The sequence below is a fragment of the Methylophaga sp. UBA3613 genome (assembly GCF_002375415.1).
GTDB lineage: Bacteria > Pseudomonadota > Gammaproteobacteria > Nitrosococcales > Methylophagaceae > Methylophaga.
In genome coordinates, this window is record NZ_DFLS01000012.1 from 1 (window position 1) to 114,042 (window position 114,042).

Genomic DNA, 114,042 nt, shown 5'->3' on the forward strand with positions numbered 1-114,042 from the left:
TAGATCAATGGTTTAGCTGAAAACAAATAGACACGCTTTTTGTATGAGTCACAATCCGATCATCGATTAAATTGAACATTGTCAAAAATGTTTAAGGCAAAAGAATGAAAACGAAAATGAATAGTTGTAAATTTGAAGAGCAAACAAAACCCGTGATGATTGAACTACTGGATCTGAAAAAAAGATTCCGGGAAACTGAACTGACTGATGATTGCATGACTAAGATTTATGAGATTGAAAAAAAAGAACATGAAGTTTTAGTTGCCTGGGCAATCAGTACTAAAGAGATAAATCCTACAATGTTGCGTGAAGTTGTAAAGGGCCAATGCAGATACACACCTAAAAAAGAAGACTACTTGATACGTGTCTTAGAAATTGACACAAATGATGAACACCCTACGCATTGAGGTAAATCTACTTTGTTATTTCATCATAGTACTTACTTAAATTTTGGCCAGATGTATTACCGCATATGATTGAACTACTCACGGATGTAATTGGAAAAAATACTAATGGAGAAATCTGCCATCCATATCAGTACCAAAGAGGACCCATGACCGGTAAGTATGTTTACACATTATCGGGTAATGAAAAATTTGAATGCACCGATGAAGCTAGCCTCAGAATACTGATTGAGACTGGTATGTTTAACCGTGGAGGTAGAATTCGCATGCTGCCAAAGACAGCATCTTCTACAGCTTCAGCATCAGCGATCAATGTCATTTCATATAAAGGTAAATCTATTGCATAAATAGGCATCTGCTGCCACTTTCGTGAATCAGCTTTCATGTTATGTATATATATAAGGAATAAAACATAGGAATAAGTGATGGAATTCTTACTTTTAATTGCATTTGGGTTTGCTGGAGGCTTCTATGCCTCTAAAAAGTTCCAGGCGCATAAATATGCTTCACATATTGGTGAGCAGATCGTAAATGATGTGCTGAAGGTGTCATTGTCAGACGATAATTACGCCCTACTCTCAAGCGTTACCCTGCCCGTCATTGATCTTGAAGATCGTGAAGGATCGAGCCAGGTTGATCATATCCTGATCAGCTCTCGGGGATTGTTTGTCATCGAAACTAAACACTATCGAGGTTCAATAGTAGGAAGCGAAAATTCGAGCGAATGGTATCAATATACAGCGTTTGATAAATATACTTTTCAGAACCCTATCAGACAGAACTACAGTCATCTAAAGGCTATTGAGGCCATCACCGGCTATGCAAGTGTGGATATGATTAATGTGGTTTCTTTCTCTGGTGATGCTGAATTCAAATCAGAGCGCCCTACTGGTGTCGTTAAAAGTAATGAACTTCGGGAATATATCGAGTCATTCCCACTGGAATCATTGACAATGGATGAGGTATATCATCTTACCGGCCAGCTGCAAGTACGCCGACTTCCTGAAAGTAATAAGACAGATAAAAAGCATGTTGAATATCTGAAGGCAACTCATAAAAAAAGGGCTGCATAACAGCCCTTTCTAGGTAAAGGTATTCAGGCTATAAAGTCAGTTATGTTCCACCTCCTCTACCCTGCTTAGTACCTCTATGATGTGATACTTTTAAACCTTTCTAATTCATCTTTCATTTTCTGCTTAGCCAATAATGCTTGAATAGCCATTTCTAATAACTCATAGTCTTTTATACCGAGTCCATCAGCGACATCAGCAAATAGTTCTGGCATATCTGGTCGCATCTTAAAGTTTTTCTGTTGGGTATAAGCAGTTCGTCCTCCCCTTCTCCTCTGTCTTGGTGCCTGACGACTCACAAACCCAGCCTCTTCAGAGACTTTATTTAACTCTTTACGATCAACTTTTGGCTTTGGATTCTTCGGTCCCGTTAATGAAGCGATATCTACTTCATCTTCATTGATATCATCTAAATCTAATCCAGCTCGCTCAGCCATCACTACCTCCTGACATTATCTCTTTAAGCTTACGTTTAACCTCTTCAGCGTATGCCTTAGCGTTAGCAGCAGTAACCTCAATACCTGAAACATCTTTAGGATCGAGATTGTTAACTATCCCACCAAAAGAATGTACAGCTTTATAGGCATCCTTCTCTATTAAGGATACCTTGAAGACATCCACACCTGATTCTGTAAACTGACTGACAATGAATTTCAAGGTACGAGGCACAATCGCTGTGCTTGTTCGTGTAAATAGGACTGAATATGGGATATCCCTTCTGAATGCTTTTCCTTGCTGACGTAATAACTTAATTGTTTTTACAGCTTCATCAGCATCATTCTGTGAACCCTGACATAAAATAATAACCAGGTCTGCCCTACTCACTGCATTTGCCACTGCAATACTTGCCGTCCCCTCAAGATCAACAATCACAAAAGCATTTTCTTGTTCAGCCTTTTCTATATCGTCAATAATGCTCGACTCATCTGACTCATATAATGTTAGGTTCTCTGGACAACCATTTTTCTTAGCCCACTTTGCACTATGTTTATTAGGATCAGCATCAACTAACGCTATGTTGACCCCTTTCTCCAGACCCTGACGCGCTAACTCTCCAGCCAAAGTAACGGCAGCGGTAGTCTTACCTGCCCCACCCTTGGAACTCGCCATAACAATTGTAGGCATAAGTTGCTTCCTTTTATATTTAAAAAGATATCTGATAGCTATCCAGATAACAGATAGCTAGCCATAGTCGTGATTCTAAATCATCTGTACACAGATATCTAGTAATTAACAGCTAGCTATCGAATATCATTGAGATATCGGATAGCTATCTATTAGCTAGAAACTAACAGATATTTAATAGCTATCTAGATATCTTATAGATATCCATTTAAAAGTGTTATAAATAGCTATCCGATATCTTTCTACTATCTGTTTGCTATCTGGATAGCTAGCTTTATAAAGATGATGGATGTACATCGGAATACCATTATCCGTACTTAGCCTCGAGACTTGATGAAAACAGAGACTAATGAATGATTTAGAAGAAATGTTACGTAGGCTTCTGAATATATGTGAATTTTTCCTATTGGACGTCTGTAGTTTGCGCATTATTTGAAGACATGAGCTGACAAGAGAAAAATCTATGTCTTAAAAATACAAAATGGCCTTCTTATATATGTGAAGAACATGTGAAATCACATTTGTGAGAACCAGTTCACACTATATATGGTTTGTAAAAATAACGATTGAATTCAGGAATATATCTTTGTTAAATAGGCTCGTGAAATGAGGAGCCTGGGTCCAAGGATGTAGGCAGGGGTAAGAAGTTCTGAAAGGAGTAGGGCAGTGCAAAGCCTTTACACTAACATGACGTATAGCTTCCTGACTAAGCTGATAAATACGTCATTAAATGCTGATATCGAGTCGATACACGATATGGGTGTTACTGTTGAACAAGTAGAGATGATCTCATCTCTACCACATGGTGACCTGTATAAGTTGTCAAGAATTTATCAGTTAATCGATATCCATGTTGATGTAACCCTCCTAGATAAAGCAATCTCTCTAGCTAAAAATGGAATTCGTAACATCGGTGATGTCCAAGACATGGATATCACACACAAACTCCTTAGAACACTTTCAACACTCTCTGCAGATGAAACTGAAATAGATAACCTAACTCAAAAGTTTGAAATTCCACTCAGAAACGTTCGTGAATTGGCAGCAATGACACTTCAAGATACTCTTGCAATCGCCAGAACCGGCATCGTTTGGTATGAAATTACTGCTAACGAAATTAAGCTACCAATGGCTTTAGAGTACATCATAGAGTCTCAACGTGAGGCTGAAGCAATTAAGCAGCTTATTGTCAAAGATGCATCATGGCCGATGGTTCATGCATTGACAGGAATGGGAAAGGCAGCATTTCAAGAAATGCGCAAATCACTCAACGCACCAAAAACTATGGGCGGACCACCTAGACGGCTTTCAGACGATGAAGAAGTATTGGTTTGGAATGCGTGGAATACGAGTACGGGTAAATACCCATTAGAGCGTTGTCTTGAGGTTAGCAAGACATTAAATGACATCGCGCTACGGCACCTATGGCCAACATTATCTGCTTGGCTAGAAAACGAATCTAATCCTAAAGTTAAAAGCATTGCATGATAACCGGCTCGGACCAATATCCGGTTATTCATTGCCTTTAAGTCAGCCTAAAACGAATATGTACGCAAATTTGATGGAGAAGCATCTTGCGTACAATATTACTCGCCGCCTTATTGCCAGTCTTTATGACTGGCTGCATAACACTCCCAAGCGTCAAACAACAAACTAAAGCTGTTGCAATAGCCGACGCACAAAAACCAAAACCCAATATTTTTATTGAGCGTTATGACTATGAACCACCTTCTGCCACACAAATTCGAGTTGGACGATACACAAACGCAGATGCAGTAAACACACAGCAGCAAGAAAATCTGCTTGAAGTGGTTATAGACACTGAAATCCCATCAAAAGCTCAAACCGTAGGTGAAGCTATCGAGTTCCTGCTAATGCGCAGTGGATTTTCAATGGCGTCACCCACCATTCAGGGTGGGCACGTTAAACAACTCCTTAGTAAGCCATTACCTCACGCACATCGAAAAATCGGCCCTGTGATGCTTAAAGATGCATTGATGATGCTGGTGGGTAAGGCCTACTGGATGAAAGTCGATCCTGTACACCGACTAATTGCATTCGATACTGTTGAAGAGTTCAAATAATGACTGAAAATAAACAAACACACGATGTTTTTGAAGGTGAGATACCTAGTGATCTTGGTAAAAAGTCAGCACCAATATGGTTCAAGGTTATTGGTCTTGTTGCGATGGTCGGTGTACTTGGTACCGCTGCATTCTTGCTGGAAAGAGATAAGGACTATTTAGTAGAGCCAGGTATTGATATTACTGAGTCAATAACCTCAATAGCAGAGCCTGAGAGCACGGAAATTGAATTAGGAACTGATGACGGTTTAACTCCAGATCCAATCAATATCGATATACCTTCAGCTCAAGATGTTGATGGCGAAACTGAAGTTGACTTGATAGCCATTGAAAATGACGAGAACGCTATAGTTATCACACCGCCAACCCAGTCAAGCAGTGAGTCACCGATTTCCAATTCAGAAACACTAAATGCAGATCTTCAAGAGGAAGTAAGTCAGATAACCTCCAGACTTGATGAAATTGAAGCAAACGAATCAGAGCGAATTACTGTTGTTAGAAGCGGGATAGAACTACACGCACAAAGTGTGGAAAAGCTGAATGACTTAGTGCGCTCATTAGATGGTTTGAAAAAGGAGTTGGCAGCATTAAAAACAGCACCCGTAGCAACCGGCCCCAAACCAGCAACTAACAAGCAAGCCACTCCCCAGGCAGCACCGAACATTCAAGCAAAGCCAACAATACCCAAAAAGACTAATGAGCTTAACCTGATCGGCATTGATTCTTGGGGTGGCGAGCGATTTGCCCAGATTGAATATTCTGGAGAGATTCATCTGCTTGCATCGAATGAAACTATCGGTGGTTGGAGATTGGAAAGTATCGCTAAAGATAGCGTCGTGGTTAAAAACCAAGAAGGGGAGAGCTTTGAACTTAGCATTTAACAAAAACGCACTTATAGTGCTTTTACTGAGTAGCAGCACAGTTTTTGCAGGCAGCACAGCTAGTAGCAATGAAACACGTTCAATAATCACTGAATCAACAACAACTCAAACCGAACAAAAGCATCTTCAGTGGGGCTTATCTGAATCTGAATATGCCAGGTATGAAGAATTGATGGAAGGAGTGAGAGGTAGCATAAGTCCAGACACCATATCTCCTCTGGAGGTATTAGGTATACATGCACAAAACGAAGCTGAACGTAAAAAATATGCTCGCTTGTGGGCCGACATGATGGAGCAAGATACAGAGCGAGTCTTAGCCTTTCAACGTGCCTATGATGAAGCATGGAGAGATAAGGGTAATAAACCACTTATAGATATTGAACAAATTCGCTCTCAATTACCTTCAGTGCCTGAAACCACACCACAACAGCTATCTAACACAACGACAAAAAGAACATTAATTGCCACAAAACTAACTGACTGTGAAGCCTGTGATAAAAAAATCCAGCAGCTGCTCACCATGATGCTGGTGGACCAAAGTCTCCACCTAGATGTTTATTTTAGCGACTCCAGCGACAAAGAAAATAGTGTCATTCGTCAATGGGCCATGGAAAACAGAATCGATGCAGAACTGCTTCGCAACCGTCGTATCACACTAAACCACGGGCAGGCTCTAATGAAGCAGTACCAGCTTGATGAAGGGCAGCTGCCTGCGACATTTAAAGTTGATAACACTGGAGGGGTAAAAAGGGTAGAATAATATTTGATTAATCGAACTTAACCCATATGAAATCAGACGCGACGCCTATTGATTTGAACACTTATCAGAAATTTCTCGACGGCGAAATCGAGAAAGAAGTATCCGACACAAAAATCAATAATGGCACAAGCATTGTTGATGCGGTCAATATAGGTGCGTATTGCTTCTCATGGGGAAGAATAGTCGAACAACTTTCAGGTAGCTTTTTCATCTGGAAATTTCAAATTTCTACTCTTGCCAATAAAACTGATGGCGAGAAAATCAATATACAGCAGCAGATATTCAACTATCTGCAAGCAAAATACCCAGACCACTCCTCAGAGCATGCCATCCTTGTGGCAAGCTTGCATGACCGATGTATCTTCCTCGGCATTAAAGAGGATGCATTCATCATTGCTTCTCCTATGCAATTTGAATATAAAAACCGGATATGGGTTCACACTCATATTCTTAACGAAGATATGTCGGAAATCCTTTCTAACATCACTAGCACTAACAACTAGTCTCGCTCTTCCTTTTTATGCTAACGCTAACAATCAGACAGCAACGGCTATTCCAAAACTCTATGTAAAGATTGCAAGAGAGGAGGGGGTACCAGCCAATCTGTTATATGCGATCTCACGTGCAGAAAGCACTAATCCAAAAATCAAAAGAGTTTGGCCGTGGACAATAAATGTTCGTGGTAAAGGCTATTACTTTCCAACACGTGAAAAAGCCTATGCTGCAATTATGCTATTGCTGGCGAACGACATAACACTAGTCGATATCGGCTTGATGCAAACGAATTGGTACTGGCACAAAGATAAATTAATCGATCCATGGAGAGCATTAGATCCTCAACACAATATTCAAACGGGCGCAAGAATTCTGCGTGAATGCTACGAAAGAAAAACGGATTGGGTCTATTGTGCAGGCGAATACCATACAAGAAGCAATACTCCTGAACGGGCTGCTCGTGCTAAAAAATATCAGAAAAATGTACTAGCCTATCTGCAGGCAACTAAATGAGCAGATATCTCGTATTCACACTTCTGCTTTTATGCAACATCGCTACACAAGCAGGGCCAAAAGTAGTATTTGATTCTGGACGGACCATTAGTTCAGATAAGTACCTTTCAGAGCTTCAATCTGAACCAGCACCCAAACAAAAACCCAACATTGCCAAACTGGCCACGCCTAATACGCCTGAAATGTCGGTGGGTAGAGTTACTAAACGCACCGTATCACTTCCATATTTACCAAGCCCTTTATTTCTTGTCGGTGCAGACAATATTTCGATCCAATGGCTTAACAAGCATAGGCAGGCACTAATCAAAGCCGGAGCAGTGGGCTTGATTGTCAATTCCGCTTCTGCTTCAGACCTACAAGCTGTTATACGTGCTGCTAATGGCCTTCAAGTTTCACCTGCATCAGGAAGTGACCTGGCTAAACAATTTAATCTTAAACATTACCCTGTCTTGATCACTCGTACGCAGATTGCCCAATGAAGCAAAAACATACTCTGGAAATTCTTCTTCGACCAAAAGTTGAGATCTGGTCAGCGACAATATCGACCACCGGTGCAGCAATGGCTTTTTTAGCACCGTGGTCGTTAATGATGACTCCCTCAGTAGCTTACGGTGTAGGGGGCATTCTCACCTACAACGCATATCGTAATTTCAGAGACTTCGTACTACTCTCAAAGTATCAAAAAGGCCTTCGCCGGCAAGTTCTTTTTAAAATGGCACCAACCGATATCCCCGTCAGCCGGAAATATCTGTTCTATGGACTTGGCTTTCGATGGGGACAGAGACATGCTCAACGGTTGAAGGACACTCGTGACCCTGCCGCCAGCAAGTACATTAATCCTGGTTATCTTTACAGATTGGCTAGGCGTAAAGAGCTAGAGTGGGAATCATCTCCCCGTCTTTCCAAAGTGGCAGAACTACTCAATCGTGACTCCAAATATAACCCTGTCAGACCATTACCCCCTATTGGTGGTGAACCTCAGATTCATGGTGTAGGTGGGCATGAAGAGCCAGTCGTTTCGCTGCTATCAGAAAGAAACGCGCACACACTCGTATTAGGCACTACTCGCGTTGGTAAGACACGTCTTGCCGAGATACTGATAACACAAGATATTCGTCGCGGCGATATCACAATTGTTTTCGACCCAAAAGGTGATGCAGAACTCATGCGAAGAGTCATCGCTGAGTGCAAAGCGGCTGGTCGTGAAGATGATTTAGTGGTGTTTCACCTGGGCTTTCCAGACATTTCATCTCGATACAATGGTATTGGTCATTTCAGTCGCGTAACAGAGGTTGCAACCAGGACAGCCAATCAGCTCGATAGTGGTGGCAGTTCTAATGTCTTTAGAGAATTCTTCTGGCGGTTTACCAACATCATTGCACAGGCGCTGGTAGCGCTCGGACGTAGACCAGACTATGCACAACTCGCACAGCATATTCAAAGCATTGATGACCTACTCATTGATTATTACGAAGTCTGGCTAAGTGGCGTTGCTGAGCCGAACTGGGAAAAACATGTTAAGGAAATAGCAGAAAACCTGAACGACAAAATGCTACCCATGAGCTTGCGCGGCAAAAACAAAAGAGCCAATGCCATGATTAAGTATGCACAGGATAGAAAGTTATTTGATGCGGTTGCGATGGGACTACGCTCCACCTTTGAATACGATAAGACCTACTTCGATAAAATCGTGGCCAGTGGTCTGCCATTGCTGGAAAAACTCATATCTGGACGCATTGCCGAACTGATATCTCCGGCATATAACGACTCTGAAGACAACCGCCCCGTATTTAGCTGGGGTCAGGTTATTAGGCAGAAGAAAGTGGTTTATATAGGACTTGACGCACTTCAAGACATGGCAATAGCCGGGACGGTGGGTAACACCATGTTTGCCGATTTAGTTTCGACTGCTGGTGAAATCTATAAACACGGTACCGAGCTGGGCTTTCACAACCAAGACACATCTTCAGGTAGCAAAGTGGCAATTAATGTCCATGCAGATGAAGTTAATGAGCTTATGGGTGATGAATTCTTGCCAATGCTCAACAAAGGCGGTGGGGCAGGACTACAGATCACTGCTTATACACAAACAATGTCGGACATTATCGTAAAACTGGGTGATCAAGCGAAAGCCGGTCAGGCACTTGGTAACTTTGGAACCATTGTCACCTTCCGAGTAAAAGAGCTGGCTACTGCAGAGTTATTTACAGAGCAGCTGCCTATGGTTGAGGTTGCTGCAGCTACCGAAGTCACCGGGTCGTCTGATAATGTAGATATTGACTCTGATGTAGATTTCACCTCCAGCGCCCAAGACCGTATCACCTTCACCGAAGCCCCGCTTTTGTCTCCTGCCACGATTATGGCACTGCCGAAAGGGCAGGCATTCATTCTGACTGGTGGGGGGCAGCTATGGAAAATTAGGGTGCCGCTGGCGGACTCCAAAAACGATCTCTATATGACATCAAACTTTGATGAGATGGCAGAGGACATGGCTGCTTCTTACCGTACCGGAGAGTCATGGTGGATTGAGTAAATGGCACAAGATAATCACCCACGCTCAAACAAAGGTTTTATCAGTACTTGGATATCTCGAATACTCACGATGATTGTCTGGCTTTTATTGGCTTTACTTATGTCAATAATCACAGAATGGATAGGCATGAATACTTCTTGGCGAGATGAGGGGGTCAATCATAGCCGGGATATGGTGAAGACTGAGCTTTCCTATCTAAACAAAGACTTTCAGCAAAGCTTACTCGTACAAAGACCAGTTGAATATGCTGAGAGAATTGCTGCAAAAATGCACGATGTCATGTACGTCAAAACAGGAATTATGGGAGTTCTATCGAATATTTTTCGTGACACTACAGCAGGTGATGTGACTAGAGTCATCGCTGAGCATGTCTTGGCTGCAGTATATGTTACTCAGGTATTTGCTATACGACTGGCCATCCTAACGCTTGCATTACCGGCTTTTCTTATATTCGCTGTTGTTGGATCTGTAGAAGGTTTGGTTCAGCGTGATATCCGAAAATGGTCAGTTGGTCGTGAACATGCAAGCTTATATCATCACGCAAAACGCTGGATTCCAATATGTTTCATCGCACCGTGGGTTGTATATCTCGCGTTCCCAATATCGGTACACCCTAACGCTGTAATCCTACCATTTGCCTTATTTTTCGGCGTTGGTATCTTCATGGTTACCTATCTATTTAAGAAATATATTTAGTAACCGGCTCGGACCAATATCCGGTTATTCATTGTCTCGAACGAGGGGCTTGGGCAGACTTTCACTCACACAAAGTTAATGTCGTGAGAAATGACCAAAATGCTAAAGCCCCTTTTCCTTGTTGCAACCATTGCTTTTACATCTGTTGCTAATGCTAGCAACTTTGCAGAGCGTGAAAGTCTAGCAAAATTAGTCCATGAACTTGACGGCCTAAGTGCTCTCGTTGATGAAGCTCAAGGACGTGCAAATCCAGATAATCGTATTCGCTTTCAATACAACCAACTTCGTAAAGATCTCATGATGATGCGTCTTGGTATTCAAGAGCATCTAGATGGCCCAACCATCGAACCACGAAACTATGCACCGCTATCCGGCGATTACCGGAGATAACTTATGGAAGCAAACTCAAAACAAGCCCAAAGCTTCCTGAATGCCACTGGCGTTTCTATGCCTGATATGGCTCTGCTGCTTGGCGGTCTAGTTGTCGCGGCTGTCATGCTATGGAGTGCCTGGGTAACACTTTCTTATTACCAACAATGGGCATCAAAAAAAAACGATGTCTCCTTTTACGACGTAATCGCCAGTGGCATTCGAGCCGCTGTCCTCTTATCACTCATTCTTTTTATCGTTTCTTAGCGAGGAGACTCCAATGAAAAAAACCCTTTCAACCGTTGCAGCGCTTTACCTACTGCTTTGCCAGAACGCCTACGCGAGACTTCCTACCGCTGTACCACCATCAAGTGGCGATGCTCAAGGCAACTGGTTAGAGCTGTTTAAAGGTTACCTCAAAGACGCAGCCATAATTGGAGGTTTAGCTTTATCAGTTTGTGGCTTTTTATGGCTGGCTTGGATTGCACTATCAGACATTAACCAAGCGCGTAATGGTAGAAAAGAATGGGGCGAAGTCGGTGTAACCGTCATCGTGGGCGCTGCGGTATTCATGTATGTTTCTTACCTGCTTGCTCAAGCAGCTGGCGTTTTTTAATGAATGACTCAGCAGAAATTCTTGCTGACAGGCTCAATAACGAGCCACCGATATTTCGTGGCCTCTCAAACTCAGAGCTGGGCATGGTATTAAAAGTCGGGGCGCTTTTCTGGGTGCCAACCTGCCTAATTGTTGCAACCATTTTAGGTAAAACAATGATGGGGATGGGTGCTGCTATGGTCATGCTCTTAATAACTATCTTAGTCAGTGGTTCGCTGTTTCAAAGAATTAAGCGAGGTAGACCTGACTACTATTATCAACATTACCTCATGCTCCGTGATGTGTTCCTTCGCTTGAAAATCAATACGAAGAACCATCGCGTTATTCGCTATACAGGTACCTGGGGAGTCGGACGTACAGATGGTGAGTAAATATCGAGGCGAAGTAGACAATCTCAAATCTCACATCACAACGCTCCGTGTTGTGATTGGAATAGTAGTTCTTTTTTGCTTTTTATTCTGGAATTCAGCCAATAAAGCGCGTGATGTTCAACGGGTATTCATACCACCTGATATTCGTGCTGGGTCAACAATCACGCTAAATCAAGTGCCTGCAACCACAGCCTATAGCTTTGCTATCAGCATTTTCAGTTTCCTCAACACATGGCTTGAAGATGGTTCCGTCGAATATCCGTCACGAGTTGGTGAACTGAGCGCTTATCTTACTCCTAGATATACGCAATGGCTTAAGGAGGACATTCTGCGTCGTAGTGGCCGTGGAGAGTTAGACAGAAGAACAAGAACCGTCACTGTGATCAACGAAATGGCATACGACGACGAAAGGGTAGAAATCATTAACGAAAACAACTTTGTCGTCTGGCTCGACCTCAGAATAAAAGAAACACATCGCGGAGTAGACATCAAGACGGTAGATATTCGCTATCCAATTAAAGTAGTAAGAAGCGATATCAGTCTCGATTTTAATCCTTGGGGGCTACAGCTCGACGGCTTTCATGGCAATCCAACAAGAATTCCAAAAACGGTAAATGAATAATGAAGTGCTTTATATCAATCTTCACGGTTCTGTTTGCATTTGCATTTTTCCCTACGAAACCTTTTGCTGATGAAAAAGTGGTTTGGGATAAAACGCCCATTAAAGTGATCTTAAAGCCCAACACTGAAAAGATGGTGGTATTCCCATTAAAGAGTGTTCGAGCCAAAATCCCTGCAGCCATTGCAAGTTCACTTACAACTCTCTCGGTCAATGGCGTTATCTACTGGGAGGCCAGTGAAGAATTCACAGACAAACGAATTCTAGTCCAGGACGCAGCCACACAAAAAACGATTGTGATTCATCTTTCATCCAATGAACAGCACGGTACAGATGAGCAAGTAACAGTTCTTTTTCCTGAAGCAAAAACTGAGTCATCGACATCAACATCTGCAAGCACTGAAAAACAAGAGCCTCTGCGTCATGGTTATGAAACATTGACGCGTGTTGCTGCTCAGCATCTCTATGCACCAGAACGTCTCATTCATGTTCCAGAAGGAATGCATCGAATAAATGTTGCACAACAATCTGACAGTCACCTAATTCGTGGCCATATAACAGAAATGACACCGGTTATTTCTTTCTCAAATGCTGGCCTGTACATCACCGCTGTAAAACTAGTTAACAAACAGAAAGAGAAAGCGATCTTAGATCCACGCGACATTCGTGGAAAATGGCTTGCTGCCACTTTTCAACATGCAACATTGGGCGCGGCAGGTGAAATAACAGACACAACGGCTGTTTATCTTATTTCCGACAGACCATTTTGGGAGTCTTTCTAGTGGCTGGAAAAATGACGAATAAACTTATTCCAATCATTGCTATAGGTTTTGTCGTACTAGTTATCGCTGTGGTGGCAAATAATTCAGATAAAGAAGCCGCCAATGAGATGCAAGAAAGAATTGGTGGCCAACTTGTTCCTGACGGTGACACGACTGAAGACACGCTTAGAACCCTGACATCTTTAGTTCAGGAAATGCGTGAAGAAAATGACAGGCTAATAGCCGAACAAGCTCAGATTAAGGAGGAGCTAGCTAAACGTCCCACTGAGAACACGAATACTAACTCTACTCTCGATGTTTTGATGGAACGTGTTGATTTATTAACACAACGTCAGAACGATACGCCGCCACCTGAGCTTGATTTTGACACGGACTTTGTAATCCCAGACATTCAACCACAGGGAGATGTATGGGTAGAACCAGTAGATAGCAAAATGCCTGATGAAGAGGGCGGGATGCTCAATACCTCTTTCAGCCCTTCCAGCTCGGTTGATTCTGCCTCTGACATTCTCGGTGATACAAGCGCATTAAACAATAGCGTAGGTCAAACGATTACGGGCGGTTCCAATCAAGACATCATTATTGAGCCTGTTTATACCGTTCCACGGAACTCAACATTAATTGGCTCTACCGCTATGACAGCCTTAATGGGCCGTGTGCCTATCAATGGAACAGTAGAAGATCCATACCCCGTAAAAATTATTGTAGGACGTGAAAACCTGACAGCAAATGGCATGGAACTGCCTGAAGTAAATCACATGATCTTTTCAGGTACTGCAACTGGTGACTGGACGCTTTCATGCGTTCGAGCCGACATGACATCCGTTACATATGTTTTCGACGACGGAACAATCCAAACGTTGAGCGTTGGTGACCAAGAACTTCAAAACAACAACAGTACTGGCAACATTAATCGTCTTGCATGGATTTCTGATAATCGCGGTATTCCATGCGTCTCAGGACGCAGAATCTCTAATGCAGCCACCTTTCTTGCTGGCTCAATCTTCGCTCAGGGTATAGAAGCCGGAGCAAAAGCCGTTGCAGACGCTGAGACCACAAGAATTGTCTCCTCACAAGGAGATACCACTGAATCAGTTACCGGCGATGCAGTCCGCAATGCTGGATATGAAACTTTATCTGGAGGTGGGTCAGCAATTAGTGAATGGCTAGAGAAACGTCAACAACAGACATTCGATGTGATTTATGTCGATACCGGCTCAAACGTCGCTATCCACATCGATGCTGAATTACCAATTAATTACAAACCAAATGGCAGGAAATTAAGACATGCGCGTAACAGTAGCCAAGATAGTCATCGTTACCTTGATTAGTCTGTTAACAGCTTGTGCATCTCAAACAAAAGATGACTTGCTACCTCAGACAGGCCCAACTATGGAAGAGGTCTATCGAAATCACGAAAACAATTTGTCAGCCGGCACTTCAAACGGACAGTCGGCCTTTGCACGTATTCGTGAACGACAAGCTGGAAACTATGATGCGGATCTGGATGGATACACTCGCGATGCAAACCGAGAAATCCAACAACAATTCCCTAGATTACCTAATCCAACATTAGTGATGTTCGTGTATTCACACCTTTCGACATCTTCCCGTTTGCCGGTACCGGGTTATTCGACAGCCTTTCCATTGTACGAACGTACTGAATACGCATTGCCTGGTGAAATGTAATGTTAAAGAGCTTATTTGCAAAAAGCACAGCATCTTCAGTTCCTCCACTCACTAAAGAGGATGTTCGTAAGGATTACAGTGAGCAACCATCATTTACTAACCTGCTCCCATGGAGAGAATACGATAGCGAGAACCAAGTATTTCTTCTTGAAGATGGAAAGGGGATTGGCGCGCTTTTTGAGATAGAGCCAGTAGGTGTAGAAGCCAAAACTGAAGATTACATTCTCGAAATTCAGGACAAGCTTCAAGCGACAATCACTGAAACAATTCCTGAAGACAACATTGCACCTTGGACATTACAGTTTTTTGTTCAAGATGAATTAAGTGTTCGTACACTTACCGATCAAATCAGAGAGTATGCACATCCACGTGCAGTTGATACACCATATACAAAACACTTTCTTAAAGTAATGGATGAGCATTTACGTCAGGTAGGCCAACCTAACGGTCTGTTCCATGATGAAGTTGTTACTGGCGGACGCTGGCAAGGTAAAAGACGCAAAGTGCGTATGTGCCTATATCGGTATTTCCCAGAAAACTACAAATCTGACTACGACAGAGATGTGCGTGAGCTTGGCAGAATTCGTAAACGTCTGATGACTCAGTTTACTGGCATTGGCGTGAAAACCAGAGTTGCTGGCGGTAAAGAGTTATATGAATGGATGCTGCGATGGTTAAATCCTAAACCAGTCTTAACGAAAGGTGATTGTGAAGAACTACTAAAAGCAGCTCCATATCCTGGTGATACAGATCTTGCTTATGGGTACGATCTAGCTGAACAATTATCTCTGTCACGTCCAAGCTCAGATGCCGAGAAAGGGATCTGGTATTTCGATGGAATGCCCCATACAGCCATAAGCGTTCAAGCTTTACGCCGCGTACCGAAAAACGGGGTATTCACCGCAGAGCGAAGCGCCGGTGAACATACTTTTGCTATGTTTGACCGGATGCCGGAAGGCACGGTCATGTCAATGAGCATTGAGATAAAGCCTCGTGACCAGGTGCTTAACCATCTTGGTCGCATTATGCGATCTGCTGTAGGTGACAATGCTGAAGCTGAACTTGCTCAGCAAGAAGCCAAAACTGCGCAACATGAGCTAGCGAAGAACAACACGCTTTATCCTGTTTATATCAGCTTCCTGACACGAGCAGACAATATTGAAAAGCTTGATGATGCGGTTTCTGTAATTGAGTCCCTGTTACTTAGTAATAACCTGCAACCGATTGCTGAAAATCAAGATCTGCTTAAGCAAGATATGTATATCCGCAGTCTGCCCATGAAGTTCGATAGCTTAATGGTACAAAAGAAGCAACGTCGCTCAAGATTGGTTTTCTCAAGACACATTGCATCTCTGCTTCCGGTCTATGGACGCTCAAAAGGCACAGACCATCCTGGCCTGAGTTATTTCAATCGTGGTGGTGAACCACTTCTAGTCGATCCATTTAACAAATACGATCGTAAAAAGAATGCACATGCCTTAATAATCGGTCCTACAGGGGCAGGTAAATCTGCGACCTTGGTAGACGCTGTAATGAAAATTACTGCCGTCCATCGACCACGAATATTCATTGTTGAAGCCGGTGACTCATTTGGACTTCTGGGTGAGTACATGATTAAGCATGGCTTAACCGTTAATCAAATATCAGTAACTCCTAGCGCGGATATTTCGCTCCCGCCATTTACTAATGCTATGAAACTTCTCGATCTGTCAGAAGATGAAATTGTGACAGATGAATATGGCGAGGAGGTCGACATTGAAGATGAGGATGAAGATCGCGATTACTTAGGTGAAATGGAACTGGCTGCTCGCGTCATGATTACCGGCGGAGAGAAAAAAGAAGATGATTTACTACATCGTGCTGACAGGCTGGTTATCAGAAAAGCTATTTATCGTGCTGCACAGACTGTCAAAGATGCTGGCCGTGACCATGTACTGACAGAAGATGTCGTTAAGGCCATGCGCCACACGGAAGACCTAGATCACAACAGGACGGCTCGTGCTATTGAAATGGCAGATGCTATGGAGCTGTACTGCAGTGGTATTGAAGGGAAACTTTTCAACAGACCAGGTACAGAGTGGCCTGATGTTGATATCACCATTTTCGATATGGGCATTCTCGCCCGCGAAGGCTATGAAGATAAGCTAACGGTTGCTTATATGAGCCTGATGAATCATGTCCACGCTTTAGTTGAGCGTGAACAGCATGAAGGCCGTCCAACACTGATGCTTACAGACGAAGGCCATATCATCACCAAGAATGCCATATTGGCACCTTACATCATCAAAATCGTAAAAATGTGGCGGAAGCTTGGCGCGTGGTTCTGGATCGCAACACAAAATCTTGCTGATTTCCCGGACGATAGCAGGCGAATGCTAACAATGCTTGAGTGGTGGATCTGTCTTGTGATGGAACGAGATGAAGTCAACCAGATTTCTCGTTTCAAAGATCTAACCAAAGAACAGGAGGCAAAGCTGCTGGCGGCACGTAAATCAGATCGGCAGTACACCGAGGGAGTCATTCTCACTGATATTCTCGATCCACTTTTTAGGGCTATCCCGCCAGCGATCGCTTTATCACTTGCCATGACCGAGCAACACGAAAAGGCTGAGCGCCGTGAAATCATGCAAGAAACAGGCTGTGATCGCGTAGGTGCAGCTGAAATAGTCGCTGAAAAAATCAAAGAAGCACGACGAAAACATAGCTTGGAGGCTACCAATGCATAAGCTCGCACTCATTGCAGTCACCTTGTTCACAACCACGGCTAATGCAAACCAACTTATCGTAGAGGCTTTCTACGATAAAGACACTCGGCTTCTGAATGTACAAATGGCAGAGAGAATTGCAAATGTTAAGGCATACGATCTTAGTGCTCCAGACCAGTTTGAAAAGCAATTGAGTGAAGGGCTTTCTTCCGATCCGACCTTAGCTCAAAAACAGGCCAAAGAGCGAATTGAGCAGCACGGCAATGAAATACAACATCAGTTGATGGCTGCCTACGAAGGCGCGCTTATAGCGATGAAATATGAAATCAAAAAAATACCTGCAATCGTATTTAATGGTGGGGAGTATGTCATTTATGGTGTGACTGACGTTAATAAAGCTATCAGCATGTATAAAAAGCAGGTGGCTCAATAATGAAAACCGTCTTTGCCGCTACCTTCGCAGCTATGTTTACTGTCTCAGCATATGCAGAAACCAAAACTATAAATACAGCAGATATTGTGGCTTCTGCAATGAGCGCGTCCTGCATCGACTACCGGCTGGTAGGGGTTTGCTTCTGGCTAAGGTGCTCGGGAAATAGCTGTGATGTTGAAACCTCACCCAAAATTGGTCATCACAACCCTGATCTAGTTGTTAGCGCTCATAACGGCATTGGCAATAATCCTTGGGAAGAAGCAAACGGCATCGTGGGCAGCGTTTCTCAATCAGCTGTCGGCTCACTTATCAATAAAGCCGCATCCATTTCAGCTGGTAGTAATCAAACAACTAAAGGAACGGACCTTAATACGCTCAAGTTTAAGTCAAGCGATGCTATTGGTCATCCAGTTACTTCCATTTCATTTAGTTACAGCTGCCCATCACAAGCTACAGCATTTAATCCTTATTTCGTATCTGGAACAGATTCTATTGCCTGGCGTCTCGGCATTCCTGAATCAGCCTATCCATCTGCACTAATTCCAGGAATAAGAGAGATTGGTAGCTTTCCAATCAACACATGGGGTTCTGTATATCCACGAAGCGGATTCATCAGCCAATCGTCAGATGCTAAAGCAGGTGCCGTAATAGCTCAGAGGGTAGGAGATATTGTTACGCGTTCAGGCCAGCCTCACGTATATCAGTCGTTATCTGGAACACCAGGTTACAACGGTCGCATATGGCCTCCAAGTGGCTTAGAAGAAAACACAGATAAAAATGGCAAGTGGCAAATGCTTGTTCCAGAAACATCTAAAAGCTGCACTGTATTTGGTGAGAACGACACTACCTCCTTAGCTGGTTGGGATGGTAATGGCAATAACGCTTCAACCGGCAACTATGCATGGACCCTTTGGCGTCCCTATCAATGCTGCGAACGAAAGGGACAGTTTTTCCTGTACAGCATCAACTTCATGTCATACCCATAAGGAACGCATTGTGAAACTGAAATATCTAGCTATTACTACCGCCTTAATATGCTCTGGTAATTCGTATGCTTATAACCTGCAGATACCTGATTCAAATGCAGCTTGGTATTACGGTGTTGGCGGTCAAAGGGCTATGACAGCCCCTGCATCACCTATAACTAACAGTATTATTCTCGGTGGATCACTAGACTGGGGTAGTGGCTTTAACTGTAGCGCATTCGACCCTACGCTTGGCATAGCAAATACATTAAACCAAGTTAAAAGCGGTGCTGACGCCATTCAACAACAGGTTACAGATGCTGCCACTGGTGCAATTGCTTCACTTCCATTACTGATGTTGCAGCGTGCGAATCCTGGCTTGTATGAGCTACTTATGAATAGCATGGCAAGGGCAGAGCAAGGGGTTCGTGTTTCTACTCAGAGCTGCCAACAAATGCAACAAACCATTTCTCAGGGTGGAAGCCCGTTTGAGGGCTGGATAGATATTTCCCGGACACAAGATTGGCAAGGCCAGATGGGAGGCGGTGGATACCGAACCGCTTCTGTAGATGTTGTCCAGGCACAGCAAAACGTAGAAAAAAACAATGGCGATAATGGTGTGACCTGGGTAGGTGGCACCAAAGCTGGTGGTCGAGGTCAGCGACCTATCGACATACCATCTGACATAGTGAAAGCGGGCTATAACCAATCTTTAAATCGTGATGCAAATTCAAACGCTATTGCACCTCAAAATGGCAGTAGAGTCAGTGAGCTTTGGGAGTCTCCTGAAGAATTGATGAGCTTTAGCCGTTCCCTACTTGGCGAAGAGAAGGTACGTACATATTCTGATCGACCAACAGAAACGATGCCAGCCCGTGGCATGTCCTTTGAAATCAATAAAGAGGTCGAGCGTTTAACGCCAATCTTCGATGATCTCATTAACGGTAATTTAGAAATGTCCGGTGATAATCTGCTGTCAATCTCTACTCCAAGCGTTGTTATTACTTCTGGGACTATTCAGGCTTTAAGAAAGCTGTCTCCTGCAGAACAAAACATTCTAAAAGGCCGTTTAATTCAGGAAGTAGCGACCGCTCGTGTCATTGAAATGTCATTAATGCTTCTCCGACTATTGTTCTCTGGCGCACAAGAACCAAACGTGTCACAAAACGGGCCGGCTCAGGAAGCAGCTCAAAAATACTCAGCACGCCTGCAGCAATCCATTGATGACACATTATTTGAGCATGAGATGAACAAGCGCCTTGCTGCTGCAACGTCACAAACAATTAAAGATGTTGAAGCCATGAAAGTACGTGTTGGAAACTCAACTAGCAACCCAACACCGCGCACCAATTTACCGAATGACACTATCAGTTCAGAGAATGACTAATGGCCATAATAAGTAGATCACGTCGTTTTCTTAAAAAGTCATTGCTGTGGTTAGCAGGTATTACTGTCGCTCTAATAGTTATTCTTGGACTGCTAAATGTAGCTGCACAGACACATCAAGAAGTGGCCTACTTTGTACAAACCATGAGTAGCTTTGAATCTGTAGCACGATATATACGATGGGGATTTCTTGGTGCAGTAATTATGTTCTGGGATCAGATTGCTGAATTGTATGGAAAAGCCAAAGGTTTTGATGATGTTCAAATACAAAGAGCCCAAGCAATGCGTTGGCGTGTAGCCGTATTTATAATCGCCTTCGAGTTTGTCGTAGTCGAAGCCGTACCAGCACGATTGATGAGTTAAACACTATGTCAACAGGTAGCTTTATTGAAATGTTTATGACCACTTTCGGGTGGCATTTATACGAGATCGTATGGGGGGTCATATCTAGTACTGGACTTGCTTATTTACCATTTTTTGCTGTAATCATTGACAATGTTGTTAAACCGATTGAGAGCCAGGAAGCCAAAGCAGCAGCCGTAACATCACTCAGACGTGTAGAGATAGATATAATCCGTTTGATTATCATGATGATGCTCGCTGTGTCACCGTATATGACTATTCAGTACGGTGCAATCAGTTACACAAAGGCATGCCAAACTGAATCAGGCACACCGGGCAGTACCGTGACTGCTGGAAACTCGGGAACTCGATTTGATGAGATATTTAAACCTAACTTACTAAATAATCAGGAAGCGAAAGTACCACCATGGTTTTATATCGTTATGTCAGTGTCGGGAGGTATTAACGATGCTGTTATAACTAGACTGCCTTGTGAGATTAACATGCGTCAGGTGGAATATGAACTATCTACTATTCTCATATCTGATCCACATCTTAAACGTCAAACACAACGCTTTGTGACGGAATGCTTTAAACCTGCGGTAGCTGATTTCTATAATAATCATAGAGAATTGCCCGACAGTATTGACGTTACAGACATAGCATGGCCGGGCTCTCAATATTTCAATAATAATTTCTACCAAACTGAATATGCAAAGCATCCTGTTTCTGGTTTTGAGTTTGACACAAATCGGCAGAGTGATAATGCACATGCAACTGCAAACCAAAACAACGTTACACCTCAAAATGGATATCCTAGCTGTCACGAATGGTGGAATGATAGTTCAGTAGGGATAAGGGAGGGGCTTTCAGAAGAATTCCCAGCTTCTATATGGGATAGATTTGGCACTATGGCATTCTCTTCGTCAGATGAACTAGAGAATGCAGCCATTCGCGAGATGCTAAGAAACGAAGGTAAATCTATTTATGATGGACTCAATGTTGGTGGTAGCACCACTATTGATATAGGTCTAGGTGATATTTTATCTATGTCTGCACTTGACCTTGCTGGAGATGTATTTGGAGGAACAGCAGGTACAGCAGGAGCAAAGGTTGCTGAAGTTCTCATACAGCCAGCAGTTTTTATGGTGAAACAGATGGCACCTTACATACAAGCAACAATGCTTATGGCGACGTACTTCTTACTCCCTTGGGTTTTACTGGTTGGTAACTACTCCTGGAGCACTATTAAGACTGCAACAATTACAATATTCGCAATTAAATTCTGGACTACTATATGGGCAGTTACAGACTTTTTAGATAGCAATCTTCAGCAGGTTATACTCGGCGCGCGTGATTCTAACTTTATTCATGAAATGCTCAGTCATCAAAACTGGATGCTTGACTCAATCATTGACCTATTAGTTTTAGCGCTCTACATGGCACTGCCTTACTACTTTCTATCTATTCTAGGGTGGGGTGGAGAGCGTGGCGCTAGCGCAGCTAGCTCTGCATCAACTGCAGCAGGCAATGAAGCTAAAGGTGCAGGTAATCAGGGTACAGAGATGGCTAAAAACGCGGTAACAAAATAATCAAAAATGGAGGCTCTAGTAAGGGCCTCCATTGATACGACGTGATTTATCTTCGTATGATTCATAACCATGATATCCGTAAGGTGAGCCACCATTGTAACGAGCTGACCTTGTGCTCGCAGCAAGACGTAGAAACCATGCGAAAGCCTTCCAAGCAAAAGATGCTGAGATGACGGTGGCAATAAGCAAATAATGAACTACGCGACCTTCAACTGATTCTCTGGCTCTTTGACGGCAATCTACACTCAGTAATGTCATTAATACCAACATAACTTGGAGAATTAATAATCCAACTGAAAACCAAGCCATACCTTTCAAAAGGTCTCTAGAAATCTCAGTATGTAGCAAGAAAGACCAGACAAAGGTTAATAACATGGTAACGATAGGCAAATATTTAACAAAGCCTCTTGCTTTGAACGGAATTGTTAGCTCATCTGCACCGCGAGTCACTTTAAAGTAAAGCATTGACAACCAGACTGATACAACGGCAAATCCAGCTGTAAAAATTATCGCTAAAAGAAGCATATCTATAATTGGCATTTTTAGGTCCTTTTTTGTTGTTCTCACCCGTGCATGGAGCAACTAAAAAGACATGTATGCCAAGGAAGATGCACCAAGATGTCCGTTTTAACTCAGGATGAACTTACATTAAGTCTATAACGCTTTTCTAATAGCGCAAGTAATGAGCGCACAATAAGTAAAAAGCTCTTAAACAAGTGTCTATCGGTTCATACTTTTGACTCATTGCAGCATGGCATCAGCTTGATTAGTGACGATTTAGCCGATATTATCATCCTATCTTTGTAGCTAATACATTAGCTGCGAGAAGTGTCGCAACCACTATACGTTGCGCTCAATTACATCCGTTCAATGACCGGTTGTAATCTAATAACCACGCTTCCAAGGAAGCGTGGATAGCATCAACCCATAAGGGGATTTATCTCTCCTTATGGGGGCGATCTTTCTCTATGGGTTGTATTTATCACTTTGAGGAGAAAGAAAGATGCAAGATATTATTCCTACGTTACTGGCGATTGCCTTTTTTGTTTTTTGCTACGACCAAAAAGTAATCGCCTCACTTCAACGACAAGGTAAATATGATCCCGACACACACCAAACGGTAATGTCGAGAATGTTTTTTGTGCCATTTAAGTTGTTGTTAAGTCGTAATCTCCCTGCCTTGTTGCAACCGTCACGGAACATAACTACTTGGAAGCCTGAAGGCGATTTGAGTGAGTTTAGTTACAACACGACCGTATGTATGAATAAGCTAGGGAAAAAAGTACGTCTTTCGCACTTTTTCGATGACAGCCAGCATGCCTGGTACAAAATCGAGAAAATTAATGGAAGTGGTATTCCGGTTGAATCTCCAAGATTTGAACCTGCATCGGTAACGTTCGATGTTAAAAAGCTACAATACCTGTAGACAAGCCAGCCTCACTTCATTGAAGTGAGGCTTTTTTTGCCTCACGGAAACATAACCGGCATCGATCAATATCCGGTTAAACCTACACATTTCTCGCACAACCATCTAAATTTGCCGAACTACTCTACGGAGAAATCCATGTTTGGCCGTCGAAAAACCACTTTACTAGCACCATCAACATCTATTCCTGCTGATGGAATCCCATTTCTTACTGCTAAAGACCTACTTGCCCCTCATTCATTGCTGATTAAAAAGATCCGCAATGATGCCGGTTGTACACGAGCATATTTTGATAGCTATTACTTGCCGGCAATAGAGCGTCTGGCAGAAATGCTTCAGCTTCGTCCGTTTGGTCATGAAGGGGAGTACGCAAAAAAGGGTGGCGCAATTGAAGTTGCTATTAAGCGTGTAGCATTGACCTTAAAGCTTCGACTGGGAACACTGCTGCCACTAAAATGTAAGCCAGAGGAAATATCACATCGAGGTGAGTGTTGGACATATGGCTTATTTGTTGCCGCACTCCTTCGAGACTTTGGTGGGCAAATGCTGGGTGTGAAGATCATTGGCTTTGCCAAAAATGATAAACCTGCCGGTGAGTGGCAGTGCTGGAAACACCGTATCGATGAATTCAATCATTATCGCATGAGAAAAGTACCAGGGATTACACGCTCACTGTCCTATACAAGCACCGTACTTCATATCAGGGATATTGTCCCCACAGAAGGCATTGAGTGGATATATGGTGACCATGAGCTTATGGACTGCATGTTAGATATTCTAGCGGGTGGCCATAAAATCCAAGACAATCCGTTGTACTCGATCATTGTCAGAGCCACATCTACTTTGCGTGATGAAATCTCTTTTGAAGCAGCACTGATCCAAGCCGAAAAGGCCAACAAACCTAGAGACAATCCGGCCCCATCAAGTGAGCAGATTGACAAAGAGACTGGTGAATTCATTAAAACCACGCCTGTTAAACCACAACAAGCAGCAAAAGAACCAGCTCCGAAACAAAGCAGTCACGCTCCAGTAGAGCCTATACCGTCAAATCAAATAGACTCCATGCCACCTGAGATGGAAGAACCACCACAGAATATTGATGATTATCCGCCAGAGCATGATGACGAAATCACTGCGAAAAACTTTGTGGCCAGACTCAAGGTGGATATTCAAAAGAAACGTATCACGTCTGAATATGCCAAGCAGGAAGGCAACACCATAAAAGTGAAATACCCCACTACATTCAGAAGCTACACGGACAGTCCTTCAGACCTTCTAAACGAGCTGCGTCTAATAGGTGCCATACAAGATGAGGGACCGATTAAAGGCATATCTACTGATAGAGTAATTGTACTCAAGGGGTAAATTGCCATCATTTCCGGTTAAGCGTAATATTGAATTACAGATTCTGCGTACTTGAGTATTCAAGTACCTGAAGTGCCACAGCTGCTTAAATGCTGTGCTCAATAGATGCTAACTTCGGTTAGTATCCTGCAAAATGTAACTGTTACTAAGGTGGCAGATTACCTCAACCCTGAAGGGAGAATGTTTCTCCTTTCAGGGGCGGCGTTCTCCCTTTTTTATTTGGAGAGTGCCTATGAGGCTTAACTTTAAATCGGTACAAGATGACATCAGGAAAATAGCTATTGCTGTATTTCTTGCTGCTTTGATTAGTGTGCTGGTCAATGACAAATGATTTAGCGATTTTATTTGGCCAATAATGTTTTCAGTATGTACCTGGCTCCTTGGTATAATTGAGGCACCATGTTCTGAAAAACCTAAAACGAAGGAGGAGGAAAAATGAACCTCACAATAGCTTCTGGCATCATTTTTCTTGTGTGCGCTATAGTGTTCTCGATTGCTTATTATCAGGAACACAAAAAGCACCGTAAAGACTAAAAACCCTATTAAGAGATTATTTCCACGGAGATAATAGAAAGCCCCTACCTTTGCAATAAGGTTGGGGCTTTTTTGTTTGGGACTGTCAAAACAATTCACCCACGCCGGCATCCGCGATGAGATCAAACTCATCCTTTTCGATACTGATATCTTTCTGGCCAGAAGGATGGGGCATCACATCTAACTCACCACCATTTAACTTTCCTAGTTGCACCAAACCTAAAAGCATAAGCTTTCGTGCTTGATATGCTCTTCCTCTGTCATTGAATTTAGACAGATATTCATAAAGCTCAGGATCTTCGACTCTTGGAATTTTCTGATTCATCCGAATTAGCTCAACCATTACGCTACCTCACGGTGATTCCGTGCATACCAAGCTTCACCAATCTTTTGAAAGCCAAGCACGTTTGCCAATACTGAATGCTCATCACAATGAACGTGATGTTTAGGTAGCAGTTTCTTAATGGGATCTAAAAAGATTCTGGCACCACCGCCTACCAAAATAATCTGATCGATGCTCCGACCGTCACCGACCTTATTTGAAATAGCGTCCACTGCTGGCATTATTTCAGTCAGTGCTGCCTGATGATATTTTGCTAAATCTACATCCTGGCCATACAGACGGAACCGGCCTTTACGAATCCCTTCATCAATATGAGAAATGTTGTCGTAATTGATAGAGAGGTCTTCGCTGATACCTTTGGCCACAGCTTTCAAATAAGCACTCATTCCGGTTGGGTGACTGCCACTTTTACCACTAATTTCTCTCAAGCCAGTTGATACAAGAAAATCGACTGTGAAAAAGCCTGGATCAATCAATAAATTTCTAGTGCTGCTCAATTCCTCTAGCAATTTTGCTTGTGATGCGTAGTGCAAAAACCCACCTAATGGTTGAGCTACCGCGTTAACCTTTTTGATTTGAACGTCACGATTTCCAACGCGATGAGAACCAACAAGCCGTTTTTCTAAAAGCGACCTTTTACTACTCATGAGATCAACTGGTAAACCCACAACCAATAAATCAATAACATCCACGTCCATTTGTGTAAGAGCACCATACATCAATGCCATGTAGTCTTCGGTCTCAATATAATTTTCATGCATGATGCGAACACCGCCTTCAAGTGCGGCATCAATGCCTGGCCCCACTTCATAGCGATTACCATTCACAACGACTTGGTAGATATCAGGACTTTCTTGAAAGCTATTCTTGTTAACACTGGGGCGGTTAACAATTGATGGAAAGTGATCTGCCTCAGCACGACCATTAACAATGTTACGAATGAATTTAGTATTGCCATAGCCTACGTCTACAGCACGAATTACAGGATTAATATTGTTCACCAGCGTTCCTCCACGGAAATACAGAAAAACGCGCACACAAAGGCATCTGGAGCCTTTAAGCAAGCACGCGATAGATTGAGTTTGAAATATGGCCTGAAGTAGGCCTTTTTTGATGCACACTTCCGTGGAAGTTATGCGCAGGAGCGTCAGATTTGACGGACAAATATAGATTACCTCGGGCGCACCTATAAAATCAACCCCTACAAGTCCTGCAGGACGCCTACAGGACACCTGAACATCTCATTTCCCACAATCTCCAAATTAAATTCAGAGATTTACAACACCAGAAGTCCTGCAGGACACCTACAGGACACCTGAAGTATTAGAAAATAAAATAATTGTCAGTTTTCTCAAAAACGCACCTAAGTTGCATTGGAAAAAATTGCCGTGGAGACTGAGGGGCAAAACCAGAGCAGAAACCACAGTCGAAACAAGACGATGCAGCTCAGATAAGAACTTTATTCCAGACTTTGAGAAAAAACCGATCTACAAAATCCTTGACAGACAAGGGGGTGTTGATCTGAAAATATGCCCAATCTTCAATAGGGCCCTCCGGGTCTGAAGAGAGCAGCAAGCCAACTGCATTAAAAATGGCTCTCTCTAAGCTACGTTCACCGAACGTTGCTCACTCAAAAAAAGACAAAAAGAGCTGTAAATATGCTGAAAACGCATGTTGACGGATTTCTATGTCTAAAAATCATTACGGACACGGTATTAATCGGATTGCTACGGCGGTCACTGTCCAACAAGTAGGGCTGTCTCTATGGAGACACGCATCAATCGAAGTACAGCGAACTACGGTTTGACTGTAAACCATACGAAACCACAAAAAGATTGGCCATAAACCTGATGTAAACAAAGTCTGTTGTCGGAGCAGCGTTTTACTAGGGCGGACATAACGTGATCGAGCATCCTGCTGGCGGGGATTATTGGGAACAAATTCAATCACGATCGTATTTTTGTGTGTATCAAAAACCAACCGAACACCATGTAAATCTGTGACAGAGATGAACTAGGTGGCTGGCTATCATCAAAGATTCTGTAAAGGAGTAGGTCGACCATCTACTAGTGCTTTGCAGTGATAGCAGCGTCATGTCGGGTCTGAACAAAACCTTCCATGAAAGATATAACTCACGTTTAAGAATTAGCCGCAGTTAAGAGCTGCACCTGATGAGAGTTCCCTATCGTATGGGTATTGATTGATAACTACTGATGATTTTAACGAGTGACTAGAGAGGAAAAACTGCTTATGAAAAATTGATTAAAACTGGAGATTAAAAAAATGGGAAAACCATTAGATAAACCATTTCAACCGCCGTTGACTGTGACGGAGGGGGACTATGTATTTGCTGCACCTGAAATGCGAGGTCGCCTGAACAGGCACGGTAAACCTTGGACGGTGAGAACCATCTTTGTTTACAACGTACAGCACGTTCTTTATCGACACAATGCAACGCATTCCAAACGTCAAAAGCCTGTAGCAGAAAAAACAAAGGCAAATAGATTTAATGAAATCCGTTCTATGGCGCAGACACTGCATGACCTGGGGTATCGGATTACATTGCCAACCCATATTCGTCAGAAGCACGTAAAAGCCCTGACACATTTCTGGGAAGCCAGGGAAGACCTGAAGCCCGCCTCTGTAGTCCAAAAAGTTTCTATTTTGAGAGTCTTTTTGGGGTGGATGGGCAAAGAGGCTGTGATTAAAGGCTTATCTGATGAAGAGCTATTTACCAAGCCAGAATTAATGAAACGTCAATATGTAGCTACAGAAGATAAAAGCTGGGATGACAAGTTCGACATTAACGACGTAATCCAAAAAGTTGAAGAAGACTGCAAATATTGCGGTAGACAACTGAAGCTAGCGCATCTGTTTGGACTACGAGCCAAAGAATCCATGCTGTTCAGGCCAAACCTGGATTATGACCGTGAAGGTCAGTTCATCCATGTTCGACGTGGCACCAAAGGTGGTCGGCCTAGAACATTACCTGTTGAATCAGCAGAACAACGTCAATACCTGGAAGAGCTGCAAAGTTACTGCTACGACACTAACGAATCAATGATTCCCAGACGTTCAGACCCAAAGCGTTGGATCAAACACTATTACCGGATCATGAATAGAAATGGAATTTCGCGGGAAACGGGTATTACACCGCACGGCCTGAGACACGGTTACGCACAGAGACTGTATGAACGAACCACCGGCCACCCTGCAGCAGTGAAAGATGTGCCAAAGCTGGCACAGGAAATCGACAAGATAGAAGAAAGGATCGCCAGGCTCATGGTTTCTGAAAACCTTGGCCACAGTCGTGAATCCATTTCAAGTGCTTATATCGGAAGTGATGATTAACCCGCTACCACTAATATTCGGTTGATTATTGCCGGTTAATTTTAAGTTGGTAGCCTTCACCCAGCTACAAGGAGGCAAACTTGCTGGACTACAACTCTTTGGATAATGTACTTCAGTTAATTTTATTCTCTGGTGATGCTGACAACCACAGTACCACCAGCATTGATGTTTTGAATAGACTTAGCGACTAAGGCAGTCCGGACACCGGTGTATGTGCCGTAGAACTTGATTTATTAGCGCTTGAAGCTAAACGTGATGTTGCATTGATCAAGCAAGACCTTTTAGAGCTTATCAACAAAAAGGTCATTCAAAAGCAGCAGTCACTTGAACAAGCCATCATCACATTACATGAAAGATTTACCGAGCAAGTCGAGCATAGATTATGAGCAGTATGTTAAAAACCAAAACCGGCATCATTGATGCGAGCTTTAATGAGCCATTGTTCAAGCTTGATATCAGACAAGAGAACACGTTAATTCATTTTGAACCGAGTTTTAGTGGGTCTGTATATCTCATTTCAGGCAGCTTTTTGATGGAAACGGCTGATTCTGTTGCTGAGGCCATTACAATTTCCAAGCGGTATCAAAAGGCGGCGAGACTCTGCAATAAACCAGTGGAGCTGATTCTAACTGATAGCTCATTTCAGACATCTGGCCAACCAATAGGTGTATGGCAACTCCTGGGCATCAAATAAGCGTTAATCTGAAGACTAAAAGCTTGTTTGCCTAAGACGTAATATGATTTTAAATTGAACGACAATAGAAAATTAATTAAGATGCAGACTAGATTAAAACACTCAAATAACTATGGGTATCCGGATTAACTGGTTGAAGGGGCACTGAAACCCATCCAAATGCATAGTCCTGCCAGAAGGTTGATAGATCGACGCCGAAGTTCTGCTCGGGATCGGGCAGGCCCATGTTGTAGGTCATGGTAGCCCTGCCCAGGAAGGGGTATTGCTTGGTCTGCGGCGCCTTCTTCTTGTGCTTGGTGGTATATAGCATCCGGGCCCGCATCACTTCGAATGAGTAGCCCCGGCCATCGCGGTTCTTGTCCTTGGCCAGCCGATTGATCGACTCCGTGAAGGCGTTGGTGATCGGGATGTCGGTCTCGAAGTAGGTGAGCATCTCCTCACGCCATTCGCTGACGGCGCTGACAAGATCCTTCCAGACTTTCTTCTGTCCCTGCGGGATGTCGTCAATCCAGGCAGCCAGTGCCTTCTCGGCATCACGCCGGGTGGCACAGTCCCAGATGTGGTAGAACCGCTCCTTGTGCTCGTAGGCTGCCAGGAGCTGGGGGAAGGTCCCTGTCCATGTTTCCATGATGAGATGCTCGCGGTCTGAAACGTCGTGAGCCCGCTTCAGCAGGATCTTCCGGTCACCCTTGAGGGTTCGTCGCTGGTTGGCCGTCAGCTCCTTCCTGAGCCCCTTGCGGATCTTTTCCAGGGCTTCGTTGGCCATACGCACAACATGGAACTTATCGACCACGATGCGGGCCTGTGGCAGCACCGCCTGGACGGCACGGCGGTAGGGCTTCCACATATCCATACTGACGATCTCGACCTTGTCACGCTCGGTCATGCTCATGAGCCGCTTCGTCACCGCGTCCTGCTGACGACCGGGCAACAGGTCCAACAGGGTGCGCTCCTCCAAGTTGGTCAGGATGCAGCGGTAGCGGCGGTTCAGGTACAGCTCGTCGATACCCAGGCAGCGGGGTGTCTCGAAGCGGTGCCAAATCGCCAGGAACTCAGCCTTCTTCTTGAAGATGTCGCGTATGGTCTTCTCATCGAGGCCCGTGGTATCGGCTACATAGGCGTAGGGGTGATTGAAAGCCTTTTTTTCAACGTAGCTGTATAGCCGGCGAGTCATGCGATGGTCATCCGCCATGTCCGGGAGCGCGGGCCGAAACGTCTTGCCGCAGGCCCGGCACGTGTAACGGCGACGTACTACCCAGAGGGTAACCCGTTTGCCATGAATGTGGAGGTCCCGATAGGCGACATCACGCTTTCCAAACCTGACGAACTCACCTTCTACGCCGCATTCCTCGCAAGCAATAGGAGTTTTAGCTTCCACTTGGAAATGATAGTCATGCTCACTCTCTTTAATATTCCAAACGTCATACTTGTTAAGTTGCAACACATTGACAGGTAGACTAGTCATAAAAATTTCTTAAGTCGTTTCTCCAGAGGCTCTCAGCCCCTTGCGAGAATCTTGGCCGCAATAGGTGAGGTAATCATTTGAATCACTGCAAAAAACGTGGCTGGAATCGCTATTTCTGATGGCAGGCCGGATGCGGCTACAAAGGCAGCAGCAATGCTGAATTCCTTTTTGCTCACGGTAAATAGATATGTGATTACCTCTTTGCGATCAGTGGTTAGCAATCGTGCAGCCATTCCTACTAAGTAGCCAATCAGGTTTAGACATAGGGCCGCTCCAGCAATTACAAAAGCGTACCAACCATAACCAATGATTGTTTCTGCGTTCGGACCTACCACAGCGAGAAGTATCAGGAGATATATAATTGAACCAAGCCCCGCATAAGCTGAATCATGCCTTGCAAAAAATTTCGGAAATCCTGTACGCAAGCTCACACCCAAGACGGTAGGAATGAGGACAATCAGCACCAATTCGAGGATAATCGAGCCAAGAGGAACCTCCAGTTGTATGCCTGTCAGCGATAAAAACAAGAAAGGAACTATAAACGGAGATAACGCCGTGTTGACTGCATTAAAAACGGCAGCTAGCGCTACATTGCCTCTCGCCATCAACACTAGAAGAGGAGAGGAAACATCCGTTGGCAGGGTGCCAAGCAAGGTTTGGCCAGCAGCCAGCGGGCCGCTCCCAAAAAATAGGCGGCCAGTCAGCCATCCGGCGATCGACATTGGTCCATAGACCAGACCCAGTGCCAAAAACTGTCTTGATGGCTTACGAAGTACTAGCCGTACATCGTGCGCATCGAAGGTCAAGCTGATAACGAGCATCAGCAACGCCAGTAATAACCCAATAGAGGGCTCAAGGAATATTCCTGTTTCAGGGATTATTAATCCCATTCCAGCGACAACAATGACGAACCACACAAGATGGGATTCAACGAAAGAAATTAATCGGATCATTTTTTTAAGTTCACATTTTCAGTTGATGTAGGTCGTCCTTCGCACTTGGAAAACAGCTCAATGGCTTTATCACAGTAGGCACAGTGACCCTGACAGCAGTCGTGCATTAGAAACGCAACGAGATCAGACAGTGCTGGGAAAATAGCGCTGTAAATGATTGAGCGTCCCTCTCGTCGCTTTTCGACGAGGCCAGCATGTTCAAGCTGGCTGAGGTGAAAAGAGAGCCGAGACGATGGCACACCGCCGAGCGAGCTTCCTATCTCACCCGCCGCCAATCCATTGGCTCCTGTTACCACCAGTAACCGGATAATACGAAGTCTTGTCTCTTGAGAAATTGCCGCAAAGGCATTAATCGCTTGGACTTCTTTCATTTCAATAACTCAACACATATTGAGATAATGAAATCTACCTGCTGGAAGAATACTTGGTCAAGTGGGATCCCAAGAGTTAGCTCTATGCTATTCATCTACTCAAGTGAAAATTGCGAGGCCAGTGAGGCTAATCCTCCCTATAGGCGTGTCATCAACCAAGTAATCCGCTGTGTTAAGCGATTGGCTGCGACCTTATGGGTCGAGCCAATCAACCAAAAAATCCGGATAGCCATAATTATTTTAATTTCAAAAAAAGCTCCTTTAAAGAGATGATTATTTATGTAGAAGCTTTTCGATAGTGCAGGTATATCCCTTGATTCACCTAAAACAAACCTCACCAAAGTTCTATTTAAGTGGACTAGCATCCCTTAACATCCCATCCCCATCAGGTTCTGGTGATTGGCATTTTCAAAGCGTTTTTTCAGAAAATGGATATACGCGTGGTTTCTATGCTGGTATTGGTGCTGAAGTAAATACCATTAGCTTATATGAAAGTAATGGCATTGAGGAATGCGGCCAGGTTTTAAAGAACCTAGGTATTGTCTTTGATGGGGATAAAGCATATGCAGCTACTCATCCGAGAGCAATTGCTGATTTAATAGCTGATAGTTTGCTTAGAGACAAACAGGCAAGCTTTATCGTTCTGGATGATTGGCTCAACGATAGCCAAGACCTGCTCCAACTCAATCTACTTTTAGACAAACTGTCCAATAATCTTACAGCAGCTCAACTCAGACTATTAGAATCTTGGAAAAACAGAGAGTCACAGCGCTACCTAAAGGATTTGTGATATTGATAATAACCTTAATTTATCCTATTCGCTTTAATGCTTTCTTATAAACTAAGTTTTTATTACGCTTACCAACAGTAATTACATCGATGGTGATGGTTTCATCAACAACCGTATAGACCAGTCGATAACCATCATCTCTAAGCTTTATCTTGTATGAATCTTTCATTCCAACAAGCTTCGCCGACGGTACCCGAGGGTTTTCACGCCGATCTTTCAACTTTTTTGCGAGCTTCTTTCTGATCCCCGCATCAAGCTTGTCCCATTCCTTCTTGGAGTCTTCAGTAAATCTTAAACTATAGGTCATCCCAATCCACTTCTATACGAGGCTGTTGCTCCCTCGCACGCACAAGGGCAGCAAGTTCTGCATCTTCCAGCCGCTCAATCATTGCCTCATACGCTTCCGCGGGAACCGCATAAAACACCGCTTTGTTCCTGTTTAAAACAGCAACAGTTTCCCCATCTGATTCGTCGACAACAACCATCGGATTACGCTTAAGCTCTGTAATACCAATAGTCACTGAAGACAAGACGGCACTTACCTTTCTCATCTCCGCTACTCCTCTTCCTGACTACGCTTATCACACCAGCCTAGTCAGTCCATCATGGTTTTTTGCTCCTTAACTGATCAGGCTTCCTTGACCAAACCAGCTACCCTCTCTTAGTTCAATATAGCACACTTAAATGACCATATAAAGATGCTTTATGTATTGGTAATATTCATAACCACTATCCCTATAAAAGAACATTTTATGCCCTATACAGGGTGGGGCTTTTTTAGTTATGTTTAGATTAACTCCGCGTCAAATTCACCTACATACCGATAAACTATACCCAGCATCTTTTGCTCCACTGGAACAACCACTCCTTCATCCACCAGCACATGAAACACTTCTTTCCATTCTTCCAGTTCATCTGGCTTAGCCCAAACCATCACACCAAAAAAAGTGAATGTCTCTGTAAGACACTCATTATTTAAATGTTCTATTAACGTTTTTCTCGACATAGTTAAATCCCTGTAACGCCTGATTCCAAGGCATAGATAAAGCCATTTTCCTTGCGAGACATCCAAGACGCTTTATCTGCAATGAACGAACGCTCACCGATAGCGAAGTGAATACAGCTGCTGCTGCGTTTAGTGATTTTTGGCTTCCCTGGCACCTTCATAACAACACTGGCTTTGGGATGCTCACCGGCAGGGGAGAAGGTAATCACTCGCTTGATAATGGTAATCGGCACATTCTTCTTAACTGGTTTACTGTCTTTTCCTGGCTCACCTGCAGCTGCAATTTCAATACACTTCTGCATAGCATCAATGAGGTTGTCACGTGCTATATGGGCAGTGAACGTTCCATCGCCATTATCGACACCTGGGGCGTAACCACCACCGTATTGGGTGGAGTCGTGTATCGAGATAGATGGATTGCTGATCAACACATATTTACCTGTGTCCAAGGGGGACGTGCTGGCGGGTGTAAAGCTAAATTGTTCTTCAAGTTCTTTCATTAATTCTCCACTAACTCACTATGGCTGAATACCAGATTTAAGGTTATCCCAGCTTTGTGATCACGCAAGTATGAACAGGAGGCCAAGAGATGCTGTAAAAAGCGGATTATGTTATTATTAAGTCATTGATTCTGCGTACTTGATTACTCAAGTACCTGAAGTGCCACAGCTGCTTTAACGCTGTGCTCAACGGATACTGACTACGGTTGGTATCTTACATAATGTTGCTGCTTCTACGGACGCAGTTAACCTCAACCCTGAAGGGAGAATTCCCTTCAGGGGGCATTCTCCCTTTTTTATTTTCGGAGAATGTCTATGAGGAAAGACGCAGGTGAAGCTTCCATTAAGGTAGGCACCAATGTCATTACTGCAGGTTTCATCGGGTTAGCATTTGCTAATAGTGGTGAATCACTGGCTAGCGCTTTCATTGCTATATTGTTGGGAGGCGTTTTGATTTACTATGGTATTAAGTTTAGAGACGGAGGAAATGAATGATGACTATTTTAGAATACATAAAGCCGGAATTAGTAATAGGTGCTGTTCTAATTTTAGCGTTTTTCATTTGCCTTGGTAACTATGCAACCAGAGTAGATGAGAAGCGTAAGCACAAAGACAAACATAGTGACAGAACCGCATAAGAGCTAATTCCTACTGGGATTTAGTAAAGCCTCTACCTTCTTCGGGTAGGGGCTTTTTTATTAGCAAGTAATAGCTCCAGCTATCATAAAATGCTGTACTCAAGGCATATCAAGGCTTTTAAGGAATATCTTGGATTAAAGGATTTAGAATGAGAGAAAGCAACCCTGAAATCATTTATCGATATCAAGCATTCAATGCCCTTTCCCTTGATGCCTTATGCCATGACCAGCTATATTTTTCCGATCCTACAAATTTTAATGACCCACTGGACTGTAATCCAGCTGTAGAGCGAGACTCAGATAGAGAAACATTAAGACAAATACTAAGCTCATTAATACAGAAAAGAGTCGAAAAAGAAGTAACAAACTCTCTTCAAGCAACCAATCTCACCGATAAAATTAGTAACTCACGTGCTAAAGAACAAGCACAGCAGTCATCCGAAAATGAACTAAGAAGGATTGAGCATTACGCTACTAATCCGGACTACACTTGCTCGGTTGAAGAGGCGGAATGTGGGATGTTTCACCATGGAATACATAGCGAACTTTTAAAGCAAAATAACCGTGGTATATGCTGCTTTTCAGCTGAGTACTCTAACCCCATACTCTGGAGTCATTATGGTGACCAGCATAAAGGGTTTTGTGTGGGTTATTCATTAAATAGAAACCCTGAACCATCACTTCATAAAGTGCTTTATGGAGGTGCAAGAACAATCAAGACCAGTCTAATTGCTAAAGCAGTTTTACATCATGATATACAAGCTCAGAAAGCCTTAGATCAAAACACACTCTTACGTAAAGCTGAACCTTGGCAATATGAACAAGAGTGGCGATTAATAGGAGAAGTAGGCATACAAGATTCTCCTCTATGTTTAGTGGAAATTATCTTTGGTCTACGATGCTCGTTATCTGTCATTCATGCTGTTATGAATGCACTTAAACCCCGTGACATTTCGTTTTATCAAATGAGCTTAATAGGGGATAGCTTTGAACTAAGACGCTCGGATATAGAAGACTGCGGCCAATTACCTTTAACAGCTCGTTCAGGAATTGAAATATTCGGACCTTGTGATGATTAATTAGTCTCAATTACGGCCAGTATATGCCAGGCAAATAAAGACTAGAAAATGATTAAAAGAAAATGGTTTGGTGGGATTGAAAGGAATCTGAGCTTTGTTAATGAAGTCTCTGCTGGAATTGGTCTGGTCACTGGCTATGTCCTGTTTGGACTTTATTGGCTTAGTACACCTATTACGACAGTAGAAGTGACCACACAGACAGTAGCTTATGAAGAAAGAGTTATTGGTTATATTCCAGAGCCAACAAGGCTTGAAAGCATCTCTGATCTGGGTTCTTTAAATCGTACAGTCCCGGTGACCGCTAAATTCCCGATTCTAAATGAACAGGGTAGACCCGCTTTGAGTGAAGAGGTTGTCACTTTTGAGGGTAAAGGCACACCCATGATCTATGTTGAGCAAAAAGAAATTGTGATACCTAAACTCGCATCAGATGATGTCAAACTGGTATCTCCACACAGCTCTAGTAACTATGCCAGGTTCTACCTGGAAACGATTCTACAAGGCACTGGCTATTATTATGAAGATAAGCGGGTAGCATTTGATGGAGCCATGTCAGCAGATATATTTGCTGTAAGGATCGGAACCTTGTTTGCTCTACTCTCATTAGTGCTGCTAATGATTAAGGTTAAGGCGATATCTCGCTCAGTTAACTTTCTCAAGAGCCTCATGGAACCTGATAAAAGCCCAGATACTCTCGATGAAGCATCAATGAGTGAGCATTATGAAGATGCCAAAAAGTTTAAAAAACAATATGAAATGACGAAACGATCAAGAGAGGCAGAATACTTTGAGAGGATAGGCGAATCAGCTGAAGTTGCCTATGCAAACATACTGATCTTTATTGACAAAGCAGAGTTGTTTCTAAGAACGGAACAAGATAATAACGAATATGTTGTGTGCAGAGATAAATCGGTTTATATAGACCCGCCTGTTTACTGTGATATCCCGACTGTTGACCGTAAAACCTATATGGGAATCACAGCAGATCCACTGGATGTGAAGAGATGTACATTGGAAGAAGCAGAATTCTTTGCAAACTATCTTAAAAACGTAGAGGGTGCCTTATCCATTGAGCCAGTGAGACTGGTTAAAGCTATTCGTAATGCACTTAGAATAAATCTTATACTTCGTAAGAAATTAGAATTCTATTTAAGGAATAAAGGGATAATCTGATTTTAAGAACGGGTCTGCTTAATTCTAGGATCAATGGGATAAGGTATAGGCCCAATAATATTGAGCTTGTTTAAATTTGGATGATAAGGATTGATGATGTAGTTTGGTGTATCGCTAACGATAGTGCTTGGCACCTGTAGAATAAGAGAATCTGCTTGTTTTACCCACTGATCACCGATTACTTTAGTCGATTCCGCTGCTGGGTCACTCTGCCAATCTTCAGGCAAACTATCGAGCGAAAGCTCTAATACAAGACTTTGATCGAAGCTTACCTCAAACAATGAATAGTGCTCTAACAGTCTTTCAGATTCAACATGAACAACAACTTCTAAGATTGCCAAAGACTGAGTACCAGCTGTGTAAACTATTGGAGTCCCAATAGAATTCCATCTTCCTCCAAACTTTCTAGAACCTTCTCCAGTAAATGCTGCAGGAACTTTAATACCGTTGATCACCTCTGTTTTTGAAGCTAATTGATTTTGAATAATTCGGACAGCAGTAATGTCTGTCATGAAAAGACACCATGCTCAATTCTACCCAGTAAGTCTTTAACCTCTTTCGCTCCTAATTCTGTATCAGCCAGTTTCAGAGGCGTTTCACCTCCCAATGCTTTTTTGGGAGTTTTGAGCCAATGCTGTGCATCTTCATTACTATGCAGCACTTCGGTTGCTCTAGCCATGAGATCAGCAAGTCGGTAAACGCGTTCCGTTTCATCGGCGTGAAGCACACCTTCACGCTTTCTTCTGGTAAATGTTCTTGCTGAAATATTGACTATCTCATTCATTTCATTCACGCCAATGCTTAGTCTATCGGCCAGTGCATATAGCGAAGAAACTGCTACACCTCGTCTTATTTGCTGAATAAGTTGCAGTTTATTATTGGTAGAAAATCCAACACTTATCATTATTTCTTCGGGAGTTGGCAGTGGCGTTGAGTATTTTGTAACATGAGCAGGCTTAACTCTTCTCCCAGCTTTAGGCTTCATTTCAATTTCAATATATTTTTCTGACATAAATTTCCCCTTTGGCTGTATGCCATCTGGCCTATATTATAGCGCCATATGGCAAATGGTGAAATATTTAGATGACATAGAGCTACATAGCATTCCCTGATCGTCGTTGCTGGACACATTAAAATAATTAATCTGGTGAATCATTAGTTTGACGAAACTATCTGGATCGTCCACTGGAATTTGTTTGATACTTGATTTAAAAGCTGTTGATGTAAGTAGTTAAGCCCAATACAGCCCAAAATAATTGGCAAAAGAGCTAAGGATAATTGTTTAGCCCCTCTAGGATACCAACCTAGAACAAATACAATCCCTAGGGGCTCTACCCCGATTTTGCGGACACTTCAAAGAAGCCTGATAATGGGCAAAAGGAATGTTTATGTCGAAGAGAAGAAAATACAGTCCAGAGTTCAAACGTGGTGCTGTTGAATAAACCCGGCAGCCAGGTTTAGCTGTGCCCAGATTGCTCAAAAACTGAGGCTTGCTCCAAATCTGCTAACGAGATGGCGACGTGAAGCAGATCAGAATGGCCAGCAGGCCTTTAATGGTACAGGTAGTCCCAGAGATGAAGAAGTTGCCCTTCTTAAACGTGAACTGGCGCGAGTGAAGAAGGAACGGTATTTTTTACGCGAAGCGGCGACGTTCTTTGCCAGGGAGTCGTCCTGAAGTATCAGGCGATCCAACGGTGTCGCGTCGAGTTTCCCGTACGCTTAATGTGTCGTTGTCTGGAGGTTTCCGCTAGCGGTTATTACGGCTGGGAAGCACGTTTACCGAGTGACCGACAGAATGATAACAATCGATTGCTGACGCGCATTCGTGAACTTCATACATATAGTGGCGGTATTTTGGGTGCACCGCGAATGCATGAAGATCTGACAATTGAAGGTGAAACAGCCAGCAAAAATCGGGTTGCACGTTTAATGACGGTTGCCGGACTTCAGGGATGGCCGAGAAAAAAGAAACGTGGACAGAAGAAACCGCCATTATTAACACCGCCTGGTGTTAATAATTTGTTGGAGCGAGACTTCATGGCTCTGGAACCAGAGACTAAGTGGGTCACCGACATCACTGAAATCAAAACAGGCGAAGGCAAGCTATATTTGTGTGTTGTACTCGATCTGTTCAGCAAGCTGGTGATTGGCTGGTCAATGCATCACCGGCAAGATCGACAGATGGTATTACGCGCCGTTGAAATGGCTGTTTGGCAACGCCAGGGAAGTGGGCCTGTTATTTTACATTCTGATAGAGGCAGTCTATTCAGAAGCGGCGATTACCAGCGATTGCTTAGTAAAAATACATTGATGAGTGCGGTCGGTCATTGTGGCGATAATGCTGCCTGTGAAGGCTTTTTTGGTGTACTCAAAAGAGAACGGACAAACCGAATGCGTTACCCAACCTTGGATTCTGCCAAAGCTGATTTATTTGACTATATTGAGCGTTTTCATAATCCTCGGATGAGACGAAGAGTTGCTAAGTACGATATGAAGTTATCAACCGTTTTTAAACCGTCCGTGGAAACGAGGTAGAACCCGAATTACATACTGCAATGTCTTGGGGACGCATTTGTGCTTAAACACTGACCACTATGAACAATTAAAGCTATTGCCAATATTCATAAAATTAAGGTGAACCATGTTTAACATATTGATGCATCGCACATATCGGCACCTGTTTTTCGCACAGGTTGTTGCCTTGTTGGGAACCGGCTTGGCAACTGTTGCACTTACTCTTATGGCGTTTGATCTGGCCGGTAATGATGCCGGCCAGGTGCTGGGCACGGCAATGGCCATCAAGATGATCGCTTATGTATTGATCGCACCGCTTGCTTCGGCGTTAGCGGAAAGCGTCCCACGCCGGGCGATGCTGGTGTCGTTGGATATTGTTCGTGCTGTAACAGCGCTTGCATTGCCTTTTGTTACCGAAGTCTGGGAGGTGTATGTGCTGATCGCAGTACTTCAATCTGCTTCTGCAGCATTTACCCCAACCTTTCAGTCGATTATCCCGGATACGCTTCCGGATGAAGATGATTACACCAAGGCTCTATCGCTGTCCCGCCTTGCATATGATTTGGAAAACCTCATTAGCCCGGTTCTGGCAGCAGTTTTCTTGCTGGTTACAAGTTGGCATGGGCTATTCTCGGGAACCGTTATTGGCTTCATCGCCTCAGCGTTGCTTGTAGTCTCTGTAGCTATTCCATCAGGTGTCAAACCGGAGAAGCATCGCAGCGTTTATGAGCGTGCCCGGCGCGGATTCAAAATCTTTGCTGCAACGCCCCGGTTAAAGGGACTAATGGCGTTAAACTTTGTTGTCAGCTTGGCCGGTGCCATGGTGATCGTTAACACTGTGGTACTGGTGAAGGGCCACTTCGGCCTGACAGATCAGCATACGGCAATGGCCTTTGCGGCATTTGGTGGAGGTTCAATGTTGGCGGCGTTGACTTTACCTGCTTTGCTCAAGCGATGGCAGGATCGTCGGGTCATGTTAACGGGAGCGGGTATCCTCATTTCAGGAATGCTTTTGGCCATCGCTATAGACAGCTTTGAATGGCTGATCCCGGTCTGGGCTTTGCTTGGCATTGGCTCTTCGGCTGTACAGACACCCGTCGGCAGATTGTTAATAAAATCATCCATTGGGGTGGACCGACCCGCACTTTTTGCTGCCCAGTTCTCCTTATCCCATGCCGGTTGGCTCGTTGCCTATCCGCTGGCTGGCTGGCTTGGATCGATTGCCGGTTTGAAGATAACTTTGGTTGTGCTTGCCAGCCTTGCATTGATTGCGCTCATTTCAGCAATCAGGTTATGGCCATTAAATGACTCTAAAAAGTTCATACATAGACATGATGATCTAGCTGATAACCACCCGCACATAGCATTATCTGGGCGACAGCATATTCATCATTATGTAATAGACAATCTGCATCCTAAATAGCCATGTCAACCCAGTGTCCGTTTTAAAATGGAGCTATTACAGTAAGTTTCTAAAACTTTCATAAGAAGGATATTAGCCGATGATACTTTCTGAAAGAAAATGAGCGGAGAAACCTAGTCAATGTTTCGATTGAAGGATTATCCAGTCGTACCAGTACTCTTTTCCCAGATTTAGTAAAGCGAATGGCGTTGGAAACTAGGTTAGATATTGCTCTGCGCAATATGGCTTTATCGCCATGAATTGGTCATGCTTGACCAGCTATGGTTAGTGCGACTTTGTGGTCTTCTGCTAGCGCTTCAAAAAAACCAAACAACGCTTTGACTTCATCGGATAAATCCAGCGGTGTTTGTTCCAGCTTGACTAAACCGTGTTCGCTTTTTGCTAACCACAACATATCATTAACCATTTTTGCCAAACGTTCTTGTTCTTCCAAATTTGAGTACAACAATTCACGGTATTCTTCGAGTGTTCTGGATTTGCCTAAGCCAACCTGTCTGTGTCTGGGTGATGAGATTAGTCAGAGGTGTTCGTAGCTCATGTGCAATATCAGCTGAAAAATGTGATAGCTGATTAAAGCTATCCTCAAGTCGACCTATCATGTGGTTGAATGAAGACACCAAGTCCTGTAATTCCGATGGGACAAAAGAGGGGGTCAAGGGTACAGCTCGGCACAAAGTTAAGGCAGTACATGCCGCTTACACCCAGTTAATAGTCGGCACTGAACAATCCTTTTAGTCTAGCTCGGGTGGGTTTTATCACTGACAAAACAATCCATATCACATTGATATTAATTAGAATGATGAATATTTATTAACTATTTCATTGCGAAAATAGTCAGTTGTTCAGTCGTAGTTCAGTTTCTTTATGATAAAAATGTCTTCAACAATAAAAAGAAATTTGAAATCAACTAGAGAGGTTCTTTCTAATGAACATTATCAAAACAACAACTGCTGTTATCTTAGGTGCTTCAGCACTTTTTTCTTCCGCTGCAATGGCAGAAGTTCATGAGGTACAAGCTGTGGGGCTGGCATTTAAACCTTTAGTTTTGAAAGTCCAGCCAGGTGACCAAGTTTCATGGACAAAAATGACCATTCACAATGTTAATACTGAATTTACATCAAATGATGGTGTGAAACAATATATTCCTGAAGGTGCAGAAGGATTTACGTCAAAAATTGGAGAAAACTTCACCAGTGATCCACTTACTGTTGAGGGGGTTTATTTGTATAAATGCGATCCGCACTGGGGTGCCGGTATGGGTGGCGTAGTTATCGTTGGCGAAGCAACTAACTTACAAAAAATCGTTGACGAAGACCCTAGTGGTGCATTAGGTCGTCTTGTTAGAAAAACGCAAAAAGCTGTTAAATAAAACAATCTTAATTAATATTTACTAAATAATCTCTAGTATTTATTGAAAAATCATTAAATAACAAAAAAATTAACGGCTAAATAATAAAACAAGCCCCTGATGGCTTTTAGTCACCGGGGGTTTTTAACTTTAATTTTGCCAGCCAGCTTTGAACGGCAATGTTCTATAGAGTGTAACCCCTATAATCCTCTCCCGTATTAACTCACGTCAAATGTTATTATTTTCATGTTTTCTATGTTGAAAACCTAGTAACCATATGATTAAGTTGAATTTTAATATCCACACTTAATGTTAAGTACAGATTACACCAAGAACACAGATTCATCTAACATTGCTGTAAAAGTAGAGGTGCAAATCCACCACCCGGTGTACGTAAGTTGGTAGCTTGACCTCGATAAAGTCTTGCTGCAGCAAGTAATAACTCCCCTCGGTAGGTATACAATCGCACATCAACCTTAAGCATTTCACGTTCGTTATCAACCATCACAACACGTTCTGAGGGTGGCACATAGGCCTGTGCAACATAATCACTTTCAAGAATACGTGCAAAGGTGCTTTTAGTCAGCTTGCTGCCACGATAGACACCCTTACTGCCATGGCCAGCCACCGGTTTAAAAAACCACTGTCGCCGTTGCAGCCAAAGCGATTGCTCATCATATGCATTAACCTGAATGGTGTGGGGAATACCCTTTTTTAAAAGTTCAGCATTTTCAGCGCTTAACCCCCAATCTATCAGGTTATGTTGATCTGACAGTAAGACCAGATTTCGCTTATCAGCCAATAGAGCGTGCGTATAGGGATTCGGGGTGATAACGGCACCACCTTCTAACCATGCAGAGCGCAAAGCGGCATGTTCAGGTGCATCTAGTCCAAAATCGACCAGACGGTTGTATACCAAATCGATTTTCTGTTTATTACCATACAAGACTCCTGATTCGTATTTGAGATCCTTTGGGGAGAGTATGACGGCATCAATGCCATGTTGGATGAAAAGCCCTTGCGCGAGTTTGAACTCCGGATAGAGATGTTGTTCTTCTGGTGCATCGTCGATGATTGCAATTCGGTCAGGTTGACCGCTACCTCGCTGGCTTTGCCATTCACTTATAAATTGCGTAATGACCGCTTCATCGAAATCTTTAGCCCAAGATGCCTGTGCACTGCCGCTACAACATTTTAGTTGGGCACGAGTCAGAATGGCATTAAGAAAAGCGCCACCGGCATTGGTGTTGATTTCGATAAGACGAGGGCCATCTTCACTCAGGTGGAAATCATAGCCCATAAAAGCGCCTACTGGACCGGGATTATGCCGTGCACTCTCAGGTGCCCAAGACATGACCTGTTGCTGATATTCTGTAAGTGATGCAGCGGATTCGATTGCCTTAACAATCGCCTGCATTTGTTCAAGATCAGAACTTGGAACAAAAATCGCGGCTTTTGAGAAGAATTGGCGCATGCCTGAATTAGGCAGGATGCCTTCAGCGTTAACGCCCAATTGGTTGTTGAGATCGCGAATAATCGCTGACCAATCTAGAGTAACGCAGGTACAGTGCTGGTTTAGCCGTTGTGATCTTGTCTGCTCTTGAGAACTATCGATTTTTTTCATTGATTCTCCTCTATCGGAAAACATTATTAATGCCATCGGTTAGCTTTAATCTTATATGTTTAGTTTGATTAAAGACCGTTATTGCTATCTTTACCAGTCTGCTTAAAGCTCCTTTGTTGGACGTCCTATAAAGTTTAATAGGATGATCATTCTGCCTGAGGCTTCCATAATCCTTGTTATAAGCAAAGGAAATCGTGAACACAAAAGAATAATTAACAAAGGCTGGCAAGGCAGAATATAGTTCGTATGCTCTACAAACGGTAAAAAAATGCCACTCCAATAAGTACAAGTGTTGAAGCTTTATCTAGTATCTGAAATTGTTAATCACATTATATTTAATGTCGCTGATAGGAATAACCACCGACATATCCCAACCATCATGGAATATCTTTAATCGTCGTAGGTAAATAGATGATGAATGCAGTCTTATCGCTTTTAGATGTGACTTCTAAACGGCCACTATGGGCCTCGATGATTGAACGAACAATGGCGAGACCAAGTCCCGCCCCCTCACTTTGTCTTGCCCTGGACGGGTCGACTCGATAGAAACGGTCAAAGAGATTTGGCAAGTGTTCGGCGGGAATTGCGCTCCCCGGATTTTCAACAGTCAATGAAACCTCATGGTCTGAAGGATTATCCAGTCGTACCAGTACTGTTTCCCCAGATTTAGTAAAGCGAATGGCGTTAGAAAGTAGGTTAGAAATTGCTCTGCGCAACATGGCTTTATCGCCCAGAATGAGGTGAGCGTGGCCTTCCTTGGTGAGTGCGATTTTTTTGTCTTCTGCCAAAGCTTCAAAAAAACCGAATAATTCTCTTACTTCATCGGATAAGTCCAGCGGTGTTTGTTCAAGTTTGATTAAGCCGTGGTCACTTTTTGCTAACCACAACATATCATTAATCATCTTTGCCAAACGTTCTTGTTCTTCCAAATTTGAGTACAACAATTCACGGTATTCTTCGAGTGTTCTGGACTTGCCTAAGCCAACCTGTGTCTGGGTGATGAGATTAGTCAGAGGTGTTCGTAGCTCATGTGCAATATCAGCTGAAAAATGTGATAGCTGATTAAAGCTATCCTCAAGTCGACCTATCATGTGGTTGAATGAAGACACCAAGTCCTGTAATTCAGATGGGACAAAAGATGGGGCAAGTCGCATATCTAGACGATCTGCTTGTATGTCACCCATTTTGTTCGAAAGTCTTCTTATTGGTGCATGCGCTTTGTGAACGCCATACCAAGCAGCCAACAGGGTAACGGCCCATGTAAGGACCATTATTAACCATAGAGTTAGACGAAATTTATGGAGAAATTGAAGGTGAAAGCCAATATCGATGGCAGTAATAACCAAGTAGTTATGACCCCCTATCGTATTGTGCGTGAGGACACCCCGAAATGTCTTATCGTCCGCATGCCAGACTTGTAGGTCACCGGCACTAATTTCTGTAACTTGGCGAAGGCTGTCTTTCACTACTGAAAGGTTTGCGCCGGCACTTTCGAAAACCACCTTACCTTGTTGATTACGTACTTGATAATAGACGCCATGATGTCCAGAGACAGCACCGAACAGTGCTTTACTAAGTTGTAAATTGTTGTCGTTATTATTTCGCAATACGTCTATGACAGCCTTATTAATAACGGCAACTTCTTCTGCATCCTGTTCGGCAAAATGGCGTTCGACCACATTCAGTACAAGGTTGCCAATTAAAAGTAAGCTTAATCCTACAGATGCGCCAACAAAACACATTACCCTTGCGGCGAGCGAAAGGGGTTTTTGATTATAAGGCTTCATCGACGGGCTCTACGTCAAGTTTGTAACCCATACCGCGAACCGTATGGATAAGTTTCGGTTCAAAATCGTCATCAACTTTGGCACGCAGGCGGCGTATCGCCACATCTATCACGTTGGTGTCAGAGTCAAAATTCATGTCCCATACCTGAGAGGCAATCAAAGAGCGTGGTAGAACCTCACCTTGGCGACGTGCCAATAACTCTAAAAGACAAAACTCTTTGTGGCTAAGATTTATTTTTTTACCTGCTCGCGTAACGCGATGCTTAGGTAAATCTAAAGTCAGATCAGCTACTTTAAGAAGCTCAGAAAAAGTTGAGGGAATGCCTCGGCGCAATAATGTTCTTATCCTTGCTAGAAGTTCGGCAAAGGCAAAGGGCTTAACTAAATAGTCATCGGCGCCTAATTCTAGGCCTTTAACGCGATCATCCACCGTGTCACGAGCCGTAAGGAATAGTACCGGCGTTTGGCATTCTGCTTCACGTAACGACTGCAAGATGCGCCACCCGTCAACATCCGGCAACATAACATCCAGAACGATCAAGTCAAACGCTTCTGTCATTGCCAAATGATGACCATCTAGGCCATTTCGAACAAGATTGACCTGAAACCCGGCTTCGCTTAGTCCTTTTTGTAAGTAGTCGCCTGTTTTGACCTCATCCTCCACTAACAATAATCGCATAGATGGATACCCCCTTGAACAACATTCTAATTAGTTTATTAGGTGAATAACGACTACAGGATTACACAAGGATTACGTTTTTGTAATGTTTTGGTCATCCGGATGACAGGGACGAAAAGTTAATCTTTCACAAAATTGTTGTATTGGAGTGTTGACATTGAAGTTACCTATAAATCCTATATCTACTTTTAATCCAACGCGCCGGCGATTCGTACATGGCATAGCCGCTGGTGGTGTGCTGGCAAGCTTCCCAGGCTTATTGTACGCTATGGACAATTCGAAGCAGCTTGCCTACAGAGGTACTGCTCCAGTCTTAACTGGCCAAACTATTGAGTTGGTTGTCGACCAATCACCTGTTAATTTCACTGGTGTCACGCGTATGGCAACAACAATTAATGGCTCCATTCCGGCGCCGACCCTGCGATTACGTGAGGGTGATGAGGTCACCATCCGGGTAATAAACCGACTCAAAGTAGCTACCTCCATTCATTGGCATGGGATTATCCTGCCGTATCAAATGGATGGTGTGCCCGGTATTAGCTTCCAGGGCATAGAACCGGGTGAGACGTTCGTTTACCAATTCAAACTTCAACAAAGTGGCACCTATTGGTATCACTCGCATAGCGGTTTTCAGGAAATGACCGGTATGTATGGTGCATTAATAATTGAACCGCGTGAGGGTCAATCTCTTGTTGAACAAAGCCATCTAGACGCGGACCGTGACTACGTGATGCAGCTGTCTGATTGGACGGACGAAGATCCCATGGCAGTTTTTTCGAAACTGAAGGTTGAGAGCGATGTGTATAACTATAATCAGCCTACCGTGCCATCCTTTTTTAGTGATGTCTCAAAGCTGGGATTGATGGGCGCATTTGAAAAACGACAAATGTGGAACCAAATGCGAATGAACCCGACCGATCTGGCCGATTTATCCTCTGCGACGTTAACTTATCTGATGAATGGCACAACGCCGGCGGGCAACTGGACGGGACTGTTCCAACCCGGTGAGCGGGTCAGGCTGCGATTCATTAATGGCGCCAGTAATACATTTTATGATGTCCGTATTCCTGGTCTGAAAATGACGGTCGTTCAGACCGACGGTCAGAACGTACAACCGGTTAGTGTCGATGAGTTCCGCTTTGGTCCCGGCGAGACTTACGATGTCATGGTTGCGCCACAAAATGACGCGCATACCATCTTTGCGCAGAGTATGGATCGCACCGGTTATGCTCGGGGGACGCTGGCCATACATGAAGGACTAACTGATGATATTCCGGCGCTGGACCCGGTTAAGTGGCTTACGATGTCCGATATGATGGGTAAGATGAACCATGGCAGTGGTCATGGTTCTGAGCAGAGCACCATGAATCCCTCTGAGATGAATCACAGTGATATGGCGATGGATCATAGCCAGCATGGCATGAGTCAGAATCCATTGGCGACACCTTCACAAAAAGTGAACCACGCTCGCAGTGAATATGGCCCATCCGTAGATATGCGGGTTGATATGCCGAATACGAATCTGAATGATCCAGGTGTTGGCTTGAGAGACAATGGCCGGCGGGTACTCACTTTGTCAGATCTTCGTTCCGTGGACGGTGTTCTTAATGATACACGGGTGCCAATCCGCGAATTCGAACTGCACCTTACCGGTAATATGGAGCGATACAGCTGGTCTTTTGATGGGCTGGAATTTGGTAAAAGTACACCGGTACACTTGCCTCACAATGAACGTATACGAATCATTCTGCAAAATGACACCATGATGACGCATCCCATGCATTTGCACGGCATGTGGAGTGATCTCGAAGATGACCAAGGCAATATGCTGGTACGCCGGCACACCATACCGGTGCAACCTGCACAACGCATCAGTTTTCTGACAACACCTCATGATCTGGGGCGTTGGGCTTGGCATTGCCACTTATTATTTCATATGGATGCGGGCATGTTCCGCGAAGTGGTGGTGTCATGAAAAATCATTGCCGTTCATATGCGTTGAAGCAGATTATCTTTGCGTGTTCATTGTCTTTAGCCACTGGACCGGTCTGGGCGCAATCCGATGATTCTCACCAAGACCATGATGCAACTAAGCAAACGACATCTGAGCATGCAAATCATGGAGCTGACACTGAAACGGGGATGCAGAATGAAACTGGCAATATGCAAGAAATGGATCATTCAAGCATGGCAATGGATGACATGGAAAGCATGGATCATTCTGGTATGCAAATGGGTAGTGACCAAGCGCCGCCAGACGCACGGGATCCGCATGCTTATTCAGGTGGTTTTACCCTGACTGAAGGTCCGTACTCGTTGTCAGAAAAACGCCTTTTGAAATTAGCAGATGAACATTATTTCTGGGCAATTTTAGGTGACCGCTTAGAATATGATGCGAGCAGCGACACTGCAATATTTGACCTCCAGGGCTGGTATGGAACTACCTACAATCGATTTACAGCCAAACTTGAAGGCGATGTGGTCGACGGTACGCTTGAGGAGAGTCAGTCAGATCTGCTGTGGAGTCATGCAATCAGCACCTTTTTTGACACGCAACTGGGCGTTCGGCTTGACCATTATGATGAAGGCAAAAACCGTGAATGGGTTGCCTTCGGTATTCAGGGGATTGCTCCCTACTGGTTTGAACTCGATTTGACTGCTTATTTGGGGGACAGTGGGCGTACGGCATTGTCGCTAGAAGCGGAATATGAATTTCTTCTTACGCAACGCTTGATTTTACAACCCCGGGCTGAACTCACGGCCTATGGCAAGGATGATGACGTTAATGGCTTAGGAAGCGGTTTATCAGATGCCTCAATAGGCCTGAGACTCCGCTATGAATTCACGCGACAATTTGCTCCCTATGTGGGTGTCGAATGGAGCGAGCAGTTTGGGGATACCGCTGACTTCTCAAGAGCAAACGGAGAAGATACCAGTGACACACGCTACGTGGTTGGTCTCAGATTCTGGTTTTAATCAAATTATTCATAAATTTATCACGACCTAGGAGTCGACTCATGAAACGTCAATTTTTGTCATATTTTGTTGCCTTGCCAGCATTAATGTTGGCTCTATCTGCTCAAGCTCATAGCCCTGAAGAGCATATTAACAAGGGACAAGCACCTAACTGTGCAGCCATGAAAGATATGGATCATTCTAAAATAGATATGAATGATCCAGTCATGCAAGCCATGATGCAGAAATGCATGCCTCAAGATGAAGCAGCGTCTGAAGACGGTCATCCTAGCCATGATATGGAGGCAGATGCGTATAAACCTGCTGAGCATCAACATTAATTACAGCTGGCTGTTATAACGGAGTGATTAATATGTCATCTTTAAAGTTCTTGAAATGCTTTATGTGTATTGCATTTGTATCAGGTATGGTGGTATTGGCTGGATTAGGATTCATTTATTCAGGCTATTACCCAATGGGGGCAGACATTAAGCACACAAAGCTTACATACTGGGCATTAGAAACCCTACGCGAACGCTCCATCAGTCGGGCTGCTCATAATATTGAGGTGCCAGCCGAACTTGATATACCAGCGCGATTACTTCGTGGTGGTTCAGATTATGCTGCTATGTGTGCAGGGTGTCATCTTGTGCCAGACAAAATGAATTCAGATTTCACTTTGGGACTGTATCCTGAACCACCTAATTTGACGTTGAATCATTCAGGGCATGATGAGCCAAAAATAGTCCAAGCCAGAGAATATTTTTGGATTATTAAACACGGCATTAAGGGCTCTGGAATGCCAGCCTGGGGGCCGGGCCATACTGATGAACAGATATGGAACCTAGTCGCTTTCTTGCAGCGACTTCCTGAATTGTCCCCCGAGCAATACCAGATTCTTACGGCTCAGGGATCTTCAAGTTCCCGTAATCATTGACGGTAGTGTGCAATACAGGCTTACGTTTGAGTTAAATCCAATTTTGTTAGGAGACGAATTCCATGGCAAATTCAGTTGAAGAGAATCGTAGACGTTTTATTAAATCTGCCATTGGGACAGCTTCAGCCCTTGTTTTAGCCAAAATGGCGCCGGCATGGGCTTATCCACTGGGTCGAAGCTATGGTGATGTTATTCATGCGCAGAATGTGGTCGATCTGCATATTCGCCGTGAAGATATGAATGTTGCTGGACGGATTGCTAGACCGATAACTATCAACGGTAGTATGCCCGGACCACTTATTAGGCTGAAAGAAGGACAACGAGCCAAGTTACATGTTAGTAATGCGTTGGATGAGTCTACGTCTATCCATTGGCATGGAATCATTCTGCCAGAAAATATGGATGGCGTGCCTGGCGTCAGTTTTCCTGGGATCAAGGCTGGAGAGTCATATCATTACGAATATGATGTTCAGCAAAGTGGTACTTACTGGTATCACAGCCACTCGGGATTGCAGGAACAGTTAGGTCATTTTGGGCCACTTGTAATTGACCCAGCGGATGGTGATATTGGCGCAGATCGGGAACATGTGATTATCCTGAGTGATTGGACCTTTGAAGATCCAGACGAGGTGTTCCGAAATCTCAAGGTAGCCGAGGGTTATTACAACTACCAGCAGCGAACCTTGGGTGACACTTTCGACGATATTCGTCGACAAGGGCTTGCGAAAACATGGCAAGAGCGGTCCATGTGGAACGAAATGCGCATGAGCGCGCGCGATCTTCTGGATGTGACCGGCTCTACCTATACCTATCTGATGAATGGTCGCGATAATTCGACTAACTGGACGGCACTTTACAAGCCAGGAGAAAAAATTCGTTTAAGAATCATTAATGGCTCTGCCATGTCGTTCTTTGATTTTCGCATTCCGGGTCTCGAGATGACGGTGGTCTCTGCAGACGGCCAGCCTATCAAGCCTGTTACGGTAGATGAATTTCGAATTGGGGTGGCTGAGACATACGATGTCATTGTAACGCCGAAAAACGATCGTCCTTATACGCTTTTTGCGGAAAGCATGGATCGTAGTGGTTATGTGCGTGGTACGCTCGCGACAGAATTAGGGCAGGAAGCGCCTGTGCCTGAATTGCGACCGGTACCAGAGCGAGGGATGGCGGCCATGGGGATGAGCCATGAAATGGGTGGGATGGACATGATAACCACCAATGAAGATCAACTTGGGATGGATGACCATCAAGAAATGTCCGGGGGCCATGGTGGGCATAAGGCTGCGACGCAACAGCGACCTTCGGCGCCAGATCTTGGCATTGAACATGCGCCAGGTGGTCATGGTCCCGGTGCTGCCATGATTGCTAGAAACCCAGTCAGCCGTCTAAATGAGCCGGGTATTGGCCTCGAGAATGTCGACCATCGAGTTCTGGTCTATGGCGACCTTATTGGGGCTCATCCCTGGCCCGATGATAGAGAGCCGGAGCGTGACATCGAGCTGCATCTTACCGGTAATATGGAAAAATATATGTGGTCTTTTGATGGTGTGAAATACACTGAGGTCAATGGACCAGTGGAGTTTCATCATGGTGAGCGTCTGCGTTTGATAATGGTAAACGACACGATGATGGATCATCCGATTCATCTGCATGGCATGTGGATGGAACTTGAAAATGGCCAATATCCCCGTCCTCGAAAGCACACTATAAGCCTCAAACCAAGTGAGGTCGTTTCATTGCAAATCAGTGCCGATGCACCCGGCAGTTGGGCTTTCCATTGTCACCTCCTTTATCACATGAAGGCGGGGATGTTTCGAGTTGTCAGGGTCAGCTAAGGAGATGATATGAACAAACTTACAATCATGACAATGCTCGTTTTTACAGGAATGAGCACCACGGTCTCTGCCGATCACGCTGAGGATCACTGGCCCGAACCCATTAAGTCTTACCGAACCGGGCAGGTTTTATTTGATCGGCTGGAATTCACCCGTACAGACAATAATGAGAACCTAATCGTCTGGGATATGTTGGCTTGGTATGGAAGCGACAGAAATCGAGTCTATTTCAAAAGTGAAGGTAAAAACCAGCAAAACGACGGTGAGCCTACGGAGCTTGAGCGCACAGAGATGCTTGCCAGTCGGTTGATCGCGCCATTTTGGGAAATACAGGGCGGCGTCGGACTTCGTGGTTCAATGGCATCGGATGTAGATCGTGAACACTATTTAGTATTTAGCCTGTTTGGCATGGCTCCCTATCGATTTGAAATGGATAATTCACTTACCATTAATGAGGATGGCGACATAGCAGCATCACTTGAAGCCGAATACGACATACGCCTCAGTCAAGTTTCGTACTTACAGCCACGCGTGGAAGTTTCTGCTGGACTCACAGATGCCCAAGCGTTCGATCGCCCCAGTGGATTCAACGATGTTCGAATAGGATTGCGTTATCGCTATGAAATCTCTAGAGAGTTTGCGCCTTACATAGGTGTTTATTGGAGCCGGGCCTTAGGTCAAAAGGCTAACCAAATCGCTGATGACCGGGGTGATAAAATCGAAACAGGTTTTGTTGCCGGGGTTCGGATGTGGTTTTAATTAAAATCGCAAAATTAGCAAGACTGAAGAGGGAGAGTTAATGGCTAACAAAGAGGACAGATCAACGCATTATAAAGAGGGAAGCCTCACTTTAGCAGGAACAGTTATGCTCGGTACCGGGGTGATGATTGGTGCTGGTATCTTTGCGCTCACCGGGCAAATGGCGCAGATGACAGGTGTTTTATTTCCTTTAGCGTTTCTAGCCGCCGCAGTAATCGTTAGTTTTAGTGCCTATTCGTACATAAAAATTTCTAACGCTTATCCCTCTGCAGGTGGCATTGGCATGTATTTGCATAAAGCTTATGGAGACAGATTGCCAACAGGATTTAATACTTTGCTGATGTATTTTTCAATGGTGATCGCCCAGAGCTTTCTCGCGCGCACATTTGGTTCTTATACCATGCAACTTTTTGGTGGGGACAAGACCGGCATGATGGTACCCATTCTCGGGGTGTCACTTATTCTGGCAGCCTTTATGATTAATCTATCAGGTAATCGATTGATCCAAGGCGTCGCCTCTTTTATTGGTGTTTTGAAAATCGTGGGCATCCTTGCTATCGGCGTGGTGGGGGTTTGGATCGCCGATAGCATTTCAGTCGATTTCACAAGCCCAGGAGAAGCAGGGACTTTCAGTAACTTTCTTGGCGCAACAGCACTCGGGATATTAGCGTTTAAGGGCTTTACCACCATTACCAACAGCGGTTCGGAGGTAAAAGATCCTAAACGAAACGTGGGTCGTGCCATCGTTATTTCCATCGCTGCTTGTGTGGTGATTTATAGCTTGGTCGGTTTTGCTGTGGCAAGCAATTTGTCGCTGGCTGAAATCATCAAAACTCAGGACTATTCTCTTGCTGCAGCAGCGCGCCCTGCATTGGGTGAATATGGTGTGTGGTTTACGGTCGCTATTGCCATGATGGCGACTGCCGGAGGTATTCTAGCCAGCATTTTTGCAGTCTCAAGAATGCTGGCAATGCTGACAGAAATGAAACTGGTGCCGCATCGTCATTTCGGCATGCCCGGTAGTATTCAAAAGCACACGTTGGTTTACACTGTGATTCTGGGACTGATCCTGACAGCATTTTTTGATTTGTCCCGGATTGCCGCGCTTGGTATCGTGTTTTACCTGATTATGGACATTGCCATTCATTGGGGCGTTCTTCGCTATCTGCGTGAAGACATAAAAGCTAATCGATGGGTGCCAGCGACAGCCATTCTGCTGGATTTACTGGCATTGGGTGGTTTTGTCTGGGTTAAGCTGAATACTGATCCGTTTGTGATTGGTGTGGCGGTTGTTACGATGATTGTTATCGCAGTTGCTGAGCAGATTTTCCTGAAAAGATCCGCTGCATCCGAGCAGCCCGGTAATCAGGAATCCCATCATCACCATTAATGACAATATTTGACGTGGAGGGCAGTACCATGATGACTAATAATATGTGGGCAGGGCATTGGCTTTGGATGTTGATGTTCGCAATCGTTGTTGTGATCCCTGTCTGGCGAATTTGTCAGCGCACGGGTTATCCGGGTTGGTTGGGTGTTCAAATACTTATTCCAATCGCCAATCTTGTATTACTCTATTTTATTGCGTTTTCGAGCTGGACTACAGACAAAATGAGAAACCAAGATGACTGAACATCAACATGTCCATAGACATGGCAACCAAGTTCACGAAGAGCATAAGGTCAAAGATCCTGTCTGCGGCATGTCCGTGGAGCCTCAAACTGCACAGCACCAAAGTCAGCATGATGATCAAACCTGGTATTTTTGCTCTTCACGCTGTAAATCCAAGTTTGACGAAAACCCAGAAGAATACCTCGATGATAAGCAAAAGACGCAAGCCCCGGTAACGCCGGGCACTATGTACACTTGTCCGATGCACCCCGAAATCCGCCAGCCAAAGCCTGGCGATTGTCCCATTTGTGGTATGGGATTGGAACCTGAGCAAGTCAGTTTGAATGATGGACCTTCTGAAGAACTAAGGGATATGACCCGCCGATTCTGGATCGGTTTGATACTGGCATTGCCAGTGTTGATACTAGAAATGGGAGGGCATCTGACCGGGCTTGATCATATCGTGCCGCCTCAAATGTCCAATTGGATTCAATTAGTTCTGGCAACACCAGTAGTCGTTTGGTGCGGTTGGCCTTTCTTCGTCAGGGGATGGAAATCTATAGTGAGCCGAAACCTGAACATGTTTACGCTGATTTCCATCGGTACTGGCGTGGCGCTTATCTACAGTCTGGTGGCAACCCTGATGCCGCAGATTTTCCCTGATGCCTTCCGTCAGGCGGATGGTTCTGTTGCTGTATATTTCGAGGCAGCTGCAGTGATCGTGGTATTGGTATTGCTCGGGCAGGTACTGGAATTGAGAGCGCGGGAGAAGACTTCAGGCGCTATTAAGGCTTTACTTGATCTGGCACCCGCGACAGCCAGGAAGTTGGACGATAACGGTGGTGAGTCCGATGTATCGCTTGACGAGGTCAAGGTTGGTGATCGCCTTCGGGTACGTCCGGGGGACAAGGTACCATTGGATGGTGAGGTGCTTGAGGGTAACTCCAATGTCGATGAGTCGCTGGTGACGGGTGAGCCATTGGCGGTCAGTAAGACGTCTGGCGATCAAGTCATCGGTGGCAGTATTAATCAGCAAGGCAGCTTTATTATGCGAGCCGACAAGGTTGGCCGGGATACTATGCTGTCTCAGATTGTACAAATGGTGGCTAACGCACAGCGGAGTCGCGCACCTATCCAGGGACTGGCAGACAAAGTGGCGGGTTGGTTTGTCCCGGTCGTCATCGTCATAGCCGTTATCGCCTTTATCGTTTGGTCATTTTTCGGTCCAGCGCCGCCGATGGCTTTTGGGCTGATTGCAGCGGTTAGCGTATTAATTATTGCCTGCCCGTGTGCGCTCGGCTTGGCAACGCCCATGTCGATCATGGTGGGTGTCGGTCGGGGTGCTCAAAGCGGTGTGTTGATCCGGGATGCCGAAGCCCTAGAGCGTATGGAAAAGATCGATACTGTTGTAGTAGATAAAACCGGCACACTGACTGAAGGCAAACCACAGGTCACCAAGCTAGTCACAGCTAATGGACTCAGCGAAGCAGACCTGATGCGTTATGCAGGAGGCCTCGAAAAAGGCAGTGAGCATCCGTTGGCCCATGCTATTTTGGAAAAAGCCAGGGTAATGAATCTTAAGCTGCCCGATGCCGAAGATTTTGATTCCCCTAACGGTAAAGGGGTCACCGGTTCGATTGATGGCCAGCGGGTTTTATTGGGTAATCGTATGCTTATGGAGGCAGAAGCAGTTGATACTGCAGACTTTGAAAATGAAGCTGATACGCTTCGCAGGGATGGGGCTACCGTGATTTTTGCAGCAGTGGCTGGCAAAGTCGCTGGCTTACTTGCTATTGCTGATCCGGTTAAAGAAACCACTCAAGCGGCTATTTTGGCGCTGCAAAAAGAGGGTATACGCGTTGTTATGCTGACCGGTGATAATCGTACCTCGGCTGAAGCAGTTGCCCGTAAGCTGAATATTGATGAAGTAGAAGCAGAAGTCCTGCCGGAAGATAAAGGCAAGATTATTCAGCGCCTGAAAGACGAAGGCCGGATTGTGGTGATGGCTGGCGACGGGGTAAATGATGCACCTGCCCTGGCAACGGCCGATGTTGGTATTGCCATGGGCACTGGCACCGATGTGGCTATTGAAAGTGCCGGTATTACGTTGCTACGCGGTGACTTGATGGGCATTGTCGAAGCCCGCCGGTTATCATTAGCGACTATGCGCAATATCAGACAAAATCTGTTTTTTGCTTTTATTTACAACACTGCCGGGGTGCCGATTGCCGCTGGGATTTTATATCCGTTTTTTGGCATACTGCTGTCACCAATCTTTGCAGCGGCTGCTATGTCACTTTCATCTGTAAGCGTCATCACGAATGCGCTGAGGTTGCGGCTTGTTAAATTATAAAAAATAGCTCAGATTGGTTTTTATGACCAGTTATTGCTCGAAACTTAAATTAAAGTCTTTAGGTCAAACTTGCTTTCAAAATATATAAAAGTATCATTGCAACAATGCGCATAGTAAGTCTTTTACTGCTTTGTTTTTCGTTGGTTTTCGCCAATGTTAGCTATGCGCAGAGCCATGAGATGAATTGCCCTATGGAGCAAGGCGACAGCATGAGTAATATGGATCATGCCGATATGCCAGACTGCTGTAATGATGCCGCGACGGCCGCTAAAACAGGCGAATCCTGTAAAGCAGATCAAGATTGCAGCATCTCTAATGTAGTTCTCTTTTTCTCTGTTCCATCATGGAACTTCGTTTCCACTGATAGGCTTTTGGCACGAGCGAGTATACCGTTTGTGCCTACCTTGGCGCCTACTGATCTCTGGCGCCCGCCAACCTTAAGCTGATCCCATTATTCCCGTAGTGTTTCAAGCTGCAACTTAATTCCATGCTTGAAACATTTGCGTTGCATTTGCTGCAACGCCATTGAATTCATCGGATCCAGCTTATGTCAAACCTATTTATCAGAGCCATTGTGCTCAAAAGTTATTCGCCACCAATCTGGCGAATTCACTGGCTAGGCTTTATTGCATTATTGACTGCCAGTTTTGCAACTGCAGTCATGGCGCAACCACAAGTTTCATCTGAGCCACTAAGCCTTGAGAATGCATTGCAACTTGCTGAGCAACGCTCTCACGCCTTGTTGGCGCAAGATGCTTCATCGCAAGCCTCCCAAGAGCTGGCCATTGAAGCCGGACAACTTCCTGATCCAATGCTGGAGTTATCTGTTAATAACCTGCCAGTCAATGGTCCCATGGCTTATAGCCTTACGGAAGATTTCATGACCTCTCGCAATATTGGTATTTCTCAGACATATACCCGTGAAGCCAAGCGTGATGCCCGTGCCAAAGTATTTGAACGTAAAGCAGATAAGGCGCAGATAACGAAAGCACTGACACTTACTGAAATACGCCAAAATACTGCAGTAGCTTGGTTTGATGTTTATTACCAGCAGCAAATGGTGTTGTTATTAACACGCGAGCAGCAAGAGGCAAGCTTACAAGTTCAGGCTGCCGAAGCTGCCTATCGTGGGAGCACTGGACCACAATCCGATATTTTTCTGGCCAAAACGACTGTGGCTGAAATCCAAGATCGTATTTATCAAGCTCAAGCGCGCCTTGATAATGCCAAAACGACGCTGGCGCGTTGGGTCGGGAATACTGATCACACATCTTTGGGTATAGCGCCGAACATTTCGGAGTCTTCGCTCGACACTCAGCATTTATATCATCAGGTAAATGAACATCCAGATATTGCTGTAATGAGGGCTGAGGAAGCGGTTGCAATGGCTGAAGCCAAGGCCGCACGTCAAGAGAAACAGTCTGATTGGACTTGGTCAGTAATGTATGGCGAACGAAGTTCAGGTTTTTCGGACATGATTTCGATTGGTGTCAGCGTGCCGCTGCAATGGAATCAGGAGAGCCGCCAGGATCGGGTAGTAGCTGCCAAATTGGCCCAAGCGGACCAGGTGCGAGCAGAACGCGAAGAAATGACCCGGGAGCATATTGCTGAGACAGCCCGTTGGCTCGATACCTGGAAAAGTAATTTAGTCCGACTCAGTGACTATGAAGCCGCTTTGATTCCCCTTGCTAACCAGCGCACTAATGCAGTAGTGGCCGAATATCGTGGCGGTAAAGGCAAGTTAGTGACAGTGCTTGATGCCCGAAAAATGGAAATTGCTACGCGTGTAGAAAAACTGAGGATTGAAATGGAAACCGCAGCGCTTTGGGCCACATTGGAATATCTGATATTGCCCGATAGTGCAGTCATTCCTTCATCCCGCGCCATGGAGTTCAAATAATGAATCGTAAATACATCTTTTTATTTTTAGTCATGGCTTTGATGGTGCTTGTCGCTGGTTATGCTGCTTATCAATGGGGAATGCAGCAAGGGATGGACATGTCTTCATTGAGCTCAGAGAGCATGGCGGGTAATGCCAAGACCACCGAAGATCCTTCAAGTTGGGGGATTGCCGAAGGCGAAAAAGCGACCAGCCGTCATATCGACGCTGGGATTAAAGCCGGTGATATTGATCCGGTCACGGGCCAAAAGATTCTTTTTTACCAAGATCCGATGGTCCCCGGCAATAAATTCGAGACACCCGGTAAATCACCTTACATGGATATGATGCTGGTGCCAGTTTACAAGGGAAGCTCGGATGCTGAGAGTGAGACGGATGAATCTGGCGTCACCATTAACTCACGCCTACAACAAAATATTGGTATGCGCACGGCGTTAGTAACCAGACAAGACATTACGACGCAGGTGACGGCGGTTGGTGCTATTGCCTGGAATGAGCGCGAGGAAGTGAATGTTCAGGCCCGGGCACTGGGTTATGTGGAAAAGCTTTACGTAAAGGCCACGCTGGATCGAGTTAATAAAGACCAACCGCTTTTGGCTATCTACGTGCCTGACTGGGTGGCCGTACAAGAAGAATTTCTGGCTCTCAAAAACATGCAAGGTGAGGGATTAGATGAGCTGATAGCAGCCTCAATTGCCCGCATGCGTCAGGTGGGGATGAGTGAAGCGCAAATCCGTCAGGTAAAAAACACCGGCAGACTTCAAACGCAGCTGATTATTACCGCCCCCATTGATGGCGTCGTCACAGAAATAGTTGCCCGCGAAGGCATGACTATATCTACCGGCACCACATTAATGCGTATTAATGGATTAGATCCCGTCTGGGCGAATGCTGAGGTACCGGAGAGTCAGGTCGCTTTACTCAGTCCTGGTGATCCCATCATCGCCAGCAGCCCTGGTTTTCCTGGCAAACAATTTAAAGGTCAGATACAAACATTATTACCGGAAGTGGACCCGACAACACGCACTCTGAAGGCGCGGGTGGTTTTGGACAATCCACAAGGTGAATTGGCGCCGGGTATGTTCGTCAATATGCAGTTGGCAGGCAAACAAATTACCGATGCACTGATGGTGCCAACCGAAGCGCTTATCCGAACGGGCAAACGCACCTTAATCATGCTGGCGCTCGATAACGGCAGTTTTCGCCCGGTTGAAGTCATAACCGGTCGCGTAACTGATGATAAAACCCAAATCCAGCAAGGTCTGCAGGAAGGTGAACGGGTTGTGGTATCAGGTCAGTTTTTGGTGGATTCAGAAGCCAGCCTGAGAGGTATTGAAGCGCGGCTAATGGATGGTCAGGAAACAAAAACTGATCACGATTCAATGTCTGGGATGACAATGGAGGTTCATCAGACTGAGGCAAAAATCGAAGCGATAAACGGACAGATATTGACTTTGACCCATCCAAATATTCCCAGCCTGGAGTGGCCGGGTATGACCATGGACTTTGAACTTTCGTCATCACTCAATCCAGATGAGCTGGCGGTGGGTGAGCAAATTGAAATTGCCTTTCGTTTAGAAAAAGGCGCGGCACCATTGATTGTGGAGTTTCAACCGCTCTCAAAAGCTCCTGAAATGGCAATGGAGAGTCATGAGACGCAGGCAAAAATCGAAGCTATAGACAGGCAGATTTTGACGCTGACCCATCCAGATATTCCCAGCTTAAATTGGCCGGGCATGACCATGGACTTTGAACTGTCATCCTCGCTGGATACCGACGAGCTAACAGTGGGCGAGCAAATAGCAATTGAGTTTCGCTTAGAAAAAGGCTCGGCACCTAAAATTATCGACCTGCAGCCTTTGTCAGCCGAGACTGAAATGGAAGGTGCAAAATGATTGCCAAACTTATACGTTGGTCAATCGACAATCGTTTTTTGGTGTTATTGGCTACGCTGATGATGCTTGCCTGGAGCTTGGTATCTTTATCACGTACGCCGCTGGATGCGCTGCCTGATTTGTCAGATGTTCAGGTGATAATTAAAACGACCTGGCCGGGACAAGCACCGCAATTGGTCGAGGATCAAGTCACCTACCCATTAACCACCACCATGTTATCGGTACCCGGCGCTGAAGTAGTACGCGGTCTGTCGTTCTTTGGCGATAGTTATGTCTATGTCTTGTTCGAGGAGGGTACCGATCTGTATTGGGCCCGCAGTCGAGTGCTGGAATACCTTAATCAGGCGCAGTCAAGGCTGCCGGATACGGCAAGTTCCTCAATCGGTCCGGATGCCACCGGTGTGGGTTGGATCTATCAGTATGCTTTGGTAGATAAATCCGGTACTCAGGATATTTCGCAGCTGCGCGCATTGCAGGATTGGTTTCTTAAATTCGAACTGAAAACCGTCGCCAATGTAGCAGAGGTCGCAACTGTCGGCGGCATGGTCAAGCAGTACCAGGTGGTTGTTGATCCCGACAAATTAGCCACTTATCGCATACCGCTTTCCCGTGTTATTGAGGCTATCAATAATGGTAATCAAGAGACCGGCGGTGCGGTGCTGGAAATGGGTGAAGCGGAATATATGGTTCGCGCCTCGGGCTACTTGCAAAGCTTGGAAGATTTTCAATCCATTCCCTTACTAACCACTGATGCTGGTATATCAGTGACTTTAGGCGATGTCGCGTATATTCAAATCGGCCCTGAAATCCGGCGGGCTATCAGCGAGCTCGACGGTGTCGGTGAAGCTGTGGGGGGCATCATCGTGATGCGTTCTGGCAAAAATGCCCTGACCACCATTGCTGCTGTGAAAGACAAGCTGAAAACGCTGCAAAAGAGTTTGCCCGAGGGCGTTGAGATTGTGACGGTTTATGATCGCTCTGGGCTAATAGAACGCGCTGTCGATAATCTCAGTGAAAAGCTTATTGAAGAATTCATTGTGGTGGCATTAGTGTGCCTTATTTTCTTGTTCCATCTTCGTTCAGCCTTGGTGGCTATTGTTTCACTGCCACTGGGGATCTTGATGGCTTTTATTGTGATGCACTGGCAGGGGATCAACGCTAATATCATGTCACTGGGCGGTATTGCCATCGCTGTCGGTGCCATGGTCGATGCAGCGGTGGTGATGATTGAAAATGCCCATAAACATTTAGAACGCTGGTATGAAAAACATCCCGGATCAAAGCTAGAAGGCGACAGTCGCTGGAAGGTGATAGGTGATTCTGCCGTCGAGGTGGGCCCCGCGCTGTTTTTCTCGTTGTTGATTATTACGCTGTCTTTTATCCCAATTTTCACCTTGGAAGCTCAGGAAGGCCGACTATTTTCTCCATTAGCATTTACCAAGACTTATGCAATGGCCGCAGCAGCTGGCCTTGCTGTAACACTTATCCCGGTACTAATGGGCTACCTTATCCGGGGCAAAATTCCGGCTGAACAGGCTAATCCACTAAACCGGTTTTTAATTGCTTTGTATCGACCTTTATTGGCAGGCGTACTCAAGTTTCCAAAGATGACCTTAGTGGTCGCTAGCGTATTGTTACTGACCAGTTTATGGCCTTTACAACATATCGGCAGTGAGTTTATGCCGCCTCTGGATGAAGGTGATTTGCTATATATGCCTAGCGCTTTGCCGAGCCTCTCCGCCGGAAAAGTAGCAGAATTGCTACAGCAAACTAACCGGATGATTAAAAGCGTACCGGAGGTTGAAACCGTTTACGGCAAAGCCGGACGAGCCGATACGGCAACCGATCCGGCGCCACTGGTGATGTTTGAAACCACGATCCAGTTCAAACCTCGTGAAGAGTGGCGGCCGGGTATGACTAAAGAAAAATTGATCGCCGAATTAGATCGGACCGTGAAGGTGCCCGGCTTAACCAATATCTGGGTACCACCGATTCGTAACCGGCTTGATATGCTGGCTACCGGTATCAAGAGCCCTGTGGGCGTAAAAGTTTTGGGGGAAGACTTAAACGTTATTGATGGCATTGCCGGCGACATTGAAAAAGTCCTCAAAGATGTACCTGGGGTCACCAGTGTTTTTGCTGAGCGTCTCACCGGTGGTCGTTACGTCGATGTTGATATTAAACGTGATGCCGCGGCGCGTTATGGCCTTAATATTAATGATGTGCAGTTGATTATCAGTTCGGCTGTGGGCGGCATGAATATTGGCGAAACGGTGGAGGGATTGCAGCGCTTTCCCATTAATGTTCGCTACCCCCGGGAGATCCGGGATTCACTGGCCTCTTTACGGACCTTGCCTATCGTGACTATTCGCGGCCAGCAATTGATACTGTCAGATGTTGCGAACATTAGCATCAGTGACGGTCCACCCATGGTGCGCAGTGAAAACTCGCGGTTAGCGGGGTTTGTGTATGTTGATATTCGGGATCGGGATTTGGGTTCGGCGGTAACCGATATGCAGCAAATCGTCTCGGAGCAAGTGGATTTGCCGACCGGCTATTCAATCACCTGGTCCGGACAATTCGAGTATCTTGAGCGTGCGACTGCCAAGCTCAAGCTGGTGGTGCCTTTCACGTTGCTTATCATCTTTGTTTTGTTCTATCTCACGTTTAAGAATTTTGGCGAAGCATTGCTGCTAATGGTGACTTTGCCCTTTTCTTTAGTGGGTGGCATCTGGCTGCTCTATCTGTTGGGACACAACTTGTCGGTGGCGAGTGTGGTCGGCTTTATCGCTTTAGCCGGGGTAGCAGCCGAGTTTGGCGTCATCATGCTGCTCTATCTTAAGCAAGCCTGGCAAAACCGGTTGGATGAACAAAAAGAAACAGAGGCTGATCTGCTGGATGCCATAGGTGAAGGCGCTGTGCTCAGGGTTAGACCCAAGGCCATGACGGCGACCGTTATCCTTGCTGGCCTGCTGCCCATTATGTTTGGTAGCGGCACTGGTAGTGAAGTTATGCAGCGCATTGCTGCGCCAATGGTAGGCGGCATGGTGACAGCACCACTGTTGTCAATGCTGGTGATACCGGTGATCTATTTACTGATTCATAAAAAGCGTGCACAGAAGCAGACGAAAAACGAACCAATTCAATCACAAGCAAATAACGAGTGATGAATTACGCCGGGTCATTTAACGTGCATTGACCTAGGTTTTTTTATTTAACGCACTGGAGAAAATTAAAATGAAAAAATTATTAGTAAGTTCTTTGACAATCATTCTGTCCTTTTCGGCAACGTCGATATTAGCGGAGCAGAAAATGGATCATGACGATATGGAAAACATGGCTCCAAAAGCGGAGACATCGGATCAACAGATCACCCATTCCGCCATTGGCACTGTCACTAAAGTCGATATCAGCTCAAAAAAAGTCACTTTGGTTCATGAACCGATTGAAAGCCTCAGCTGGCCGGCCATGACCATGGGATTCTCAGTTAAAGATGAGACATTACTTAACAAGCTTAAGGTGGGCGAAACTGTTGATTTCGAGTTTAAGAAAGCAGAACAAGGCTATGTCATTACTGAAGTCAAGTAATTGAAAATGCAGGGCTGATTCAAAAATCATCCCTGCATTAATTAATGCACACAGCACGGAATGAGCGATTAAAGATAATTGTCCAATAAAAGACAATTGAATGAAAAATCTAGGCAAACCAGGTCTTGAACCTATTAACTGGAGGTAACCATGAAAACACAGTTTAAATCTTGGGCAGGAGTGTTATCAGCTACTTTATTGACGATGTCTTACAGTATTGTCAATGCTGACACTTCAGGCAACTCATCGACAAATCCTGACAGATCAATTACTCAACCTTTTGAGGCAAAACATAAGCATCCGTATGGTCCGATCGAGAAAGGTCCCCGCCGCTACATGGAACACAAAACTGAAAGGGAGCAACAATCAAAACCTGAAGCCAAAACTAATACTATTAGGCGTGGTCCACCAGGTAAAACATTTTATAGAGGGCGTCGAGCAAGTGAATAAGTGCCGTGGTCTTAGATGGGAAAGTACTAATATTTGAATCCTTAAATTAATATATTCATTACTGCTTGGTATTCATACACATACTGCTTGGCCCAGCCCCACAAATACTTTTTTAATAGTGTAGGGTGATTAACCATGAAAAAACAAAGACCTTTTTATTTATTGATATTACTGACATTTCTTTCAAAAACAGCATTGGCTTTTGAGCAAACTTATCCTGGGATGATGGAGAAATACGGAATGATGAATGGTGGCTATATGTTTATTTGTATGGCATTTCTGGTCCTAGTGTTCATTGCCTTGATTCTGGCGATTCTGTCGCTGTTAAAGTTCCTGTTTTTCCACAAGTCTAAAAGAAGAGATTTATGATAAAGATACACAAATATAGCAAATGGCGATATTTGCTTGTTATTATGGGTTTGCTCTTCTTGACATTCGCTGGATTACACTCAACAAGAGCTACAGAAGCCGTTGAAACTACTTTGTATAAAAATCCGGGTTGCCTGTGTTGCGATGATTACGCGGCTTATCTACGCCAACATGACTTTAATGTGACTGTTGTGGAAAGTCCTGATTTAGAGCAATTTAAGCGCGCGCAGGGGATACCTGAAAATTTGCAAGGTTGTCATACCCTGCTGGTCAATGGATATGCCGTTGAGGGCCATGTGCCAATAACCATAATCGAAAAGCTTTTACATGAACAGCCTGAGACCCGGGGTGTATCCCTACCTGGAATGCCGGCGGGATCTCCCGGAATGACAGGACAGAAGCAGAAACCATTTGAGATTTATACATTCCTGAATGGTGAAGCTTCTATCTACGCCACTTTATAATTTAACTCAAGGAAACTAGCATTATGAACATACAACTAGGCGATATTGCCCCAGACTTTAAGGCGAATACCACAGAAGGAACTATTAACTTTCATGACTGGATTGGCGACGGATGGGCTATCTTGTTCTCACACCCAGCTGATTTCACACCAGTTTGCACCACAGAACTAGGTGAGACTGCCAAGCTGAAGGAAGCTTTTGACAAGCGGCACTGTAAAATAATCGCTATCTCCGTTGATTCGGTAGAAGATCATAAAGCCTGGGTCGGCGATATTGAGGAGACCCAGAGTTGCGTGGTCAACTTCCCGATTATTGGAGATGAAGATAAGCAAATCTCTCGGCTTTACGATATGTTACACCCCGGAGAAGATGATAGTTCGGCAGTGCGTTCAGTATTTCTGATTGATCCGAGCAAAAAAGTTAGGATGATGCTGACTTATCCGAAAAGTGCAGGCAGAAACTTTAATGAAATTTTACGGGTGCTCGACTCGATCCAGTTAACCGATGGCTATAAGGTTGCTACCCCAGCAAACTGGTCCAATGGTGATGATGTCATCATAGTTCCTTCTTTATCCGACGAGGAGGCTAAAGAACACTTTCCTGAAGGTTGGAAGACGCTTAAGTCATATCTTCGTATAGTCAAGCAGCCTAATCGTTGAGGTAGGGCGCATGCCATTTTAAGTAATGAAAGGATGAAGAATATTCAGTTGTTCGTAATATTAAGTAGTTCTTTTGCTAAGATTACCTTCGAATAGTTTTAATCTACAAAGTAGATTAGCATCAAAAAGACATACGCCTCATAATGAGGCGTATGTCAGATTGCCTATGCAGCCATTTTTCTACATTCTTCAGCGCATTTTCTGCACTGGTTAGCACAGTCTTTACAGTGCTGATGCTCATACTGATCACAAGTTTCAGCACATTTCTCACAAATTTCGGCACATAAATTACAAATTTGAGCTGCACAGTCACTGCCACGAGCCATTGCAGCCGCTGCAAAACGACACATATCCGCACAGTCTAAATCCATAAGTACGCAATCTGCCATTTTGGAAACATTACTTTCTTCTAAACAAGCCACTGCACAATGATCGCATTGCGCTGCGCAGCGATAACAAGCTTCGATACAAGATTGATATTTTTCATGAGACATAGTGACCTCTCTTTAATTGATGAATAATGCTTAATTGCATGTTAAGGGCATTTAGCAAGCAATATACCAATATAAATTAGCCAATGAGTCGCTGCATTTCCCTTTTACCAAGCTGTCACAATCAGATTATTTATAATGTGGGTGTAAAATATTCATGATGGCATTAATTATGTTTGTAATCATTACAAAGAGAAGTAGAAACGAGATATTTCGTAGAGTGCCTTAATCTGTTTGTATAGTTCATTTGAATTCTTGTTTCACAATCCGCCTTAAAATAGTCTTTATCGAAAACTAATAGATAATTAGGACCTACGCTTGAACCCGAGTATGGCCGTGCTTCTCAATAAATTGCAGAACATCATCTAAACACAAAGAAGAAAGTCAATATCTTCCTATATTGGTAGCAACTATTTATTGTTTAAGGTCAGTATTCATCGTCTTAAACCTGTGTGAGTGAAAACGCCTTCCACTCTAGTAACCGGCATTGACCAATATCCGGTTATTCATAGACTAAGCCAGCGAACTCATTTTAAATGCCACCCTGAACATAATTTATTTAATGAAAGGTGAGCGTCATGGCTGAAGAGATGGACAAAGTTGACCCCAAAAGAGAAAGTCGGCAGCAAGCTGAAATGGAAAAGGTTAAACAGTTCTTGACCGAAGAAGAGGTCAAAAGCGAGTTTTACATGGAGATAACCGTAACGCTACAGTCAGCACAGGCAAAACGAATATTTCGCCGGACTTTCGAACATATACAAACGCAGATGACAGCAGCAACGTTGCTGACACGTAAATTTGGATTGCGTGAGCTGTCAGATGAAAATGTGGGGAAGATAACTGAAAGTATTAAGCAGCTGTCTACTGAAATGAATAGGGATATGGAACAAGCAGATCACATTCTGGACAACATCGGAATCAAAAATTCTGCCGTCACGGATGATAGCGTTGATTTGCTGATCAAAATCACTTGCCCAGAAGGTATGGCATTTATGAATCTGATCCGTCAGCTGGATAATCTGACAATGAAACTTAAAACGCTTTGGATGGCCGGGGAAGTTCCGCTTGCTCATTCAGAAGATAGGTCTCATGCATGGCAAGTTCGTATCTTTAAAATTGCTGATGCAATCAGAGCACTTGGGCAACAAGCTTACATAGCATCTGATAAGAAAAAAGACAGTGATTTAAATAAGGCTCAGGCCAAACGACAATCGTATAAAAAACGTAAGCACAATGCATCCAAGCAAGCAGCGACTACAGGCTGAAATAAATGATAGTCATGAAAGACATCTCGCTGATTCTTATCCTCGACAAATTAAGTCTATCAGCGTTTGAAGCTGCCTATTCTTTTGGTAGTACCGATAAGGAGACATGACTTAAATGGAAGTCAAATGAAAAATTAGTTTCTAACACCGTAACTATACGAATTAAGCAATGATGAGTTACTGGTCGTTATAGGAATTTGAGAGCAATGCCTATTTTCGGTCTTTGGATATCAGACGTGAGATCATTCCTACCAGATAACCAATCAGATTCAGACATAAAGCTACAGCAGCAATAACAAAAGCTTACCAACCATAGCCAATAATAGTTTCTGCATTTGGGCTTAACACAGTGAGCAATATCAGAAGGTAAAGAAATGAGCCAATTCCTGCATAAGCCGAATCATGACGTAAAAAAAAATGCTGAAAACTTTGTTCGCAAACTCACTTCCAAAATGGTGGGAACTAGAACAACCAACACTAATTCGAAAATAATGGTGTCAGGTGGTACTTCCAGTTGAATGCCCGTCAGCCATAAAAAAAGCAGAGGAACAATGAAAGGGGGAAAAAACGGTATTTACCGCATTAAAAACGGCTGCCAGGGCAACATTGCCTCGCGCCATCAACACTAACAACGGAGATGATACATCTGTGGGTAAGGTGCCAAGCAAAGTTTGACCCATAGCCAACGGACCACTGCCAAAAAAATAATCGGCCGGTCAGCAGCCCGGCAAGCCACATTGGGCCGTTGACTAGAATCAGCGCTAAAAATTGCCTTGAAGTTTTACGAAGCACTAACCGAACGGCATGGGCATCAAAAGTCAGGCTGATAATAAACATCAATGCAGCAAGTAATAGCCCAATTAGTGGTTGGAGATATTTACCCGCCTCAGGTAATACCAATCCAAGCCCAGCCACAATAATGACAAACCAAACGAGATTTGATTCTACGTAATAAATTAATCTACTCATGGTTTTAAATTTCCAAACTTCATGTGTGGATGAGAATAAATTACCCAAACATAGAACTAATTTAAATCGTGCAAAAAAAGATCAATAATAAGTAAATACTCAATATCATGATCAATATAAAAACATTAATAACATAGAAATCCTTATCTTTAATGCGGCCAATCAATAACTGCATAATAGGATGAGAAATGCTAATTTTTGTTTGATGGATGCCCAACAGGCATATCGTAACGTTGCTGACGGTATAGCCAAGAAGGTAGTAATACATGTGCTAATGCTTCGTTAGCATCCTCTCTATTTGCCGGACCTTTGAGCTCTAGTTGACGCTTTTTGAGAACATACTGCCCAGCCAGAGCTTTCTTTTGAGGGCGTAAAATGGTCACCTTCTCACCTTGCAACAGGGCAAAATAATCGGCAAATTGCATCATTGCCCTGCCGGGTGACTGCTGCTCGGCTGGTCGGCTCAAATCTCTGCCTATCATTGGTGTCTCAGCGCTGATGCCCATCAGTGATAGTAAAGTAGGCGCCATATCAATCTGGCTCGCCACCGTCTTGATACGTTTTGGTTTTATATCAGCCCCTAAAATGAGTCCTGGGATTTGAAAACGTTCTATCGGCACAAGTGCATTTCCATAAACATTCAAATCATGATCGGCAATCACCAAAAAGAGTGTATTGTCCCAATAGTCGGTTTTCATAGCTGTGTTAAAGAATTGCCCCAAAGCATAATCTGCATATTTAACAGCATTCAAATCAGTTTGTTTCTCGGCCGAATGCAGATCGATCTTTCCATCAGGGAATTCGTATGGCGAATGGTTGCTGGAGGTGAAAACTAAACTAAAGTACGGTTGATTACTCAGGTTCGCTTGAACGATCCGTTTATGCGCCATATTGAATAGATCTTCATCTGAAACCCCCCAACTGCCTACGAAGAGTGGATCAACGTAATCATTTTGGTCAATGATAGATTGAAAGCCATTGCCAATAAAGAAGTTAGCCATGTTATCGAAGTGAGATTGCCCGCCATAAATAAATTCAGTTTTGTAGCCACGTTGACCCAATAAATCTGCAATAGTGAAAAAATTCTGTTGTGATAAAGAAAGTTTTACTACGCTTCTTGCGGGCGAGGGCAAAAAACCCGTTATCGTGGCTTCAATTCCTCTTACTGAACGCGTACCGGTTGCATAAAGTTGTTCAAACCACCAACCCTCATTTTTCAGTTTTTCCAGTTCTGGTGTTACGGAATACTCCCCACCCAAAGACTTGACGAAAGTGGCACCCAAGCTTTCTTCAAGAATGATAACCAGGTTAAGTGGTATATCTCTTTCAACTGTCGCAGGACGCTTATTGATAGTTGGAAAGGGTGCATTTGGATCATTATCAAGCCAAGGATAATTCTCGCTCATTTCCTGCATAATTTGTTCATCAGTGAGCGTACCATAGACTTCTCCGGCTTCTGCTTCATGCTTCATGTTGTAAATAGCAAAATACACTGACCAGGTTGAGTTAATGACTAGGCTATTGACCATAGCATCCGAAGTGATTGCAAACATTGCCGGATTGGCTGGACGATGCGATAAAGTAGACCGGATCATGACTACTAGGATGAGAACCATAAGAGGCCAAGTCAGCCAAACACGCCAAACCGGCCAGTCCAAATGATATTGTTTTAACCAATGCTGTAACAGCCGATTCGTGAACAAGCCGGCTAATATAGTGAAAACAACCCCGAGAATAAGTGGCAGACGAAAACCTTCCCACAAGGTTGAGAAAACTTCTTTTGGATATTGTAAGTATTCGACAAAGAGTCTGTTCGGACGCAAGTCATACTGAACAATAAATGTCGGTGTGGCAGACTCCATAAAAATGATCAAAACAATGATCATTAAACTCCAGAACCACACCAACTTTTGCCATAATTGCCAGGTTAATTTATTGACCAGTAGCGGCATCAACAACATCAGTGGCGCAATAAGCATACCCATAATAATGAGATCAGCTCTGAGCCCCTGAATGAATAGTGATGGCAGATCAATTGCTGCCGATACCCGATCCCACTGCCATACAACAAGCCCTAATCTTGATAGCGAGAGAATAAGAAGCCCAATAAGCAGAACCTGAAATAAAATGCGGTAAGGTCCGAGCAGTGAGGGTGATTTTGTGAATATATCTTTTTCGTTTGAATTCAAAAAAATCTGTGCCATAGCAATAATGTCCATGCTGCGATTGAAATAATAAGGGTAAGTAAGACAGCCAGTGATCCATAATCTTTGGCCCGACCGGTTAATAAGTGATGCTCCAAACTGACTCTATCCAGCGTCGATTCAATTGCTGAGTTGATCAACTCGACGACCATTACAGCGATCATGCTGGCAATTAATATAAACCGCTCAATAGCGGTAAAGTCTATCCAGAACACAACTGGCAATAATAAGACAAAGGCAATAAATTCCTGACGAAAAGCAACTTCGTGACGCAGTGCAGAATGCAACCCTTTGTATGAATAAAAAGTGGCCCAAAGCATACGTTTGAAACCAGTGAACTTTTTAGGTTGGATATTAATAATTGTCATTTTTTTATTTGCGTAAAATGTTATTGAGATGCTGTTTAATGGTCACTAAAATCTCTGCAATGCTCCTGATTCAGCTCAAGCTCTATCGTGGTGTGATCTAGCTCATATTGAGATAAAGACTCGGCAATCGTTTGTTTCATAGCCAGGTAATTTTCAGAAGAGACATTATCGTTATTAAGTGTCAGGTGTGCAGTGAGGACATGGTGTTCACCATCAAGTGACCAAAGATGTAAATGATGTACCTCATTGACACCCTCAATGCTGACAAGAGTTTTTTTGATCTCATCATGCAGCGCTTTATCGGGCACTGCCTGAAAAAACAATTTACCGGTCACCCACAAATTACGAACAACATTAAACAAGATGAATAGCGTAAAACCAATGGATAAAAGCGGATCTAAAATCGGCCAGTCGGCAAACTGCAGAATGATGGAAATGATCAACACAGCCAGCCAACCTAATACATCTTCTAATAAATGCCAGTTGAGTATTTTTTCATTAAGAGACGTCCCTTTACTCAGCCGATAAGCCGCAAACCCATTAACAGTAACCCCCAATACGGCCAATGCCAGCATACCTTCGGTAACCGGCATTACTGGATCGGCCAAACGTGGTATTGCTTCACTCAACACCCATATTGAGCCAGCGATTAACACCAAGCCGTTTATCAGAGCACCAAAAAGAGACAAGCGCCGATAACCATAGGTGAACACAGAATTAGCAGATTTATTGCCTGCGCGGTTCAAAAACCAGGCACTGCCGATAGACAGACTGTCACCAAGATCGTGAACAGCATCAGCCATAATTGCTGTGCTGTTGGTCAGCCAGCCACCGATGAATTCAATGATGGTAAAACTAACATTTAGAAAAAAAGCCGTTGCAATCCTTTTATCAGAAGCACCATCCTCTTGATGATGTGTATGCATAGAGATATACCTTTATGTTTTTGTTTATTGATAAACTCAGGAAAGGTTGGCGGCCAATACAGGCCGCCATGTTTTATCTTGATTTTCCACGGCCGTGCACTATCCGGTAAAGTGCCGGCAACACCACCAGTGTTAGCAAGGTTGACGAAATAATTCCGCCAATGACGACCGTTGCCAGTGGCCTTTGCACCTCAGCCCCGGTACCGGTATTGAGTGCCATCGGCACAAAACCGAGACTTGCTACCAGAGCCGTCATCAATACTGGCCGTAACCGAGTCATTGCACCATCAACGATTGCTTTGTGCAGATCGCCGTGCCGGTGCCAGTAATCCCTGATGAATGACAACATGACGAGACCGTTTAACACCGCAACACCCGAGAGTGCAATAAAACCAACCCCTGCGGAAATAGATAGCGGCATATCTCGCAGCCAGAGCGCCAGCACCCCACCAGTTAATGCCAATGGCACACCAGTGAAGATAATCGCTGCATCACGAAATGAACCAAACAAGGTAATCAGCAGGCCCATAATGATAACCAACGTAACCGGTACCACAATCGACAGTCGTTGACTGGCTGATTGCAGTTGTTCATAGGTTCCACCGTATTCGATCCAATAACCGGGTGGTAATTGCACTTGCTCAGCAATACGCTGTTGAGCTTCTTCTACAAAAGAGCCCAGATCCCGGCCTCTGACATTGCTGGTGACCACGACACGCCGTTTGGCGTTTTCTCTGGAAATCTGACTCGGCGCCTCCGTTAATTCGATGGTTGCGACTTCAGACAAAGGTACGTAATCACCACCAGGTAAACTCACGGGTAGATTTGACAAGGCGGGTATGTCTTGTCTAATTTCTTCAGGCAACCGCACCACCAGATCAAAGCGCCGATCGCCATCATAGATCAGGCCAACTTCGCCACCGCCAACGGCGGTTGATAACATGTTTTGCAAATCATCAACATTAAGACCATAACGTGACATGGCCATACGTTTGGGTTCAATGGTCAGCATAGGCATATCATCGACCTGTTCCAGCCGGGCATCAGCAGCGCCGGGGATCTCCTGAATCACAGCCAGAACCGCCTCTGCATTTTGCTTAATCAAGTCCAAATCATCGCCGAAAACTTTAATACCCAAATCCGCACGAACGCCTGAAATTAACTCGTTAAAGCGCATCTCAATCGGTTGGGTAAACTCATAGTTGTTACCTGGTAATTGGGTAACCGCCGCTTCAATTTCTGCAAGTAGTTCGCTTTTAGGTAATTCCGGATCCGGCCATTCACTCCTAGGCTTAAGTATAAGAAATGTATCGGCCACATTAGGCGGCATCGGATCAGTCGCGACTTCTGGTGTACCGATTTTGGCAATCACCTTATCTACCTGTGGGAAAGTTTTGAGCCGCTGTTCAAGCTGTTCCTGCATTTTGATAGATTGCTCAAGGCTGGTACCGATCGTTCGCAGTGCATGTAAGGCAATATCACCTTCGTTCAGTTGCGGAATAAATTCCGAGCCCATTTTGCTGGCCATGTTGACAGACAAAGCAACCAACACAACAGCCAAAAGCATCAGCAGCCAACGCAATTTGAGGCTGAGCAGCAACACTGGCCGGTAAAGCCATTTGGCACCACTGATGATAAAACTTTCTTTTTCAGTGATTCGCCCCCCCATAAACATAGCGATGGCAGCCGGCACGATAGTCAGCGTAAAGACCATGGCAGATAGTAATGCAATAACTACTGTGGCAGCCATTGGCTCAAACATCTTGCCTTCAACCCCTGTCAATGAGAATAATGGGATATAGACAATCGTGATAATCATGACGCCAAATAAGCTTGGGCGTATCACTTCATTGGTGGCCTCATAAACGACATTTAAGCGTTCTTTAACAGGCAACACTCCACCGTTTTGTTTTTGTGCCATAGATAATCTTCGGATAGAGTTCTCAACAATAATTACCGCACCATCGACAATCAGGCCAAAATCAAGTGCCCCCATACTCATCAAATTGGCAGAAATACCTGCCTGTACCATTCCAGTAATCGTTGCCATCATTGATAGTGGTATAACTGCAGCCGTGATTAAGGCCGCGCGGATATTGCCTAACAACAGAAACAACACAACGATAACCAGCAAAGCACCTTCAAGCAGATTTTTTTCAACCGTGGCAACGGCTTTATCGACCAAGGTGGTGCGATCGTATACCGCTTCCAGTATGACGCCCTCCGGTAATGACGATTGAATCTCCGCCATTTCACGAGTCACAGTCGCAGCAACTTCACGTGAGTTTTCTCCAAACAACATCATAACTGTGCCGACAACCGTCTCTTTACCATCACGGGTACCCGCACCACTGCGCAGCGGCTTACCAATCACAACGTCGGCCACATCTTTGACGAGCACCGGCCGATCATCGATATTTTTCACTACCACCTGACCAATATCATCAATAGATTTAAGCTGTCCTGGCGATCGAACCAAAATCTGCTGACCATAACGTTCAATATAACCGGCGCCCCGATTATCATTGTTTTGCATCAGCGCCTGTTTCAGATCACTGAGGGACACGCCAAAATTCAGCAATTTCGCCGGATCCGGCTGAACATGAAATTGCTTTTGATAACCACCGTTAACATTGACTTCTGTGACCCCTTTTACCCGCTCCAGCCGGGGTTGAATGACCCAGTCCTGAAGCACTCGTAAATCGGTAGGATCATATGAACTGCCATCAGGTTGCCTGGCATCAGGTTCTGCGGTAATTGTGTACATGACAATTTCACCCAGCCCGGTCGCGATAGGTCCCATCTCCGGTTCAATACCCTGTGGCAGTGAGCCTTTTATCACTGCCAAACGGTTATTAATAAGATTACGCGCAAAATACAGATCGGTGCCTTCTTCAAATATCACGGTGACTTGTGATAATCCATAGCGAGAGATGGATCGGGTGTAATCAAGATCCGGCAGTCCGGCGATCGCTCTCTCGATGGGATAAGTGATTCGTTGTTCAGATTCCAGCGGCGAATACCCGGGTGCTCTGGTATTGATCTGCACCTGTACGTTGGTGATATCAGGCACCGCATCAATCGGCAGCTTCTGAAAGCTCCAGATCCCAAGGCCAATGATAAGAAATATCATTGACAACATCAGGCCACGTCTCTCGATTGAGAGACTTAAAATATTATTAATCATGTCTGTTTCCTAAATCAGTGAGCGTGAGCTGCGCCGGCTTTTTCCAGATCAGCTTTAATCAGATAGCTATTTTCAGCGACGATGTCATCGCCCTGCCGGAGTCCGGATATAACCTCACTGAATTGACCATCATTAAGACCCAGTTGTAATGGCCTGACTTGATATTGATTACCTACTTTGACAAAAGCGACTGATGCGCCTTCAAACTGTTGTATGGCACTGTTAGGAATTCTTAGTTTGACTTCTGTTTGCTCGGTAATGGCTTCAGCCTCAACGAGCAAACCCGGAAACCAGACTTGCTGCTGATTATCAAGTGCAACGCGGGCAATCCGATAAGGGGCATCATCTTTGCTTGGCAGCAGTTGCTTTATCGTCGATTCATAAAATGTGTTGTTATGTAACAGACGCACTTTCTGACCGGGTTTTATATTCATGGCCTGTCCTGGAAAGACTTTGAGTTCAGCCCAAAGTGATTGGGTATTCGTGATCGTAAACAAACTTTGATCTGCCGCGACTTCGCCGGTATTGGCATCTTTTGCTGTAATGACACCTGAGATGGGCGCGGTTAAGTTATAACTCTGTAAGCTGTTGTTTGACTCAACACTGGCTAATAGCTGACCTTTTTTGACAGAATCACCAAAATTCACATAAACGCGGGTGATTTGACCCGGAAAACGTGCTCTGACTTGACTTATCTCATCAGGTGATAAAACCACTCTACCGTAGAGTTTGGAGGTGACCGATATTTGTCCGGCTGTAACTTCTGCAGTTACCACACCGTGTTTTTGAGCCATACCGTCATCCATTTCTACATGCTCACTACCTTCATCCTCAGCGTCGTGAGCATGCCCTTCTTCTTCGGGTTTTGATTCAGCGCTATGATCATGTTCATCCTCTTTTGGCATCGATTCATCATGGTTATCTTTATCATGTGTTATCTCATGATCATGCTGCTGATTTGATTCTGCTAGCTGGGCTTGTGCTTGTTGATCTGATTGAGGAGCCTCATGCGCATGACCATCTTCAGCAATGGCAGGTGACATGATGAGCAATATTAGCGCTGCTACTGATAGTAGGCTGCGCATGGGTAAAAAAACGAAATGTGATTTATTAAACATAGTTTTGTCCTGATTCATATTGCTTACTCTGCAGCTGTTAGCGGTTCGGCGGTGAGTTGTTCGATTTCTGTCTGATATAGCAATGCAGCCGTTGCAGCCTCAATGACACTACGTCTGGCACCTAGCAGGTCTTGTCTGACGGTAAGAAATTCCAGATAACTGTAGAGTCCCCGTTGATAACCGGTTTGCGTTTGCTCCAGACTTTTAGTGAGTTTGGGGATAATCTGTTGTTGCAACTTGGAAATACTTGCAATTGCTTGTTCACGCCCGGAATAGGCCCGATAAAGCTGAGCATGAAGTTGCAACAGCATATCTTGACGGCGATAGCTGACTTCATTACGCGCGGCCAATGCTGATTCAATATCCCCTTGCGCTCGCTGGCGGCTGAACAAAGGCACTGACACACCAGCAACTAACGCCGAATCATTCAGTCCTTCATCTCGCCTGATCCCAACTGACCAGGTCAGATCTGCAACTTGCTGAGTTCTGGCAAGACGTACTTGTGCATCACGAACCCGCGTTTCTGCAGCGAAACGTTCCAGTTGCGGATTTTGCTGGGCCTGATTAAATAAGGCTTCAAATGACATGGCCTCGCTAAAGGCAAACAATGAGCCTGTGGCGGTCTCAAAATTAGGTTGATAACTCCCCCACAAATTAGCGAGTACCACTTTGTTGGCTTCCAGCTGACGTTTTTCGGCAGCCAATATCAGTTCAGCCTGATTAACAGAAGCTTCGGCGCGGCCCAAATCTGCTTCAGCCGCGACGGCAGCACCTACACGTTTATTAACTTCTGTTAATGTTGTTTGTGCCAGTTCCAGCCCCGTCTCGGCTAGCTTTACACGCTCTTGGCTATTGAGCACTTCAATAAATTGTCGTGTTACCTGACCTAGCAAGTCCAGCGCTTTTATTTTGCGATCAACACGGACAACATCGCTTTGTTGTTCCACTAGTTCAACACGGGACAGTCTTTTATCCCCCAGTTCAACGACAGAGGAGAGAGTGACCGTGGTTTCAAGTGACTTGATACCGCTTAGTTCCCTGGTGCCAGCGAAATTTTCAATCTCAGCACCAACAACATATGCCGGTTTGAGATTGGCCGTTTTTTTCTGGGCTTCAAGTTGTTGCTGACGAATTGGAAAAACCTGTAATGCCGGATGTTGCGCCAGTGTTTGTTGCATGGCCTCGTTTAAACTCAACGTTTTCGTTTGTTGAACGTTCTCGGCTAATACCGGCGAGACAGAAAAGGCAACCAGCATCGAACAAAGCAATGCACGGATAGCAGGCGCACGCACATTTGTAGTGCGATCAAAGTGTATTTTCATGAAATTAGATCCTGTTTAACTGCAAACAACGGACTTACGTTAAGTCCGCAAAAACATCAGCAGTTCAAGATCTCGGAGGGCGGTACATACTGACTGTAAAGTCAGGTTTTGGCGATCTAGGGTGGAGGTTGAAATAATTGTCTGGAATAGCAGCAACATTAATTCCATCAATATTAAAGATGGCGATAAAATGTGAACACTGACAATGCAGACAAAAATCACAATCGCCGGTACTTTGTGCATCATGCGAAGACGCACTGTTCGCTTGTTGAATTGCATTGGAATCATCAAGAACAAGCTGATGTTCTTGTGGTGTCTTGGAGTCAGATGTATGAATGTCAGCCGCAACTATACCTGATTGCATCACAATCATAAAGATGAGCATGTTGATAATTAATTTTACTGACATTCGTTAATTTTATTAATGGATTCTGATGTCTTAGTTAACAACATAATAACTTAGTTCCCAAAAGATTAGCAAAATTAAAAGTTCTCTGCTGGGTCTGTGAGAGTCTGCCACTGTTTTTATGTAACAAACACATTTTATGTAACAAACACAAAGTTTGTGATGATTTTGAATAGTGTATGAGATCTTATGCTCGGGGTCTCCGGATCTATAAACAAAACTAAGACACTATATAATTCGCTAATACTAAGGCGAGAGAAATGTATTGGCTGAAAGATCTTGAGCTATAGAAATTCAGAAAGTGTTGTGTATTCATATTTTCAACTAAAGCAGCTAATTATGAATAGATAGCATGTTGCTAAGTCCACTTAATATGTGCTCGAACTCATTGCGTTCATCACGAAGCTTCTGTTTTCTGACTTGGTACCCACACTTTGGCGTCGCACCCCCTGGACGACCTCGCCAGTCCAAGTCACAGCCACAATAGAGTGTTCCTAATGATCCATTACGATTCTGGTCATGATAAACATGCTCACGAAGCTCAGCTTTTGCTTGTTCAAATGATTCTGGAGCTGCCAGTGTCTAGATACAGATGAGCAATCCAGCGAATAGCGATAATATGATTTTATTCATTAATCTTTTCATCTTCATTTTATTGTTCATACAATCACTGTCACTAAACGACTGACACGCGGGTTACGAACTTTGACGATATCGTCTGCCGGCGAATTATCTCGAATTAACGCCCAGGTTTCTGTGGTCCGGTTTGGCTTTCCATTCCGAAGAGTCTGCTGGGGCTTTATTTTCTTCCAGTTGGATGAGGTGAGTAATTTAGAAAACCGACGCCAGGCACGGTCAATCGAGCTGATGACCATTCGCTCACAAAAGCGTTCGACATCAAGTCGCGTGAGGTGAATATCACCAATATGCGTTTTGATTTATAGGTCCAAGCAATCATTTGGAGTGATGTCGTCAACTTTCCCACTAAATTCTTCAACCTACTCAGTCCGACGGGCCACCTTGATAGCAGCTTCAGCAAAACGTTTTTGAAGAAATCGGCCATTGAGATACGTATCAGTATTGGTAGTCTGTAACTTCTGAGTTTTACGAATAGCACCAGAAGAGACATTCAGCTGCAGCTCTTTACCGGTTCGACTCATTCCTACATTCGTTTTGTGCAACAAGATATATTTGATGGCCAGTAATTCCGCCAGCTTATAAGGTTCTGACTGAGAGGATGGTATCGACACATCTATTGCCCGGACAGTCGTGATTCTTTCCCCATGCTGCACACGGAAAAATACGCGATATTGATTCTGGGATATAGGCTCACGATGAACTGCTGTTTCTAAGATGGTAAGTGACATTGTGTATTCTCCTGGTTGAATGATTTGTGTCAAAACTACAAAACCATCAAACCACGGAACTAGAACCACGCAAGCAGTCTGAGAGCCCATTTCTAGGAGGGCTTGCGCGGATTACTTTCTATGTCATTCTTGTACTAAAACAGGAGAGATGTATGTTTGAATTTATCAACCACATGACGATTCCACCATTGGATGCCATGGGTTATTACTTATTTGCTGGCGTGCTTCTATTTCACAATATGAAGAGAATCAGATGGTACGCAATGAGCCTTTTATGGGTTAGTTTTGGCACCTTTGACCGGGGATTCTTAATTGAGACAACTATGCTTGGATTTGCATTCATGCTGACGGAAGGCTTTTTTGATACTTATTTCCAACATGAGAAGGCGAAAGCGCAATCCAGGGCGATGAAAAGCAAAAAGTGAAACTGTCGGGTGTTACTCAAAGTAAGAACTACATCACAGTCATGTCATTCACTAATGACAGCTACTGCAGAGAATGCGTATTATGGAATCACTGGTAAATGCCGGCAATGTTCAATAAGGATACGAGCATTACAGTTTGCTGTAATGCGAAATACTCTCTCACTGAGATGGTATTCCAAAGCATCTGACCATGTGTTTCGGAATGCCAGATTTCCTGATAACACATCATTGTTATCTTGAAGGGTATTCGGTCTCATCAAAACCGAACACAGATGCTTAACCTTAGAACGTTAAGCGATTTAACCCCAGGGGTGATATTCACCCATCTGGGGTTGAGATCATCCCTAATATTATGGAGTTTTCATTATGGGATGTATTAAAATAGATATTTTTCCCCGAGTTAGATTTTGAATCGGAAATGTTTAGTAAAAGTTTGCTTGGCTATATCTAACGGTGAACTTAAACAAAATATCGAGATTGATGTTAAAGACATTATCACCTATGAATGGGCACCGATAATGAAAGTTGACACTGAAACAAAGAAAAACGTCGCGGACATGGCACCAAATGGGATTCGATTATTGCTTTTAACAGGTGAAACGCTGGTGGCTTTTGACCATTGTTATGAAACCTTCGGTAAATCGGTTGAAATGGCAAGGCGTCCACATGCGAACGTTGTTACTGCACAGCATTTATCGTTAGAAGAAGCAGGTCATCTTTCCTATACGCCGGAATGTATCAGAAGTATTCGTTAGAAATTGTGAATTTAACCTGATGCAGAATGTTGATTTATGAACTTTCTGTTTATTGAGTAGATTGATTAACCGGCTTTAAAAAAGCACGGTATTTAATTTTCTTAATGATGCTTTCTGCTAAAGCTTCATCTTTGGTCAGCACAATCGCCCGGATGAGATCATCAGAAAGTAATTGTTTATTAGTTGAATGCACTAATTGAAGTCTGTTGGGTTTATTCATGTAAATGAGTATATCACTGGGCAACAATCACGAAAGGGGCTAAAAACGGCTTTTCCTGCTTTTTTGCCTACATTAGCAAGACATCATTGGCTTTCCAAACCCAAACGGGGATCGACTTCCCGCTTGGGGTGTCGCTCCCTCTTAAACTAAGAGGCATTTTGACATGGAAACCTATCAAGTTATCGCTTTAAGCACATCGCATATTGAAGAGGATGATACCAGTGCATTATGCATTGCAGCCTTTCAAACCAATATCGTGATGGAGCGTGAATCCAGCTTCTTTATTAAGCTGTATATGAACGATTTGGCAGGAAACCTCTCAGGAGATTACAGTCCTTCACTTTGCAAAGTAATTGAGTTCGCATTTAACAATAACTTTGAGATGATTGAGCTGGATTCAGATGCCGAGGCCATCCCAGAGTTGGACCAGCACGACTGGTAAAGCATTACCTCTGTCAACAGGGGTATTCCAAAGCGTATTCACATAGTACATTTCGGAATAGATATCCAGTAGATAGCCAAAAACTATCTATTCGATAAGTCAGCCGGACTTATTTAAAACCGGCCTCAATGTCCAAGCAGCGCGCTGTTTGGAATCCAAAACCTATATGGGAGTAACTCCCTTATGGGCGGCTGCTCCCTTTAAAAAGGAGAGTAACATGCAAAATACACCAGAGTTTGGAGCACCAAGAGCGTCAGATAATATGACAACCATGGAGCTACGAAATGCCAGAACGCCGTTCACACTTGAAGTAACACTGGATAAACTTCGGTATTACCTTAAAGCAACACTACATCATGACGCTGTAGAGTTACTTGAAAAGGCAGTTGATAAGGCCAAGGTAGACAAAGATTATTTTAATCGACTTGAAAGTGCACTGCTTCGAGGTTCAACCGTTGAAGGCCGAGAGTTATTCTCAGACTTTGGCGATTACTGGGCAAGAACGAGTTCGGTAATTCCATATTACCTACATCATGATGCCGTAAACAGCATTGATACCGCTTTATTTCAAATCCGAATTGGTGATATGAAAGAAGCAATTGATGACTTTAATTTTCTACATAATTGTTCTCTGGATTAATAGTTTTGACATGTAAGCTGAGTTACCCGGATATAACGGGATAAGAGAGGTTGATGATACATCAGCCTTTGAATACTCTCTCAAAGAGAGGGTATTCCCAAGCACTCAATAGAGTGTTTCGGAATACTCTATTCTCGGTAGCGTTATCGTTATCCTAGTGCTTGGATATAAATAAAACTTGGCACCTATGATACGACGACTTTGACGATATTTATCCTCTCGATACTATTGGCAAACTATACAACTAGCCCCAGTGCCTTTTACCTATTCCAGTAGGCTATCAAACACATAGTTGAATCATTATTCGGGTAGAGTGTGAACTGCATCAATGTATATCGTTGACAGCGATCTTACCCATCGATAAAGTTATCTTAATTGTTTTTTATACCTGTCTTTTATTAGCCAGGTATGAAGTGCTCGTCCAACAAACCAAGTGGACGCTCAACTATTCATTTGTACGCAGATGATTTCACTGAATTGATTATCTGTAAGCAGATAATTCACCCATAGGGGAATACTTTTTCCCTTTTGGGCATAGTGTTCTCCTTTTTTTTATCTGAGGAGTAACACCATGACTAAAATCAATGTTCTTGAAGTAAGCTTTGAGGATTCGTCTGAGCAACAGCTGGAAGATACCATGCATGATCTGATTTCATTATCAGATACCATGACTACACCTGCTGGCAAAAAGACAATTGAAGCTGCAATTGAGGCAATTGCTGAAGAACAACGCCGTCGCGTTTCTAAACCAGTTCTTGTCGCTATTTAGGCTTCTGCTGATTATCTGCAGCAAGAGTTAACGCCCCTTTGGGCGTTAACGATTCTGCAATCTGAAAGGCAGTTTCTCTGTCTTTATCCACCAACAACGCTTTTAAGATTTCATTGGCTTTTTGTACTTCTAAAGCCTCGCGTCCGCCGTGGATGACATTCAGAGTTTTCTTTTTTTCTGCCATTTAGTTTTCCATTTTCAGGGGGAGCTTATGCAAACAATTCTCAATTTAACAAAACAAATGACCTGGTGCGAATTTTCTGGGTCAATCTTTGGACTGCTTGGCGCTTTTTTGGTTGCCATGCAGGTTCCTGGATCAGAGTTTGGATTTGTATTCTTTTTAATCTCAAATCTTTTCTTTATCCAGTTTTCGTTAAGTAATCGTTATTACGCACTGCTGCTGATGCAAGTGGGTTTTACGGCTACCAGCTTGATGGGGATTTATAACGGGTTTTTCGTTTAATCCTTCAATGTCTCAACAGTCAACTGTTGAGAATTATTTAACCCGGAGGGTAACAATCCCTTACGGGGGTTTGACCTTTCGATTAGTAAATGGAGATCATCATGACTCAATCTAAATTTATTACTGAGAGAGGCCAAACCGTAACCATTGAAGAGAAATTGGCCAGTATCCCTTATGGCTGGTCTGGTCATATAGATGTGTCCGGTGTGGAGGAGCGAGAAGGGCACATATATGCTTCTGAATCTCCTTCATTCTATGGTACCTACTGGGTTCTCGAAGATGGCACTGAAATGTGGCTTGAGAATTTTCTCGATGCAACTGTGGCCAATAGTTTTGCTGAACAAGTGAAGCAGGCAGCACTCATCAAAATCCAACAAAGACATTAAGTAAGTGAAGCTCAATAACTAAGCCCTCTGTTCTATAGAGGGCTTTTTTTGACTTTTAATGCAGCACAGAATTATAAGAAGTGCATGAACTCCTCAAATGACTGGGGCAAGATTAGCGTATGTCTACTTCGAGTAATACCTAAATAAAGTCTTGATGCTAATGACGAACGAGCGGCCTTGTTCTCTTTGTTTTGAATAGACATAGATCTTTTCACATCATACAACTGTTGGATAATTGCAGGTGCCAACATGACGCTATCAAATTCATGATTTCGTGCATTTTGAAATAATCCAATCACATATTGAGCTGACTGAGACTGTAACGATTTCGTCGTCTCCCAATGTTCGGTTTTATAGCCTTTTTCAAATAACTTGTTGAGGTGAACCACTGAACGATGTCTTGAATTCTGACTCATAACAGAATACCAATCCGGGTAGTTACTTAACCCTATCACCCGCACAGGCTTTTTCTCGCGATAGAGTCGAATACACGCACGTGCAAACTGATCTAACTGTGATTCACTGCCAAGTACCCTATATGGTAGATTGAGGGCCGAAATCCTTTCCACCCACTCGAATAACTCCCATAAATCATCCACCCATATAGCTGTAGGCTTTGCAGGAACATCAGGACGATCATAATATTGAATTTCACTTGAACGGTCACGGTTGGCAATGAATTCATCCTTTACTGGCAAGGAATGTAGTTCGAGAGAAAAGTTAACAATATCGCCAAGCTTTCCTGGTGTCCTGATAGATGTAGTCATTTGCCTCTCAATTGCGGGAGATGTTCGTTTTGCACTATACGAATTGACTGCTTGAAAATGGTCACCAAGCCCGACATAGCCTTGGCTGCTTCGCTCGATAATCTCTAACATTGCTTCACTTAAATCATGACTCTCATCAACTATCAGTTGTGAAAAATATGTAGGTATTTTGAATCTATGCAGTGAGGCATATTTGATAACATGATAATCCCGAATAGGCAGTTTCACTGGAAAGTTAGGGGGAGGGTTAGTTACAAACTCCCAGAGCAAAGCAGAGTGAGAAATTAAATAGGACTTATCTTCCGAACCAAGGCCAACAACCCACTTTGGTATAAAATCTTCTGTAATTTCAGTATTCCGGGACCAGCAAAACCTAGCTACCATTTGAAATATAATACTGCTAACTCGATTGGGATTATAAGTTGAGACCGATCTTAGATTAAATTCTGCTGCGATAGCATTAATGGGATTTGCCTCATTATCCAATGATGTCCGAATCAACTGAACATTATTTTGAGAAAAATCTTTGGACATTAAGAGTGACGCAAATTGGCCAAAGGTCATTATCTTAACCGAAGGATGAACTACGGCTCTAAGCGCTTGAAGCTGAACTGTAGAATTGGTTAATACTAAAATCCTCTTAGCATTATATTTATTTCTACTGACCAGAATTTCTGAGATAGCCGAGAGCATATGTGTTTTTCCGGTCCCAGCATATCCATGAACATCAATATGCTCATCAGAAAGGCTGCGCTCAATCTGTCTGAATATTCTATGTTGATTACTGAACATTTCCCGTTGCTGTCCAGTTGGTAATGCAATAATTACCTTTTCTTGTATATCCGGATGTTTGTAGTTGGCCTTAAATTCATAATCCCAACTTCCATCAGCTTTGAGATATTTTGCATTTCTCACATCTATCTCTGGAAGTAGATATATATCGTTGGCCTTAGCAAAATCACGGCCTTTCCGAATTGCTGCTGTTGAAAAACGATCCTTTATCTCATCAACGAACTTATTCTTAGGCTGGCTTTCCTGTTGGTGGCCCAAATTGATAATTTCGTGAAGTATCTTTTCAAGGCTGAGATTATTAAGTTTATTCAGTGAGGGTAATTGATTGATAAGATACAAAGAAGCCAACTCTTGAACAGTTAGGCTCTGAAATGTATTGCTTTTGGTTACTGATAAATCAAGCTCATCGCCATCATAAGTAATCGACTCAGTTAAAACCAACTCTAAGGTTTCATTGCTTATAGGTAAAAATAACCTATTTATCATGAATACTCATTTGTCATATAAACTGGGTATCTTGATAAGGAAAATACATTTCTACGAATCATCTTCGTTAAATTGATCAACAAGATATTGATAACGATTTGCTATCAACTCCTGGTCTGTAAATCTGAGTCTAATCTCGTCATAAAGACCTTTCTTCTCCAAACGTGAAATTTCTCGCTGTATAAATTCGTCAGCCAGGGCAACCTTAATAGAATTTGCATTACCTGACGTTTCTAATAGATGTTGGTGAGAAAATGGCTCAGTGTAAATTCTATTAAGGATCTGTTTACTAATACTGTTCACAGCATGCTTAAAATCAAACTTCAATCCAACTTTTCGCTGCATAGAAATTATGTCAGAAATTATCCATGACATTAACTCTTCTAAATTGGTAATCGTTACGTTTTTTGAACAATTTTTTAGTGTCGTTTGAAGATACCTTCGTTGAAGGCGATTAGGTATGCGTGTCTTTGCATCAATGACTTCATTAAGACTAAGGACTTCAGCATATCGGTTTCTCTGCTTGGAAAAATTCGTTATTTTGAAAACAACCTCATCCTTACCGCGAGGCTTCTCATATGTCACTGCAATATCATATTTCTTATGCTTGTTTATCTGTTCAACTGCCGGTTTGAGAACCTGGCTATTAAAGTATTTCCATTGTGGGTATGTATTGCTTTCAAAGAAGCCCATTTGACGTCGTAATGACTCGAATGAAATGGTAAATTTTGGCTTGAAAGCATAAGACTTAAAGATAGCATAGAGCCGCTGTGCATTCCCTGTAGTTAGTGCCTCTAATAGTTTTAAATCTAGCTGAGCATAGCTCTGTATTGGAACCATTTCTTCGTAGATTTCACTTTGTACTTTAACGATAATGTGGTCTTTATCATCAGTTGGATTGTAGGTGATTCGAGGAAACATTGAGATAAAATCAAACCCCATTTGCCCCTGCTTATTTGGGCCAATATAGTTCCTCACTCGCATATCCATAAGACCTTCAGCTGCATCTCTGAGCTGTTTACTTCGATTGCTAGGATCAAATAGCTTGCTGTCAATCTTGTTCACTGGAACACGTATGATGATACTTTCCATTGAAAACGACTCTACATATTGATCATCTCTATCGAGGTAAAACTGTTTTACAGTTTCATATATTTCAATAAATAGAAGCCACTGTATTTTTGTAAACGAGTTTGAATATTCCGCCAATGAGAAAGAACGGTTAATTACTCGAAACTCACGCTCTTCTTCTACTGTTAATCCATTGATAACTAACTCACCCTCAAGGGCGTCTGCCTTTTCTGAATTAGTGGATTGCTCCCCAGAATACTCCTGATCAAGTTGATCTCCGAGCAAGTCATTATCCTCTTTATTACTCATTACAAACTCAATCCCGTAAAAGCTACGACCTTATATATATATTAGTGGAGCGTACATTAAAAACGTAAGAACTACGACCTTTCTGTATTATGTCATTGATTGATATATCAATATACTCTTATAGAATACCCTTTCAAAATTACCGCCGTGAAACATAGCATTGAACAAAATAAAGATAGAAATCAATCAATATTCACCGTAAATGCTACGACCTAGAGGTAGCTAGGTCGTAAATAATAGGTAGATTCCACTTCCAGAATTAAAGACATAAGAGAATCTCAAGCAACGTAAAAGTGACGACCTAACAGCTCGCAAACAAATTAGAAAACCAGTCAACTCTTAACTCGTTAAACCTACGACCTTAAATATAAATACAATCTCTGTTTAAGGGATCTAAAGTAGTTTGTAAATCCTACGACCTAAAGCATCCCTCCAGCTCACTGTTTAAAGGGGCTTACAAATACTCGTAAAACTTACGACCTTCACGTAATACTCGTAAATCCTACGACCTAAAGCATTCCCACAACTTACTGTTTATAGGGGCTTACAGATACTCGTAAAACTTATGACCTTCACGTAATACTCGTAATTCCTACGACCTAAAGTACCTCCACAATTCACTGTTTGCAGGGGCTTACAGATACTCGTAAAAGTTACGACCTTCACGCAGTACTCGTAAAACCTACGACCTAAAGTACCTCCACAATTCACTGTTTGCAGGGGAATACAGATACTCGTAAAAGTTACGACCTTCACGCAGTACTCGTAAAACCTACGACCTAAAGTACCTCCACAATTCACTGTTTGCAGGGAATACAGATACTCGTAAAAGTTACGACCTTCACGCAGTACTCGTAAAACCTACAACCTAAAGTACCTCCACAATTCACTGTTTATAGGGGATCAGAAATACTCGTAAAAGTTACGACCTTCACGCAGTACTCGTAAAATCTACGACCTAAAGCATCCCCTCAGCTCACTGTTTGCAGGGGAATACAGATACTCGTAAAAGTTACGACCTAAAGCACCTCCACAATTCACTGTTTATAGGGGATTATAGTTACTCGTAAAACCTACGACCTAAAGTACCTCCACAATTCACTGTTTATAGGGGATCACAGATACTCGTAAAAGTTACGACCTAATCTTACAAGGCCCTGTTATATGTGAGTTAACAGCTGATCGTTAAAACACGACCTTCAGTATTAAACCACAAAAAAAGCTACGACCTAAGCATTTTGAGAACCTATAAACATTTTGAAAAACCCACACGTAATAGTTACGACCTTCACAGATCAGTAGCCCCTTTCTACGGAAGATCTATTCATATAATTGGCAGACATCGTGGAACTCTACAGAAGCATTTAGAGGAATTGAAGCGATAACCGGATATTGGCTAAAGCCGGTTATAGTGAAATGATTTATTTATTTCTTACGGAATATATGAGACTGTTATCTTCAGTACATGTATGTCATAGATATTTAACAGTTTTTAGTCGGGTGTAAAAAGATATCCACAAGCGAGGAGGGTGCACTCGTAAAACCTACGACTCACACAAATAAACAACTCGTAAATCCTACGACCTTATTCAACTTATACACGTAAAAGGTACGACCTATGTGGATATGCTACGTAAAAGCTACGACCTTATGCTCAGTAAGTTATTGATGTAAATGAAAATATGGGCTCAGTAAATATCCTTAATAGATCTTGTTGTATTGTTATCTTAAAAGAATATTATGAATGTCCTTGTTTTCCATAACTCACATTCAACATCAATAACTTTAGATAAAAAAAGCTAAACCTTATCAACCCCTGGTTATCCATGGATGTACTCTATCTACATCACCTATATCGTTCAAGATTAAGGGAAACGATAAAATACTATTCTCATGGTAAATCTGGCCACTTTGTACCGCGATGCATAATTTCCAAGATAGACTTCTCTGGATCATCTGAATTAAAAAAACCCCAATAATTCTTAGTATGTGGAGTTTTTAGCCGATTATGAATATTACCGACATCGAGACATTGTATGAATGCGTGGATTCTACCGTCAGGTCCCATTGCCTTGATAAGTAAACACCGGTCGTCCTCGCTATCGAAAATCATATTTTCATGATCATTGATCAAATACATATTTTCCACCTTGATTAAGTCGCTTTATTATCTAAGCACTGCTGAATTATACCCAGTGATTCCGTAAGTCTTGCATCTTTTGCTGTAAAGCGTAATATCCGCCAGCCATTCAAAGTGAGCAAGTTTTGACGTTCACGATCCCGTTGGAATTTATCCTTATGTGAATGAGCCGTGTGGCCATCCAGTTCGATTGCGAGTTTATGAGTAGGAAAGGCGATATCTATCTGAAATTTCCTACCAGGTATCGCACCCTCTAATTCCCAGACACATTCTGGCCAGTACACCTGGCAGCACTCAAAAAGTACTCTTTGAGGCGATTTTGTCTTTGATCGCTTTTTACCAATGCCGGCAGGTAGCTTCTTAGTTTGTTTTGTACCGCTTTTATTTAGCAGCCCTAAACGTAAAGCATCTTTCTCGGTTAGTCTGATAGTCATCTATTGTCACTGTTCAATAAATACTTTCAGAGTCTCATCGATCACTATTCACGCAAGGTTGATTATGAGAGAGACTTTAACCTGTTCAGACCTTCATCAATTAACTTAATCAAAGCTGAGAATGGCCTAGATTGATAACCAGTCGGAGCCTTATCGTAAACTTGCTCTGTCCAGTCAGTATTATTTAGTCTCATAACCATTCTTCTCACGGTAGCGTGATTACTCTCAAGAATAGTAGCCAATTGCCCTATGTAATGTGGTTTCGATTGCAAAAGGCCCAAGATAATGAGTTGATGAAGAATCAACCCCATATTTCTTGCCTTTATCAGCGATTTGACATTGCTTTTCAAGTTCAAGTTTTAAAGTCTCCCACCTTGATTATCGTGTATTACTGAACGCCCTGTTTGAGCATGGCGGCATGGCATTTCAGGTTGGTTAAAACACCTTCTACACCAATCTCAGGTCGATTCTTCATTAGTTGTGCGAGAAATAAGGCGCGAATTTCATAAACATCACTGGCTGAGATAGGCACGGCGATTTGATGATGGTCTTTGGCAGACATATTTACAAAGTAGTTTTTATTCTGATTTTCAATCAGTAGACGTTTGGTATTGTCTGCTCCGTAGTTGGAAAGTTCTACTTTCGGCAACAAACCAAACATCACCGCGGCAACACTGGGTAAATCACTTCGAGTGATCTGAATGCGTAACTTTTGATTCCAATTGTACTGTCGAGTGGCCACTGACATGGCACCATCAACGGCAATCGTTGCGTCCCCGCCACGGGTTTCATCATAGGCAAAATAGAGTGCTGATTGTTTGCCATAGACGTGATGACCGACAAAATTGCGTTTTTCAGAGTCCGGTTGTTGTCCACCAGCAGGTTGTTGGTGTTCTGCTTCTGGTGCATTGGGATGTGCTACTGTTCTGGCCGGTGCTGACTGATTAACAGTGGATTGCTGGACGGGTTTTGATTGAGCTACTGACCGTTGCTGTCTTGGTGGTGGTGAATCCATATTGTTATGAGCAGGAGGTGCATCGAGCATCGGTTGTCCCTTGGGTGATTGTTCGACAAAAACCATTTCAGGCTGATCTTTGTAATGAGCCAGAATACTAATCACATCATCACGTGCCTGAGTGTTCTTTTGGCAAAACTCTAATGCTTTAGCAAACATAGCTACCTTACTGACAGCAGCCAAGCCTTTATGAGACAGGCGAAGTTTAATACCAGCAGTGGCCAGCGTTTGGTTAGTAAAAGCAAGAGTGAGCGTCGTCATAAAACCTCCGTTAAAATGTATTTATGACTGTCATATTATAACACAATCACGGTAACGCAATCCCATAGCCAAACCCAAGACCAGCGCCATGAAAGCTCACTTTTTGCTAGCTGCGAAAATCTTTCTATTTTGTTTTTCTTTCTTGTCCTTTTTACTGCTTAATTCAATCTATTTACCGCTACGCGGGGTTCATCACCACAGATCAAATATGCCTTTTAATCGGCTTAACAGTTTTTAAAGAATCGTAATACGATCACATCGGCAGAACATAAGAAAAGGAGTGATGTTTCAGGTGAGGTGTTAACGCTTGTTTAATTTTGGTTGTGTTATATTATGCCTATTAATATTCAATATTCAGGGCAGTTTATGAGTATGGCGCCAGAGCTAAAGAAGCTCGTTGAACGTTTTGAAGACGTGTATTTGCCATTACGAGACCAACAGCATGCGGTGGCAGAGTTTGTTCGTGGGGATTCTGAATATCCGTACTGGGCACATCTGAAAGCTGACCGGGAAACGGTAGCTGCTCACATCGAATTGTTGGAATACCAAGAGGACGATATGGATGCTGGCGGCACAACGTCGATGCCTGCGGTCTTGGGTGTACCGTATGGCATGCTGGCGGAAGTACGTGCGATTAACGATATGCGGGACAATCTCGCATCGTTTTTGCGTGAGACCGACAAGGGGGTAACTCCCGAGGGTCAGCGATTGAGCAAGTATCTACTGGAGAAAGTTGGACTACGCCGGTTTAATCGTAAAGTGGCGGGGCGAACCTTTCGTGTACTTGATGGACGACCAGAATCTATCAGTTTTACCTGGTCACAATCAACTACTACGCATAAATTGTCACGTGATGAGGCTGTTGCGGTCGCTGTGCGTAAGATTGTGAAGACGCGAGATAAAAAGCAGCTCAAATTGCTGCAATCTGAGCAATCTTTGCTAATGGAACTGCCAGAAGGTGAAATTCTGGCCAGAGTTTACGAGCCTTCCCCTCAGCCAAAAATGAATATCATCATTGATGGAAAAAGAATGCCGGTTACAACGGCCCATTTACCCCTGTTTTATCCTGCAAAACCTGGTGAACGTTTGCCGGTGATCATACCGCTGCCCAAAAAATGGGAGCAAAGACTGCGTGTACGGCGCAGTGATGCTACATTGGATGATGTACCGCTTTGCCCAATACTTAATATCCATCGTTATTTACCTGAAGAAAAACTAAAGAAGAAGAAATGAATTTTGCACAAAAAACACTATTACCGTCGGCTGTTATAGACAGTGCTGTAACTGTGGCAGCAATTTTTAAGTCTGTGACAGGTATGGACACATTAGAGGTTGCAATGTTTAAAGACATTAGCCATACAACTATACTGAACTTTGCAAATCAGGTACTGAACCAGAAAATTGTGATGCTTTGATTAAGTTTGGTATTGATCCATTAGTATTCCTGTAAAACAAAGGCTATGAAGATGCTATAAACACAAAAGAAAACTCTAAAAAACCTGTAAGAAATAAAGAGTTTCAAAATTTACTTACAAATACGCTACAGATTATGGAATCACTTTGTCAGATAGTTATACTCTCGTTGGCCAGAGCCATAACGCTACTAACAGGGAGGTTAAACATGCTCGAACAAAACATCGTTAAACTAGCAAAAAGCACGCCTAGAGGCACTTAAGATCCTTGCAGAAGACTACATCGAGTTTATGGACGTATACGTGCTTTACAGCGAAATTAAAGGGCTGGTAGAACTGCGATTCATGAACCCCAACCACCTTTCCGATGACGCAATAAATGAAATGATTTTTGTCGACAACCTGGCATCGTTAATTATGAGATCTGTTAATCTGGAAGCCATTAAAGTCAGAACTGAACAAGGTGCCCGATTAGATGAATACATGGCCATGAATGAACGAGAGCTTGCAGACTTGATATTCAAGCACGGGGGCAAATTTAACAAGCCGGATGCAATTTCCATGGCCATGCATCGTGGAATTCTGGATGACGTTAAAAACGAGCTTGCCTGCTATAAAGTATAGAACAGGCTGAGACTCCAAGATCCAAACATTAATTAATAGTAAATGTATGTAATAGGTATATTTACCACTTACATGTAGTACTACATAGTGATACCATAACATGAAGAAAAAGCATTTAATAACGTTGAACCAAATATTTTCCAGACCGGTTAGTGGGAATATTAAATGGTCCGATATAGAAAAGCTCTTTGTTGAGCTAGGTGCTGAAATTAGTGAACGTGAAGGATCACGTGTTGAGGTGTTTCTCTTCGGACAGGTGCGTGTTTTCCACCGGCCACACCCAAGGCCAGACACTGATAAGGGTGCTGTTTCGAGTATTCGAGAATGGTTAAAAAGCCAGGGGGTCAAACCATGAGCAAATATAATGTAATGAACGTCGGTGGCTATAAGGCCGTGGTCAAATACGATCCGGAAATTGAAATGTTTCGTGGAGAGTTTGTTGGCCTTAATGGCGGTGCTGACTTCTATGCCGACGACACGGGTGGATTGAAGCTCGAAGCTATGAAATCACTCCAAATCTTTCTTGATTCTTGCAGAAAACGTGGTATCAAGCCCACAAAACAGTTTTCGGGTCGATTTAACGTTCGTATTTCTCCATCGTTGCATGAGCGTCTGGCCATCACCGCAGAATCAAAAGGGATTAGTATAAACAGGCTAGTTGAAGACGTTTTAGATGAAAGGGTAAGAGCCTAAATGCGAGGAAGTAGCGCTAACGAGATCAGGGCCGTTAACGACAATGGATGAGCGCGGGTCGATCTTATAATCGATGGTGACTAGCGGACGTTCCTCGTGCCCAAGAATATCCTTAAGCTCATCTTGGGCTGCCTCTTCAGAAGCTGATTGATTTCGCCAACTGTAGTAGTACGCTCAACTTCAAATACGCAGTCAGTCAAAGAAGCATTTGCCATTGGCACATGTAAAGCATGACCATTGATACGTCCTTTCAAATCCGGAAAAAATTTCTGTGATAGCTGTGGCCGACCCCGTTGTCGTCGGGATCAAACTTAAGCTGCTGGCGCGAGCTCGGCGCAGATCTTTGTGTGGCTGATCAAGAATACTTTGACTGTTGATTAAGCACTGAATAGTTGTGATAGAGCTGTGATGAATACCGATCTTTTCATGGATTACTTTCACTATCGGCGCCAAACTGTTAGCAGAGCAAGACGCAACAGTAACGATCTGCAGTAAAGGTAATGGCTCAGCTTGTTGGTTGATTAGAAGATTATAATAGCTTCCATTCGCACAACGGATTGAAAATGATATCCTCGCTAGACTAGTCGGCTCTCACATGGAAAATTAGTACTCTTCGCTTTAGTAAGGGTAACTTCAGAGGCTATTTTCTTTACCACAAGTACGAGCAATTGATAATATCTAATGTAAACGTATTGTGGCTAACATTGGATTCTATTCAACGATACTCTAAAAATACAGTTGATAAGTTCAAACTTCAATACGTTGATTCAATGTCAAGTAGTTTTAACTAAATCAGCTCATTAATTAATGGTTAAGGGAGAACATATATGACAGATGTCAATCTTGATCTCAGCTCAGCTGATAAGCGTCGAACGCTTTGGGTTGTTCTCATTCTCAATGTTGCTATTGCAGTGGGATTTTTAGTGACAGGATATGTTGGTAATTCTAACGCTTTAATTGCCAATGGTCTGGACAACACTTCCGATGCTATTGTTTATGGATTAAGTCTACTTGCATTGAGCCGCTCACGCGCATGGAAACGCGGGGCAGCACGTTTTTCCGGTTTCCTGTTGCTAGTTTTTTCTGCCGGGGTCGTGCTGGATGCCATTCGTCGTTACTTTGAAGGGTCTGAACCAACCGGGGCAATGATGATGTCAATGGCTGCCGTTGCAGCGGTCGTGAATCTCTTATCACTTTATTTGCTTAAAAAAATGCAAAGTAAGGATGTGAATCTTCGTGCAGCTACTACCTTCAGCATTAATGATTTCGTCGCAAATGGCGGGGTAATTCTGGCGGGCATTGTCGTTATATGGACAGATTCCAATTTACCCGATTTACTTGTCGGGGTCGCAGTAGCAGGAATTGCACTGTATGGCGCTATCAATATATTACGCGATGCCCATATGGACATTCATGAGGAACAAGGAACCAAGCATCGTGGGAAAAATAATTAAAAGATCTGTATTGGCTGTTTATGTATGAAATTAATTTGATGCGCTATTTTATTCGTATGCTTGTGTTAAATGTTTTTTAACACAATAGTTATATCCAAATTTAAGGATATGGTAAGAGATGTATTATAAAATGTTTTAAGGCAGCATCATAAATTAGTCAGTAAAAAGATTTATAAATGATTGTTCTGGTAATCGACTTTATCCCTGCAATTTTCTTCTCTATGCCCGATTTTTATAAGATGTTAGAGAGCTAGATTAAATGATTTTAAAGCTTCCGCTACGGTATTTTTAATTTTAGGGTAAGCGGATTAAATTGTTTATCTTAACTTTGCATGGGAGGAGTGAGGCAATCCTACATCTCATCGGATTATTTGTTTGGTGTTCCAACTTACTGGTGATGCAAGCTTCCTTCGCTAATTCCAGCAAGAACCCCACACGCCTCAACTTCACGGTCATTGTTACAACTCGCTCTCAGTGAAACGAGTTGTTTTTCAAGCGCTTGGAGAGCAGTTATCTGCAACCGCATATGAGAGATGTGATCATCAAGCAAGGCGTTGATCGCGTTACACGGCTGATGAGGATCGTCCTGAAAGCTTTGTAGTTCGTGAATCTCTGCCAGTGACAGGCCTAGGATTCTGCAGTGACGGATGAAAGCCAGCCGCTCACCATGCTTCTCGGTATAGATACGGTAACCGTTTTCCTGTCGATCCGGCGGTGGCAACAAGCCCTGCTTTTCATAGAAGCGGATCGTCTGTGTTTCGACCCCTACCAACTGCGCCAACTGACCAATACGCATTAACCTCCTCCCTAAAAGACTTTAATTACTCTATTGACCTTGTAGTGACTTTATGGTTTTTAATGTTACCACAACATTGGTCAAGTGAGTCGAATCATGAGCAAATCCTATGGTGGCGCCCGTGGCGATGATATAACGTACGCAGCGGATACCGATATGCAGTCCTCCTCCGAAGCATCGGAGATAAGCGTAAGTGTTTATATCGTACCGAAGATGGACTGTCCATCAGAAGAGCGAATGATTCGCCTAGCCCTGAACGGCTTTGAGGAGATTCGAGCGCTGTCCTTCGACTTGTCGAACCGCCGGCTGAAGGTCGTGCATGACGGTGAGGTCGAGCCCGTCACCTCGAAACTGAAGAGCTTGGGGTTAGGCGCCTCGCTTCAGGAAACCGTCGCTGCAATTCCGGAGACCATCAAGGCCGCCGAGTTCTCGACAGCTTCTGCTAAGCAAGAATCCGGTGCTTTGCGCTGGTTGCTCGGCATCAATGCACTTCTGTTCGTGGTGGAAATGACTGCCGGTCTAATCGCCCAGTCCACCGGTCTGATTGGCGAGTCCCTCGATAATTTTGCCGATGCGGCGGTGTACGGGCTTGCCCTTTATGCGGTTGGACATAGCGTGAAAATGCAGGTACGTGCCGCGCATCTTGCTGGTGTACTGCAACTGATCTTGGCTGTGGGCGTACTCATAGAAGTGGTGAGACGCTTTGTTTTCGGTAGTGAGCCTGAATCGTTGGTGATGATGGCTATCGCATTCGTCGCATTGATTGCCAATACCAGTTGTCTGCTGCTGATATCCAAACATCGAGAGGGCGGGGCGCACATGAAAGCAAGCTGGATATTTTCGGCCAACGACGTGGTGATCAACCTGGGCGTCATCACCGCCGGCGCTCTGGTCGCGTGGACCGGGTCCAATTATCCGGATCTGATTATCGGCACCATCGCGGGGGTAATTGTGCTTAACGGTGCTAGACGCATTCTGGCGCTCAAGGATTAAGCAATGTCCATTTTTGGCAAACATCTGTCACCGTACGCCCTGTTGTCCATCTCCGGCCTGCTGGCAGCGTCTGATCAGGCCGTAAAATGGCTGGTGCAACAATCAATGGCATATGGCGAGTCTATTTCAGTGACCTCATTCTTTAACTGGGTACACGTATGGAATACCGGTGCCGCATTCAGTCTTTTTGCGAATGATGGAAGCTGGCAGCGCTACTTTCTTATCGGAATCGCGGTGGTGGTCTCAATCGTGCTGATCGTACTGATCTGTACGAATCGTAATAAAGAAGAGGCCATCGCTTACAGTCTTATCCTAGGGGGCGCCACGGGCAACCTGATTGACCGGATATTCCGCGGTTACGTTGTGGATTCCTTTGATTTTTATTGGCGATCTTGGCATTGGCCAGCCTTTAATCTGGCTGATGTTGTAATTGTTCTCGGTGCCTTACTTTTCATTTCCGTCAGCTTGTTGGGTGATAAAACAAACAACAATGCCGAGCCGGATGGATCTGACTGACACCTATAGGTATACAACACCATCACCGAAATGCCCAACAACATACTGCACCTCCCACAATACCATGTACTGGGCTATATCAACCGACGATGAAATGCACTTCCAGGTGGAAGAGCCCGATCCTATCGCCTGCGAGGAATGCGCCGTGCAATATGAGTTCGGGCGGTTCGTCAAGCGTGATATTCCCCTTCACAGCAAACCGGTCACCCTGGGTGGTTCATCGCCGGTACATCTGCCGCGCCTGCAAGATCACCTTTAGTCCCCAGCTACCAAAGATGGTGGACGGCTTCCGCATAACGCTACGGATGCATGAGTACGTGGAGAAAGAATCCTTCCTGGCGGCACAGACCGGCTTGACGATAAGACGGTACGCTCCATCTTCAACGTCCGCTCCGAGTTTCTGGAGCATTGGCACCGCTTCGAGACGACCGCATTCTGGGCATCGACGAGCTGTACCTCAACAAGCGCTACCGCTACATCCTGACCAACATCGATGAGAGAACCCTACTCGACATATAGACCATTCGCCGTCAGGGGGTGGTGACCAATTACCTGATGAAGATGAAACACCGGTAGAAGGTCGAGATCGTAAGTACGAACATATGGAATTCCTACCAGGTAGCGTTCAAGGTAGTGCTGCTACAGGGTGCTCGCTAATTTACATGTGGTGTGCATGACCAACGTTGCCCTGGAGAAGGTATGCAATGGCCTCAAAAAGGAGCTGAAACCCTCACAGAAAATAATCCTCAAGGGAGACCGGAAAACACTACTGAAACGCGCTCACGAAGTCTCAGACCGAGAACGCCTCATCTTGGAGATCTTGACAGGCGCGTTTTCGCAACTGCTGGCCGCCTACGAGCACAAAGAGCGCTTCTACGGCATTTGGTACGCCATCACACGGCTCCGGGCAGAAGCCTCCGCCCTGGACGAGTGGACTGCCAACATCCCGAAGAGCCAAAAGGAAGTCTGGAGTGATCTGGCAGGGCAGTGGGAAACTGGCGCTAAGAGATCATGACCTACTTCCAGACGGACATGCCCGTCACCAACGCTTACACGGAGTCCATCAACCTGGCCAAGGACAAGAACCGTGAAGGGCGTGGTTACTCTTTCGAGGTAATGCGGATACGTATGCTCTACACTTCGAAGCACTAGAAGAAGGACTCGACTTTGAAGGTCTCTCCGTTTTATTAGGAAACATCGGTTACGGACTGCGAGACAACGCAGATGAACTCAAATATGGGTCATTCTATCAACTCTCTGAGGGTAGAATCAGATTGATGGGGTGAGAGTTCCCCATCAACCAAAAATCCGTGTACCCAATATTTATTAAATATTAAAATTTAGCGTTGAAATAATATTGGTTCATTTGGACTCCCATCAGTTAGGTCTATGCTACTCACGTGGGAAATTGCTAGACAAGTGAGGTAGATTTCCATATAGCCGTGTTTTTAGCTAAGTAAACCACTTTAGTAAGCATTTGGCTTTGATCTTGTTGTTCGAGTCAATCAACTAAAAATTGGTATACTCGAAATTATTAGAGCAAATGAAATGAGATATGTCACATTCCCCAATATTTAATCAAACGCTGATGCATAATCCAAAATGCGTAAACAGCTTGACCATTATAAAATCTTTAGTTAGTGTAAATATGAAAATCATCACGGCTTCAGTTAGGTAAACTCTAAAATCATTAATTGAACCTCATAAAACTCATCTGATATATCTTTTATATCAGATTCCTTCTCGTTCCGATCAGGCGAGAATGGAATATTTCTCTGTTGATAAATTCCTTTCACAAAATGAACTATTAAGTCAATGCCTACCTATAACCGTGTACTTATTCAATCAAGTTTGAGAGGTATATTATGAACCCTAACAAAACAATTGCTACTCTGATTGGCGTTTCTGTATTATTTTCTGCCGCAGTAATGGCCGAAATTCATCAAGTAAAAGCTGTTGGGCTAGCCTATAAACCACTGGTAGTAAAAGTTGAGCCCGGAGATCAAATATCATGGACAAATATGTCTACTCACAATGTGAATACAAAATTTACGAGCAGTAACGGTACAATTGAATATATCCCGAAAGGAGCAAAAGGTTTTACTTCAAAAATGGGAGTTAACTTTACTAGTGATCCATTAACAGAAGAAGGCGTTTATTTATACAAATGCGATCCACACTGGGGCACAGGTATGGGAGGAGTAATAATTGTTGGTGAACCAACTAATTTACAAATGATTATTGACTCAGACCCCAAAGGTGCATTAGGCCGACTTGTCAGAAAAGCACAAAAAGCCAGTGAGTAAAATCATTGCTAACAGGTACCTACCATTTACAGTTGAATAATGCTGAAGAAGAGATTCATAATGTCAACCTGTTGTATGTATCTTAATAGCTAGCAGGAATCATAGGTTTTCATTATCAGACTGGTGTAATTAGACTTGTACTGATGTTCCTCTGCATAACAAAGCTGTGGAGATTTTTCATATTCCATGCGTATGTATTTTTCTAATCCGAAAACCATGCTTCCCATTCTCAAAAAAATGGTTCTATAATCTTATTACCTTGGGGTAAAAGACTTGAACAACTGGTCAAACTACCTATCTCCGGACAGGCAAAGATTGATTCGTTTTATTGCGGCAAATGGGAACTTTCTTTCCTAAACCGGTAAAAATACCTGTATTGGGCTTTATAGAAAAAGACTAAGAGAGTAAACACCAGTTTGTGTTCACAGACCATGGCGGTCAATAAGTCAAAAGCTTGACAACGAAAAACCTCTCGTACAAACTTGAGCCATTCCTTTCAGTAATTTATTACTGATTGAATCGCTAGCAGAACGAACTTTCTGCTCTCAATTAGATATGTCTACGGATGTATCAATACTCCTCAAAGTATCACAAAAGAGTCTGTCTTCCACGGAGGACAGACATTTGAAATGTAATTCCCAATAGTTTTTTAAGAAAGTTTAGGCCTTATCGCAAGGCCTTCCTACGGGATGATTTTGCCATAAGGTTTTTCAAGCAATTTTCATGTTGCTTGTGAAGTGAACGTCGGCACTAACCGACATTCAATCGTTGTGATCAACACTGCTCACAACACCACCCTCGGGGTCAGATGAATATCGGCCCTGGGCGGATAATGTCATTTGACCCTTTTTTTTGTTTCAAAGGAGCGTCAAATGAGCAATCACGAAGATTTTCCCACTTTACGTAAAGATGCTTGGACATTCGATATGCCAAGTGCTGAACCGTGTCGTCTATTTTTGACAGAGCAAAACAATACACCAACTCAAGTTTGGTTTATGGCAAGCGATGGCAAGGCTAATGATGACTTGGCGCTATTTGCGAAGGTATTAACACTCTATCTTCAGCAAGAAATGCCATACAAAGTACAGGAAAAACTGAACATGCTGGAAAGTGTTGCCGGCAGAGGTTTCAGAATGGCTTTTCCTCCCACGGGAGAAAAGCAGATGATGATTGGCAAGTAAACGCCATTGCAAAACTACTTCTTTATCGAGGTGGTTTTATGATGTCGGATACTCCCTTAACACAATATCAACTTAAGGGAGATATTTGGAGTGTGGATGTCTTAAATCCATATACGCAAACGGTTTTCACCATCAAGATCTCAGAGCCAATGATTGATGGCCGTAAACGACCAAGCTGCATCTGGTTAGACGGTCAACATCCAGAAATCTTGGATGGACTATGCACACTGCTCTCGGCTGATATGTCGAGTCCAGATTTATCGCGCATAGCCATCAAGTTGAAGGCATTGCTCGAACTCCAATCTTCTATGAAAGGCATGATTGAATATCGGCTAGATAACCTTAGCGCTTATATCGCTTATGTGTTGTTGAAACGGTATGAATTGCACTTTCACATGGATGATCGAATCAATGTGATGCCTTATACAAACGTCGTGTCATTTGATAGCAACAAGCCATCAAACGACCGTGACTATTCACACGTTTTAGAGGTTGGTTGAGATTCCTAAAGAGTTGCCCTTGCGGCGACTCTTTTTTTAGCTATATTGCCATCAGTACAGCTAAGAAAAGGGTTTCTGCGCTGAATACTTGTTATTCAGGCTGAAACGTTAAGCAGTAGCGTTAATTACTGCTCTCATGGGTGTTTGACCAAGGTTGAACACTGTGATTCAAGTCCTGCCCTCAACGGGAGTGTAGGAAACCCTTTTAGGAGAAGTTTATGTCAGTCAATAAAGTTATTTTAGTTGGTCGTCTGGGTGTTGATCCGGAATCTCGTGCATTACCAACAGGTGGCAGTATCTGCAATCTAAGAATTGCAACATCTGAGTCTTGGAGAGACAAACAAACCGGCGAACGACAAGAAAGAACGGAATGGCACCGGGTGATTCTGCGTAATAAGTTAGGTGAAATTGCACAGCAGTACCTGAAAAAAGGCGCACAAGTCTATATCGAAGGGCGTATTCAGACTAGTAAATGGCAAGATAAAGGTGGTAACGAGCATTACACCACAGAAATTGTCGGAACTGAAATGACCATGTTGGACAGCAAATCTAATGCAGGATCATCTGCAGGAGATCCGCAACCACCAGCTGGTGGCCAAAACGATATGGATTATAGTCCAAGTGATTACGATAGCGGTGACAGCTACTACGGCGATTAAGGAGGCACAAAATGTCTGCAGCTAATTCAAAAGTAGTTCATATCCAAAATCTAAACGGTGAAACGAATCAGTATGTGAAAGTCTCTGCCCGTGTACCCGCTTTTTTAGCGGTATATGGTCCAGATAAAGGCTATCGCGTGTTGGCTCATTCCACTGACTACCTGGACTTTGCACAGGGCCGAAAGGAACTGTGCATTGCACTGGCAGCACAAGGGAAGCTTCCTGAGCAGCATCTTAAGGAGCTAATGGAAGAGCGTAAAGTTGTCTTCAAGTCGCAATTAGTGGACAAAGATGGCAACGTAGTCGCGGAGAGTTCTGCTATCAAACCAATTTGGAATCTTAAAGATTACGAATCGGGTGAGACGGCAGCTTTTCAACGATTACTCGCTCGCTTAGGGTTTGGTGGTGATGTCTTCGATTCTGATGAAGACAATGACATGAACTCCCAAGGCCTTGCCTTTGATACTGTAAGTGAAGAAGTGCCAAGTCAAAGTCAGACAGTGGTAATGCAGCCTGTTGTGGTGGAAACACCTCGCAGCGAGTCAAAACCTGCTAAACCTGCCGAGACTAAGACCGTCAGTTCTACGGAGCAGTCGGGACCGGCCAAACAACCTGCTCAAAAGCAGGAAGTAAAGAGCACTAGCCGTGGCGTGCAAGTAGATCCTAACAAGATCCAAACCGCGCAACTGCGTCAGCTTGAATCAATGGCCAGGGTGAAGAAAGTAGAGTGTCCAAAAGTGAATAATTTAGAAGAATTTCGCCAAGCACTCTTACATCTAAAAAGTTTACCTTTACCCACTTGAAAATATTAAACCCCTACTGATTTTATCAGTGGGGGTTTTTTATTTTAAGAAGCCCAAAACTGAATTTTATTCTAGATACATGAACCGTTGATAAAGAGGAAGTAAGACTTATTCATTTGATTGTTTAAGTGTGAAACCTAGTAAATATGAAAATATAACTGGATAATCACAGTTTATAAGGTATTGCTTCTACATAGTCTCAAGGAATGATGAATGTTCAAATATAAGAATTTCGCAATCATAGCTCTTTACTTTATAGCTACCTCAGCACTGTCAGAAGACTATCAATCAAAAAGCATCTTTAAGCACGACTATAAGTGCGTTGCAGAGGAAAAAGGCGGTTATAACCATAATGCTAACGGCCATAATCTGGGTAGATTTAAACCGGATGAGGAGTTTTTCTTAGTACACATTTCAAATATTCCTGAAAAAGTGATACTGCAAATGCTGGAGCCAACGACAACTGAAGCAATAAATCAACATAAAGAACTATCGAACCAAGAATTGGAGTTCCTTAAGAGAAATGAACTTGAAAAAGAATTTATGAATAAGCAAGTTTTAGGCACTTTGACACTAGAAAGTGGCTCGTACTTTATTCGACAGCCCATCGATGATCCCGATGACTATCTAACATATATCTCTGGTCAAGGTTGCTCTGCATTGAAAGACGATAAACATACTTCTATCAATTGCTACACAAACTATTTCGGTAAAACATTTCAATTTAATGTCACGTCAGGTAAATTTACATATTCATATGCAGGCACTTGGCATGAGGAAGTGAAAGACAGATATTATGTGGCGAGCCTGTCCTGATTTCTGTGTAACTGCCATTTTCAGACTAATCCGGTTAACCGGTCTTCAAACTCAATCATAAAGCGGTTCAGTGCCGCCTTCCAGTTTCTTATGGGCATGGTCCATTTCTTCGAGGCACCGAGAATAGCCAGATAAACCACTTTACGTGCTGAGTCATCACTGGGAAATAGTTTGCGTTTCTTGATGGCCTTGCGGATAACGCTGTTGAGCGATTCTATCGCATTAGTCGTATAAATGGCCTTGCGGATGTCCTCGGGATAATCGAACAGCGTGTTCAGGTTCTGCCAGTGGCTACGCCAGCTTTTGCTGATTTGCGGGTATTTGCCGTCCCAGCGCTCAGAGAATGCATCCAATGCCTTGAGGGCTTCCTCTTCGGTCACTGACTGATAAATTTGCTTCAAATCAGCTGTCACAGGTTTGTAGTCCTTCCAGGGCACAAACTTGACGCTGTTACGCACCATATGAACGATGCATAGTTGAATGTGGGTGTTGGGATAGACGGTATTAATGGCATCGGGAAAACCTTTCAAACCATCGACGCAAGCTATCAGAATATCTTTCACGCCACGATTCTGTAGTTCGGTCAGCACATTCAACCAGAACTTGGCACCTTCGTTTTCCGCTATCCACATGCCTAACAGGTCTTTATGGCCTTCGAGGTTGACGCCCAGTGCCAGGAAAATGGATTTGTTGATGACCTGTTTGTCCTGCCGGACTTTGACCACGATACAGTCCAGATAGACAATCGGATAGACCGCATCAAGTGGCCGGGACTGCCACTCGATAACTTCGTCCATCACGGCATCAGTTACCTTGGAAATCAGTGTTGGAGATACTTCGGCACCGTACATTTCTAAAAAAGTCGCTTCAATTTCCCGGGTGGTCATGCCCTTGGCATAGAGGCTGAGAATTTTATCGCTCATGGACGTGAAGCGGCGTTGATGCTTGCCCACAAGCTGGGGTTCGAAGCTGCCATCACGGTCACGGGGTGTGGTCAGTTCAAAGGTACCATCTTCAGTCTGAAGTTGCTTACGACTGACACCATTACGGCTGTTGCTGGTGTCTGATTGAGCATGTTTTTCATAGCCCAGATGTTCATCCAGTTCGGCATTCAAAGCCGCTTCAACAGTAACTTTGGTTAACATCTGGCTGAACTCAGCCAGGTCTTTTTGGGTTTTGATCCCCTTGGCTGCTTCTTTGGCAAAAGCTTCCAGTTCTTTCTTGTTCATCTGCTTATCTCCTTTAGGGTAATGATAAGCAGTTACACAGAATTATTTACAGTCCCTATGTGGCCCCATCTACATTTGCATTTGGAACTTGCAAACAATACTATCGGTAATACGTATTTAGTTAACTATAGTGAACCAATACAGAAAGCGTAGAAGTTTTATCCACTTAAAAAGTTAAAACCCCTACCGATTTCGGTGAGGGGTTTTCTTTTTACAGTCATTTCAGTCTGAACCAGACATCCAGAAGTCTATTAGACCTACATCACGATAGTACTGGTAAAGTTTCCATACCAACTTGATAGTGATGTACCACCGTTTATTTCCTGCTTGTTGTTTATTGTTATTATCCATTGATACCTCATTTAAAATCAGCCACAAACGGGCTGTTCAAATGTATTTATCGTTTTGGATCATTAAGTGTTTTTAACCAGCTTTTCGCGGTTGTGAATCGGCCTCCAAACTATGGTCATACCAATCTGGCATATTTCATTCACATTTTCTGTGGATAACTCTGTCAGTAACCTCTCAAGCGTGTTGTCTAAGCATAAATAAAGTCATCTGGTTAAATAATGAGCAACGTGACTCAAGGCGTTGACACCTATCTGTTAAATTGGTATTTTCGTATCCAAATATCGCTTCCTGCGATTCTTGGCTCCCGCCAAGCTCAATAAGATACGTCCACTGGCCGTACTCTCAGCTCGAAAGAGCAAATCCGATTGAAGTAAATTTTTCACGCAGAAATCTTTTGTGTGTCTGCACGTCTGTACGTTTTTTTCGTGCCTCCAGACCAAAGGTTTCTGATCGACATTTATTTGTCGATTGAAAGCGGCTTGCTGACCGTTTAATCAGCACTCAATCACCCTTCAGGGCACACAAACTGCCCTGTAGGGATAGCTTTGTCTGTGCCATTCCGAAGGATTTTCAATTCAAGGAGGCACAAATGAAGTTTAAGACGCTGAGACGTGATGAAGTCCTACAAGATGTAATCAAACAAGCGGGTGCTAATGCAGAATTCAAACTATCCCGTGTAGATCAGAAGGACGACCATGTTACTCGCGCCCTGTGGGCTGGTGACAAGTTAGTAATCATTCTCGAAAAGGCACGCAAAGTCGTGGGCTATAACCTTTTCAGCAGATCCCAACAAAAACGAGCTAAAAAATATTCGCATGCTTTCCTCGAAGAGAAGCGGATTTTGTGGCAAAGGAGTGAGCAATGATTCTCAGTCCTAGCCGAGTTCAGAAAGGTCAGACTTGCATGAAGCAGGTCTGGTACCACTACAAGTTGGGTATAAGACCAAAGGTTACTTCAGCAAACCTTGCTTTCGGTAAAGCGGTGGATGACACCGTGATGGATTACTTAAAGGCAGTAACGCTGGGGAATCGGATTTCTTCTATTGAAGATGTCTTTCTAAAACATTGGAAAAAGCAGTCATCAATTTCACTTGAGTATTCGTCTACACAGTCGGAAAAAAAGATGAGAGAGATTGGGGCTGCGATGGCTGGGAAGTTTCCAGCTGCGTGGGAGGAGTCTGAGCTGATGGTTTTTATCATGCCAGATGGTTCACCTGCATTACAGGTTGAACTCGCAGTTCAGATAGCACCGAGAGTTAGTTTACGGGGTTATCTGGATTTAATCGCTATGGATCAGCTTGGCAGAGTCATCATTATCGACATCAAAACAACCGGTGTTGCCTATGATGATTTGTATGTTCGCCAATCCGATCAATTAACGGCGTATCAGCTGCTCGTAGATAGTCATGCATCGACGTTAGGGATAGAACAGGCTGACCAGGTTGGTTTCATGTGCTTGCACAAGAAAAAAGACCCGGTTATTCATTCACCTCAAATCGTTGACCGCAGACCGTCAGATCGAGTCTCGGAATACATTCAGACCTGTCAGTGGTTTGTTAACGACTACAACAATGGGCGGTTTAATCGCAGCCCACTTGGAGCCTTTAACAGTCCTTGTTCAATGTGTGACTTTAACCGGTTATGCAGTGAGGGATGCACTGAAGATTTGGATATTCCAGACAGAGCGAAAGTTGCTCTGCAGTTAGCAGCATAGGAGGCCGAGAAATGATGCAATTAGCATTGAATTTCGATCTTCTTCCCCTCAACCCAGATGACTGGAATCTAACCCAGGAACTGGCAGAGGAGCTGCACGAGAAATTCTACATCAGAAGCATTAAGTTATTGCGTGACTCCGTTCCTGGGGGCAAGCAGTGGCAAGAATTAATGTCTTGGTTGGACGAATCAATCGTTGATGATAATCGCCCCTTTAGCTTTGCAACGTGTTGCAAGGTAATAGGGATCGAAGATCCAGAAGCGAATCGCGAAACAATTAAAAAGTATCTGACTATGTAAATAGTTAGAAATCGTTTCACCCCTTGGGGTGGTTTTATACCACCACCCCTTCGGGGGTAGTGGTATTTTCAATTTGGAGATAGCACATGAAAACGATGCAATACGATATCGGTTTAACATTTGGCATTGAGGCAGCAAAGGGACAATTTATTACTGGGTACGAACCGGGTTCACAGTATGTTCCAGTCGCTGAAGCTAATTATCGTTTTGACAAAGATGTTCTTCGAGATCTTATGGTCTGGTGGAACATGAACCTGGCAGGCGTCAATAAAGACGGCATGTATTTGTTCGGACCTACGGGTGCGGGTAAGTCCGCTGCTTTAGTGAACTTCTGTGCATTACTGAATATACCGATGTATGAAAAAACGATATATGAAGGCATGGAGTTCGACGTTCTGATGGGCCGTACTGAAATCGTCGGGGGTGACACTGTATTTATGTACGGTGTAGTGCCACTGGCGATGGGTGCAGAAAATGAACCTGGAATACTGGTGCTCAATGAGATCGATCGAGCAGATGATGCAGTCTTAACTGGACTGTATGAAGTATTAGCAGGTCGTCCTTTGGTTCTGGATGCAGCTGGTCATCATGTCGTAAAAGCTGACGATGCATTTTGTTTTGCAGCAACAGGTAATACGAACATGGCTGGTGCTAGTGATGATTACAGTAATGCCAATAAGCAGGATTTGGCATTTGTTGATCGTTTCTGGAAAGTATCTGTGGGCTACCCGGAAAAAGAAGTGGAAGTAGGCATTCTGAAATCAGTGGTACCGGATTTATCCGACGAACTGTGCGAAAAGATGGTTGATGTTGCAAATGACATTCGTAATCTGCACACCGAAGGTGAAAACCGGATACCGTTGACCATGAGTACTCGGACACTTTTACGCTGGGGAAATATGACGAAAGCTTATCACGGGTTTAGCCGTGCAATAGAAGATTCACCTATTGCATACGCATTGGACCGGGCTCTACTTAACGTAGCTGACCGACCCACGCGAGCGGCCATCATCGAAGTGGCTGAAATGCACATCGGTGATGCCTGGACAAGTGTTTCTGCTCAAGCAGCGACTGGAAATGGAGGTAAATCATTCAATGACTGATTTGTATGATCTCTACCGAAATGACAGTCCGGCTGGTCAAGGGACAAAAGACTGGGCCATTAAAGTCTCAGCAGGAAACGAGCTTACCGTTATGTTTGGTAAGACCGGCTCCAAGCTTCGTACCAGAGTGCTTAAATTAGACTCTGGAACGGATGCGAGGAGCGAGCTGATTCAGCGTTCAAGCCAAAAATTGAGTGAAGGCTACTCTATGATTGGTAAGGCGCGTATCGACGACAAAGGCAACGTCACGTTAGCTCAGGACATCGAGTAACAAACATGGAGTTTGTCTGAGTTGGACGAAGTTGAGGTGAAAGCCGCTTTGAAATCACTGGTTGATGACATCGTGGTGTACAGCTTTGACATAGGCTTTAATGAAATGCCGATATCGGCTGATTATGACGAGAACCTGAAAGGAGCCATCATTTCATGTGATGGCTTGCTACCAACAGGAGGCTGGCAAATACTAAGTGATGCCGGATTAACCTTCATGTCAGGAGGGAAAGTCATGGGTGGTGGCAAGATTGATTACTCACTACAGCTTTTGCTGCTGGTGGGGTTATCGAAAAAGCTACCCGATGGCATCGTTACAGCCGTAGCGTCTAAAGGGCAGACAGATCGGGATTTGATGCCAAGCAAGCGAGGCCTACCGGCTGACTTTGTTGAGGGATTAGAGCTACCGAGAAGCTATGTTCGAGAAGTCGCACAGGCAATTGGCATAATAGCCAAACCAGTTCAGATTTTATCTCAGGAGGCTGTCAGTACGCCGACAGCTATTTGTTTTTAATTCAATTGAGCCGTTCCCTTCGGGGAGCGGCTTTTTTGTTTGTAATGCCCTTTAAAGCAATTATGGGGTACTATCGCCAAATTTTTATCTAAGGATAGATTCATGGCATCAATAAAATGTAAGAATTGCGACCACCAATCCGAAACCACTGGAAATTTATGCCCTGCATGTGGAAAGGAGTATCCCCCCACTAATAGCAACGTTTATATTTTCTATCTATTCGTTTTGGCTATTGTTGTTCTTGTTCTTTTATTCTTGTTTTCTAATGAAGAAGTTGAAGAAGAAATAACAAAAGAAGATATTGCTATCTGCATCAAAGGTAGTAGTGGCTACAAAGGTAAGCTCTATAAAGACACATGCAAAGACAAATCTGTTCAGGTAACAGGCTTTGTCAAAGCGATTGATGGTAATGAATTTACTTTGTATACCAGTGATCAAATTGAATACGGCTCCCACAAATTCTATGTCTATCCCAAATCTAATCGTTTTAAAGTAGGTTTAGATCAAAAAGTAATTGTAGAGGGTATCTTTGATAGCTATAGCTTCGGTGGCTATGCGAGAGTAGACGATGCAGTTATAAAACCAATTGAATTGGCTGATAGCGAGATTAATGCTAGACAGAGAAAGGAAAATGCCAAGAAGCTAAAATCTCAGCAAAAAGAAATGCTTTTTGCTTATATGGCTTGTGCTGAGGAATTTGAATTATCTAAACCAGGCACTGAATGTCCAAAAGCATCAGACTTAAATAGCGAATCAGCTCATCTTCAAGAGGATGGAAGCATTCACGTAGATGGCTTATGTTTCTTTGGTAAGCGAAGCATCACATTTTCATGTGAATTCCAAAATGGTTTACCAACAATAAAAGAATTCAAGATTCACTAATACCTTTTAGCAACTATGTATTTATTTAATGAGGTCTGGAATAGATAACCGGCTTGGACCAATATCCGGTTATTTATTCAAATCAGTAAGATAGCCCTATAGAGTGCTTAGTGATTCAATCCAACTAAGGCTTTCTTATGAGTCCTATCCGAATTCGTTTTGACCACGAAACCGCTTATACCCGTGACTGGCTTGCTGATAATGAAGTCGAAGCGCAACGAGTGCTTGCGACCTTCAAAGCTAAAGATGTCACACCGAGATGTGAGTGCAATGACAAATTACCACCGATGTATATTGCTCATCGAACGCGGTATTACCTTGCTCGCAATCCCGGTACTGGCACTTTACATTCCCCTGAATGCCCTTCTTTTGAAATGGAAAAGGAAGACAGCGGCAGGATCACTTACGAAAGTGATGTTATTAAGCCAAAAAATGATGGCACATTGTCATTAAAAATTCTCGCACCACTCGCCCATAAGATTGTTGATAGATCGCCTAAAGAAGCAAACGATATCGACGCAATGGTGCCACCAAGACCGAAATCACCTACTGCTAAACCTGAAGCCATGTCTCTGACAGGCTTGCTTGCTTTGATGTGGGAAGAGGCAGAACTTAACCGATGGCATCCCGGCTTTCATAAACGACGTATTTGGGCAGTAGCCAGAACCCGACTTTTGGATGTCGCACAAAGACTCAATACCAAGCGTATTAATGTTGCAGATGTGTTGTATATCCCTGAACATTTTAACGAATCCCAAAAAGATGCCATTGATTCACGTAGAAAAGAGGCTTTCAAACGCATCATGACCAAAACCAGTACCATCACTAAATACATGATGGTGATAGGTGGAATTCGTAAAATCTCGGTGCAGGAGAAATCAGTAGCCATTACGCTACGACACCAAAGTGAGTCTGTGAAATATTGGGGTTCGCAACACGTTCTCAAAAAACTCAACAACGGACCTGCAGTGGAAATTCTGAACGACCTGCATGAACCACGCCTGGTCTACACGTTGATGATAGTAAGTCGAGATATAGATGAAGTTCTGCATATTCAGGATATCGGCTTTCTAATCACCGACATTCATATGATCCCAACGTATTTTGAACAAGACAGATTGATGACTGAGAAACTAGTCATGGAAGGGCATAAATTCATTAAAACAATGCGCTATGACGGCTCCAGAGATTCTGTATTTCCAGACTACCTGCTGGTGGATAACCCTAATGCAATATTGCCAATGGCCATCTTCCGGACGTTTGCTTCAGAAACAGCTATTGAACAACGTCACCAAACTAAAGAGCGATGGAAAGAGAAGTATGGCAAATACTGGATCTGGGATATGGAAAAGCAAGGTGAAAGTGTTCCAGACTTGCCAACACCGCCAGCAACACGCACTAACAACGTATAGCTTAACAAGCAGGGACCGCATTGATAATTATGGCAAATGGCGTGATGACGATAGATAGTAAAAGTGTGAACCTGTTGCCTTGCATTCATAGCCTTGTAGTAATAACATTCACGTAACTAGGTTTCTCGCTCGTCATTAATTTGATGAGCAAGAACTGGAACTGGCCCAGCGCAATAAATGCCAGTCTCAACTACCCGGACGGGAAATATTATTTCCCATTCGGGGACTAGTATTTCCAATTCGGGTTTTTTCTGTTTTAAGAGGAGAAACCTAATGGAAGTACTAGATCAAACAGTTTGGATTCATATCAATTACCGTACTTGGCAGGGCAAAAAAACCCTGACACGCGACGAGCTAAACCGATATGCCGATCCTGACAAGACCCCACCTGAAGATCTAATCACCCCCGGTACTAAAGCAATTGCAGATCCTGATAAGCTGAAGCGTATTAACAGCCTTGGGAAACGTATTCATCGGGAATGTGAAAAGGTCTGTCTCAAAGCGTTTGGTGCTTATGGCACTTCAATCGAAGCCGGTGAATCATTACTGGCCAGATTGCAGAGCATGAAAGATGAGCACGAAGCATTAATCACCGAGTATTTGGATAGCTATGAGCAATCCAACACTGAATGGATAGCCGAACATCCTGCATGGGAACAATGGCTACGCAATTCCATGATGAGTCGCGGTGAAATCGAGAATCGATTCAAGTTTGAATTTCAAGCTTACAAAATCACAAGTGGCGGCCAAGGGGCACTGATGAACGATGGCCTTCAACAAGAGCAAAACGGCTTGTTGGGGCAGTTGTTGTCGGAAATCGAAAAAATGGCAGCTGAGGCGTGGGCTACTTCTTATGAAAATAAGGATAGAGCCGGTCAAAAAGCGCTTTCACCCATTCGCACAATGCTGAATAAGCTCAAAACACTGAGCTACATTAGCAGTAAGGTGAATGTTCTCATCAAGCGCGTAAATGATGTTCTTGATGCGTTGCCAAAAACCGGTCCGATTGAAGGTGCCGATCTCTCATCAGTTTGTGGGTTATTAAACCTGTTAGGTTCGTACAGAAGAATGACGGACTTTATTAACCAGGTACCACTACATCAAAACGATGTGTTCGATCCAATTGAGGAAGATGAAGACGATTCATTAGTGGCTTCAGAGCAGACAGATATTGTCAGCGAAGAAGTTGTTGATGAGCAAACTGATGAGCAATCAGAAGTTGAAGTCACCATCCCCTCTAATCCTAA

122 protein-coding genes and 3 pseudogenes (1 of these 125 only partly in view) are annotated in these 114,042 nt (G+C 43.7%); 84 read left to right on the plus strand and 41 right to left on the minus strand.

From position 1 onward, the window contains the following. Positions 1-104 precede the first annotated feature (104 nt). A complete protein-coding gene (locus B3S93_RS13535; protein WP_292398570.1) occupies positions 105-407 on the plus strand; it encodes a hypothetical protein in 303 nt (100 codons plus the stop codon). 163 nt (positions 408-570) lie between these two features. Here B3S93_RS13535 and B3S93_RS13540 read toward each other — a convergent pair whose 3' ends face one another. After that, positions 571-759 carry a hypothetical protein gene (locus B3S93_RS13540; RefSeq protein ID WP_292398573.1) on the minus strand — a complete coding sequence of 63 codons (189 nt, stop codon included), beginning with the start codon at positions 757-759 and terminating at the stop codon, positions 571-573. 70 nt (positions 760-829) lie between these two features. Here B3S93_RS13540 and B3S93_RS13545 point away from each other — a divergent pair, with 70 nt between their 5' ends. Next, on the plus strand, positions 830-1,477 hold the full coding sequence (locus B3S93_RS13545) for a nuclease-related domain-containing protein (protein WP_292404225.1): 648 nt from the start codon (positions 830-832) through the stop codon (positions 1,475-1,477). Positions 1,478-1,551: 74 nt separating this feature from the next. On the opposite strand, the gene B3S93_RS13550 is transcribed toward B3S93_RS13545, so the two are convergent. Further along, positions 1,552-1,911: a hypothetical protein gene (locus tag B3S93_RS13550; protein WP_292398579.1), complete on the minus strand. Its 360-nt coding sequence runs from the start codon at positions 1,909-1,911 to the stop codon at positions 1,552-1,554. Then, on the minus strand, positions 1,904-2,599 hold the full coding sequence (locus tag B3S93_RS13555) for a ParA family protein (protein WP_292398583.1): 696 nt from the start codon (positions 2,597-2,599) through the stop codon (positions 1,904-1,906). Before B3S93_RS13555 ends, B3S93_RS13550 begins: the two co-directional genes overlap by 8 nt. A 666-nt stretch (positions 2,600-3,265) precedes the next feature. On the opposite strand from B3S93_RS13555, the gene B3S93_RS13560 reads away from it, so the two are divergent. From B3S93_RS13560 to B3S93_RS13665, 22 genes are all read left to right on the plus strand, one after another. After that, a complete protein-coding gene (locus B3S93_RS13560; RefSeq protein ID WP_292398586.1) occupies positions 3,266-4,087 on the plus strand; it encodes an STY4526/YPO1902 family pathogenicity island replication protein in 822 nt (273 codons plus the stop codon). Positions 4,088-4,173: 86 nt separating this feature from the next. Continuing rightward, a complete protein-coding gene (locus B3S93_RS13565; RefSeq protein ID WP_292398589.1) occupies positions 4,174-4,683 on the plus strand; it encodes a hypothetical protein in 510 nt (169 codons plus the stop codon). Further along, a complete protein-coding gene (locus tag B3S93_RS13570; RefSeq protein WP_292404223.1) occupies positions 4,683-5,564 on the plus strand; it encodes a hypothetical protein in 882 nt (293 codons plus the stop codon). Before B3S93_RS13565 ends, B3S93_RS13570 begins: the two co-directional genes overlap by 1 nt. Next, positions 5,548-6,324, plus strand: a complete 777-nt coding sequence (locus B3S93_RS13575) for a TIGR03759 family integrating conjugative element protein (RefSeq protein ID WP_292404220.1) — start codon at positions 5,548-5,550, stop codon at positions 6,322-6,324. The genes B3S93_RS13570 and B3S93_RS13575 overlap by 17 nt, the downstream gene beginning before the upstream one ends. A gap of 348 nt (positions 6,325-6,672) precedes the next feature. Next, positions 6,673-7,332 (plus strand): transglycosylase SLT domain-containing protein, encoded by a 660-nt coding sequence (locus tag B3S93_RS13580; RefSeq protein ID WP_292404217.1) that lies wholly within the window; start codon positions 6,673-6,675, stop codon positions 7,330-7,332. Further along, complete coding sequence (locus B3S93_RS13585) at positions 7,329-7,811, plus strand: integrating conjugative element protein (RefSeq protein WP_292404214.1); 483 nt, start codon at positions 7,329-7,331, stop codon at positions 7,809-7,811. The genes B3S93_RS13580 and B3S93_RS13585 overlap by 4 nt, the downstream gene beginning before the upstream one ends. Then, the gene (traD, locus tag B3S93_RS13590) at positions 7,808-9,865 is read left to right on the plus strand and encodes a type IV conjugative transfer system coupling protein TraD (RefSeq protein WP_292404211.1); all 2,058 of its coding nucleotides are present in this window, start codon (positions 7,808-7,810) and stop codon (positions 9,863-9,865) included. The genes B3S93_RS13585 and traD overlap by 4 nt, the downstream gene beginning before the upstream one ends. After that, positions 9,866-10,561, plus strand: coding sequence for a TIGR03747 family integrating conjugative element membrane protein (locus B3S93_RS13595; protein WP_292404208.1), 696 nt, complete (start codon positions 9,866-9,868; stop codon positions 10,559-10,561). A gap of 90 nt (positions 10,562-10,651) precedes the next feature. Continuing rightward, positions 10,652-10,951, plus strand: coding sequence for an RAQPRD family integrative conjugative element protein (locus B3S93_RS13600; protein ID WP_292404205.1), 300 nt, complete (start codon positions 10,652-10,654; stop codon positions 10,949-10,951). A 3-nt stretch (positions 10,952-10,954) separates the two neighbouring features. Next, complete coding sequence (locus B3S93_RS13605; RefSeq protein WP_292404202.1) at positions 10,955-11,197, plus strand: TIGR03758 family integrating conjugative element protein; 243 nt, start codon at positions 10,955-10,957, stop codon at positions 11,195-11,197. A 13-nt stretch (positions 11,198-11,210) separates the two neighbouring features. Beyond that, complete coding sequence (locus B3S93_RS13610) at positions 11,211-11,546, plus strand: TIGR03745 family integrating conjugative element membrane protein (protein WP_292404199.1); 336 nt, start codon at positions 11,211-11,213, stop codon at positions 11,544-11,546. After that, a complete protein-coding gene (locus tag B3S93_RS13615) occupies positions 11,546-11,917 on the plus strand; it encodes a TIGR03750 family conjugal transfer protein (RefSeq protein WP_292404196.1) in 372 nt (123 codons plus the stop codon). The genes B3S93_RS13610 and B3S93_RS13615 overlap by 1 nt, the downstream gene beginning before the upstream one ends. After that, entirely contained in the window at positions 11,907-12,539 is a 633-nt protein-coding gene (locus B3S93_RS13620) for a PFL_4703 family integrating conjugative element protein (protein ID WP_292404192.1), read from the plus strand. The genes B3S93_RS13615 and B3S93_RS13620 overlap by 11 nt, the downstream gene beginning before the upstream one ends. Next, complete coding sequence (locus B3S93_RS13625; RefSeq protein ID WP_292404189.1) at positions 12,539-13,318, plus strand: TIGR03749 family integrating conjugative element protein; 780 nt, start codon at positions 12,539-12,541, stop codon at positions 13,316-13,318. The genes B3S93_RS13620 and B3S93_RS13625 overlap by 1 nt, the downstream gene beginning before the upstream one ends. Beyond that, complete coding sequence (locus B3S93_RS13630) at positions 13,318-14,649, plus strand: TIGR03752 family integrating conjugative element protein (RefSeq protein ID WP_292404186.1); 1,332 nt, start codon at positions 13,318-13,320, stop codon at positions 14,647-14,649. The genes B3S93_RS13625 and B3S93_RS13630 overlap by 1 nt, the downstream gene beginning before the upstream one ends. Next, positions 14,606-15,007, plus strand: a complete 402-nt coding sequence (locus tag B3S93_RS13635; protein WP_292404183.1) for a TIGR03751 family conjugal transfer lipoprotein — start codon at positions 14,606-14,608, stop codon at positions 15,005-15,007. Before B3S93_RS13630 ends, B3S93_RS13635 begins: the two co-directional genes overlap by 44 nt. Then, a complete protein-coding gene (locus B3S93_RS13640) occupies positions 15,007-17,733 on the plus strand; it encodes a conjugative transfer ATPase (RefSeq protein WP_292404180.1) in 2,727 nt (908 codons plus the stop codon). The genes B3S93_RS13635 and B3S93_RS13640 overlap by 1 nt, the downstream gene beginning before the upstream one ends. Then, positions 17,726-18,145 (plus strand): TIGR03757 family integrating conjugative element protein, encoded by a 420-nt coding sequence (locus B3S93_RS13645; protein ID WP_292404177.1) that lies wholly within the window; start codon positions 17,726-17,728, stop codon positions 18,143-18,145. Before B3S93_RS13640 ends, B3S93_RS13645 begins: the two co-directional genes overlap by 8 nt. Continuing rightward, the gene (locus B3S93_RS13650; RefSeq protein ID WP_292404174.1) at positions 18,145-19,131 is read left to right on the plus strand and encodes a TIGR03756 family integrating conjugative element protein; all 987 of its coding nucleotides are present in this window, start codon (positions 18,145-18,147) and stop codon (positions 19,129-19,131) included. Before B3S93_RS13645 ends, B3S93_RS13650 begins: the two co-directional genes overlap by 1 nt. Further along, on the plus strand, positions 19,043-20,497 hold the full coding sequence (locus B3S93_RS13655; RefSeq protein WP_292749160.1) for an integrating conjugative element protein: 1,455 nt from the start codon (positions 19,043-19,045) through the stop codon (positions 20,495-20,497). Before B3S93_RS13650 ends, B3S93_RS13655 begins: the two co-directional genes overlap by 89 nt. Then, positions 20,497-20,859, plus strand: coding sequence for a hypothetical protein (locus B3S93_RS13660; protein ID WP_292404169.1), 363 nt, complete (start codon positions 20,497-20,499; stop codon positions 20,857-20,859). The genes B3S93_RS13655 and B3S93_RS13660 overlap by 1 nt, the downstream gene beginning before the upstream one ends. A gap of 5 nt (positions 20,860-20,864) precedes the next feature. Beyond that, positions 20,865-22,430, plus strand: a complete 1,566-nt coding sequence (locus B3S93_RS13665) for a conjugal transfer protein TraG N-terminal domain-containing protein (protein ID WP_292404166.1) — start codon at positions 20,865-20,867, stop codon at positions 22,428-22,430. A gap of 15 nt (positions 22,431-22,445) precedes the next feature. Here B3S93_RS13665 and B3S93_RS13670 read toward each other — a convergent pair whose 3' ends face one another. Continuing rightward, positions 22,446-22,970 (minus strand): hypothetical protein, encoded by a 525-nt coding sequence (locus B3S93_RS13670; RefSeq protein ID WP_292404163.1) that lies wholly within the window; start codon positions 22,968-22,970, stop codon positions 22,446-22,448. A gap of 463 nt (positions 22,971-23,433) precedes the next feature. On the opposite strand from B3S93_RS13670, the gene B3S93_RS13675 reads away from it, so the two are divergent. Beyond that, entirely contained in the window at positions 23,434-23,856 is a 423-nt protein-coding gene (locus B3S93_RS13675) for a hypothetical protein (RefSeq protein ID WP_292404160.1), read from the plus strand. Between the two features lie 138 nt (positions 23,857-23,994). After that, positions 23,995-25,221, plus strand: a complete 1,227-nt coding sequence (locus B3S93_RS13680; protein ID WP_292404157.1) for a TraI domain-containing protein — start codon at positions 23,995-23,997, stop codon at positions 25,219-25,221. Positions 25,222-25,840: 619 nt separating this feature from the next. Here B3S93_RS13680 and B3S93_RS13685 read toward each other — a convergent pair. Together B3S93_RS13685 and B3S93_RS13690 are read right to left on the minus strand one after the other, a co-directional pair. Beyond that, on the minus strand, positions 25,841-26,098 hold the full coding sequence (locus B3S93_RS13685) for a hypothetical protein (RefSeq protein WP_292398596.1): 258 nt from the start codon (positions 26,096-26,098) through the stop codon (positions 25,841-25,843). Beyond that, a complete protein-coding gene (locus B3S93_RS13690; RefSeq protein WP_292398593.1) occupies positions 26,098-27,099 on the minus strand; it encodes a PRTRC system protein D in 1,002 nt (333 codons plus the stop codon). The genes B3S93_RS13685 and B3S93_RS13690 overlap by 1 nt, the downstream gene beginning before the upstream one ends. 1,282 nt (positions 27,100-28,381) lie before the next feature. Here B3S93_RS13690 and B3S93_RS13695 point away from each other — a divergent pair. Next, positions 28,382-29,449, plus strand: a complete 1,068-nt coding sequence (locus B3S93_RS13695) for a site-specific integrase (protein ID WP_292404154.1) — start codon at positions 28,382-28,384, stop codon at positions 29,447-29,449. Between the two features lie 391 nt (positions 29,450-29,840). Further along, positions 29,841-30,143, plus strand: coding sequence for a hypothetical protein (locus B3S93_RS13700; protein ID WP_292404151.1), 303 nt, complete (start codon positions 29,841-29,843; stop codon positions 30,141-30,143). 178 nt (positions 30,144-30,321) lie between these two features. Here the strand turns inward: B3S93_RS13700 and B3S93_RS13705 are convergent. From B3S93_RS13705 to B3S93_RS13715, 3 genes and pseudogenes are all read right to left on the minus strand, one after another. Beyond that, positions 30,322-31,608 (minus strand): annotated as a pseudogene (locus tag B3S93_RS13705) (ISL3 family transposase); the annotation flags it as partial. A gap of 32 nt (positions 31,609-31,640) precedes the next feature. Beyond that, positions 31,641-32,561: a bile acid:sodium symporter family protein gene (locus B3S93_RS13710; protein WP_292404148.1), complete on the minus strand. Its 921-nt coding sequence runs from the start codon at positions 32,559-32,561 to the stop codon at positions 31,641-31,643. Beyond that, positions 32,558-32,932 (minus strand): ArsR/SmtB family transcription factor, encoded by a 375-nt coding sequence (locus B3S93_RS13715; protein ID WP_292398611.1) that lies wholly within the window; start codon positions 32,930-32,932, stop codon positions 32,558-32,560. The genes B3S93_RS13710 and B3S93_RS13715 overlap by 4 nt, the downstream gene beginning before the upstream one ends. 313 nt (positions 32,933-33,245) lie before the next feature. On the opposite strand from B3S93_RS13715, the gene B3S93_RS13720 reads away from it, so the two are divergent. Beyond that, on the plus strand, positions 33,246-33,722 hold the full coding sequence (locus tag B3S93_RS13720) for a hypothetical protein (protein WP_292398609.1): 477 nt from the start codon (positions 33,246-33,248) through the stop codon (positions 33,720-33,722). A 19-nt stretch (positions 33,723-33,741) separates the two neighbouring features. Here the strand turns inward: B3S93_RS13720 and B3S93_RS13725 are convergent, their stop codons facing one another. From B3S93_RS13725 to B3S93_RS13740, 4 genes are all read right to left on the minus strand, one after another. Continuing rightward, positions 33,742-34,029, minus strand: coding sequence for a type II toxin-antitoxin system RelE family toxin (locus tag B3S93_RS13725; RefSeq protein WP_292398606.1), 288 nt, complete (start codon positions 34,027-34,029; stop codon positions 33,742-33,744). After that, on the minus strand, positions 34,019-34,273 hold the full coding sequence (locus B3S93_RS13730; protein WP_292398604.1) for a type II toxin-antitoxin system Phd/YefM family antitoxin: 255 nt from the start codon (positions 34,271-34,273) through the stop codon (positions 34,019-34,021). The genes B3S93_RS13725 and B3S93_RS13730 overlap by 11 nt, the downstream gene beginning before the upstream one ends. Positions 34,274-34,509: 236 nt before the next feature. Further along, positions 34,510-34,728, minus strand: coding sequence for a hypothetical protein (locus tag B3S93_RS13735; protein ID WP_292398601.1), 219 nt, complete (start codon positions 34,726-34,728; stop codon positions 34,510-34,512). A gap of 2 nt (positions 34,729-34,730) precedes the next feature. Next, entirely contained in the window at positions 34,731-35,228 is a 498-nt protein-coding gene (locus B3S93_RS13740; protein ID WP_289245419.1) for a hypothetical protein, read from the minus strand. 315 nt (positions 35,229-35,543) lie between these two features. Here B3S93_RS13740 and B3S93_RS13745 point away from each other — a divergent pair, with 315 nt between their 5' ends. The 3 genes from B3S93_RS13745 (at position 35,544) to B3S93_RS13755 (ending at position 38,118) form a co-directional block, all read left to right on the plus strand. Then, positions 35,544-35,723 carry a hypothetical protein gene (locus tag B3S93_RS13745; protein WP_289245420.1) on the plus strand — a complete coding sequence of 60 codons (180 nt, stop codon included), beginning with the start codon at positions 35,544-35,546 and terminating at the stop codon, positions 35,721-35,723. Positions 35,724-36,015: 292 nt separating this feature from the next. Further along, positions 36,016-36,945 carry a DUF2971 domain-containing protein gene (locus tag B3S93_RS13750; protein ID WP_292404141.1) on the plus strand — a complete coding sequence of 310 codons (930 nt, stop codon included), beginning with the start codon at positions 36,016-36,018 and terminating at the stop codon, positions 36,943-36,945. Between the two features lie 48 nt (positions 36,946-36,993). Beyond that, positions 36,994-38,118 (plus strand): hypothetical protein, encoded by a 1,125-nt coding sequence (locus tag B3S93_RS13755; RefSeq protein ID WP_292404138.1) that lies wholly within the window; start codon positions 36,994-36,996, stop codon positions 38,116-38,118. 2 nt (positions 38,119-38,120) lie between these two features. Here B3S93_RS13755 and B3S93_RS13760 read toward each other — a convergent pair whose 3' ends face one another. Further along, positions 38,121-38,630 carry an RES family NAD+ phosphorylase gene (locus tag B3S93_RS13760; protein ID WP_289245423.1) on the minus strand — a complete coding sequence of 170 codons (510 nt, stop codon included), beginning with the start codon at positions 38,628-38,630 and terminating at the stop codon, positions 38,121-38,123. Beyond that, on the minus strand, positions 38,627-39,130 hold the full coding sequence (gene parS, locus B3S93_RS13765; protein ID WP_292404135.1) for a type II toxin-antitoxin system Xre/ParS family antitoxin: 504 nt from the start codon (positions 39,128-39,130) through the stop codon (positions 38,627-38,629). The genes B3S93_RS13760 and parS overlap by 4 nt, the downstream gene beginning before the upstream one ends. Positions 39,131-39,506: 376 nt before the next feature. On the opposite strand from parS, the pseudogene B3S93_RS13770 reads away from it, so the two are divergent. After that, positions 39,507-40,653, plus strand: a pseudogene (locus B3S93_RS13770) (IS3 family transposase). A gap of 106 nt (positions 40,654-40,759) precedes the next feature. After that, positions 40,760-42,055 carry an MFS transporter gene (locus B3S93_RS13775; protein WP_292404132.1) on the plus strand — a complete coding sequence of 432 codons (1,296 nt, stop codon included), beginning with the start codon at positions 40,760-40,762 and terminating at the stop codon, positions 42,053-42,055. A 244-nt stretch (positions 42,056-42,299) separates the two neighbouring features. Here the strand turns inward: B3S93_RS13775 and B3S93_RS13780 are convergent, their stop codons facing one another. Then, positions 42,300-42,503, minus strand: coding sequence for a hypothetical protein (locus B3S93_RS13780; RefSeq protein WP_292404129.1), 204 nt, complete (start codon positions 42,501-42,503; stop codon positions 42,300-42,302). A 1-nt stretch (position 42,504) separates the two neighbouring features. Continuing rightward, positions 42,505-42,654 (minus strand): histidine kinase dimerization/phospho-acceptor domain-containing protein, encoded by a 150-nt coding sequence (locus B3S93_RS15600; protein WP_349677849.1) that lies wholly within the window; start codon positions 42,652-42,654, stop codon positions 42,505-42,507. 326 nt (positions 42,655-42,980) lie between these two features. Here B3S93_RS15600 and B3S93_RS13785 point away from each other — a divergent pair, with 326 nt between their 5' ends. Beyond that, positions 42,981-43,424: a plastocyanin/azurin family copper-binding protein gene (locus B3S93_RS13785; protein WP_289245131.1), complete on the plus strand. Its 444-nt coding sequence runs from the start codon at positions 42,981-42,983 to the stop codon at positions 43,422-43,424. Between the two features lie 325 nt (positions 43,425-43,749). Here B3S93_RS13785 and B3S93_RS13790 read toward each other — a convergent pair whose 3' ends face one another. From B3S93_RS13790 to B3S93_RS13800, 3 genes are all read right to left on the minus strand, one after another. Then, complete coding sequence (locus B3S93_RS13790) at positions 43,750-45,027, minus strand: hypothetical protein (protein ID WP_289245130.1); 1,278 nt, start codon at positions 45,025-45,027, stop codon at positions 43,750-43,752. A gap of 377 nt (positions 45,028-45,404) precedes the next feature. Next, positions 45,405-46,814 (minus strand): heavy metal sensor histidine kinase, encoded by a 1,410-nt coding sequence (locus B3S93_RS13795; RefSeq protein WP_292749098.1) that lies wholly within the window; start codon positions 46,812-46,814, stop codon positions 45,405-45,407. After that, positions 46,801-47,493, minus strand: a complete 693-nt coding sequence (locus B3S93_RS13800) for a heavy metal response regulator transcription factor (RefSeq protein ID WP_289245127.1) — start codon at positions 47,491-47,493, stop codon at positions 46,801-46,803. The genes B3S93_RS13795 and B3S93_RS13800 overlap by 14 nt, the downstream gene beginning before the upstream one ends. Before the next feature lie 151 nt (positions 47,494-47,644). On the opposite strand from B3S93_RS13800, the gene B3S93_RS13805 reads away from it, so the two are divergent. The 17 genes from B3S93_RS13805 to B3S93_RS13885 all read left to right on the plus strand — a co-directional run bounded on the left by B3S93_RS13805 (position 47,645) and on the right by B3S93_RS13885 (position 67,271). Further along, a complete protein-coding gene (locus tag B3S93_RS13805; protein WP_292750107.1) occupies positions 47,645-49,468 on the plus strand; it encodes a copper resistance system multicopper oxidase in 1,824 nt (607 codons plus the stop codon). After that, a complete protein-coding gene (locus B3S93_RS13810) occupies positions 49,465-50,469 on the plus strand; it encodes a copper resistance protein B (RefSeq protein WP_289245125.1) in 1,005 nt (334 codons plus the stop codon). Before B3S93_RS13805 ends, B3S93_RS13810 begins: the two co-directional genes overlap by 4 nt. Before the next feature lie 41 nt (positions 50,470-50,510). Next, entirely contained in the window at positions 50,511-50,789 is a 279-nt protein-coding gene (locus tag B3S93_RS13815) for a hypothetical protein (protein WP_289245124.1), read from the plus strand. Positions 50,790-50,851: 62 nt separating this feature from the next. Then, positions 50,852-51,385 carry a c-type cytochrome gene (locus B3S93_RS13820; RefSeq protein ID WP_292749102.1) on the plus strand — a complete coding sequence of 178 codons (534 nt, stop codon included), beginning with the start codon at positions 50,852-50,854 and terminating at the stop codon, positions 51,383-51,385. A gap of 62 nt (positions 51,386-51,447) precedes the next feature. After that, positions 51,448-53,223, plus strand: a complete 1,776-nt coding sequence (locus tag B3S93_RS13825; protein WP_289245122.1) for a copper resistance system multicopper oxidase — start codon at positions 51,448-51,450, stop codon at positions 53,221-53,223. A 9-nt stretch (positions 53,224-53,232) separates the two neighbouring features. After that, the gene (locus B3S93_RS13830) at positions 53,233-53,982 is read left to right on the plus strand and encodes a copper resistance protein B (protein WP_292398295.1); all 750 of its coding nucleotides are present in this window, start codon (positions 53,233-53,235) and stop codon (positions 53,980-53,982) included. A 40-nt stretch (positions 53,983-54,022) separates the two neighbouring features. Beyond that, the gene (locus tag B3S93_RS13835; protein ID WP_292398298.1) at positions 54,023-55,372 is read left to right on the plus strand and encodes an APC family permease; all 1,350 of its coding nucleotides are present in this window, start codon (positions 54,023-54,025) and stop codon (positions 55,370-55,372) included. A gap of 29 nt (positions 55,373-55,401) precedes the next feature. Then, positions 55,402-55,614 (plus strand): hypothetical protein, encoded by a 213-nt coding sequence (locus B3S93_RS13840; RefSeq protein ID WP_292398301.1) that lies wholly within the window; start codon positions 55,402-55,404, stop codon positions 55,612-55,614. After that, a complete protein-coding gene (locus B3S93_RS13845) occupies positions 55,607-57,946 on the plus strand; it encodes a heavy metal translocating P-type ATPase (protein ID WP_292398304.1) in 2,340 nt (779 codons plus the stop codon). The genes B3S93_RS13840 and B3S93_RS13845 overlap by 8 nt, the downstream gene beginning before the upstream one ends. 547 nt (positions 57,947-58,493) lie before the next feature. Next, positions 58,494-59,846, plus strand: coding sequence for a TolC family protein (locus tag B3S93_RS13850; protein ID WP_292398307.1), 1,353 nt, complete (start codon positions 58,494-58,496; stop codon positions 59,844-59,846). After that, positions 59,846-61,741: an efflux RND transporter periplasmic adaptor subunit gene (locus B3S93_RS13855; RefSeq protein ID WP_292398309.1), complete on the plus strand. Its 1,896-nt coding sequence runs from the start codon at positions 59,846-59,848 to the stop codon at positions 61,739-61,741. The genes B3S93_RS13850 and B3S93_RS13855 overlap by 1 nt, the downstream gene beginning before the upstream one ends. Beyond that, complete coding sequence (locus B3S93_RS13860) at positions 61,738-64,908, plus strand: efflux RND transporter permease subunit (protein WP_292398312.1); 3,171 nt, start codon at positions 61,738-61,740, stop codon at positions 64,906-64,908. The genes B3S93_RS13855 and B3S93_RS13860 overlap by 4 nt, the downstream gene beginning before the upstream one ends. A gap of 70 nt (positions 64,909-64,978) precedes the next feature. Beyond that, entirely contained in the window at positions 64,979-65,329 is a 351-nt protein-coding gene (locus B3S93_RS13865) for a copper-binding protein (protein WP_292398315.1), read from the plus strand. Between the two features lie 150 nt (positions 65,330-65,479). Continuing rightward, complete coding sequence (locus B3S93_RS13870; protein ID WP_292398317.1) at positions 65,480-65,779, plus strand: hypothetical protein; 300 nt, start codon at positions 65,480-65,482, stop codon at positions 65,777-65,779. Positions 65,780-65,914: 135 nt separating this feature from the next. Beyond that, entirely contained in the window at positions 65,915-66,148 is a 234-nt protein-coding gene (locus tag B3S93_RS13875) for a hypothetical protein (protein ID WP_292398319.1), read from the plus strand. Beyond that, positions 66,145-66,612, plus strand: a complete 468-nt coding sequence (locus tag B3S93_RS13880) for a DUF411 domain-containing protein (protein ID WP_292398322.1) — start codon at positions 66,145-66,147, stop codon at positions 66,610-66,612. Before B3S93_RS13875 ends, B3S93_RS13880 begins: the two co-directional genes overlap by 4 nt. A 23-nt stretch (positions 66,613-66,635) precedes the next feature. Further along, positions 66,636-67,271 carry a peroxiredoxin gene (locus B3S93_RS13885; RefSeq protein WP_292398325.1) on the plus strand — a complete coding sequence of 212 codons (636 nt, stop codon included), beginning with the start codon at positions 66,636-66,638 and terminating at the stop codon, positions 67,269-67,271. Positions 67,272-67,435: 164 nt separating this feature from the next. On the opposite strand, the gene B3S93_RS13890 is transcribed toward B3S93_RS13885, so the two are convergent. Beyond that, positions 67,436-67,765, minus strand: a complete 330-nt coding sequence (locus B3S93_RS13890; RefSeq protein ID WP_292398328.1) for a four-helix bundle copper-binding protein — start codon at positions 67,763-67,765, stop codon at positions 67,436-67,438. A gap of 575 nt (positions 67,766-68,340) precedes the next feature. Between B3S93_RS13890 and B3S93_RS13895 the strand changes: the two genes are divergently transcribed. After that, positions 68,341-69,027, plus strand: coding sequence for a hypothetical protein (locus tag B3S93_RS13895; RefSeq protein WP_292749111.1), 687 nt, complete (start codon positions 68,341-68,343; stop codon positions 69,025-69,027). Positions 69,028-69,609: 582 nt separating this feature from the next. On the opposite strand, the gene B3S93_RS13900 is transcribed toward B3S93_RS13895, so the two are convergent. The 10 genes from B3S93_RS13900 to B3S93_RS13945 form a co-directional block, all read right to left on the minus strand. After that, positions 69,610-69,996 (minus strand): hypothetical protein, encoded by a 387-nt coding sequence (locus B3S93_RS13900; protein ID WP_289245110.1) that lies wholly within the window; start codon positions 69,994-69,996, stop codon positions 69,610-69,612. A 191-nt stretch (positions 69,997-70,187) separates the two neighbouring features. Next, entirely contained in the window at positions 70,188-72,215 is a 2,028-nt protein-coding gene (locus B3S93_RS13905) for an LTA synthase family protein (protein WP_292398334.1), read from the minus strand. After that, positions 72,182-72,568 carry a diacylglycerol kinase gene (locus tag B3S93_RS13910; RefSeq protein WP_289245108.1) on the minus strand — a complete coding sequence of 129 codons (387 nt, stop codon included), beginning with the start codon at positions 72,566-72,568 and terminating at the stop codon, positions 72,182-72,184. The genes B3S93_RS13905 and B3S93_RS13910 overlap by 34 nt, the downstream gene beginning before the upstream one ends. Positions 72,569-72,603: 35 nt before the next feature. Then, a complete protein-coding gene (locus B3S93_RS13915) occupies positions 72,604-73,494 on the minus strand; it encodes a cation diffusion facilitator family transporter (RefSeq protein ID WP_289245107.1) in 891 nt (296 codons plus the stop codon). A gap of 73 nt (positions 73,495-73,567) precedes the next feature. After that, positions 73,568-76,681, minus strand: a complete 3,114-nt coding sequence (locus B3S93_RS13920) for an efflux RND transporter permease subunit (protein ID WP_292398338.1) — start codon at positions 76,679-76,681, stop codon at positions 73,568-73,570. A gap of 14 nt (positions 76,682-76,695) precedes the next feature. Further along, positions 76,696-77,799, minus strand: coding sequence for an efflux RND transporter periplasmic adaptor subunit (locus B3S93_RS13925; protein ID WP_289245102.1), 1,104 nt, complete (start codon positions 77,797-77,799; stop codon positions 76,696-76,698). A gap of 23 nt (positions 77,800-77,822) precedes the next feature. Beyond that, a complete protein-coding gene (locus tag B3S93_RS13930) occupies positions 77,823-79,121 on the minus strand; it encodes a TolC family protein (RefSeq protein ID WP_289245101.1) in 1,299 nt (432 codons plus the stop codon). Between the two features lie 64 nt (positions 79,122-79,185). Continuing rightward, positions 79,186-79,530, minus strand: coding sequence for a hypothetical protein (locus B3S93_RS13935; RefSeq protein ID WP_292398341.1), 345 nt, complete (start codon positions 79,528-79,530; stop codon positions 79,186-79,188). 656 nt (positions 79,531-80,186) lie between these two features. Then, entirely contained in the window at positions 80,187-80,402 is a 216-nt protein-coding gene (locus B3S93_RS13940; protein WP_292398343.1) for a hypothetical protein, read from the minus strand. A 123-nt stretch (positions 80,403-80,525) separates the two neighbouring features. Continuing rightward, positions 80,526-80,894, minus strand: coding sequence for a hypothetical protein (locus B3S93_RS13945; RefSeq protein WP_292398346.1), 369 nt, complete (start codon positions 80,892-80,894; stop codon positions 80,526-80,528). A gap of 152 nt (positions 80,895-81,046) precedes the next feature. On the opposite strand from B3S93_RS13945, the gene B3S93_RS13950 reads away from it, so the two are divergent. Together B3S93_RS13950 and B3S93_RS13955 are read left to right on the plus strand one after the other, a co-directional pair. Continuing rightward, positions 81,047-81,319 carry a hypothetical protein gene (locus B3S93_RS13950; RefSeq protein ID WP_292398348.1) on the plus strand — a complete coding sequence of 91 codons (273 nt, stop codon included), beginning with the start codon at positions 81,047-81,049 and terminating at the stop codon, positions 81,317-81,319. Between the two features lie 437 nt (positions 81,320-81,756). Continuing rightward, a complete protein-coding gene (locus tag B3S93_RS13955; RefSeq protein WP_292398351.1) occupies positions 81,757-82,074 on the plus strand; it encodes a hypothetical protein in 318 nt (105 codons plus the stop codon). A gap of 49 nt (positions 82,075-82,123) precedes the next feature. On the opposite strand, the gene B3S93_RS13960 is transcribed toward B3S93_RS13955, so the two are convergent. Beyond that, positions 82,124-82,294 (minus strand): hypothetical protein, encoded by a 171-nt coding sequence (locus B3S93_RS13960; protein ID WP_292398353.1) that lies wholly within the window; start codon positions 82,292-82,294, stop codon positions 82,124-82,126. 163 nt (positions 82,295-82,457) lie between these two features. On the opposite strand from B3S93_RS13960, the gene B3S93_RS13965 reads away from it, so the two are divergent. The 3 genes from B3S93_RS13965 (at position 82,458) to B3S93_RS13975 (ending at position 84,145) form a co-directional block, all read left to right on the plus strand. After that, entirely contained in the window at positions 82,458-82,736 is a 279-nt protein-coding gene (locus B3S93_RS13965) for a hypothetical protein (RefSeq protein ID WP_292398356.1), read from the plus strand. A 217-nt stretch (positions 82,737-82,953) separates the two neighbouring features. Next, positions 82,954-83,376, plus strand: a complete 423-nt coding sequence (locus tag B3S93_RS13970) for a hypothetical protein (RefSeq protein ID WP_292398358.1) — start codon at positions 82,954-82,956, stop codon at positions 83,374-83,376. Between the two features lie 571 nt (positions 83,377-83,947). Further along, positions 83,948-84,145, plus strand: coding sequence for a hypothetical protein (locus B3S93_RS13975; protein WP_292398361.1), 198 nt, complete (start codon positions 83,948-83,950; stop codon positions 84,143-84,145). Here B3S93_RS13975 and B3S93_RS13980 read toward each other — a convergent pair. Further along, on the minus strand, positions 84,138-84,329 hold the full coding sequence (locus tag B3S93_RS13980; RefSeq protein ID WP_292398363.1) for a hypothetical protein: 192 nt from the start codon (positions 84,327-84,329) through the stop codon (positions 84,138-84,140). The two genes, B3S93_RS13975 and B3S93_RS13980, sit on opposite strands and share 8 nt — an antisense overlap. 27 nt (positions 84,330-84,356) lie before the next feature. Between B3S93_RS13980 and B3S93_RS13985 the strand changes: the two genes are divergently transcribed. Together B3S93_RS13985 and B3S93_RS13990 are read left to right on the plus strand one after the other, a co-directional pair. Further along, the gene (locus tag B3S93_RS13985) at positions 84,357-84,608 is read left to right on the plus strand and encodes a nicotinamide mononucleotide transporter (RefSeq protein WP_292398366.1); all 252 of its coding nucleotides are present in this window, start codon (positions 84,357-84,359) and stop codon (positions 84,606-84,608) included. Positions 84,609-84,709: 101 nt separating this feature from the next. After that, positions 84,710-84,994, plus strand: a complete 285-nt coding sequence (locus B3S93_RS13990) for a hypothetical protein (protein WP_292398369.1) — start codon at positions 84,710-84,712, stop codon at positions 84,992-84,994. A gap of 71 nt (positions 84,995-85,065) precedes the next feature. Here the strand turns inward: B3S93_RS13990 and B3S93_RS13995 are convergent, their stop codons facing one another. The 4 genes from B3S93_RS13995 to B3S93_RS14010 all read right to left on the minus strand — a co-directional run bounded on the left by B3S93_RS13995 (position 85,066) and on the right by B3S93_RS14010 (position 92,269). Next, positions 85,066-87,039 (minus strand): AAA family ATPase, encoded by a 1,974-nt coding sequence (locus B3S93_RS13995; protein ID WP_292398372.1) that lies wholly within the window; start codon positions 87,037-87,039, stop codon positions 85,066-85,068. Between the two features lie 51 nt (positions 87,040-87,090). Next, the gene (locus B3S93_RS14000; RefSeq protein ID WP_292398375.1) at positions 87,091-88,419 is read right to left on the minus strand and encodes a replication initiation protein; all 1,329 of its coding nucleotides are present in this window, start codon (positions 88,417-88,419) and stop codon (positions 87,091-87,093) included. Between the two features lie 2,154 nt (positions 88,420-90,573). Then, positions 90,574-90,993 carry an endonuclease domain-containing protein gene (locus B3S93_RS14005; protein WP_292398378.1) on the minus strand — a complete coding sequence of 140 codons (420 nt, stop codon included), beginning with the start codon at positions 90,991-90,993 and terminating at the stop codon, positions 90,574-90,576. Between the two features lie 388 nt (positions 90,994-91,381). Further along, on the minus strand, positions 91,382-92,269 hold the full coding sequence (locus B3S93_RS14010) for a hypothetical protein (protein ID WP_292398381.1): 888 nt from the start codon (positions 92,267-92,269) through the stop codon (positions 91,382-91,384). Between the two features lie 366 nt (positions 92,270-92,635). Here B3S93_RS14010 and B3S93_RS14015 point away from each other — a divergent pair, with 366 nt between their 5' ends. The 5 genes from B3S93_RS14015 to B3S93_RS14030 all read left to right on the plus strand — a co-directional run bounded on the left by B3S93_RS14015 (position 92,636) and on the right by B3S93_RS14030 (position 94,998). After that, positions 92,636-93,502, plus strand: a complete 867-nt coding sequence (locus tag B3S93_RS14015) for a DNA replication terminus site-binding protein (protein ID WP_292749124.1) — start codon at positions 92,636-92,638, stop codon at positions 93,500-93,502. After that, a complete protein-coding gene (locus B3S93_RS14020) occupies positions 93,499-93,684 on the plus strand; it encodes a hypothetical protein (RefSeq protein WP_289245079.1) in 186 nt (61 codons plus the stop codon). The genes B3S93_RS14015 and B3S93_RS14020 overlap by 4 nt, the downstream gene beginning before the upstream one ends. A gap of 288 nt (positions 93,685-93,972) precedes the next feature. Then, the gene (locus B3S93_RS14025) at positions 93,973-94,305 is read left to right on the plus strand and encodes a hypothetical protein (protein WP_292398389.1); all 333 of its coding nucleotides are present in this window, start codon (positions 93,973-93,975) and stop codon (positions 94,303-94,305) included. 100 nt (positions 94,306-94,405) lie between these two features. Next, a complete protein-coding gene (locus B3S93_RS15645) occupies positions 94,406-94,660 on the plus strand; it encodes a type II toxin-antitoxin system HicA family toxin (protein ID WP_289245077.1) in 255 nt (84 codons plus the stop codon). Continuing rightward, the gene (locus tag B3S93_RS14030) at positions 94,657-94,998 is read left to right on the plus strand and encodes a type II toxin-antitoxin system HicB family antitoxin (RefSeq protein ID WP_289245076.1); all 342 of its coding nucleotides are present in this window, start codon (positions 94,657-94,659) and stop codon (positions 94,996-94,998) included. Before B3S93_RS15645 ends, B3S93_RS14030 begins: the two co-directional genes overlap by 4 nt. An 80-nt stretch (positions 94,999-95,078) precedes the next feature. Here the strand turns inward: B3S93_RS14030 and B3S93_RS14035 are convergent, their stop codons facing one another. Both B3S93_RS14035 and B3S93_RS14040 read right to left on the minus strand, forming a co-directional pair. Then, complete coding sequence (locus tag B3S93_RS14035) at positions 95,079-95,213, minus strand: hypothetical protein (RefSeq protein ID WP_289245075.1); 135 nt, start codon at positions 95,211-95,213, stop codon at positions 95,079-95,081. After that, positions 95,191-95,439 (minus strand): hypothetical protein, encoded by a 249-nt coding sequence (locus B3S93_RS14040; RefSeq protein ID WP_289245074.1) that lies wholly within the window; start codon positions 95,437-95,439, stop codon positions 95,191-95,193. The genes B3S93_RS14035 and B3S93_RS14040 overlap by 23 nt, the downstream gene beginning before the upstream one ends. A 386-nt stretch (positions 95,440-95,825) precedes the next feature. Between B3S93_RS14040 and B3S93_RS14045 the strand changes: the two genes are divergently transcribed. Beyond that, positions 95,826-96,452: a cation transporter gene (locus B3S93_RS14045; protein WP_292398394.1), complete on the plus strand. Its 627-nt coding sequence runs from the start codon at positions 95,826-95,828 to the stop codon at positions 96,450-96,452. Positions 96,453-96,840: 388 nt separating this feature from the next. On the opposite strand, the gene cadR is transcribed toward B3S93_RS14045, so the two are convergent. Beyond that, on the minus strand, positions 96,841-97,248 hold the full coding sequence (gene cadR, locus B3S93_RS14050) for a Cd(II)/Pb(II)-responsive transcriptional regulator (RefSeq protein ID WP_289245072.1): 408 nt from the start codon (positions 97,246-97,248) through the stop codon (positions 96,841-96,843). Between the two features lie 96 nt (positions 97,249-97,344). On the opposite strand from cadR, the gene B3S93_RS14055 reads away from it, so the two are divergent. From B3S93_RS14055 to B3S93_RS14095, 9 genes and pseudogenes are all read left to right on the plus strand, one after another. Continuing rightward, the gene (locus B3S93_RS14055) at positions 97,345-98,241 is read left to right on the plus strand and encodes a cation transporter (protein ID WP_292749129.1); all 897 of its coding nucleotides are present in this window, start codon (positions 97,345-97,347) and stop codon (positions 98,239-98,241) included. A gap of 3 nt (positions 98,242-98,244) precedes the next feature. After that, entirely contained in the window at positions 98,245-98,757 is a 513-nt protein-coding gene (gene lspA, locus B3S93_RS14060) for a signal peptidase II (protein ID WP_292404342.1), read from the plus strand. Positions 98,758-98,778: 21 nt separating this feature from the next. Beyond that, positions 98,779-100,043, plus strand: a pseudogene (locus B3S93_RS14065) (transposase). Positions 100,044-100,622: 579 nt separating this feature from the next. Beyond that, the gene (locus B3S93_RS14070) at positions 100,623-101,063 is read left to right on the plus strand and encodes a plastocyanin/azurin family copper-binding protein (protein ID WP_292404339.1); all 441 of its coding nucleotides are present in this window, start codon (positions 100,623-100,625) and stop codon (positions 101,061-101,063) included. 872 nt (positions 101,064-101,935) lie between these two features. Further along, positions 101,936-102,244, plus strand: coding sequence for a hypothetical protein (locus B3S93_RS14075; protein WP_292404336.1), 309 nt, complete (start codon positions 101,936-101,938; stop codon positions 102,242-102,244). A 41-nt stretch (positions 102,245-102,285) separates the two neighbouring features. Beyond that, the gene (locus B3S93_RS14080; protein ID WP_292404334.1) at positions 102,286-102,744 is read left to right on the plus strand and encodes a hypothetical protein; all 459 of its coding nucleotides are present in this window, start codon (positions 102,286-102,288) and stop codon (positions 102,742-102,744) included. A 218-nt stretch (positions 102,745-102,962) separates the two neighbouring features. Then, entirely contained in the window at positions 102,963-103,403 is a 441-nt protein-coding gene (gene ssb, locus B3S93_RS14085) for a single-stranded DNA-binding protein (RefSeq protein WP_349677848.1), read from the plus strand. An 11-nt stretch (positions 103,404-103,414) separates the two neighbouring features. Further along, positions 103,415-104,206 carry a hypothetical protein gene (locus B3S93_RS14090; RefSeq protein ID WP_292404332.1) on the plus strand — a complete coding sequence of 264 codons (792 nt, stop codon included), beginning with the start codon at positions 103,415-103,417 and terminating at the stop codon, positions 104,204-104,206. 213 nt (positions 104,207-104,419) lie between these two features. After that, positions 104,420-105,022 carry a hypothetical protein gene (locus B3S93_RS14095; RefSeq protein WP_292404328.1) on the plus strand — a complete coding sequence of 201 codons (603 nt, stop codon included), beginning with the start codon at positions 104,420-104,422 and terminating at the stop codon, positions 105,020-105,022. Positions 105,023-105,042: 20 nt separating this feature from the next. Here B3S93_RS14095 and B3S93_RS14100 read toward each other — a convergent pair whose 3' ends face one another. Continuing rightward, on the minus strand, positions 105,043-106,251 hold the full coding sequence (locus B3S93_RS14100; RefSeq protein ID WP_292404326.1) for an IS256 family transposase: 1,209 nt from the start codon (positions 106,249-106,251) through the stop codon (positions 105,043-105,045). Positions 106,252-107,191: 940 nt separating this feature from the next. Between B3S93_RS14100 and B3S93_RS14105 the strand changes: the two genes are divergently transcribed. The 9 genes from B3S93_RS14105 to B3S93_RS14145 all read left to right on the plus strand — a co-directional run. Further along, positions 107,192-107,467, plus strand: coding sequence for a hypothetical protein (locus B3S93_RS14105; RefSeq protein ID WP_292404323.1), 276 nt, complete (start codon positions 107,192-107,194; stop codon positions 107,465-107,467). Continuing rightward, complete coding sequence (locus B3S93_RS14110) at positions 107,464-108,315, plus strand: PD-(D/E)XK nuclease family protein (protein WP_292404320.1); 852 nt, start codon at positions 107,464-107,466, stop codon at positions 108,313-108,315. Before B3S93_RS14105 ends, B3S93_RS14110 begins: the two co-directional genes overlap by 4 nt. A gap of 11 nt (positions 108,316-108,326) precedes the next feature. Further along, a complete protein-coding gene (locus tag B3S93_RS14115) occupies positions 108,327-108,614 on the plus strand; it encodes a hypothetical protein (RefSeq protein WP_292404317.1) in 288 nt (95 codons plus the stop codon). 86 nt (positions 108,615-108,700) lie between these two features. Then, positions 108,701-109,717 carry an AAA family ATPase gene (locus B3S93_RS14120; RefSeq protein ID WP_292404315.1) on the plus strand — a complete coding sequence of 339 codons (1,017 nt, stop codon included), beginning with the start codon at positions 108,701-108,703 and terminating at the stop codon, positions 109,715-109,717. Continuing rightward, positions 109,710-109,988: a hypothetical protein gene (locus tag B3S93_RS14125; RefSeq protein WP_292404312.1), complete on the plus strand. Its 279-nt coding sequence runs from the start codon at positions 109,710-109,712 to the stop codon at positions 109,986-109,988. Before B3S93_RS14120 ends, B3S93_RS14125 begins: the two co-directional genes overlap by 8 nt. A 12-nt stretch (positions 109,989-110,000) precedes the next feature. Then, positions 110,001-110,501: a hypothetical protein gene (locus tag B3S93_RS14130; protein ID WP_292749138.1), complete on the plus strand. Its 501-nt coding sequence runs from the start codon at positions 110,001-110,003 to the stop codon at positions 110,499-110,501. A gap of 102 nt (positions 110,502-110,603) precedes the next feature. Continuing rightward, entirely contained in the window at positions 110,604-111,383 is a 780-nt protein-coding gene (locus B3S93_RS14135; RefSeq protein WP_292404305.1) for a hypothetical protein, read from the plus strand. A gap of 137 nt (positions 111,384-111,520) precedes the next feature. Next, the gene (locus B3S93_RS14140; RefSeq protein ID WP_292404302.1) at positions 111,521-112,795 is read left to right on the plus strand and encodes a DUF1173 family protein; all 1,275 of its coding nucleotides are present in this window, start codon (positions 111,521-111,523) and stop codon (positions 112,793-112,795) included. A 273-nt stretch (positions 112,796-113,068) separates the two neighbouring features. Continuing rightward, positions 113,069-114,042, plus strand: the 5' portion of a protein-coding gene (locus B3S93_RS14145) for a DUF3150 domain-containing protein (protein WP_292749141.1). The gene runs 34 nt beyond the window's last position; only the first 974 of its 1,008 coding nucleotides appear in the window; its start codon is at positions 113,069-113,071; the stop codon falls past the right edge of the window.

Excerpts from the sequence above, each read along its gene's own strand:
- B3S93_RS13535 (WP_292398570.1), top strand. The coding sequence starts at position 105 with ATGAAAACGAAAATGAATAGTTGTAAATTTGAAGAGCAAACAAAACCC.
- B3S93_RS13540 (WP_292398573.1), bottom strand. The coding sequence starts at position 759 with ATGCCTATTTATGCAATAGATTTACCTTTATATGAAATGACATTGATC.
- B3S93_RS13545 (WP_292404225.1), top strand. The coding sequence starts at position 830 with ATGGAATTCTTACTTTTAATTGCATTTGGGTTTGCTGGAGGCTTCTAT.
- B3S93_RS13550 (WP_292398579.1), bottom strand. The coding sequence starts at position 1,911 with ATGGCTGAGCGAGCTGGATTAGATTTAGATGATATCAATGAAGATGAA.
- B3S93_RS13555 (WP_292398583.1), bottom strand. The coding sequence starts at position 2,599 with ATGCCTACAATTGTTATGGCGAGTTCCAAGGGTGGGGCAGGTAAGACT.
- B3S93_RS13570 (WP_292404223.1), top strand. The coding sequence starts at position 4,683 with ATGACTGAAAATAAACAAACACACGATGTTTTTGAAGGTGAGATACCT.
- B3S93_RS13580 (WP_292404217.1), top strand. The coding sequence starts at position 6,673 with ATGACCGATGTATCTTCCTCGGCATTAAAGAGGATGCATTCATCATTG.
- B3S93_RS13585 (WP_292404214.1), top strand. The coding sequence starts at position 7,329 with ATGAGCAGATATCTCGTATTCACACTTCTGCTTTTATGCAACATCGCT.
- traD (WP_292404211.1), top strand. The coding sequence starts at position 7,808 with ATGAAGCAAAAACATACTCTGGAAATTCTTCTTCGACCAAAAGTTGAG.
- B3S93_RS13595 (WP_292404208.1), top strand. The coding sequence starts at position 9,866 with ATGGCACAAGATAATCACCCACGCTCAAACAAAGGTTTTATCAGTACT.
- B3S93_RS13600 (WP_292404205.1), top strand. The coding sequence starts at position 10,652 with ATGACCAAAATGCTAAAGCCCCTTTTCCTTGTTGCAACCATTGCTTTT.
- B3S93_RS13605 (WP_292404202.1), top strand. The coding sequence starts at position 10,955 with ATGGAAGCAAACTCAAAACAAGCCCAAAGCTTCCTGAATGCCACTGGC.
- B3S93_RS13610 (WP_292404199.1), top strand. The coding sequence starts at position 11,211 with ATGAAAAAAACCCTTTCAACCGTTGCAGCGCTTTACCTACTGCTTTGC.
- B3S93_RS13615 (WP_292404196.1), top strand. The coding sequence starts at position 11,546 with ATGAATGACTCAGCAGAAATTCTTGCTGACAGGCTCAATAACGAGCCA.
- B3S93_RS13620 (WP_292404192.1), top strand. The coding sequence starts at position 11,907 with ATGGTGAGTAAATATCGAGGCGAAGTAGACAATCTCAAATCTCACATC.
- B3S93_RS13625 (WP_292404189.1), top strand. The coding sequence starts at position 12,539 with ATGAAGTGCTTTATATCAATCTTCACGGTTCTGTTTGCATTTGCATTT.
- B3S93_RS13635 (WP_292404183.1), top strand. The coding sequence starts at position 14,606 with ATGCGCGTAACAGTAGCCAAGATAGTCATCGTTACCTTGATTAGTCTG.
- B3S93_RS13640 (WP_292404180.1), top strand. The coding sequence starts at position 15,007 with ATGTTAAAGAGCTTATTTGCAAAAAGCACAGCATCTTCAGTTCCTCCA.
- B3S93_RS13645 (WP_292404177.1), top strand. The coding sequence starts at position 17,726 with ATGCATAAGCTCGCACTCATTGCAGTCACCTTGTTCACAACCACGGCT.
- B3S93_RS13650 (WP_292404174.1), top strand. The coding sequence starts at position 18,145 with ATGAAAACCGTCTTTGCCGCTACCTTCGCAGCTATGTTTACTGTCTCA.
- B3S93_RS13655 (WP_292749160.1), top strand. The coding sequence starts at position 19,043 with ATGCATGGACCCTTTGGCGTCCCTATCAATGCTGCGAACGAAAGGGAC.
- B3S93_RS13660 (WP_292404169.1), top strand. The coding sequence starts at position 20,497 with ATGGCCATAATAAGTAGATCACGTCGTTTTCTTAAAAAGTCATTGCTG.
- B3S93_RS13665 (WP_292404166.1), top strand. The coding sequence starts at position 20,865 with ATGTCAACAGGTAGCTTTATTGAAATGTTTATGACCACTTTCGGGTGG.
- B3S93_RS13670 (WP_292404163.1), bottom strand. The coding sequence starts at position 22,970 with ATGCCAATTATAGATATGCTTCTTTTAGCGATAATTTTTACAGCTGGA.
- B3S93_RS13675 (WP_292404160.1), top strand. The coding sequence starts at position 23,434 with ATGCAAGATATTATTCCTACGTTACTGGCGATTGCCTTTTTTGTTTTT.
- B3S93_RS13680 (WP_292404157.1), top strand. The coding sequence starts at position 23,995 with ATGTTTGGCCGTCGAAAAACCACTTTACTAGCACCATCAACATCTATT.
- B3S93_RS13685 (WP_292398596.1), bottom strand. The coding sequence starts at position 26,098 with ATGGTTGAGCTAATTCGGATGAATCAGAAAATTCCAAGAGTCGAAGAT.
- B3S93_RS13695 (WP_292404154.1), top strand. The coding sequence starts at position 28,382 with ATGGGAAAACCATTAGATAAACCATTTCAACCGCCGTTGACTGTGACG.
- B3S93_RS13700 (WP_292404151.1), top strand. The coding sequence starts at position 29,841 with ATGTTAAAAACCAAAACCGGCATCATTGATGCGAGCTTTAATGAGCCA.
- B3S93_RS13710 (WP_292404148.1), bottom strand. The coding sequence starts at position 32,561 with ATGATCCGATTAATTTCTTTCGTTGAATCCCATCTTGTGTGGTTCGTC.
- B3S93_RS13715 (WP_292398611.1), bottom strand. The coding sequence starts at position 32,932 with ATGAAAGAAGTCCAAGCGATTAATGCCTTTGCGGCAATTTCTCAAGAG.
- B3S93_RS13725 (WP_292398606.1), bottom strand. The coding sequence starts at position 34,029 with ATGACCTATAGTTTAAGATTTACTGAAGACTCCAAGAAGGAATGGGAC.
- B3S93_RS13730 (WP_292398604.1), bottom strand. The coding sequence starts at position 34,273 with ATGAGAAAGGTAAGTGCCGTCTTGTCTTCAGTGACTATTGGTATTACA.
- B3S93_RS13735 (WP_292398601.1), bottom strand. The coding sequence starts at position 34,728 with ATGTCGAGAAAAACGTTAATAGAACATTTAAATAATGAGTGTCTTACA.
- B3S93_RS13740 (WP_289245419.1), bottom strand. The coding sequence starts at position 35,228 with ATGAAAGAACTTGAAGAACAATTTAGCTTTACACCCGCCAGCACGTCC.
- B3S93_RS13745 (WP_289245420.1), top strand. The coding sequence starts at position 35,544 with ATGAGGAAAGACGCAGGTGAAGCTTCCATTAAGGTAGGCACCAATGTC.
- B3S93_RS13750 (WP_292404141.1), top strand. The coding sequence starts at position 36,016 with ATGAGAGAAAGCAACCCTGAAATCATTTATCGATATCAAGCATTCAAT.
- B3S93_RS13755 (WP_292404138.1), top strand. The coding sequence starts at position 36,994 with ATGATTAAAAGAAAATGGTTTGGTGGGATTGAAAGGAATCTGAGCTTT.
- B3S93_RS13760 (WP_289245423.1), bottom strand. The coding sequence starts at position 38,630 with ATGACAGACATTACTGCTGTCCGAATTATTCAAAATCAATTAGCTTCA.
- parS (WP_292404135.1), bottom strand. The coding sequence starts at position 39,130 with ATGTCAGAAAAATATATTGAAATTGAAATGAAGCCTAAAGCTGGGAGA.
- B3S93_RS13775 (WP_292404132.1), top strand. The coding sequence starts at position 40,760 with ATGTTTAACATATTGATGCATCGCACATATCGGCACCTGTTTTTCGCA.
- B3S93_RS15600 (WP_349677849.1), bottom strand. The coding sequence starts at position 42,654 with ATGATAGGTCGACTTGAGGATAGCTTTAATCAGCTATCACATTTTTCA.
- B3S93_RS13785 (WP_289245131.1), top strand. The coding sequence starts at position 42,981 with ATGAACATTATCAAAACAACAACTGCTGTTATCTTAGGTGCTTCAGCA.
- B3S93_RS13790 (WP_289245130.1), bottom strand. The coding sequence starts at position 45,027 with ATGAAAAAAATCGATAGTTCTCAAGAGCAGACAAGATCACAACGGCTA.
- B3S93_RS13795 (WP_292749098.1), bottom strand. The coding sequence starts at position 46,814 with ATGAAGCCTTATAATCAAAAACCCCTTTCGCTCGCCGCAAGGGTAATG.
- B3S93_RS13800 (WP_289245127.1), bottom strand. The coding sequence starts at position 47,493 with ATGCGATTATTGTTAGTGGAGGATGAGGTCAAAACAGGCGACTACTTA.
- B3S93_RS13810 (WP_289245125.1), top strand. The coding sequence starts at position 49,465 with ATGAAAAATCATTGCCGTTCATATGCGTTGAAGCAGATTATCTTTGCG.
- B3S93_RS13815 (WP_289245124.1), top strand. The coding sequence starts at position 50,511 with ATGAAACGTCAATTTTTGTCATATTTTGTTGCCTTGCCAGCATTAATG.
- B3S93_RS13820 (WP_292749102.1), top strand. The coding sequence starts at position 50,852 with ATGTGTATTGCATTTGTATCAGGTATGGTGGTATTGGCTGGATTAGGA.
- B3S93_RS13825 (WP_289245122.1), top strand. The coding sequence starts at position 51,448 with ATGGCAAATTCAGTTGAAGAGAATCGTAGACGTTTTATTAAATCTGCC.
- B3S93_RS13830 (WP_292398295.1), top strand. The coding sequence starts at position 53,233 with ATGAACAAACTTACAATCATGACAATGCTCGTTTTTACAGGAATGAGC.
- B3S93_RS13835 (WP_292398298.1), top strand. The coding sequence starts at position 54,023 with ATGGCTAACAAAGAGGACAGATCAACGCATTATAAAGAGGGAAGCCTC.
- B3S93_RS13840 (WP_292398301.1), top strand. The coding sequence starts at position 55,402 with ATGATGACTAATAATATGTGGGCAGGGCATTGGCTTTGGATGTTGATG.
- B3S93_RS13845 (WP_292398304.1), top strand. The coding sequence starts at position 55,607 with ATGACTGAACATCAACATGTCCATAGACATGGCAACCAAGTTCACGAA.
- B3S93_RS13850 (WP_292398307.1), top strand. The coding sequence starts at position 58,494 with ATGTCAAACCTATTTATCAGAGCCATTGTGCTCAAAAGTTATTCGCCA.
- B3S93_RS13855 (WP_292398309.1), top strand. The coding sequence starts at position 59,846 with ATGAATCGTAAATACATCTTTTTATTTTTAGTCATGGCTTTGATGGTG.
- B3S93_RS13860 (WP_292398312.1), top strand. The coding sequence starts at position 61,738 with ATGATTGCCAAACTTATACGTTGGTCAATCGACAATCGTTTTTTGGTG.
- B3S93_RS13865 (WP_292398315.1), top strand. The coding sequence starts at position 64,979 with ATGAAAAAATTATTAGTAAGTTCTTTGACAATCATTCTGTCCTTTTCG.
- B3S93_RS13870 (WP_292398317.1), top strand. The coding sequence starts at position 65,480 with ATGAAAACACAGTTTAAATCTTGGGCAGGAGTGTTATCAGCTACTTTA.
- B3S93_RS13875 (WP_292398319.1), top strand. The coding sequence starts at position 65,915 with ATGAAAAAACAAAGACCTTTTTATTTATTGATATTACTGACATTTCTT.
- B3S93_RS13880 (WP_292398322.1), top strand. The coding sequence starts at position 66,145 with ATGATAAAGATACACAAATATAGCAAATGGCGATATTTGCTTGTTATT.
- B3S93_RS13885 (WP_292398325.1), top strand. The coding sequence starts at position 66,636 with ATGAACATACAACTAGGCGATATTGCCCCAGACTTTAAGGCGAATACC.
- B3S93_RS13890 (WP_292398328.1), bottom strand. The coding sequence starts at position 67,765 with ATGTCTCATGAAAAATATCAATCTTGTATCGAAGCTTGTTATCGCTGC.
- B3S93_RS13895 (WP_292749111.1), top strand. The coding sequence starts at position 68,341 with ATGGCTGAAGAGATGGACAAAGTTGACCCCAAAAGAGAAAGTCGGCAG.
- B3S93_RS13900 (WP_289245110.1), bottom strand. The coding sequence starts at position 69,996 with ATGAGTAGATTAATTTATTACGTAGAATCAAATCTCGTTTGGTTTGTC.
- B3S93_RS13905 (WP_292398334.1), bottom strand. The coding sequence starts at position 72,215 with ATGGACATTATTGCTATGGCACAGATTTTTTTGAATTCAAACGAAAAA.
- B3S93_RS13910 (WP_289245108.1), bottom strand. The coding sequence starts at position 72,568 with ATGACAATTATTAATATCCAACCTAAAAAGTTCACTGGTTTCAAACGT.
- B3S93_RS13915 (WP_289245107.1), bottom strand. The coding sequence starts at position 73,494 with ATGCATACACATCATCAAGAGGATGGTGCTTCTGATAAAAGGATTGCA.
- B3S93_RS13920 (WP_292398338.1), bottom strand. The coding sequence starts at position 76,681 with ATGATTAATAATATTTTAAGTCTCTCAATCGAGAGACGTGGCCTGATG.
- B3S93_RS13925 (WP_289245102.1), bottom strand. The coding sequence starts at position 77,799 with ATGTTTAATAAATCACATTTCGTTTTTTTACCCATGCGCAGCCTACTA.
- B3S93_RS13930 (WP_289245101.1), bottom strand. The coding sequence starts at position 79,121 with ATGAAAATACACTTTGATCGCACTACAAATGTGCGTGCGCCTGCTATC.
- B3S93_RS13935 (WP_292398341.1), bottom strand. The coding sequence starts at position 79,530 with ATGTCAGTAAAATTAATTATCAACATGCTCATCTTTATGATTGTGATG.
- B3S93_RS13940 (WP_292398343.1), bottom strand. The coding sequence starts at position 80,402 with ATGGTCATCAGCTCGATTGACCGTGCCTGGCGTCGGTTTTCTAAATTA.
- B3S93_RS13945 (WP_292398346.1), bottom strand. The coding sequence starts at position 80,894 with ATGTCACTTACCATCTTAGAAACAGCAGTTCATCGTGAGCCTATATCC.
- B3S93_RS13950 (WP_292398348.1), top strand. The coding sequence starts at position 81,047 with ATGTTTGAATTTATCAACCACATGACGATTCCACCATTGGATGCCATG.
- B3S93_RS13960 (WP_292398353.1), bottom strand. The coding sequence starts at position 82,294 with ATGAATAAACCCAACAGACTTCAATTAGTGCATTCAACTAATAAACAA.
- B3S93_RS13965 (WP_292398356.1), top strand. The coding sequence starts at position 82,458 with ATGGAAACCTATCAAGTTATCGCTTTAAGCACATCGCATATTGAAGAG.
- B3S93_RS13970 (WP_292398358.1), top strand. The coding sequence starts at position 82,954 with ATGCAAAATACACCAGAGTTTGGAGCACCAAGAGCGTCAGATAATATG.
- B3S93_RS13975 (WP_292398361.1), top strand. The coding sequence starts at position 83,948 with ATGACTAAAATCAATGTTCTTGAAGTAAGCTTTGAGGATTCGTCTGAG.
- B3S93_RS13980 (WP_292398363.1), bottom strand. The coding sequence starts at position 84,329 with ATGGCAGAAAAAAAGAAAACTCTGAATGTCATCCACGGCGGACGCGAG.
- B3S93_RS13985 (WP_292398366.1), top strand. The coding sequence starts at position 84,357 with ATGCAAACAATTCTCAATTTAACAAAACAAATGACCTGGTGCGAATTT.
- B3S93_RS13990 (WP_292398369.1), top strand. The coding sequence starts at position 84,710 with ATGACTCAATCTAAATTTATTACTGAGAGAGGCCAAACCGTAACCATT.
- B3S93_RS13995 (WP_292398372.1), bottom strand. The coding sequence starts at position 87,039 with ATGATAAATAGGTTATTTTTACCTATAAGCAATGAAACCTTAGAGTTG.
- B3S93_RS14000 (WP_292398375.1), bottom strand. The coding sequence starts at position 88,419 with ATGAGTAATAAAGAGGATAATGACTTGCTCGGAGATCAACTTGATCAG.
- B3S93_RS14005 (WP_292398378.1), bottom strand. The coding sequence starts at position 90,993 with ATGACTATCAGACTAACCGAGAAAGATGCTTTACGTTTAGGGCTGCTA.
- B3S93_RS14010 (WP_292398381.1), bottom strand. The coding sequence starts at position 92,269 with ATGACGACGCTCACTCTTGCTTTTACTAACCAAACGCTGGCCACTGCT.
- B3S93_RS14015 (WP_292749124.1), top strand. The coding sequence starts at position 92,636 with ATGAGTATGGCGCCAGAGCTAAAGAAGCTCGTTGAACGTTTTGAAGAC.
- B3S93_RS14020 (WP_289245079.1), top strand. The coding sequence starts at position 93,499 with ATGAATTTTGCACAAAAAACACTATTACCGTCGGCTGTTATAGACAGT.
- B3S93_RS14025 (WP_292398389.1), top strand. The coding sequence starts at position 93,973 with ATGGACGTATACGTGCTTTACAGCGAAATTAAAGGGCTGGTAGAACTG.
- B3S93_RS15645 (WP_289245077.1), top strand. The coding sequence starts at position 94,406 with ATGAAGAAAAAGCATTTAATAACGTTGAACCAAATATTTTCCAGACCG.
- B3S93_RS14030 (WP_289245076.1), top strand. The coding sequence starts at position 94,657 with ATGAGCAAATATAATGTAATGAACGTCGGTGGCTATAAGGCCGTGGTC.
- B3S93_RS14035 (WP_289245075.1), bottom strand. The coding sequence starts at position 95,213 with ATGGCAAATGCTTCTTTGACTGACTGCGTATTTGAAGTTGAGCGTACT.
- B3S93_RS14045 (WP_292398394.1), top strand. The coding sequence starts at position 95,826 with ATGACAGATGTCAATCTTGATCTCAGCTCAGCTGATAAGCGTCGAACG.
- cadR (WP_289245072.1), bottom strand. The coding sequence starts at position 97,248 with ATGCGTATTGGTCAGTTGGCGCAGTTGGTAGGGGTCGAAACACAGACG.
- B3S93_RS14055 (WP_292749129.1), top strand. The coding sequence starts at position 97,345 with ATGAGCAAATCCTATGGTGGCGCCCGTGGCGATGATATAACGTACGCA.
- lspA (WP_292404342.1), top strand. The coding sequence starts at position 98,245 with ATGTCCATTTTTGGCAAACATCTGTCACCGTACGCCCTGTTGTCCATC.
- B3S93_RS14070 (WP_292404339.1), top strand. The coding sequence starts at position 100,623 with ATGAACCCTAACAAAACAATTGCTACTCTGATTGGCGTTTCTGTATTA.
- B3S93_RS14075 (WP_292404336.1), top strand. The coding sequence starts at position 101,936 with ATGAGCAATCACGAAGATTTTCCCACTTTACGTAAAGATGCTTGGACA.
- B3S93_RS14080 (WP_292404334.1), top strand. The coding sequence starts at position 102,286 with ATGTCGGATACTCCCTTAACACAATATCAACTTAAGGGAGATATTTGG.
- ssb (WP_349677848.1), top strand. The coding sequence starts at position 102,963 with ATGTCAGTCAATAAAGTTATTTTAGTTGGTCGTCTGGGTGTTGATCCG.
- B3S93_RS14090 (WP_292404332.1), top strand. The coding sequence starts at position 103,415 with ATGTCTGCAGCTAATTCAAAAGTAGTTCATATCCAAAATCTAAACGGT.
- B3S93_RS14095 (WP_292404328.1), top strand. The coding sequence starts at position 104,420 with ATGTTCAAATATAAGAATTTCGCAATCATAGCTCTTTACTTTATAGCT.
- B3S93_RS14100 (WP_292404326.1), bottom strand. The coding sequence starts at position 106,251 with ATGAACAAGAAAGAACTGGAAGCTTTTGCCAAAGAAGCAGCCAAGGGG.
- B3S93_RS14105 (WP_292404323.1), top strand. The coding sequence starts at position 107,192 with ATGAAGTTTAAGACGCTGAGACGTGATGAAGTCCTACAAGATGTAATC.
- B3S93_RS14110 (WP_292404320.1), top strand. The coding sequence starts at position 107,464 with ATGATTCTCAGTCCTAGCCGAGTTCAGAAAGGTCAGACTTGCATGAAG.
- B3S93_RS14115 (WP_292404317.1), top strand. The coding sequence starts at position 108,327 with ATGATGCAATTAGCATTGAATTTCGATCTTCTTCCCCTCAACCCAGAT.
- B3S93_RS14120 (WP_292404315.1), top strand. The coding sequence starts at position 108,701 with ATGAAAACGATGCAATACGATATCGGTTTAACATTTGGCATTGAGGCA.
- B3S93_RS14125 (WP_292404312.1), top strand. The coding sequence starts at position 109,710 with ATGACTGATTTGTATGATCTCTACCGAAATGACAGTCCGGCTGGTCAA.
- B3S93_RS14135 (WP_292404305.1), top strand. The coding sequence starts at position 110,604 with ATGGCATCAATAAAATGTAAGAATTGCGACCACCAATCCGAAACCACT.
- B3S93_RS14140 (WP_292404302.1), top strand. The coding sequence starts at position 111,521 with ATGAGTCCTATCCGAATTCGTTTTGACCACGAAACCGCTTATACCCGT.